100 protein-coding genes are annotated in these 115,343 nt (G+C 56.6%); 43 read left to right on the forward strand and 57 right to left on the reverse strand.

What is annotated here, in order from left to right; all coding sequences use genetic code 11:
• Nucleotides 1-243 precede the first annotated feature (243 nt).
• From M5M_RS07645 to M5M_RS07665, 5 genes are all read left to right on the forward strand, one after another.
• Nucleotides 244-1,410, forward strand: coding sequence for an MFS transporter (locus M5M_RS07645; protein ID WP_015046907.1), 1,167 nt, complete (start codon nt 244-246; stop codon nt 1,408-1,410).
• Nucleotides 1,407-3,473: a M1 family metallopeptidase gene (locus M5M_RS07650; protein ID WP_016389293.1), complete on the forward strand. Its 2,067-nt coding sequence runs from the start codon at nt 1,407-1,409 to the stop codon at nt 3,471-3,473. The genes M5M_RS07645 and M5M_RS07650 overlap by 4 nt, the downstream gene beginning before the upstream one ends.
• Complete coding sequence (locus tag M5M_RS07655; protein ID WP_015046910.1) at nt 3,470-3,994, forward strand: C40 family peptidase; 525 nt, start codon at nt 3,470-3,472, stop codon at nt 3,992-3,994. Before M5M_RS07650 ends, M5M_RS07655 begins: the two co-directional genes overlap by 4 nt.
• A 29-nt stretch (nt 3,995-4,023) precedes the next feature.
• Nucleotides 4,024-4,935 (forward strand): N-acetylmuramoyl-L-alanine amidase, encoded by a 912-nt coding sequence (locus M5M_RS07660; protein WP_015046927.1) that lies wholly within the window; start codon nt 4,024-4,026, stop codon nt 4,933-4,935.
• Between the two features lie 70 nt (nt 4,936-5,005).
• Nucleotides 5,006-5,938, forward strand: coding sequence for a phosphodiester glycosidase family protein (locus M5M_RS07665; protein ID WP_015046913.1), 933 nt, complete (start codon nt 5,006-5,008; stop codon nt 5,936-5,938).
• Here M5M_RS07665 and M5M_RS07670 read toward each other — a convergent pair.
• From M5M_RS07670 to M5M_RS07695, 6 genes are all read right to left on the reverse strand, one after another.
• Nucleotides 5,925-6,683 (reverse strand): L,D-transpeptidase family protein, encoded by a 759-nt coding sequence (locus M5M_RS07670; RefSeq protein WP_015046914.1) that lies wholly within the window; start codon nt 6,681-6,683, stop codon nt 5,925-5,927. The genes M5M_RS07665 and M5M_RS07670 overlap by 14 nt on opposite strands.
• On the reverse strand, nt 6,684-7,967 hold the full coding sequence (locus tag M5M_RS07675; RefSeq protein WP_015046915.1) for a serine hydrolase domain-containing protein: 1,284 nt from the start codon (nt 7,965-7,967) through the stop codon (nt 6,684-6,686).
• Nucleotides 7,948-9,894, reverse strand: a complete 1,947-nt coding sequence (locus tag M5M_RS07680) for a glycoside hydrolase family 3 N-terminal domain-containing protein (RefSeq protein WP_015046916.1) — start codon at nt 9,892-9,894, stop codon at nt 7,948-7,950. The genes M5M_RS07675 and M5M_RS07680 overlap by 20 nt, the downstream gene beginning before the upstream one ends.
• Before the next feature lie 14 nt (nt 9,895-9,908).
• Nucleotides 9,909-10,547, reverse strand: a complete 639-nt coding sequence (locus tag M5M_RS07685) for a C39 family peptidase (protein WP_015046917.1) — start codon at nt 10,545-10,547, stop codon at nt 9,909-9,911.
• 13 nt (nt 10,548-10,560) lie between these two features.
• Nucleotides 10,561-12,096: a C39 family peptidase gene (locus M5M_RS20970; protein WP_024330197.1), complete on the reverse strand. Its 1,536-nt coding sequence runs from the start codon at nt 12,094-12,096 to the stop codon at nt 10,561-10,563.
• Between the two features lie 78 nt (nt 12,097-12,174).
• On the reverse strand, nt 12,175-14,076 hold the full coding sequence (locus tag M5M_RS07695) for a C39 family peptidase (RefSeq protein ID WP_015046919.1): 1,902 nt from the start codon (nt 14,074-14,076) through the stop codon (nt 12,175-12,177).
• Nucleotides 14,077-14,892: 816 nt separating this feature from the next.
• On the opposite strand from M5M_RS07695, the gene M5M_RS07700 reads away from it, so the two are divergent.
• Nucleotides 14,893-17,244 carry a TonB-dependent receptor gene (locus M5M_RS07700; protein WP_015046920.1) on the forward strand — a complete coding sequence of 784 codons (2,352 nt, stop codon included), beginning with the start codon at nt 14,893-14,895 and terminating at the stop codon, nt 17,242-17,244.
• Nucleotides 17,245-17,340: 96 nt separating this feature from the next.
• On the opposite strand, the gene M5M_RS20490 is transcribed toward M5M_RS07700, so the two are convergent.
• Nucleotides 17,341-18,300, reverse strand: a complete 960-nt coding sequence (locus M5M_RS20490; protein ID WP_015046921.1) for a DUF3943 domain-containing protein — start codon at nt 18,298-18,300, stop codon at nt 17,341-17,343.
• A 322-nt stretch (nt 18,301-18,622) separates the two neighbouring features.
• Between M5M_RS20490 and M5M_RS07710 the strand changes: the two genes are divergently transcribed.
• The 4 genes from M5M_RS07710 (at nt 18,623) to M5M_RS07725 (ending at nt 22,547) form a co-directional block, all read left to right on the forward strand.
• Nucleotides 18,623-19,576, forward strand: coding sequence for a DMT family transporter (locus M5M_RS07710; protein WP_015046922.1), 954 nt, complete (start codon nt 18,623-18,625; stop codon nt 19,574-19,576).
• 480 nt (nt 19,577-20,056) lie between these two features.
• Nucleotides 20,057-21,298, forward strand: a complete 1,242-nt coding sequence (locus M5M_RS07715; RefSeq protein ID WP_015046923.1) for a ribonucleotide-diphosphate reductase subunit beta — start codon at nt 20,057-20,059, stop codon at nt 21,296-21,298.
• Nucleotides 21,299-21,371: 73 nt separating this feature from the next.
• Entirely contained in the window at nt 21,372-21,578 is a 207-nt protein-coding gene (locus M5M_RS07720; protein WP_015046924.1) for a hypothetical protein, read from the forward strand.
• A gap of 63 nt (nt 21,579-21,641) precedes the next feature.
• Complete coding sequence (locus tag M5M_RS07725; RefSeq protein WP_015046925.1) at nt 21,642-22,547, forward strand: GGDEF domain-containing response regulator; 906 nt, start codon at nt 21,642-21,644, stop codon at nt 22,545-22,547.
• A 1,108-nt stretch (nt 22,548-23,655) separates the two neighbouring features.
• Here M5M_RS07725 and M5M_RS07730 read toward each other — a convergent pair.
• Complete coding sequence (locus tag M5M_RS07730; RefSeq protein WP_015046934.1) at nt 23,656-23,964, reverse strand: hypothetical protein; 309 nt, start codon at nt 23,962-23,964, stop codon at nt 23,656-23,658.
• Nucleotides 23,965-24,084: 120 nt separating this feature from the next.
• On the opposite strand from M5M_RS07730, the gene M5M_RS07735 reads away from it, so the two are divergent.
• Entirely contained in the window at nt 24,085-24,738 is a 654-nt protein-coding gene (locus M5M_RS07735) for a lysoplasmalogenase (protein WP_081640130.1), read from the forward strand.
• Here the strand turns inward: M5M_RS07735 and M5M_RS07740 are convergent.
• Both M5M_RS07740 and M5M_RS07745 read right to left on the reverse strand, forming a co-directional pair.
• Nucleotides 24,714-25,265, reverse strand: a complete 552-nt coding sequence (locus tag M5M_RS07740) for a DUF3833 domain-containing protein (RefSeq protein WP_024330198.1) — start codon at nt 25,263-25,265, stop codon at nt 24,714-24,716. The two genes, M5M_RS07735 and M5M_RS07740, sit on opposite strands and share 25 nt — an antisense overlap.
• A complete protein-coding gene (locus M5M_RS07745; protein ID WP_162141144.1) occupies nt 25,262-25,771 on the reverse strand; it encodes a chalcone isomerase family protein in 510 nt (169 codons plus the stop codon). The genes M5M_RS07740 and M5M_RS07745 overlap by 4 nt, the downstream gene beginning before the upstream one ends.
• Before the next feature lie 121 nt (nt 25,772-25,892).
• Between M5M_RS07745 and M5M_RS07750 the strand changes: the two genes are divergently transcribed.
• On the forward strand, nt 25,893-27,275 hold the full coding sequence (locus M5M_RS07750; RefSeq protein ID WP_024330200.1) for an MATE family efflux transporter: 1,383 nt from the start codon (nt 25,893-25,895) through the stop codon (nt 27,273-27,275).
• Here the strand turns inward: M5M_RS07750 and M5M_RS20130 are convergent.
• Genes M5M_RS20130 through M5M_RS07785 form a run of 7 tightly spaced genes read right to left on the reverse strand, consistent with a single transcriptional unit; the run spans nt 27,264 to nt 33,379 of the window.
• A complete protein-coding gene (locus M5M_RS20130) occupies nt 27,264-28,238 on the reverse strand; it encodes a phytanoyl-CoA dioxygenase family protein (protein ID WP_016389294.1) in 975 nt (324 codons plus the stop codon). The two genes, M5M_RS07750 and M5M_RS20130, sit on opposite strands and share 12 nt — an antisense overlap.
• A 36-nt stretch (nt 28,239-28,274) precedes the next feature.
• Nucleotides 28,275-28,799: a DUF2878 domain-containing protein gene (locus M5M_RS21060; protein WP_016389295.1), complete on the reverse strand. Its 525-nt coding sequence runs from the start codon at nt 28,797-28,799 to the stop codon at nt 28,275-28,277.
• 2 nt (nt 28,800-28,801) lie between these two features.
• Nucleotides 28,802-30,073, reverse strand: coding sequence for an SAM-dependent methyltransferase (locus M5M_RS07765; RefSeq protein WP_015046940.1), 1,272 nt, complete (start codon nt 30,071-30,073; stop codon nt 28,802-28,804).
• Nucleotides 30,070-30,894, reverse strand: coding sequence for a DUF1365 domain-containing protein (locus tag M5M_RS07770; protein ID WP_015046941.1), 825 nt, complete (start codon nt 30,892-30,894; stop codon nt 30,070-30,072). Before M5M_RS07770 ends, M5M_RS07765 begins: the two co-directional genes overlap by 4 nt.
• Nucleotides 30,894-32,144, reverse strand: a complete 1,251-nt coding sequence (locus M5M_RS07775) for an NAD(P)/FAD-dependent oxidoreductase (RefSeq protein WP_015046942.1) — start codon at nt 32,142-32,144, stop codon at nt 30,894-30,896. Before M5M_RS07775 ends, M5M_RS07770 begins: the two co-directional genes overlap by 1 nt.
• Before the next feature lie 21 nt (nt 32,145-32,165).
• A complete protein-coding gene (locus M5M_RS07780; RefSeq protein WP_015046943.1) occupies nt 32,166-32,918 on the reverse strand; it encodes an SDR family NAD(P)-dependent oxidoreductase in 753 nt (250 codons plus the stop codon).
• Nucleotides 32,915-33,379 (reverse strand): nuclear transport factor 2 family protein, encoded by a 465-nt coding sequence (locus tag M5M_RS07785; protein WP_015046944.1) that lies wholly within the window; start codon nt 33,377-33,379, stop codon nt 32,915-32,917. The genes M5M_RS07780 and M5M_RS07785 overlap by 4 nt, the downstream gene beginning before the upstream one ends.
• A 223-nt stretch (nt 33,380-33,602) precedes the next feature.
• Between M5M_RS07785 and M5M_RS07790 the strand changes: the two genes are divergently transcribed.
• Together M5M_RS07790 and M5M_RS07795 are read left to right on the forward strand one after the other, a co-directional pair.
• Complete coding sequence (locus tag M5M_RS07790) at nt 33,603-34,169, forward strand: sigma-70 family RNA polymerase sigma factor (RefSeq protein ID WP_015046945.1); 567 nt, start codon at nt 33,603-33,605, stop codon at nt 34,167-34,169.
• An 11-nt stretch (nt 34,170-34,180) separates the two neighbouring features.
• On the forward strand, nt 34,181-34,840 hold the full coding sequence (locus tag M5M_RS07795; RefSeq protein WP_015046946.1) for a ChrR family anti-sigma-E factor: 660 nt from the start codon (nt 34,181-34,183) through the stop codon (nt 34,838-34,840).
• Here M5M_RS07795 and M5M_RS07800 read toward each other — a convergent pair.
• From M5M_RS07800 to M5M_RS07860, 13 genes are all read right to left on the reverse strand, one after another.
• Nucleotides 34,809-35,273 (reverse strand): PaaI family thioesterase, encoded by a 465-nt coding sequence (locus M5M_RS07800; protein WP_015046947.1) that lies wholly within the window; start codon nt 35,271-35,273, stop codon nt 34,809-34,811. The two genes, M5M_RS07795 and M5M_RS07800, sit on opposite strands and share 32 nt — an antisense overlap.
• A 96-nt stretch (nt 35,274-35,369) precedes the next feature.
• Nucleotides 35,370-35,966, reverse strand: a complete 597-nt coding sequence (locus M5M_RS07805) for a Yip1 family protein (protein ID WP_015046948.1) — start codon at nt 35,964-35,966, stop codon at nt 35,370-35,372.
• A gap of 309 nt (nt 35,967-36,275) precedes the next feature.
• Nucleotides 36,276-36,941, reverse strand: a complete 666-nt coding sequence (locus M5M_RS07810) for a sulfite exporter TauE/SafE family protein (protein WP_015046949.1) — start codon at nt 36,939-36,941, stop codon at nt 36,276-36,278.
• A 3-nt stretch (nt 36,942-36,944) separates the two neighbouring features.
• Nucleotides 36,945-37,124, reverse strand: coding sequence for a cbb3-type cytochrome oxidase assembly protein CcoS (gene ccoS / locus M5M_RS07815; protein WP_015046950.1), 180 nt, complete (start codon nt 37,122-37,124; stop codon nt 36,945-36,947).
• A 24-nt stretch (nt 37,125-37,148) separates the two neighbouring features.
• Nucleotides 37,149-39,533, reverse strand: a complete 2,385-nt coding sequence (locus M5M_RS07820; protein ID WP_015046951.1) for a heavy metal translocating P-type ATPase — start codon at nt 39,531-39,533, stop codon at nt 37,149-37,151.
• 3 nt (nt 39,534-39,536) lie between these two features.
• Nucleotides 39,537-40,064, reverse strand: coding sequence for a FixH family protein (locus M5M_RS07825; RefSeq protein ID WP_015046952.1), 528 nt, complete (start codon nt 40,062-40,064; stop codon nt 39,537-39,539).
• 67 nt (nt 40,065-40,131) lie between these two features.
• Nucleotides 40,132-41,550 carry a cytochrome c oxidase accessory protein CcoG gene (gene ccoG, locus M5M_RS07830; protein ID WP_015046953.1) on the reverse strand — a complete coding sequence of 473 codons (1,419 nt, stop codon included), beginning with the start codon at nt 41,548-41,550 and terminating at the stop codon, nt 40,132-40,134.
• Between the two features lie 100 nt (nt 41,551-41,650).
• Complete coding sequence (ccoP, locus tag M5M_RS07835) at nt 41,651-42,577, reverse strand: cytochrome-c oxidase, cbb3-type subunit III (RefSeq protein ID WP_015046954.1); 927 nt, start codon at nt 42,575-42,577, stop codon at nt 41,651-41,653.
• Nucleotides 42,574-42,777, reverse strand: a complete 204-nt coding sequence (locus M5M_RS07840) for a CcoQ/FixQ family Cbb3-type cytochrome c oxidase assembly chaperone (protein ID WP_024330205.1) — start codon at nt 42,775-42,777, stop codon at nt 42,574-42,576. Before M5M_RS07840 ends, ccoP begins: the two co-directional genes overlap by 4 nt.
• Nucleotides 42,778-42,779: 2 nt before the next feature.
• Nucleotides 42,780-43,391, reverse strand: coding sequence for a cytochrome-c oxidase, cbb3-type subunit II (ccoO, locus tag M5M_RS07845; RefSeq protein WP_015046956.1), 612 nt, complete (start codon nt 43,389-43,391; stop codon nt 42,780-42,782).
• A gap of 11 nt (nt 43,392-43,402) precedes the next feature.
• The gene (gene ccoN, locus M5M_RS07850; protein WP_015046957.1) at nt 43,403-44,842 is read right to left on the reverse strand and encodes a cytochrome-c oxidase, cbb3-type subunit I; all 1,440 of its coding nucleotides are present in this window, start codon (nt 44,840-44,842) and stop codon (nt 43,403-43,405) included.
• 284 nt (nt 44,843-45,126) lie between these two features.
• The gene (locus M5M_RS07855) at nt 45,127-46,347 is read right to left on the reverse strand and encodes an argininosuccinate synthase (RefSeq protein ID WP_015046958.1); all 1,221 of its coding nucleotides are present in this window, start codon (nt 46,345-46,347) and stop codon (nt 45,127-45,129) included.
• Nucleotides 46,348-46,481: 134 nt separating this feature from the next.
• Entirely contained in the window at nt 46,482-47,384 is a 903-nt protein-coding gene (locus M5M_RS07860) for a flagellar protein MotY (protein WP_015046959.1), read from the reverse strand.
• Nucleotides 47,385-47,524: 140 nt separating this feature from the next.
• Here M5M_RS07860 and pyrC point away from each other — a divergent pair, with 140 nt between their 5' ends.
• Both pyrC and rnt read left to right on the forward strand, forming a co-directional pair.
• On the forward strand, nt 47,525-48,559 hold the full coding sequence (gene pyrC, locus M5M_RS07865; protein ID WP_015046960.1) for a dihydroorotase: 1,035 nt from the start codon (nt 47,525-47,527) through the stop codon (nt 48,557-48,559).
• A 20-nt stretch (nt 48,560-48,579) separates the two neighbouring features.
• Entirely contained in the window at nt 48,580-49,233 is a 654-nt protein-coding gene (rnt, locus tag M5M_RS07870; RefSeq protein ID WP_015046961.1) for a ribonuclease T, read from the forward strand.
• A gap of 90 nt (nt 49,234-49,323) precedes the next feature.
• Here rnt and M5M_RS07875 read toward each other — a convergent pair whose 3' ends face one another.
• Nucleotides 49,324-49,770, reverse strand: coding sequence for an EF-hand domain-containing protein (locus M5M_RS07875; RefSeq protein ID WP_015046962.1), 447 nt, complete (start codon nt 49,768-49,770; stop codon nt 49,324-49,326).
• Nucleotides 49,771-49,949: 179 nt separating this feature from the next.
• Complete coding sequence (locus M5M_RS07880; protein WP_015046963.1) at nt 49,950-50,957, reverse strand: aspartate carbamoyltransferase; 1,008 nt, start codon at nt 50,955-50,957, stop codon at nt 49,950-49,952.
• A gap of 109 nt (nt 50,958-51,066) precedes the next feature.
• Here M5M_RS07880 and M5M_RS07885 point away from each other — a divergent pair, with 109 nt between their 5' ends.
• On the forward strand, nt 51,067-51,972 hold the full coding sequence (locus M5M_RS07885; protein ID WP_015046964.1) for a DUF2971 domain-containing protein: 906 nt from the start codon (nt 51,067-51,069) through the stop codon (nt 51,970-51,972).
• Nucleotides 51,973-51,990: 18 nt separating this feature from the next.
• Here the strand turns inward: M5M_RS07885 and sbcB are convergent, their stop codons facing one another.
• From sbcB to M5M_RS07915, 6 genes are all read right to left on the reverse strand, one after another.
• The gene (sbcB, locus tag M5M_RS07890; protein WP_015046965.1) at nt 51,991-53,415 is read right to left on the reverse strand and encodes an exodeoxyribonuclease I; all 1,425 of its coding nucleotides are present in this window, start codon (nt 53,413-53,415) and stop codon (nt 51,991-51,993) included.
• A gap of 181 nt (nt 53,416-53,596) precedes the next feature.
• Entirely contained in the window at nt 53,597-56,560 is a 2,964-nt protein-coding gene (locus M5M_RS07895; RefSeq protein WP_015046966.1) for a TonB-dependent receptor, read from the reverse strand.
• 308 nt (nt 56,561-56,868) lie between these two features.
• Nucleotides 56,869-59,253 (reverse strand): glycoside hydrolase family 2 protein, encoded by a 2,385-nt coding sequence (locus M5M_RS07900; protein ID WP_015046967.1) that lies wholly within the window; start codon nt 59,251-59,253, stop codon nt 56,869-56,871.
• A gap of 19 nt (nt 59,254-59,272) precedes the next feature.
• Nucleotides 59,273-60,511 carry an alginate lyase family protein gene (locus M5M_RS19455; protein ID WP_015046968.1) on the reverse strand — a complete coding sequence of 413 codons (1,239 nt, stop codon included), beginning with the start codon at nt 60,509-60,511 and terminating at the stop codon, nt 59,273-59,275.
• A complete protein-coding gene (kduD, locus tag M5M_RS07910) occupies nt 60,511-61,284 on the reverse strand; it encodes a 2-dehydro-3-deoxy-D-gluconate 5-dehydrogenase KduD (protein ID WP_015046969.1) in 774 nt (257 codons plus the stop codon). The genes M5M_RS19455 and kduD overlap by 1 nt, the downstream gene beginning before the upstream one ends.
• Nucleotides 61,277-62,584 carry a glycoside hydrolase family 88/105 protein gene (locus tag M5M_RS07915; RefSeq protein WP_015046970.1) on the reverse strand — a complete coding sequence of 436 codons (1,308 nt, stop codon included), beginning with the start codon at nt 62,582-62,584 and terminating at the stop codon, nt 61,277-61,279. The genes kduD and M5M_RS07915 overlap by 8 nt, the downstream gene beginning before the upstream one ends.
• A 129-nt stretch (nt 62,585-62,713) precedes the next feature.
• Between M5M_RS07915 and M5M_RS07920 the strand changes: the two genes are divergently transcribed.
• Both M5M_RS07920 and kduI read left to right on the forward strand, forming a co-directional pair.
• Entirely contained in the window at nt 62,714-63,931 is a 1,218-nt protein-coding gene (locus tag M5M_RS07920; protein ID WP_015046971.1) for a DUF4861 domain-containing protein, read from the forward strand.
• A gap of 14 nt (nt 63,932-63,945) precedes the next feature.
• Nucleotides 63,946-64,776 carry a 5-dehydro-4-deoxy-D-glucuronate isomerase gene (kduI, locus tag M5M_RS07925; RefSeq protein WP_015046972.1) on the forward strand — a complete coding sequence of 277 codons (831 nt, stop codon included), beginning with the start codon at nt 63,946-63,948 and terminating at the stop codon, nt 64,774-64,776.
• A gap of 478 nt (nt 64,777-65,254) precedes the next feature.
• Here kduI and M5M_RS07935 read toward each other — a convergent pair whose 3' ends face one another.
• Nucleotides 65,255-67,264 (reverse strand): hypothetical protein, encoded by a 2,010-nt coding sequence (locus M5M_RS07935; protein WP_015046974.1) that lies wholly within the window; start codon nt 67,262-67,264, stop codon nt 65,255-65,257.
• Between the two features lie 336 nt (nt 67,265-67,600).
• On the opposite strand from M5M_RS07935, the gene uxuA reads away from it, so the two are divergent.
• The 3 genes from uxuA to M5M_RS07950 are packed head-to-tail and all read left to right on the forward strand — an operon-like array spanning nt 67,601 to nt 71,674.
• Nucleotides 67,601-68,785 (forward strand): mannonate dehydratase, encoded by a 1,185-nt coding sequence (gene uxuA, locus M5M_RS07940; protein WP_015046975.1) that lies wholly within the window; start codon nt 67,601-67,603, stop codon nt 68,783-68,785.
• 16 nt (nt 68,786-68,801) lie between these two features.
• The gene (gene uxaC / locus M5M_RS07945) at nt 68,802-70,190 is read left to right on the forward strand and encodes a glucuronate isomerase (RefSeq protein ID WP_015046976.1); all 1,389 of its coding nucleotides are present in this window, start codon (nt 68,802-68,804) and stop codon (nt 70,188-70,190) included.
• Nucleotides 70,187-71,674: a mannitol dehydrogenase family protein gene (locus M5M_RS07950; protein ID WP_015046977.1), complete on the forward strand. Its 1,488-nt coding sequence runs from the start codon at nt 70,187-70,189 to the stop codon at nt 71,672-71,674. Before uxaC ends, M5M_RS07950 begins: the two co-directional genes overlap by 4 nt.
• Before the next feature lie 55 nt (nt 71,675-71,729).
• Here M5M_RS07950 and M5M_RS07955 read toward each other — a convergent pair whose 3' ends face one another.
• Complete coding sequence (locus M5M_RS07955) at nt 71,730-72,437, reverse strand: FadR/GntR family transcriptional regulator (protein WP_015046978.1); 708 nt, start codon at nt 72,435-72,437, stop codon at nt 71,730-71,732.
• A gap of 218 nt (nt 72,438-72,655) precedes the next feature.
• Between M5M_RS07955 and M5M_RS07960 the strand changes: the two genes are divergently transcribed.
• From M5M_RS07960 to can, 5 genes are all read left to right on the forward strand, one after another.
• Nucleotides 72,656-73,573 carry a sugar kinase gene (locus tag M5M_RS07960; protein WP_015046979.1) on the forward strand — a complete coding sequence of 306 codons (918 nt, stop codon included), beginning with the start codon at nt 72,656-72,658 and terminating at the stop codon, nt 73,571-73,573.
• On the forward strand, nt 73,566-74,543 hold the full coding sequence (locus M5M_RS07965) for a TRAP transporter substrate-binding protein (RefSeq protein ID WP_015046980.1): 978 nt from the start codon (nt 73,566-73,568) through the stop codon (nt 74,541-74,543). Before M5M_RS07960 ends, M5M_RS07965 begins: the two co-directional genes overlap by 8 nt.
• Nucleotides 74,540-75,022: a TRAP transporter small permease gene (locus M5M_RS07970; RefSeq protein ID WP_015046981.1), complete on the forward strand. Its 483-nt coding sequence runs from the start codon at nt 74,540-74,542 to the stop codon at nt 75,020-75,022. Before M5M_RS07965 ends, M5M_RS07970 begins: the two co-directional genes overlap by 4 nt.
• The gene (locus M5M_RS07975) at nt 75,022-76,320 is read left to right on the forward strand and encodes a TRAP transporter large permease (protein WP_015046982.1); all 1,299 of its coding nucleotides are present in this window, start codon (nt 75,022-75,024) and stop codon (nt 76,318-76,320) included. The genes M5M_RS07970 and M5M_RS07975 overlap by 1 nt, the downstream gene beginning before the upstream one ends.
• Nucleotides 76,321-76,640: 320 nt before the next feature.
• The gene (gene can, locus M5M_RS07980; protein ID WP_015046983.1) at nt 76,641-77,288 is read left to right on the forward strand and encodes a carbonate dehydratase; all 648 of its coding nucleotides are present in this window, start codon (nt 76,641-76,643) and stop codon (nt 77,286-77,288) included.
• 3 nt (nt 77,289-77,291) lie between these two features.
• Here can and M5M_RS07985 read toward each other — a convergent pair whose 3' ends face one another.
• The gene (locus M5M_RS07985; protein WP_015046984.1) at nt 77,292-77,690 is read right to left on the reverse strand and encodes a cupin domain-containing protein; all 399 of its coding nucleotides are present in this window, start codon (nt 77,688-77,690) and stop codon (nt 77,292-77,294) included.
• Nucleotides 77,691-77,787: 97 nt separating this feature from the next.
• On the opposite strand from M5M_RS07985, the gene M5M_RS07990 reads away from it, so the two are divergent.
• A complete protein-coding gene (locus tag M5M_RS07990) occupies nt 77,788-79,065 on the forward strand; it encodes a glycerophosphodiester phosphodiesterase family protein (protein WP_015046985.1) in 1,278 nt (425 codons plus the stop codon).
• On the opposite strand, the gene M5M_RS07995 is transcribed toward M5M_RS07990, so the two are convergent.
• From M5M_RS07995 to M5M_RS08015, 5 genes are all read right to left on the reverse strand, one after another.
• Nucleotides 79,066-79,395 (reverse strand): hypothetical protein, encoded by a 330-nt coding sequence (locus tag M5M_RS07995; protein ID WP_015046986.1) that lies wholly within the window; start codon nt 79,393-79,395, stop codon nt 79,066-79,068.
• On the reverse strand, nt 79,382-79,930 hold the full coding sequence (locus tag M5M_RS08000; protein WP_211217009.1) for a metal-dependent hydrolase: 549 nt from the start codon (nt 79,928-79,930) through the stop codon (nt 79,382-79,384). The genes M5M_RS07995 and M5M_RS08000 overlap by 14 nt, the downstream gene beginning before the upstream one ends.
• 11 nt (nt 79,931-79,941) lie before the next feature.
• Nucleotides 79,942-82,644 carry a DEAD/DEAH box helicase family protein gene (locus tag M5M_RS08005; RefSeq protein WP_015046988.1) on the reverse strand — a complete coding sequence of 901 codons (2,703 nt, stop codon included), beginning with the start codon at nt 82,642-82,644 and terminating at the stop codon, nt 79,942-79,944.
• Nucleotides 82,645-82,668: 24 nt separating this feature from the next.
• A complete protein-coding gene (locus tag M5M_RS08010) occupies nt 82,669-83,370 on the reverse strand; it encodes a YebC/PmpR family DNA-binding transcriptional regulator (RefSeq protein WP_015046989.1) in 702 nt (233 codons plus the stop codon).
• Between the two features lie 240 nt (nt 83,371-83,610).
• Nucleotides 83,611-85,128: a fumarate hydratase gene (locus tag M5M_RS08015; protein WP_015046990.1), complete on the reverse strand. Its 1,518-nt coding sequence runs from the start codon at nt 85,126-85,128 to the stop codon at nt 83,611-83,613.
• Between the two features lie 313 nt (nt 85,129-85,441).
• On the opposite strand from M5M_RS08015, the gene M5M_RS20135 reads away from it, so the two are divergent.
• On the forward strand, nt 85,442-85,645 hold the full coding sequence (locus tag M5M_RS20135; protein WP_016389297.1) for a hypothetical protein: 204 nt from the start codon (nt 85,442-85,444) through the stop codon (nt 85,643-85,645).
• Nucleotides 85,646-85,657: 12 nt separating this feature from the next.
• Here M5M_RS20135 and M5M_RS19460 read toward each other — a convergent pair whose 3' ends face one another.
• Both M5M_RS19460 and M5M_RS08030 read right to left on the reverse strand, forming a co-directional pair.
• The gene (locus M5M_RS19460; RefSeq protein WP_015046991.1) at nt 85,658-86,428 is read right to left on the reverse strand and encodes a hypothetical protein; all 771 of its coding nucleotides are present in this window, start codon (nt 86,426-86,428) and stop codon (nt 85,658-85,660) included.
• A gap of 247 nt (nt 86,429-86,675) precedes the next feature.
• Nucleotides 86,676-87,257 (reverse strand): Fe-Mn family superoxide dismutase, encoded by a 582-nt coding sequence (locus tag M5M_RS08030; protein WP_015046992.1) that lies wholly within the window; start codon nt 87,255-87,257, stop codon nt 86,676-86,678.
• Between the two features lie 312 nt (nt 87,258-87,569).
• Between M5M_RS08030 and M5M_RS08035 the strand changes: the two genes are divergently transcribed.
• Together M5M_RS08035 and M5M_RS08040 are read left to right on the forward strand one after the other, a co-directional pair.
• Nucleotides 87,570-89,363 carry a DUF885 domain-containing protein gene (locus M5M_RS08035; RefSeq protein ID WP_015046993.1) on the forward strand — a complete coding sequence of 598 codons (1,794 nt, stop codon included), beginning with the start codon at nt 87,570-87,572 and terminating at the stop codon, nt 89,361-89,363.
• A 99-nt stretch (nt 89,364-89,462) separates the two neighbouring features.
• A complete protein-coding gene (locus M5M_RS08040) occupies nt 89,463-91,361 on the forward strand; it encodes a putative bifunctional diguanylate cyclase/phosphodiesterase (RefSeq protein ID WP_016389298.1) in 1,899 nt (632 codons plus the stop codon).
• A 151-nt stretch (nt 91,362-91,512) separates the two neighbouring features.
• Here the strand turns inward: M5M_RS08040 and M5M_RS08045 are convergent, their stop codons facing one another.
• Nucleotides 91,513-91,917 (reverse strand): prepilin-type N-terminal cleavage/methylation domain-containing protein, encoded by a 405-nt coding sequence (locus M5M_RS08045; protein WP_169528917.1) that lies wholly within the window; start codon nt 91,915-91,917, stop codon nt 91,513-91,515.
• 170 nt (nt 91,918-92,087) lie between these two features.
• Between M5M_RS08045 and M5M_RS08050 the strand changes: the two genes are divergently transcribed.
• The gene (locus M5M_RS08050; RefSeq protein WP_015046996.1) at nt 92,088-92,663 is read left to right on the forward strand and encodes a UbiX family flavin prenyltransferase; all 576 of its coding nucleotides are present in this window, start codon (nt 92,088-92,090) and stop codon (nt 92,661-92,663) included.
• A gap of 113 nt (nt 92,664-92,776) precedes the next feature.
• On the forward strand, nt 92,777-93,241 hold the full coding sequence (locus M5M_RS08055) for a flavin reductase family protein (protein ID WP_015046997.1): 465 nt from the start codon (nt 92,777-92,779) through the stop codon (nt 93,239-93,241).
• 2 nt (nt 93,242-93,243) lie between these two features.
• Here M5M_RS08055 and M5M_RS08060 read toward each other — a convergent pair whose 3' ends face one another.
• From M5M_RS08060 to M5M_RS08075, 3 genes are all read right to left on the reverse strand, one after another.
• The gene (locus tag M5M_RS08060; protein ID WP_015046998.1) at nt 93,244-94,974 is read right to left on the reverse strand and encodes an NHL repeat-containing protein; all 1,731 of its coding nucleotides are present in this window, start codon (nt 94,972-94,974) and stop codon (nt 93,244-93,246) included.
• A 57-nt stretch (nt 94,975-95,031) separates the two neighbouring features.
• Complete coding sequence (locus M5M_RS08065) at nt 95,032-97,023, reverse strand: alpha amylase C-terminal domain-containing protein (protein WP_015046999.1); 1,992 nt, start codon at nt 97,021-97,023, stop codon at nt 95,032-95,034.
• A 214-nt stretch (nt 97,024-97,237) separates the two neighbouring features.
• Entirely contained in the window at nt 97,238-98,002 is a 765-nt protein-coding gene (locus tag M5M_RS08075; protein ID WP_016389300.1) for a hypothetical protein, read from the reverse strand.
• A 100-nt stretch (nt 98,003-98,102) separates the two neighbouring features.
• Here M5M_RS08075 and M5M_RS08080 point away from each other — a divergent pair, with 100 nt between their 5' ends.
• The 5 genes from M5M_RS08080 to M5M_RS08100 all read left to right on the forward strand — a co-directional run bounded on the left by M5M_RS08080 (nt 98,103) and on the right by M5M_RS08100 (nt 106,327).
• On the forward strand, nt 98,103-98,417 hold the full coding sequence (locus M5M_RS08080) for a hypothetical protein (RefSeq protein WP_015047002.1): 315 nt from the start codon (nt 98,103-98,105) through the stop codon (nt 98,415-98,417).
• Nucleotides 98,418-98,565: 148 nt separating this feature from the next.
• Nucleotides 98,566-100,878 (forward strand): TonB-dependent receptor, encoded by a 2,313-nt coding sequence (locus M5M_RS08085; protein ID WP_015047003.1) that lies wholly within the window; start codon nt 98,566-98,568, stop codon nt 100,876-100,878.
• 223 nt (nt 100,879-101,101) lie between these two features.
• A complete protein-coding gene (locus M5M_RS08090; RefSeq protein WP_081640133.1) occupies nt 101,102-102,088 on the forward strand; it encodes a helix-turn-helix transcriptional regulator in 987 nt (328 codons plus the stop codon).
• A gap of 55 nt (nt 102,089-102,143) precedes the next feature.
• Entirely contained in the window at nt 102,144-103,193 is a 1,050-nt protein-coding gene (locus tag M5M_RS08095) for an efflux RND transporter periplasmic adaptor subunit (protein WP_015047005.1), read from the forward strand.
• On the forward strand, nt 103,193-106,327 hold the full coding sequence (locus M5M_RS08100; protein WP_015047006.1) for an efflux RND transporter permease subunit: 3,135 nt from the start codon (nt 103,193-103,195) through the stop codon (nt 106,325-106,327). Before M5M_RS08095 ends, M5M_RS08100 begins: the two co-directional genes overlap by 1 nt.
• A 43-nt stretch (nt 106,328-106,370) precedes the next feature.
• Here M5M_RS08100 and M5M_RS08105 read toward each other — a convergent pair whose 3' ends face one another.
• Genes M5M_RS08105 through M5M_RS08115 form a run of 3 tightly spaced genes read right to left on the reverse strand, consistent with a single transcriptional unit; the run spans nt 106,371 to nt 108,359 of the window.
• Nucleotides 106,371-107,183 carry a M48 family metallopeptidase gene (locus M5M_RS08105; protein WP_015047007.1) on the reverse strand — a complete coding sequence of 271 codons (813 nt, stop codon included), beginning with the start codon at nt 107,181-107,183 and terminating at the stop codon, nt 106,371-106,373.
• A gap of 43 nt (nt 107,184-107,226) precedes the next feature.
• Nucleotides 107,227-107,754, reverse strand: coding sequence for an RDD family protein (locus M5M_RS08110; RefSeq protein ID WP_015047008.1), 528 nt, complete (start codon nt 107,752-107,754; stop codon nt 107,227-107,229).
• Entirely contained in the window at nt 107,751-108,359 is a 609-nt protein-coding gene (locus M5M_RS08115; RefSeq protein WP_244431068.1) for a uracil-DNA glycosylase family protein, read from the reverse strand. Before M5M_RS08115 ends, M5M_RS08110 begins: the two co-directional genes overlap by 4 nt.
• A gap of 25 nt (nt 108,360-108,384) precedes the next feature.
• Between M5M_RS08115 and M5M_RS08120 the strand changes: the two genes are divergently transcribed.
• From M5M_RS08120 to M5M_RS08130, 3 genes are all read left to right on the forward strand, one after another.
• A complete protein-coding gene (locus M5M_RS08120; RefSeq protein WP_015047010.1) occupies nt 108,385-110,541 on the forward strand; it encodes an ATP-binding protein in 2,157 nt (718 codons plus the stop codon).
• 62 nt (nt 110,542-110,603) lie between these two features.
• Nucleotides 110,604-111,983, forward strand: coding sequence for a MipA/OmpV family protein (locus tag M5M_RS08125; RefSeq protein ID WP_015047011.1), 1,380 nt, complete (start codon nt 110,604-110,606; stop codon nt 111,981-111,983).
• Between the two features lie 36 nt (nt 111,984-112,019).
• The gene (locus M5M_RS08130) at nt 112,020-112,400 is read left to right on the forward strand and encodes a putative signal transducing protein (RefSeq protein ID WP_015047012.1); all 381 of its coding nucleotides are present in this window, start codon (nt 112,020-112,022) and stop codon (nt 112,398-112,400) included.
• Here the strand turns inward: M5M_RS08130 and M5M_RS08135 are convergent.
• On the reverse strand, nt 112,373-112,774 hold the full coding sequence (locus tag M5M_RS08135; RefSeq protein ID WP_015047013.1) for a DUF5329 family protein: 402 nt from the start codon (nt 112,772-112,774) through the stop codon (nt 112,373-112,375). The genes M5M_RS08130 and M5M_RS08135 overlap by 28 nt on opposite strands.
• A 110-nt stretch (nt 112,775-112,884) precedes the next feature.
• On the opposite strand from M5M_RS08135, the gene M5M_RS08140 reads away from it, so the two are divergent.
• Together M5M_RS08140 and M5M_RS08145 are read left to right on the forward strand one after the other, a co-directional pair.
• A complete protein-coding gene (locus tag M5M_RS08140; RefSeq protein WP_015047014.1) occupies nt 112,885-113,778 on the forward strand; it encodes a TIGR01777 family oxidoreductase in 894 nt (297 codons plus the stop codon).
• A 30-nt stretch (nt 113,779-113,808) separates the two neighbouring features.
• Entirely contained in the window at nt 113,809-114,423 is a 615-nt protein-coding gene (locus M5M_RS08145; protein WP_015047015.1) for a class I SAM-dependent methyltransferase, read from the forward strand.
• 56 nt (nt 114,424-114,479) lie between these two features.
• Here the strand turns inward: M5M_RS08145 and M5M_RS08150 are convergent, their stop codons facing one another.
• Nucleotides 114,480-114,902: an ExbD/TolR family protein gene (locus tag M5M_RS08150; protein ID WP_016389302.1), complete on the reverse strand. Its 423-nt coding sequence runs from the start codon at nt 114,900-114,902 to the stop codon at nt 114,480-114,482.
• Nucleotides 114,903-115,343: the final 441 nt, after the last annotated feature.

The following is a 115,343-nucleotide window of genomic DNA, read 5'->3' on the forward strand; positions in this document are numbered from 1 at the left end:
TACGGGGCCTGCCCTCAATCAAAGATTGAGGGCGTTTCAACGATTGCAAAGCATGCTTTGCAAGCAACCGTTGAAACCCATGCCGCCGACGCCCCTCCACATCTACCCTATCGCCCATCCTTAACCCGATAGATTTATCAACCTCTGCATATTCAAACTATCGCCAAAACCGATACCTTATCACTCGGGTAGCCGCTTCTGCCGTTAGATACTGAACGCTGAACTCACAATAAAAGTAAATCCATGCAAACCACAGCTAACCACCCCCTCGCCCTTGCCAGCCTGTTGATGGTGGCCATGATGGGCGCGTCTATTCTCACGCTGCTGCCCTTGTGGGTGGGTGCGCTCACCGACCTGAATCTTTACAGCCAGCAGCAAATCGGCTGGCTCGCGGCGGCCGACGTGGTGGGTATTTTTGCCGCCAGCGCTTCGGCCATTGTGTGGGTGCGGCGCCTCGCCTGGCGCCCGACATTAATGGGCGGCCTGGGCCTGTTTCTGATGGCCAACTTGTTGTGTTTGCTGGTCACCGATGTGGCCGCATTGATGGCCCTGCGGGTGGTGGCCGGGCTTGGCTGTGGCGCTGCCTATGCGGTGGCACTGGCAGGCCTGGGCGATCATGAACGGCCGGATTTTGCCTTCGGGCTGATGGTGACCGCGCAAGTGGTATTCGGGACACTCGGCTTTTTCTGGGCGCCCGGGTTTATTGCCGAGTGGGGCATCGATGGCTTTTTTCATTATCTGAATCTGTGGTTGCTGGCCACGTTAATGGCGTGCTTTCTTTGCACACCCAGCAGCAGTAAAGCGTCAGGCGAATCTGCCTTCGCGTTAAAACCGTTACTTACCGGCAATGCACTGCTGGTATTTGCCACCACCGTGGTTTACTACCTGGGTGTGAGCGCCGTGTGGGCCTATCTGGAGCGTTTAGGCATCAGCATGGGCCTGACCGGTGAACAGGTGGGCGACTGGCTCGGTACCGGTTTTGCCATCAGCGGCGCCGGCTCTTTTGTGGCCGCGTTCATTGGGCGGGTAACCGGCAAACTGGCTGCGTTTTCCGGCGCGCTGGTGTTGCAGACAGTGGCGATTTTCTGGCTGATGGGCGACCCGCTCAATCTTGCGCTGGTGAGCCTGTATGCGGTCAGCACCATTGTGTTCCAGTTTTTCTGGAGCTTTGCCGTGCCTCTGTTGATGGATCGCTTTAACAGCGTGGATGCCAGCGGCCGGCTCATTGTGTTGTGCGCCAGCGCGTTCAAAATTGGCGAAATTCTGGGCCCGCCCATGGCCGCAGCGTTGATTGTGGAGGGTAACTACACGCCGGTGTTGTGGTTGGGCGTAGTGGCTTTCGGTATCAGCTGGGTGCTGTTTGCCGTGTTGGAAATGCGCCTGAAAAACGCGCGGGTGAACCACGCGTGAAACCGGTGCGCCTGCTTTGCCTGGCCGCCTGCGGTCTGTTCAGCCTGAGCGTACAGGCCGACAAATTCGCGCCCCTGTCGCAAGCGGATCTTGGCCTGGGTGAATACCGCAGCCACACGGGCCTGCCTTCGGCAAACTACTGGCAACAACAGGTGGATTACAACATTCACGCCGCGCTTACGGTTGAACCCAAACACCGGCGCGTACATATTGATGGCCGCGCGAAGGTGCGCTACCACAACAACAGTCCGCAGCCATTGCACAGTTTGTTGTTTTTGCTGGATCTGAATAGGCTTCAACCGGGCGCGCCCAGTCTGAAGCCAGTGCCACAATCCGATGCCCTGGGCTTTCACGGGCTGACAGTTTCACACCAGAACACACCGCTCGGCATTACGATCAATCACACGCTCATGACCGTTCAACTGGAACAACCGCTGGCCAGCGGTGATTCCATTGAGCTGGCTATGCAATGGCGTGCGGTTTTGCCCGATAAAGTCAGCAGCGGCACCCGGGCCGGTGTGGAATGGTTAGCCGATAACAGCCCCATTGTCATTGGCGCGCAATGGTTTCCACGCGCGGCGGCCTTTACCGACGCCAGCGGCTGGTCGGATAAACCTTTTTTAGGCCAGGGCGAATTTTCCACGGAATTTGGCGATTATCAGGTCACCCTGGATGTGCCCGCCAACTTTATTGTGGCCGCCAGCGGCCGCCCGGTGGTCCAACCGCTAAATAATCTCGGTGCCAAACAAGCCCGAAAAAATCGACGCGCAGGTATCGCGAAAACGCGCCGGACCTGGACCTTCGACAGCCCCCAACCGCTGCGGGATTTTACCTTTGCCGCCTCACCCGCCTTCCAGGTACTGACAAAACAAGATGCGCAAGGGCGCCAATTACAGGCACTGTTTCCCGAAGAAGCCGCGCCCCTGTGGCAGCGCTTCGCCTTACCGGCGGCCGACTACACCTTGCAGGTGTTTGACCATGCGCTCGCCCCCCTGCCCTATACCCACATCAACCTGGTCAACGTGGCCGGGCACGGCATGGAATACCCGGGGCTCGCCACCATCAGCACCCGACCCGACCGCAAAAAACACAGTGAACAAACACCTGCGTGGGACGCGCTCACCAAATACGATTTTATCGGCACCGTTATTCACGAGCTGGGTCACAACTATGTGCCTATGGTGGTGAATACACTGGAACGGGAATGGGCCTGGCTGGATGAAGGTTGGGTGAGTTTTATTGAATACCGGGCCGAACACGGCTGGGAAGGCAACTTTGATGTGATTTACGGCGAACCGCGCAGCGTGACCGCCTACATGGCGGGGCCGGATCACCAACCGGTGATGACTGAAGCGGATGAACTCCAACAAAAGATCGCCAACGCCTACAATAAAACCGCTGTCAACCTGAACCTGTTGCGCTATCTCGTGCTGGGGCCGGAAACCTTTGATGCCGCGCTGAAAGATTTTTACCGGCACTGGCAATTCAAGCGCCCGCTGCCGGGCGATTTTTTCCGCGCCATGGAAACCGCTGCCGGTCGGGACCTGAGTTGGTTCTGGCGCAGTTTCTTTTTTAATGCGGCCAGTCTTGATGTGGAAATTACCGGCCTGCAGTGTGGAGAAAAAATTATGACGCTTGCGCCGCGCAACATGCCGGCTGCACCGGCGCTCGCCAATAACCCGGCGCTGGCACCGTTGGCGCCCTACCACACCCACACGCACCCGGCCTTGGCGGACATTTACACCGATAACGCCCAGGCGGCATCACAATGGATTGAATCCACTGCGCCGTCCACCCGCCAATGCCAGGTGCAGATCACCAAACGCGGTGGCGCGGTGGCACCTGTGCCGGTGGTGATCGGATTGGATAGCCATCGCATTCGCCAGTTCACCGTGCCGGCTCTGGCCTGGCAACAGGCCACAACTCAGGCCGATGGCAGCAGCTACTTGCAATGGCCAATTGCGCTGGCAGATAACGAATCAATTAGCTGGTTGCAGCTCGACCCGCACTCACTTCTGCCGGATACCCAACCGGCCAACAACGCTGTAGAGGTTACGCCATGAATCGCTTTATATTCGCCACCTTGCTTGCGCTGAGCCTGAATGCCTGTACGCACGCAGCCCCGGAACCCGGGCTTGCCGACAAACTGGTTAACGCCGCCCTGCCCTGGCAGGATCAACCGTTTCGCGTGGGCAAGGCCGAGCAATGCATGAACTGGACCCGCGAAGTGTTGGTGGCCGCCTGCGGCGAAAGATTCCGCATGCTGGAAACCCAAGCCCCCTGGGACAAGCACCTGCTGGGCGCAGACGATAAACTCCTGCCCGAACACGCCGATTCACTGGCGGCGGATGAATTCGGCCAGAAAATTGAAAACCCGGCACAACTGCAGGCGGGTGACCTGGTATTTTTCAAAAACACCTACGGTAACTGGGCCGAGGGCGTCATCACCCACGTGGGCATTGCGCTGGGTGATGGCACCTACATTCACCGCATGACCTCCAACCAAGGGTTGGTGAAAATTGAGCCGGTGCCCGTAGAGGACTTTGCAGCCGGCATCCGCTTGAACGATACTCTTTGCCAGTAAAACCCCAATAAGCCACACAAGGAATCACCGTGAAAGCTTTTATCGCCGCCAGCCTGCTGGTTTCACTCTGCGCTTGCAGTTCGCTTTCGGACCGACCCTATCCGCTGGAAGTGGTGACCTCCGAAAACAGCAGCGAGCGTGTGCGCTTTCTGGTAATGCATTACACGGCCATTGATTTCGACCGGTCCCTGCGCGCACTCACCTTGCCCAGCAACAATCCGGTGAGTTCGCATTATCTGATTCCCGAGCGCGATGACCCCAGCTACCCGCACGATGAATTAAAAGTATTCCAGCTGGTGGATGAACACCGGCGTGCCTGGCACGCCGGCCCCGGCAAATGGGAAGATCGCGAACAGGTGAACGATCAATCCATCGGCATTGAGATCGTCAACCGCGCCCACTGCCACCCGCCCATGGAACAGACCAAAGCGGGCATTTGTTTTTTTCCCGAATTTGATCGCGAACAGATCGAACTGGTGATTCAGCTTTCAAAAGATATCCTGGCGCGTAATCCCGACATCACACCCACCCGCGTGGTGGGCCACGGCGACATCCTGCCCCAGTTCAAAAACGATCCGGGCCCCCGTTTCCCCTGGCAGCAACTGGCCGCGGCCGGCGTTGGCGCCTGGTATGACGACGCCACGGTGATCCGCTACTTTGACCAATTGAGTGCCGCCACGGAAACCGACCCAGCCGACAGTGAGCGTGAATTCGTCGGCTTACTGGCCGCCTATGGCTACGGCATTGATCCCAAAGACTACACAGAGACTGATCTGTCACTGTATGTAAGCGCCTTCCAATACCACTTCCGGGCCTGGAAAGTGGACGGCGAAATAGACGCGCACAGCCACGCAATTCTGTTGGCACTGATTGAAAAATATTTCCCTGAAAACCTGCCTGAAAACTATCGGACCGGAACAATGCCCGAAACCGATGGCTGATCATTTTTCATCTTGGGCCCGGGTCTCTAGCATGGCGTTTTCCAGAAAGCCCATAGCAAGGACCCGGCCGATGGCAGACCTCAATCGCATTTCCCCCTACCTGTTTTCACTCTGCACAACAGCACTGGTTACCGGCTGCGGCGGCGGTGGCGGCACCAAAGCCAATCACACCACGCAGGAGACGCCGGCCGCCATTCAATGGACCGATCGCAGCACCGAGCACTACTTTCCCGCTGGCGTGCAATACCAGTTTGCCAATATCGATGGTGCCGATGCGCATCTCGTAACCGTGGACCTGAACCAGCCTCACCTGCAAGTGGAAGCGGTTAAAGCCGAGCAGGCTCAGGCAATTTTTAACTACACCTTTGAGCCCGGTGTGGTAGTGGCCATCAACGGGGGTTTCTTTTCCGGCAACAGCAGTTACTCGGCGGTGATCAATCAAGGCGAAGTGTTGGCACGCAATATCACCGCACTGAACCGCAATGGCCAGAGCTATCCGGTGATCCGCAGCGCCTTAACACTGGACAGTGATAATCAGGCAAGCATTGAATGGCTGTATCATTTTGAATTGAATGCCAACGGCGGTTACGCCTTTGACGCGCCGCTGGCCTACACCGGCAGCAACAGTGCAGCACTGGCCGCACCGGAAAAAGCCAATGGCACACCCATAGCGCCTAACATGGCCATCGGCGGCGGGCCCACGCTGATTAAAAATGGCGCAGAAAAGCTTACCTACAATGAAGAAATATTCTGGGGCTCTGGCGTGGAGCTGAACGATCAACGGCCACGCACCGCTGTGTGCGTAACCGACCAAAATCACCTTCGCCTGCTGGTGATCAGCCGCTATGCCCTGCAGGATTTACCGGCACTACTGCTGGATCTGGATTGCACAGACGCCATGAATCTGGACGGCGGCGGTTCATCGGCCATGGCCTTTAATGATCAGGCCATTTACGACCAGGGCCGGGCAGTGCCATCGGCACTGGTGATTAAGGAACTGTAACCAACGGCAATGCCCAATCCGCTCTTAGCCGCTGATAGTCTGCCCGTGTGAGTTGAACCAGCACGGGCGATTGGTCAGCCTTCAACCACGCCAGCAATTGATCTATGGCGGACTCGTCCAACGCCGTGCAACCGGCAGTGGGTTTATCGGCGGCGCGCCAGATGTGCATAAAAATGCAGCTGCCGGCGCCCGCTTGGTTGTGTGGATTGTGGCCGACGAAAATGCCTTTATTGTATTGGCTATCTTTAAGGTGCAGATCGCGCCGCATGGGTTCAGTGCTGCCGTCTATTAATTCTGCATTGGCATCGGTTTTGATCAGGGTCTGGTTGTAGAGCGGCGAAGCGGGCACGTCTACACAGTAGTGTTCTTTTGTCATGGGCTGATAGTGCAACCCGGTAACCAGTTCAGACCCGGCACCAAAGGCATCGCCCAGATAAAATACACCGGCCGGTGCTTTGCCATCGCCTTCGCGCTTCTGCACGCCAATTTGCGCCGGGTGCAAGCCAATGCCCCAGGCGAGCCCAGTGCGGCCCAATGTCACCGGCACCGGTCCACTATGGGATTGCCAGTGCGCCTGATCACGGTAGAAGGTGTAGAGCATCGCTGTCTGGCTGTTTTCGGATTCCGCCAGCACCAACACCATTTGCTGACTGGCAACGGGAATCGCGTGCTCTGTCGCCATTGCCGGCGCACCCGAGCACAAGATCATCAAAACGAATGTCCCGAACAGAGTCTTCAGATTCATTTAATGCTCCAACGATTTAATTGCTGTGTAGGCGGCATCGATCAAGGCTTCTTCCCACACATAGAGTGCCGAGAATTCGCCAGAATAATCGCGACTGCGATCAGTGCCGTTAATCAGATACACCAACCCCCAACGCCCTACCGGATCGGCCAGTACACCGGTGACCGCACCGTAAGCATCACCGAGGTGGCCACACATAGTCAGTCCGCCTTCGGCCAGCAGGCGGTCGCCATTCGCCACATCACGGGTGCAGTGTACGCCCAGACCATAGGCCTGAAACAAGCCGCCGTAAGTATCGCCATTATTGCCGTTGAATTGCCATCGCGGGCTACGCAAGGTTGCCAGTGAGGAGTTGGACAGCAACGCCGTTGCGGGCGGTGTGTCATACAGCCAGGGAATGAGTTTTGCGAGTTGCGCGACACTCGTACGCAAGCCTCCCTGCGGTGAAAAGACACCGCCGTTCATGCCCGGTTGGTAATTGGCGGCTACCGCCACCGGCTCGCCGGTAATGAACGACGTGACCCATGCACCGGCCTCGCGCCGGAATAAGCTGGCGGTGGCAATGCCGGCCAGATCCTCGGGATTAAAACTGGCCTGCACGCCGGCGGGCTGCAGCAGCATCTGGAATACCCACTGATCAAACCGCATGCCGACTGCCGCTTCCAATGCGGTAGCAGCCACCACATAGTTAAGATTGGCGTACTGAAAATAGTTGCCCGTAATGACTGTATCCTGCCAATGGGAGGCCGGCGCGCGCTGATACCAATCGGCCAGTGTTTCATCGGCGTCGATCACATAACCGGCAGCGTCACTCAGGCCACTGGTGTGGCTGAGTAATTGCGCAAGTGTGGGCAAATAATCCGGTTGCGCTGGCGGCCGCAGTGAGAAATTCAATAGTGATTCGACTGGCTGATCCCAGGCCAGCAAACCGCGCTCAACCGCCACGCCAATGGCCAGCGCGGTAATCCATTTGGATACACTGGCCACGCGCAGCGCGTGTTGGGGAGTAAGGTTTTGGGGTGGATCAAAATGCGCGTGTCCGGCACTGCCGGCATACACCAGTGATTCATCAACCACCAATGCCAATTGCACGCCTGCCACGGGTACGTCGGTGTGTTGCACCAATGCCTCCAGCGTGGCATTGAGCGATGCGCTATCCAGTTGCGGGCCTTCATAGGGCACATAGGGCGGCGGCTCTTGTGGGGGCGCAGAATTACCGCCACCACAGGCGGTGAGGCACATCACCGCCATAAAAACCAGTGCGTTACTGAGCCGGGCTTTCATCGGGCGCTTGGAGCGTAACGGGCAAACGGCCTTCGGCCTTGCTGCGGCCGGACAGCACTGACACCAGCGCCTGATAAGCCGGGCCGGTAACGCGCACGCCATCGGTGGCCGTGTTGAAATCATAACTGGCGTAAATGGCATCGCTCACGGGCGCCATGTAGGTGGCTTCGTAGGGTGCGCGCAGGGACAAAAACACCGTGGCGATACCGCGCTGGTGCACCTGGCGCAATAGACTGAATTGCATTTGTTCCACCCGCGATTGCGCTGCCGCTTTTATTTCTGCCCATTTGGTGGGGTCGCCCGCGGCCTCGGCGCGCATCTGGTCCACCACATCATCCATGCCGCCCACATCCACCGGCGAACCCGCCGGCGTGACGCTGGCCAATACCAGGCAATTGGCGCTGAGCATCGCTTTACGGCGCGCCGGATCGGCATAATCTTTGAGCGTAAATGCCTGGGTACTGAGCATGGGCAGCTGCTGCACAAACGCCTGCGCCAGCGCCTGCTGTACATCCACTGTGGGCGCCACAATCACCACCCGCGCCTGCCCGTCCGGGCCATTGGGGTGCAGGCGGCTTGGCTGTTGGCAAAGTTCCGGCAGTGGCTGGGCTTTACCTTTAATGCGGGTGATGGCTGCCAGTGCCAGTGCGCGCTCCAATGCGCGGTGTTCTTCACTCGCCATGACGTTGATCGCGTGCTGTTTGCGCTCGGTAAGGCTTTGCGCCAGCCAGGCATCGATGGGCAATTGTTGTTTGAGATTGATAATGCGCGCCACCGATTGATCGATCTCCGCCAGCGACAAGCGGCCGGTGCGCACCGCCCGGGCGACGCCGGCGATCAGTTGTTTGAGTTTTTCGCCATCGGCCGGGGTGCGGATTTTAAATGGCATCAACGCCACGTCTACGCCCGCATCGAAGGCCATAATGGTGCGCTCCAACGGGTCGGGAATGAGCATGGCCACGCCCACCATATCGAGTGCATCGGTGGTGGTCACGCCGGTAAAGCCCAGCTTTTCGCGCAACAGGTCAGTCATGATTTTGCGCGACAAGGTGGCCGGCACAATCGCCTGCTTGCCCGTATGGGTTTTGATTTTGCTGTCGTCCAGCGCCGGATACTGAATGTGCGCAGTCATGACCAACGCGGGATTATCGCGTGTAATTATCTGGGCAAAGGGCGCCAGATCCTGGCGCTGAATTTTATCTTTCGGGTGGTCCACCAGCGGCAAGCCCGTATGAGAATCCACATGGGTATCACCGTGACCGGGGAAATGTTTCAGCGTGGCCGCCACGCCACCCGACTGCAAACCCCGGGTATAGGCGCCGCCCAATGCGGCCACTGTGTCTGGCGATTCGCCGTAGGAGCGGGTGTTGATCACCGGATTGTCCGGGTTGGCATTCACATCCACGGTGGGTGCGTAATTGATAAATATACCCAGCGCACGCAATTGCTGGGCCTGGGCTTTACCCACCTGCTCTGCAAAAGTAGCCGCACGCGCGCCAGTGGCGGCGATGGCCATGTTGCCGGAAAACGCCGGCGCCCATTCGCGTGCCAGACGCGCGACTTTACCACCTTCCTGATCGGTTGCCACCAGCAGCGGCCATTGGCTGCCGCGCGCGCCTTGCAGGTCGTCCACCAGTTGCAGTGTGGTTTCCGGCGTGGAAAAATTTTCTGCAAACAAAATCACCCCACCCACCTGGGTGGAACCAATGATCCCAGCCAGGGCCGGCGATAATTGTGTTACCGGCTGTCTGCATTTTTCACCGTCTTCCGCTTCACTTTCACAGAAATAACGCATGTCCACGGCCAGCTTCTGGGCAATTTTCTGCTCCAGGGTCATGGACGCCACCCGGGGATCGTCCGCTTTGCACGCCACCAGCCCCGAGATCAGGCCAAGCGCACACAGTGTTTTCAAAGGGGTGAACTGCATTGCGTATTCCTCAATTATTGCCCTGTTGCGTGTTGCTCAAACCGGTGCAGCCAAAGATCATCACCGGTGCCGTTATCGTTGATAGCCTGCTCAAACGCGGCCTTCGGGTAGCGGATCGCTTTACCGCTTTTACCTGTATCGTAACTGCCGCGCTTTTCCAGATTCCAGGCACCGTAGGGGTCATGCACTGTATAAAATTCGCCGTCGTATCCGATCACCACCAGAATATGGCCGGCCTCGGTAAACCAGCCGTGTACGATGGAAGGCAATCCCTGCCGGGCGCGCTGGCGCAACTCCGCCAGAGTGCCCGCTTCCGTTGCGTTATCACGCCAGTCCGAATCCGCCTCTTGCGCCAGGGCATTGAAGCCCTCGGCAAATACCGGCACAAACTGCAGCTTGCCAAAGCGCTGGTAGAGCCTGTCGGCGGTGCGCCCCTCACCGGCCACCGGAATGTTCAGGTAGTCCAACACCATGGCCATGGACGTGAGCGAACAGGTGGCGTGGGGTTCAAACCGGTTATCGAGTTGCGAGTAGTAAGGCACTTCTGCCTGCACACGGGGCGCAAAAAAAACACTCCATGCAACCAACAGCAGCAGATAAAACCCGCTTGCAAAGAAGCGGGCGAAAAAACGTGGTGTTTGACAAGCAGGCATTTATGCCCCTCTGTTATTGTTCAACAAACTGGTGCAACCAGAGATCATCGCCGGTGCCATTATCGTTGATGGCGTATTCGAACGCCGCCTTCGGATAACGCTGGTTGGCACCTGATACACTGGTATCGTAACTGCCCCACTTCTCCAGATTCCAGCGACCATTCGGGTCCTGCACGGTGTAGTAGTTACCGTCAAAGCCGGTGACCACTAATATGTGACCCGGGCCGGTAAACCATCCGTGCACAATGGTGGGCTGCCCCTCGCGCGCCAACGCGCGCAGTTGTTGTAAGGTGCCATCTGTCACACCGTTATCGCGCAGATTACTGCCGGCCTCCTGCGCCAGCGTATCAAAGCCGGCCGCCAGCGTGGGCACATCCTGTAGCAACCCAAAGCGATCATACAGGTAATCTGGCGTGCGTTGGCCAAGCGCCACCGGATCGGTAATGCCGTAGTAGTCGGTGACCATGGCGAGCGAGGTGATGCTGCAACTGGCGCTGGGTTCCTGCGCATTTTCCAGTTGATTGTAATGCGCCACGGCCGCAGGCGGCGTGATGCTCACCGGCGCTTCGCTGATGGCGTTGTTGTTTTCACCGCATTCCGCTTCCGGAAACTCCGTTTGCTCCCAGTTGAGTGCACGCCAGTCATCCCAGATGGCGTTGCTCACTTCACCGCCGGGAATACGCCAGATACTGGCGTTGGGGCCGGCCCATTCAATGAAGGTAGCCAATTGCTCTACCGTTATATCTTCGTGCTCGGTAGACACAATATGCCAGATGGGTTTTTCGGCACCTAAGTCGCGGTATTCGCAATTGCCGTATTCAATCCAGTATTGCGGGTCGGCCATGTAATTGGCGCCCCAGTTTTCCAGATAGGTTTGCGGCATGTGGAAATCCACATAGTCATCGATGATATCCACCCGCATGCCGTGATCGAGCGGATTACCCCAGGTAGTGGCACCCAGTAAGAAAGTTTCATCGGCGTGGCCGTCGGCGACCGCATCATCCAGTCGCGCACGGAAGGCTTGCATCAACGCGCTGAGTTCGGTGGAAAGGCCATCGAATTCCACTTCGATATCGAGAATGTGGCCGGCGTAACCGTATTGGGCCGAGAGGTAAATCGCTTCGGCCTGGCCGGCTTCGTCGCCCGGGTAATTGTAGGACCAGGTCCAGGGTTCTACACCGGCGGCGCGGTAGGTGTCTGGCACAGCGGCATCACACACATCGGTAAACAGCGAACAGTTCACTGTGTCATCCGCGAGTTTGATAAACACCCGCTTCACACCCAGATCCGATAATTCCTGCGCCAGCTGCGCGTGGGTCTGGCCGTCATTATTCTGATCGATATACCAGAGCCAGGCGCCCAGCTTGTTGGTTATCACCGACCCGGTTTCGGGCGCAGGTGTTGGGCTGGGAGTAGGCGTTGGGCTTGGTGTTGGACTAGGCGCGGGCGTCAGTGCAGGTGTATTGGTCGCGCCACCGCCTCCGCCGCCACAGGCAATCAGTCCAGAGGCTATGAATAATCCCACCAGTACCTTGTTTAACAGCATCATTTATCTTCCTGAAAAAAATCGGGGGGTTTTCGCCCCCCAAAACGATTGCAACTATTACAGAGAATCACTCATGCGGATTTATTCAAACACGTGCAGCCACAGGTCATTGCCCGCGCCGTTATCGTTAATGGCGTATTCAAACGCGGCTTTCGGGTAGCGCTGGCCTTTACCACTGACACTGGTGTCGTAGCTGCCCCACTTTTGAAGATTCCATTTTCCGAAGGGATCATTCACCGTGTAGTGGGTACCGTCATAACCGGTGACCACCATGATGTGACCGGGCGAGGTAAACCAACCGTGCACTATGGTGGGCTTGCCTTCGCTGGCGAGCTGACGTAGCTGCGCCAGAGTGCCATTGGTCACACCGTAATCCCGCACTGAGCTGCCGGCTTCCTGGGCAATGGTGTTGAAGCCCCAGGCCAGCGACGGCACATCCTGCAACACGGTAAAGCGCTCGTATAAGTAGTCGGGCGTGCGCTTGCCCAGCGTGGCGGGATTGGTGAGACCGAAATAATCGGTGACCATGGCGAGCGAGGTAATGGAACAGGTACCGTAAGGATCGTAGGCATTCTGCAACTGATTCCAATAAGGCACTGCCTGTGGTGTGGGCGTGCCACCGCCACTGCCACCGCCGGTACCGTGATCAACACCCAGGTCAATGATTTCATTATTGTTGGCGCCACAATTGGCGGTAGGGAAATCCTCGCGATCCCAATTCACCGCGGCCCAGTCATCCCACACGGCCAATGGCACCTGGCCACCGGGTGTGCGCCAGATACTGGTGTTGGGGCCGGCCCACTGCATGTAGGTGTTGAGCTGCGCGGGGGTAATGACGTTGTACTCGGTAGAGACAATGTGCCAGATGGGTTTGTTGGCGCCCATGTTGCGGTATTCGCAGTTGCCGTACTCGATCCAGTATTTCGGATCGGCCATGTAGCTGGCGCCCCACACTTCCAGATAGGTTTGCGGCATGTGGAAATCCACATACTGATCAATGATGTCCACGCGCATACCCTGGTCGAGCGGGTTGCCCCAGGTGGTAGCGCCGAGCGGGAAGTCGCCGGTAATCAGGCCATCGTTGCGGGCATCGGTGCGCGCCTGCACAAAGGCCTGAAACAGTGAATGTAATGCGGTAGTGGTGTTATTGAATTCCACCTCCACGTCCAGCACAAAGCCCACGTAACCGTATTGCGCGGCGTAGTAGAGCGCGTTTGCTTGCGCCGCTTCGTCGCCCGGGTAGTTGTAGCTCCAGGCCCAGGGCTCTATGCCTCGGTCTTTATAAATCTGGGTGGTGGCGTTGGAACAGGCGTCGGTGAACAGGGAGCATGACGCCGTGTCATCGGCAATTTTAATGAAGATGCGCTTCACCCCCAACGCCGCCAACTCATCCGCCAGTTGGGTATGGGTTTTGCCCAGTTCATCGATGTACCACAACCAGGCGCCAAACTTGTTCACCGCCGCACTGCCACCACCGGCGGGCGGCAAGGTGGTGTTCTGCACGCTCTGGTAAAAGTTCGCCGACCAACGGGTGGTATAACAGGCGTTGCCGCCGTTCAGGTATTCACACTTGGCCACTTCATCGGCAGTAAAATTGCCATACACATTATTGGTGCCACCGGAAACCGACTCAAAACAGTGGCCGCCGTATTGGCTGGAGCGCACGGTGCCGCGTGGGCAGTCGGCCGTGCCGCGGATGTTCTGGGTAAAGCTCTTGCTCCAACGCAGCACATTGATGGTGTGCTGGCCATTTACCAGGTAGCTGCGCTTGGTGGTGCAGGCACTGCCGCCGCCGAATTGCACACAGCGATCCACCATGGCTTTGGTAAAGGGGCCAAAGGCATCGGTGCTGTTGGTACAGAAACTGAGGTTGTTATCAAAACTGGCGCCATCGGGGCAGACGGCATGGGCCTGGCCCGCCAGGCCAAGCCATCCGGCCGCAAACAGCGCGGCGGCGGCAATGCGTTTAACCATCGGGTTCATGGGGAACTCCTCATCGTTGTTATGGTGTTATCGAGTCCTCGCGCGGGCCTTCCCGCTTCCGGCATTGACCGCAGGCGCAGATCCCTGGCACCGCCCACCGGCAACGTAACTGTCCCCAAAATCCACTGGAATATTAAATTACAAGCTATCGCTTCAACCTATGATGATTTATTCCCCTTGGTGCGCGAGAAGGGAATAAAAAATGGGGCACCCGATGGTGCCCCTCAACGCCAATAGTATTAGGGCCTGTTAACACTATTTTTACTGCCGCTGCTGGAGCCCATTTTTGTGCCCAGCAAGGCGGAAGGAGCGTGATCTAGCGGGCTAAATGAGCGACTGACAACGAAGCTGGCGCGAAAATGGGGCCAGCCCTTCGGGTTGTGGCTAAAAAAGCGTCACTTGTCGTTGCTCTTCGCTCATTTGGAATAACCAAATCACACTCATCGCGCCTAAATTGACGCTTTTTTAGCCGCAACAGCGGCAGTAAAAATAGTGCTAACAGGCCCCAGAACAACGCATTCTTGCTATCGGCTCCAGGTCGACACGCAGCGCATCCGCCGCGCGTGCTGGGTGGAATCGGACACAATAGATGATTCCACATAATCAGCAGATAGGAATATATTATTCTTACGCATCAGACGCAAGCCCTGTTGAGATCGCCGCCGACCTATCGCAATAACCGATGGATATTAACTTTATCTCCGCTTCTCGCCTGTGAGATGGTCTGACCACAGCTGGGCAAGGAATTATTTATTTTCTCAGCTCGATGAAGATGAAATATCAAATTATAAAGGTCATTCCAAAGGGGGAGGTGCTATGCGCCCATTTACCAAACACCCACTCAGTCTGTTGATATCTGCCTCAGTGCTGGCGCTCAGCCTGCCCGCATTGGCCCAGGACGATGCCGAAGACAAAGAATTGCTCGAAGAAATTACCGTCACCGCGACCAAGCGTGCCGCCAGCGTGGCGGATATTCCCTTTAACATTTCCGCCATTGGTGAGAAAGAACTGCGCAAGCGCAACATCACCGACCTGAAAGCCCTGCTGCAGGATTCGGTTGAGATCAGCGCCCCGGCCAACTCGGCGCGGGTAGCAGACTCCGTCACCGTGCGCGGTCTGAACGTCTCGCCGGTTAACCAGAACAACCTGGAGTTTTTCGTCCGCTCTACACTGGCTTATTACCTGGATGAAACGCCGCTGCCCAACATCGGCTACCGGATCAAGGATATTGCCCGGGTGGAAACCCTGCTCGGCCCACAGGGCACCCTGTACGGTTCCGGCAGCTTGGGCGGCACCATCCGCTACATTACCAACCAACCGGAATTTGATGAATTCACCGCCGACTTCAATACCGGCCTGTATCAGACCGCCGGCGGCGGTCTGAGCTCAGACACCGATATCGTAGTAAACCTGCCGTTAAGTGAAAACCTGGCTCTGCGCGGCTCGCTCGCCTATCTGGACGAAGCCGGTTACACCGACCGGGTAATTTCACCGTCCTTCCGCGACGGCCAGAACGGCAACCCACCGGCCTGGACCAACCCGAACGGTTCCGACCGCAGCGTGTATGAAAACGACGATTACCAGCGCGCCACCACCGGCAAACTGGCACTGGCCTGGAAGATCAACGACGACGCCAAGCTGACCCTGACCCACGCCACCCAGAATCAACTGGCGCACGGTTCACGCGGCGGCACCCTGGACCCGGATGCGGCCGAAGACACTTTCCAGTACGACATGGATACCGTTGTTGGCCGCTACGAAGAATTTTCCGACCGCAGCTTTGACCTCACCAGTGTGGATCTGGAGTGGGCACTTGGCTTTGCTGATCTGGCGTCCTCTACGTCCTACTTTAAAGACAGCCGCGAAGGCCAGGCCAACTACGGCATCGGCTTTGTGTACTACGGCGACTGGGGCTGGAGCGGCCTGACACCGGAAAACACCAGCGAAAGCCCGTACATGTTGTTCGATAACACCTATTCCGGCCTGAGCCATGAAACCCGCCTGGTGTCCAACAATGAAGGCCCGCTGAACTGGGTAGGCGGTATCTACTACACCGAACAAAAACGCAACCTGACGTTCTCCGAGCGCTTCCCGACGTTGGATCAGGTGGGCGGCATCGATCGCGACGCGGTGGGTGGTGACGTGGATGAAGGTTATTCGGAAGACATCAACTCCAACTATAAGGAATTGGCTGTGTTCGGCGAGCTGACCTATGCCATTACCGACAAGTGGGATGTGACCGGTGGTATCCGGGTATTCAACTACTCCGATGAAGCTGACCCGCAAATTACCGATTATGCCTTCGGCCTGGTGGACACCAAAGGCGCCATCGAGAACAAAGAAAGCGGTAAGCGTTTTTACAAGCTGAACACCTCCTATGACCTCACCGATGACATGATGCTGTACGCGACCGCATCTCAGGGCTTCCGCCGCGGCGGCACCAACGGTTTTAAAGATCTGGGCGGCAACACTGTGGCCGACACCACCCAGAATTATGAGCCGGATTCTGTCGACAACTATGAATTGGGTATCAAGGGTAACCTGTTTGACGACAAGCTGTATGTACAGACTAACGTCTATCGCATCAATTGGAAAAACACCCAGACCTACTTCAGCCAGGACGTGAATTTCTTCCCGCTCAACGGCACCGTGAACGGCCCGGATGCGGTATCAAAAGGCTGGGAATTTTCTTCTCGTCTGAGCGTGACCGATCACATCTCTCTGACCTATGGCACTGCCACTACACAGGCCGAGTGGGCTGAAACCAAGGAAGTATGTACCTATTCCGATGGTTCCGAGTGTCGCACCTGGGAGAAAGGCGGCAAGCTGGGCGGCGCACCTAAGTGGCGCCATAAACTCGGTGTGAATTTTGACACTACGCTCGATAACGGTTTGGGGCTTAGCGCCAGTTTACGTGGGTCCTACACCAGCAAAATCCAGAGCGATCGCGCCGACTCACCGGATGAGGAAGTGTACGAGTACGATGCATACACCCTGTGGCACGCCAACGCAGGTGTCAGCAGCGACAACTGGGATGCCGGTCTGTGGATTCAGAACCTGGCCAACGAACGCGCTGAGGTGTCTTATCAATCTGAGAACTACGTGGGCGATCGTCTGATTACCACCATGCCACGCACCGTGGGCGTGAACTTCTCCTACCACTGGTAAAGCGTTTTCTTGATTGACTCCCTCTGGCCCCTTTTACAGGGGCCTTTTTTTTGGGGGCAAGCTGGAGCGGATGGCCACCCCACCGTTACGACAGAATCAGAACTCCAATTGGATCTGCAGCCCCTGATAGCCTTGCACATTCATGGCCACGGGCGGTGCACTGGTAAAGCCCACGGTGCCGCGCTTGATCCATTGATAACCCATGCCGTAATTGATCCAACCGCTGACTGAATCGATGGGGTCCAGCACAAAGAGACCGGCTTTATCCAGAAAACTGGCTTCGCCCCGACGCGCAATGGACGCCTTCAGCTGCAATTTTTTCTGAAACGCAAATTCACCCCACAAGGCGCCGCCAATGGGCGTGACAAACATGTCCTGCAAAGAAGGAATTTCGTAAAAGGCTTCCAGCCCGTATTCCCAATAAAACGTGGACATGAGCGCGGTGTATACGAAGGAATTCCACTGGTTGTAACCCGCCGCTCGTGCAGCTTGGTAATAAACACCGCCGAAATAAGGATGGCCAATATAATTAATCCAGAATGGATCTTCGTCCCACACTGGCCCTTTCTGCACATTTTCAACCCAGTTTTTCAACGGCGCTTCACGCGACTCGGGGTCCCAGTTGGTGTATTCGGGCGGCATCAGGTACAGGGCGTACATGACACCGAAGCCCCCCACCATAATGAGCTTGTTGTGATCGAGAAACAGTTCGCGGTCTTCACCACAGGTGGCGGGCTTAAAAATGTCTACCGTAAATCGGCCGCGATCAAGCTGGCATTGCCGGTCTACCACAAAGTCCGGCTCGGCATGTGGTGTGTACAAGGGCTTGTCGGCATGTTTTTGTGCGCGACGCTCACGCCAGCTCAGGTCTTCGTTCACTGGCTCATCGGCCGAGGCCAACTGAAGGGCATCGGGAGAAAAATACCGGAGATCGGCCGCGTCAAATACCGGTTCCCCGGATTGACTCTGTGCCTGCGCCGGGGATAAAACGGCGAGCAGGATCAGTGAAACAAGGCCAAGTGGCCGCGCGACTTCAGTAAGGTTCCGACTTTTCACTGAATCTCAGCTCCATGCCTGTAAAAGTATTGTTATTTCGATGCCTGCAGTTTATCGTCTCCATTCCTTCTAGGGAAATCATCATGCTTAACTATTTGTCTTTCACTCATCACACACTTTGTGTCGTGCGCGAGCTGTGCCCGGTGGCCATTTGGCTATGGGCGGGCAGTGCGGCCGTGTGTGGATCAGGCAAACGTTAAACAACCTTCACACCGGCTGCTCTCAGCAGCGCGGTGTGCCGAATCCGATTTTCAATCCAACGTCCGATATTCGATTCCCCCGCTGCTGATCCCGGTCACTATTACCGTTTGGGGAATACGCCATGGACGAACCACCACAACACACGCAACGCGACAGCACCGGCGCCTGGCTCGCCGTCGGCTCCATTACGCTGTTTTCAGCCAAGCCCATTTTTATCAAGTGGGCCTACGAATACGGCGTGGACGCCACCACGCTGATGACCCTGCGGCTGCTGATCTCGGCACCGTTTTTCTTGCTGGCGGGCGCGTGGGCAATCCGCCAGCGACGCCCCAGTGTGCGCGATGGGGTGCTGGCCGCAGGACTTGGCCTGTTGGGTGCCTACCTGTCCGGTTGGCTGGATATGGCCGGGTTGATGTTCATTCCGGCACAGCTCGAACGCATGTTGCTGTTTACCTACCCTATTTTTACGGTGCTGCTGGGTTGGCTCTTGTGCAGAACCCCGGTCACGCGCGCCATTGGTGTGTGCATGCTGCTGACCTATTCCGGCCTGGCTCTGATGTTCGGCGCCGATTACGCGCTGCACGGCGACAATATCACTGTCGGTACCCTGCTGGTGCTGGCCGCTTCCTTCAGCTTTGCGCTCTACATGATTCTGAGCCAGCCACCCATTCACCGCATGGGTTCCGTTGCGTTTACGGCGATCATGATGTTAAGCGCCACTGTCGCGATTTGCCTGCATCATGCCGTGGTCGGCCCCATGACGGACCAGCACACGTCACTGGCGGCCCAACCGCTTGAAATCTGGGTGATTGCCGGGCTGCTGGCCGGCCTCTGCACGGTGACGCCGGCATTCATGGGCAGTGAGGCGGTCAAGCGGCTCGGGCCGCAACAGGTGAGCCTGATGGGCAATGCCGGCCCGATTATCACCAGCCTTCTGGCGGTCGGATTTCTGGGAGAAGTCCTGAGTTTGCAGCATGCGCTGGGCATGGCGCTGATCGTGATTGGGATTGCGATATTACAGCGTCCGCCGTCGGGCTGGCGGCGCCCCAAACTGCGCCCCGCGGGATCACGGTAGCTGACAGGTTATTTATTACTAACCGGAATCTCGCACCGTCGAGGCTATTTACGGGGCCCCTCATTCCTCTGCTGCAGGCCAGCCCTGGCCTGCAGCAGAGGGTTCACAACCGATACACACACAATTCACACCTTATCCACAGGGACAACTATATCTTGTGTTATTGCCATTTAGAATTTGCATATCTAGTGGTAGCGGTTACACTACCCCCTATCGAAGCCACCAGCACAAACGCCAGATAACGGCGCGGGTGGGTTCAACAGATTTCGCTGGCCAGACTGGTTAACCAGCAGCGCCATTGCACCGGGTAACAGGATGTAGCCGTTTTTCTCCTCCTGTTTATTGGTTGGCCAAGGGTTTCAGGTGCCCTCGCCGACCCTATAGAACAACATGATTGCCAACAATCAGGCCCATAAAAAACGAACCGAAACACACAGAAACCAGACCATAAGACTTATAGCCGTTTAAGGACCATTGACCATGCTGAGTTGGGACGACTACGAATCAGAAGCCCCCATTGCCAAACCCGAACCGCAACCGGCCACTGCCCCAGCCGCTGCCCCCGTGCAGCCGGCTGTTCAGGCAGAGCCGGTAGCGGCCCAAGCGGCCGCCAGCGAACCCGCCAACGATGCTGTGGCCAAGGCGCGCGAAGCGATCGCCAACCTGGACACAGCGGCGGGCGTCGCGGATCTGGAAATGGGCGCCGCCCGGGTGCAGGTAGACGACAAACGCATGATCAACTGCCGCGCCGACCTGAACCAGCTGGTGCCATTCAAATACGAATGGGCCTGGCAGAAGTACCTGGATGGCTGCGCCAATCACTGGATGCCCCAGGAAATCAACATGACCGCCGACGTGGCCCTGTGGAAATCCAACGACGGTCTGACCGAAGATGAACGCCGCATCGTGATGCGCTCGCTGGGTTACTTCTCCACCGCCGACTCTCTGGTAGCCAACAATCTGGTACTGGCCATTTACCGCCTGATCACCAACCCCGAATGCCGCCAGTACATTCTGCGTCAGGGTTTTGAAGAAGCAATTCACACTCACGCTTACCAGTACTGCATCGAATCACTGGGCATGGATGAAGGCGAAGTATTCAACATGTACCGCGAGCTGCCGTCGGTAGCCAACAAGGCGGCCTGGAGCCTCAAACACACCCAGTCGCTGTCGGACCCCACCTTCAAAACCGGTACGCCCGAGACCGACCAGGAACTGCTGCGCAACCTGATCGCCTTCTACGTGGTGACCGAGGGCATCTTTTTCTACTGTGGCTTTACCCAGATTCTGGCCATGGGCCGCCGCAATAAGATGACTGGTGTATCCGAGCAGTTCCAGTACATCCTGCGCGACGAATCCATGCACCTGAACTTCGGCATCGACGTGATCAACCAGATCAAGCTGGAAAACCCGCACCTGTGGACTGCCGAGTTCAAACAGGAAGTGGTTCAGATGGTGCTGGAAGGCACCGAACTGGAAATCGCCTATGCGCGCGACTCCATGCCCCGCGGCGTGCTGGGCATGAACGCGGCCACCATGGAAGAGTACCTGCACTTCATCGCCAACCGCCGCCTGGCTCAGCTGGGCCTGGGTGAACAGTTCCCGGGTGCACAGAACCCCTTCCCGTGGATGAGTGAAATCATGGATCTGCGCAAAGAGAAGAACTTCTTCGAAACGCGCGTGATCGAATACCAGACCGGTGGTGCCCTGAGCTGGGAGTAATCATCACCGGTGATCCGGGGCGCAACTGGCGCCCCTAACGACCTAACCTGCAAGGACCCTGCAAGGAGGAACCATGTCGCACCCGCCCCGCGATCACCAAGACTTACAGCAAGAAGCCATTCTTATCAGCCTGGATCAACTCAGCCAGACCCTCGAGGTGATGGCCAAGGTTGTCAGCCGTCTCAAGCAGCAAATCGCCGAAAACACCGACAAGACCCAGGACAGCCGTGCCGGCGGCCGCCGTGCCAGCGACAGACAAGCCTCCAATGCTTTCCATTAGGCCCAATCATGGCCCTGGCGGGATATCGTCTATACTCGGTAAAAGCATTGGAATTATTGCTGCATGGCCAAGATTTTTATTGTCGATGACGTAGAGGACAACATTAAACTCCTCTGGTACAACCTAGAGGATGACGGCCACGAGGTAGCGTCCGCCATGTCGGGCCAGGAATGCCTGGACAAGGCACCCGGATTCGAGCCAGACGTCATTCTGCTCGATATGATGATGCCGGGAATGAGCGGCATCGAGACCCTGACGGCACTCAAAGCCCTGCCCGCCATGGACAATATTCCGGTCATTATGGTGTCGGCCAATGACAGCGACGACTCCATTATTGATGCGTTGGATCAGGGCGCGCACGACTTCATCTCCAAACCCTTTATTTACCCCGTACTTGAAGCAAGAGTGCGTTCTGCGGTCCGGCTCAAACAGAGTCAGGAAGAGCTCGAAGCAGCCAACGGCCGGCTGGCCATGCTGGCATCCACCGACTCCCTCACCCAATGTGTTAATCGCCGGCAGTTTTTTGAATTAAGTGGCTCAGAGTTCGCCAAAGCCAAGCGCCATGCCCACCCGCTTTCGGTGATCATGCTGGATGCGGACAAATTCAAGGCAATCAACGACACTTACGGGCACGCCATGGGTGACGAAGCCTTACTGCGTATCGCGGACGTCGCCAGAGGCTGTATCCGCGAGTCAGACATACTTGCCCGCCTGGGCGGTGAAGAGTTTGCTATTTGTTGCCCAGGCTCCACCGTGGACGGCGCCATCCGCATCGCCGAGCGTATCCGGGAGGCGATTGCCAAAGAGGTGATCGAATGCAATGGCCAAACGGCACAGTTTACGGTGAGTATGGGGGTTACCGAATATACCGGGGCAGAACAGGCGTTTGACCAATTATTGAACCGTGCCGACCGCCTGCTCTATCGCGCCAAAGAAGAGGGGCGCAACCGGGTGATTTCCGGCGTCTGAGTCAGGTTTTTCCCACCCTTCACCCAAATGGTAACAAAGTACCAACACCGCATCGAAAGTGCGACACCGCTCACAGGCAAACCGGACCGGGTCCACGTCCTGCAGGCCGGGCGCGGACAAAAACGCCGGCTTGTGCGACATTTCGTACATGAGCTTCAGCTTTTTACCACTTTCGATGCAAACGCTCCTGACCGAGAATAAGCATCAACAAGGAAGTCGACACGGATGTGTTTGAGGCCAGCGACGGTCAACGGAGGCGCCCTTAGGAAGACAGGGCCAAATAATAACGGTCAAGGAAAAGGACAGGGATTACAGGGACGCGGCAGGACGCCAGCAAGCGGCATGAAGCCAGGCCAGGAGGCCAAAAGGGACTGAACAGACCGACATTTAGGGAAACCAATTTAAAAGAGCCAGCATTGCTGGCTCTTTTCATTTGCGTCGGTGGTTGGGTTCACGCGGATTCACAACATCGCTCCAGCACCCGCTGTGCGATATAACCTACAGGCCGACTGTAAAAGTCTGACATAAGCTGGCGTTCTAACCCACTGGCAACCAAACACAGCTTTGACCAGAATAACTATCAACAAGGACGTAGACAGGGAAGTACTTGTTGACCACTGAAGGTCAAAGGATGCGCCAAAGGACGACGAAGGAACGATTAAAGGTCAGGGAAGAAGGAACAGGGACGACGCCAGACCACGCTTAGGGAAAAAGTTACAAAAAAGCCGGCTATGCCGGCTTTTTTCATTCTGCGGTTACACGTCATGCGCTAGGCAGAAGGACAATCTCCTACACAGGCATCAGCCAATACGCACACACACTGGCGAACCCAACCACTGGGCCAAAACCTCAGCCATTGCGACAATGGCCACCAACAAGGACGTAGACAAGGAAGTACTTGTTGACCACTGAAGGTCAAAGGACGCGCCCTCAGGATGAAAAGGGCAAATTATAACGGTCAGGGAATACGGATCACGGATGATTTAAGACCGAGACTTAGGGAAACGGAATTGAAGGCCAGCATTTGCTGGCCTTTTTATTGACCGTCAAACAGGAGATGGGCAGTTTGACCGTGTTTGTTTCATGGCAGCAGCTTGTCAACAACCTGCTAGGCCAATAAGGCCCAGAAATAACCCAGCACCAGACAACCAAAGCCAACCACAAACAGGGAACGCGCCCATCTGGCCCGCACCAGGGCTTGCTCGCCCAGGATTAACAGGCCCGGGGTCTGGTCAAAGCCGCGTGCTAGCACCCAGCTGAACAGTCCCAACGATTGGTGAAAGCTCCAGGGCTCGGGACGCCCCAGTTGCAGCCACAGCTGGCTATGGTGTTGCCTTAACGCTTCAGCCAACAATGGAAAGCGAACCAATAGAAACGCAAACACCAGCATGAGAAGACCTGCCGAAACCAATACCATGTGCACACCTCAACATCAGTTTGACTGCTCTGGTTACAGTAGAGCCGGTCTTCGGCCGAAATTCAAGAACCCCTCACAGAATAGAATCCCGCTATACTGGCGCTTCGTCCGATAAAAATAATGAGTAATAAAATGCCGCGTTTTAATTTCTGGCCTATCTATAGCCTGTTCGCCCTGGCCTATCTTATCGCCCTCTTTTTTACGCTGCCGGTGGCCGTTATGGCCGGCCTGAAGGTGATGCCTATTCTGCTCCTGCTGGCATTACTGGTGCATTCTCCCGAGCGGCCGCTTTGGCTGTGGCCGGCAGTCATATTTTCAGCCGCCGGCGACTTACTGCTGGCGCTGCCGATCGAGCAGGGCTTTGTGTTCGGACTGGCTGCATTTTTAGTTGCGCAATTGTGCTACGGCTTCGGGTTCTGGCGCGATCGCGCGCCGCTCTCGGGTCAGACAAAGTCGCGCTTTCTCTTTGTCGCGGGTATCAGCGCTGCGTTGGCGGCGGTGATATTGCCGGCAAGTGGCGGACTGTTGATTGCGGTCAGCCTGTATCTGTGTGCGATTGCCTTTATGGCCTTGGGCGCGGCCCGCTACAACACAGGCAACGCCACGGTATTCGTGGGTGCACTGTTATTTGTCCTGTCCGATTCGGTCATCGCCATCAACAAGTTCCTATGGCCTTTCAGCGCCAGCAGCTGGGTGATTATGGTGACCTATTACGCTGCTCAAGGGCTGATGGTGACCGGCGTGCTCCGTCATTGCCGACGCGTCACCGGCTGACAATCAGGCGCCCGTTTTTCAAAAAACAGCGTGACCTCGGCCACTGTAAAACCCCACTTTTTGATGGCCGCCCGGTTGAACACGTGCTGTTCGTCCAGGCGGTACATCCAGTCGTCAAAACTGACCCGGTAGACCGTATCGTCCACCTCCAGATCCATCTGGTAGGCCCACTGAAGCGCAAAGCCGGCTTCAGCCCCTTCGGCTACGCCAATAATGTCGTCGGCACGGCCCTGCCAACGGCCATCGCCATCCGGGCTGATCCGCCATTGCCGGAATTGGGTCTCGCCGTCGTCGTAGACAAAATCTTCGTCCAGTATCAACTGCCCATCCCGCTCGTAGCCACAGAGCCCCACATTAAAGCGACGCACCACCTCGCCCCGGTAGTTTTGCACCAGGCCCCAGGCTTTGGTCTGGCCGGTAAAATATTCGTTCAGATTGAATGCCGGTGACGACGACCGGTAGTGATCGATATCCACGTGACCACACCCGGCCAGAAACACCACAGAAACCCACAACCAGCGCATCATGAACCTCCCAACAGCGCAGTGCGCACCTGCTGATAACTCGCATCCGGGTGCAGCCAGATGGCGGCGAACGCCGGGCCAAAGGCTGGCTCGGCGATTTCGCCCAGGCGCCGGTCATTCAGATAAAACATACTCTGGCCCGCGCGGTCGATAAACAGGCTCAACCGATCGCCCTTTTTCACATCGGGCCAAAGTGACGCCAACGCCGACAACCAGGCAGGCCCCTGGTCTTTTGCCAGCCCGAGCCGCTGCCACTGGTCGCGGGTGGCATCGAGTAACGCGTTCCGATCAATATCGCGGGCGTAGGTCAGCGACAGCATGAAGGGGCCCTGCACCTGCGAACCATCGCCCAGGCGGGTATCGGCACACCGGTAACTGGTGGCGGTGTAAATGGAAAAACCCCAGACCCGCAATTTGCCCTCGCCAACCTGCACCAGATCGGCCGGCTTCTCACAGCCCAATGTCACCCCTGCAACGCCCATCGCGATTAGAAAGACAAGCCAACGCACGCTACTATCCTCTGATTACCTCAATACCTCTGATACGGGCCATTCTGAAGGTTGGATTTGGCCCATACTCTGGGGTAAGGTGTGCGCCCTCGCCCAAACCTTATTGTCCAACAGACCACTTATGCAGGATTCTACCGCCCAACGTCGTAGCCAGGTTCTGGACAAGGGACTCTGGGGCATGACCAAGCCCATGCTGCTGGAGCAAGCATTGGTGCTCAGCATCCCCATGACCGACCTGTTTTTCCTGAGCCGGGTCTCGGACGATGCAGCCGCCGCCGTGGGCGCGATCACCCCCATTCTTTATTTTGCCTTTACCTGCCTGTGGGTTGTGGCCTTTGCCGGCTCTGCGCTCACGTCCCAACGCATCGGGAACGATGACTACGATCAGGCCAACACCACCATCGGCGTCTACGGGCTCTGGCTCACGGGGCTTTCTGTATTGGCAGCCCTGGCGGTTTACGCCGGTGGCCCGGTGATTGCCAACCTGATGGGTTTGCCCGGCACGATCAATACCGACGCGGTCACCTACCTGCAGATCACCGCCTGGATGATCGGTGTGTGGGGAATCCATGCATTCACCCATAGCGTGCTGACTATCTATGGCTTACCGCACTGGAACCTGGTCGCCAACAGCGCCTACTTCATCAGCAATGTGGTGGGTAATTCCGTGGTGGTTTTCGGCCTGTTCGGGGCGCCGGAAATGGGCTTGGTGGGGGTTGCCTGGGTCAGTGTGCTGTCGTCGCTGCTGGGCGTGCTGGTTGCGGCAATGGCGATTGTGATCAGACTCAGGCTCGCCATAATCTGGTCCCGGGTGATGACCGAATTCCGGCGCCACAGCCGCCAGCTGGGCCGCATTGCCCTGCCCTCTATTGCCGAACCACTCAGCTTTGACGGCCAGATGATTGTGCTGAGTGCCATCGTCGCGGTCGGTGGCGCCACCGAACTGGCAGCGCGCGCCTACACCTTCAATACTTTCATGGCGCTGTTGATCGTGACCATCGCCATCAGCACCGCCACCGAAGTCATGGTGGGCCAGTATGTGGGCGCAAGGAATTACCGCAAAGCCAATGCCCAGCTACACCAGAGTCTGAAAGCCGCCTTTATCGGCGCCGGCCTGATCGGTGTCATGTTTACGGCATTGGCGCCACAGATCATGAGCCTGTACACGGACGAGGCCAGCCTGATTGCCATGGCCTATGTGTATTTTGGACTGTCCCTGCTGGCGGAACCCGGCCGCACCGTCAATATCATTGTGGGTAATTCACTGCGTGGCACCGGTGATGGCTGGTATATATCGGTCACCGGCATACTGTTCAGCTGGCTCATCGCCGTGCCCCTCGCCTGGTGGCTCGCAGTTGAACAAGGCATGGGACTGGTGGGCGTATTGATCTCGGCAGCGTTGGATGAGGGATGCCGGTCGTTTATCTACTATGCCCGCTGGCGGGCAGGCCATTGGCAGCACAAGAACGCCATTGCACGGGAAGGACTGGAATCATCCCGATAATTCCTGCGCGACGCATGCCCGGGCGCGTTGAAAGACTGTGTCCCTGTGTGCAATTTGCGCCGCAGAAGCCCTCCCGTGACTGAATAAACCTCGATGGCTCGCGTACAATAAATTAAGCATTACCCGGCGAGATTTCCCCCGTACTCGTCGATGGAACGCTTCAGTGTTCTCAAAAAAAAGTGATCCTTCAGGACCAAATACTGATTGAATGCGGCCTTCAAAGCGCCGACTGACGCGATCTTCGGACAAAGTGCCGCGCAGAATATCCCAGAAGCCTATGCTTCTGTGACTGCCCTTTATCACTTGATGATAAGAATCTCCAGCATCCACATCTGTAAGATAAACAAACACATTCAGAGATTGCCAACCCGCATAGTCAAAATGGAACTTGTGTTGATCCAAGACTGGCATCGAGTGTTCCGCTTTAGAGACGAAAAGGGAGGACTCCAACAGGACCGGCTCACACCCGAAATAATGTCGTAACAGATTCCAAATTGCGGGATCGTAGGCGAGCGCCGCAACATCCTCAGACACTTCGTGGGCGTAAAGATACTCCTCGGGAGGAAGGTGACTCACCAACCTCACCAGTTTTCGGGTCAAATCAGAATCTATAGAACCGAAAAAGCTAAAGCTATCAGTACGTAATTCTTTTAGCGTCTTGGATAATTCGAAATGCGCTAAAGCGCTTTTTTCCTGGCGGTACGTTTTGAGGCAAGGCCGGCGCCAGCGTATCACACCTATTGCCATCCACCGCCATGGACCAAAATGCACCAATTGGCGCAACACATGCAAACTGTTAGCAATCGACAAACTGCGACAGAGCTGCCGCAGAAATGCCAGAAAGCGAGACCATCCGATAGTCGTCCTTTTTCTCATCATCCATGCCTGTAGATCGCCTGATTCTGGAGGATACACCGGCAAAGCATTGACCAACATATGTCGGTAGAGAAATTGTCGCTCCAAGACACATCCTGGCACAAGCAGCCTGTTGAAAGCGTATCAGCGATTTGATGGCGCTAACCTCGAGGCGCCGAGAATCGAAAAACCAAGCACTCCTACACACGCCAAAAACGACCAGGCAATCAAAGACGCTATCAGCCAAGACTCCATCCCCAAACCGGGAACTATGTTAGAAAATTGCATTCCGCCTAGATAGGTTAACGGTCCACCTATGGCCAGAGCCGGAATACCCCATATGGGACGCAAGAGGAACCACCGCATACAAACGGGGAGACTCAGTACAAAACAAATCCAGAGACAAAGAAGCCAAATGGGGAAACCTTCCGGAGACGAGAGCAATCCAACCTGAAAGAAGGTGAGATCAATACCCAAACCTATCGACAAAACCGCAGCTGTCCACAGCCAATACCGCGCCCGACTCGCGGGCGCTGGCATGCGCGGTACAACCCAGAAAAAGTGGATACCCGAAAACACCAGTAGCACAGGGAACGCCAATGCCTCCTGATAAAGGACAAGACCCCACCACGCCAATTGAAAACTTATTGCATTGATCCACAGAGCCATATCTAGAGCGGTAGCGGATCAGGAAGCGCTCGGGCACCCGGCTTGGCCATCAACAGCTGACTGGTACCAATCACCCGCTCACGGAAACCGCCTTCACAGTAGGCCAGGTAGTAGTCCCACATGCGCACAAAGCGGTCGTCGAAACCGCAGGCGCGGACTTTGTCGATGGCATGCCAGAAACGGCTGCGCCACTCCGCCAGAGTGCGGGCGTAATGCTGGCCAATCTCTTCCAGCCCGACTAACTGCATGTCCGTTGCCCGGCGCAGGCAATCACACACCACACTCACCGAGGGCAAGGCGCCGCCAGGGAAAATGTAGCGCTGAATAAAGTCCACATGCTTGCGGGCATAGTCGTAGCGTTGATCGGCAATGGTAATGGCCTGGATCAACATCAACCCCTCCGGCTTAAGCAGGCGGGAGCAGGTCGCGAAATACTCGTCGTAATAATCGTGCCCGACCGCTTCGATCATCTCGATTGACACCAGCTTGTCGTACTGGCCGCTGAGATTGCGGTAGTCTTCCAGCAATAACGTGACTTTATCCTGCAGACCTTCGCGCGAAACCCAGGCGCTGGCGTAATCAAACTGCTCCTTGGAAATCGTTGTCGTGGTCACCTTGCAACCAAAATGACGGGCCGCGTAGATGGCCATACCGCCCCATCCGGTGCCGATTTCCAACAGGTGGTCCTGTTCTGACAAATTCAGGCGCTTACATATCCGATGCAGTTTCGCCTCTGAAGCTTCTTGCAGGGACATGTCCTCGCGCTCAAACACCGCAGATGAATACATCATGGTGCTATCGAGAAACAGGGGGAAAAAGTCATTGCCCAGATCATAATGGGCGGCAATGTTTTTCTTGCTGCCTTTGACCGTGTTGGCGCGCAGCCAATGAAACGCCTTGAGCGCAAGACTGCGGAAATTGGTCCAGCCCGAGTCCAGGTCATTGGTGGCGTTGATGTTGGCACTCATCACCTGCACTACCGCCACCAGATCGGGCGTATCCCAGAAACGTTGCATGTAGGACTCGCCGCCACCGACAGTACCGGAGGTGAGCACGGCACTGTAAAAACCGGGGTCGAGCACCTGGATCTGCCCATGAGGCCCGGCTTCGCGACCGCCAAAACGATAGACCTGATCACCGTCGGTGATGGTCAGCCGCCCCACCCTGAGCGACTCCAACGCCCGCAATAAAAGCCGGCGGGCGATCTTATCGGCCCAGGACAGGGAGCCTGTTGAGGCATCGATCATGCGGGACGTGCGCGACTGTTCTGTCATCTGAGTCTCTCTCTTGAGTAATTTTGTTTTTCCGTGTCGACTTCAGGCGCCCCGGGATGGCTGTAAAAATGCGCTCCCTTACGCCACAACCTGAACGCCTGCCAGTAAATACCCCAGACCACTTTCAGCGTCATCCAGGGGAACCGCCAGACCAACCGGCTCAGCACAGGTGCCGTACATTCCTCGCGCTGCAGATTCAACAGTGCTTCAAAACACTTGCGCTCTGCGCCCGACTCTTCCGGCAAAACCTCCGCACCTGTCGCCAGATTCTGCAAATGGATACGGATTGCGTCACCCGGCAGATTAGTCAGCCAGCGATAAAATTGCTGCATGGGCATGAACGGTGACACGTGCATGGCTTTGGCAAAATCCACGCGGGTGTCTACCGCTCGCTGACGATAATCCAATATATACAACGCGCGGTGATCCCAGGGCGTATTGGTTACCTCGGCCACTATAAAGGCCAGGGTGGTGGCGTTATCATCAAATACATAATAGACACTGATAGGGTTCATGCGCACACCGAAACAGCGGGGATTGGTCAGCAAACGTACCGGCCCCGACGGGCGCACGCCGCACGCGGCCTCAACCTCGTCGTACACACATTGTTTTAACGGTCGCTGCGGATCGCCAAAATAATCTTTACGGCGGATCCAGAAAGGCGCAAAGCGACGAGAAGACCAGGCCCAGGAGCGTGCACAGACCTGATCGATCTCGTCCAGATCCAGATAGGCCATGAACACGTCATACTGAAACCGATGGAAGCGCGGCGCAAAACGCGCGTGCATCAACTTGCCGGTATAGATGCCGCTGGCCAGCATCACCAACGGGCTCCCAGTGCGGTGGCAACCCGGATGCCACTCACCACGCCGTCTTCGTGAAAACCGTTGGCCCAATAGGCACCGCAAAACCAGGTGCGCTTCACGCCGTTGATTTCGCTCCAGCGCGATTGTGCATGATGCCCGGCGGGGGTAAACACGGGGTGATCGTAATGGTACACACCCAGAATTTTTTCAGGGTCTATCGCTTGCGTATGATTGAGGGTCACACACACTGTCTCTGGCGAATCCAGACCCTGCAGGATATTCATGTTGTAAGTGAGCACAGGCCTGGCATGTTGGTCCGATGTGAGTCGGGTGTTCCAACTGGCCCAGGCCAGTTTACGCTTGGGCAGCAGACGGCTGTCTGTGTGTAACACCACTTCATTGGGTTGATAGGGAATCGCCCCCAACACCGCTTTTTCTTCATCACTGGCATCATCAAGCAGCGCCAACGCCTGATCGGAATGCGTACCAATCACCACCTGATCGAAATACTCTTGCGACCCGTCGGCAAAGCGGATGGTTGCGCCCTGCTCATCGCGCGCAATGCCACTGATCTGGCAATTTAACCGGATGCGATCCGCAAATGGCTTGGTGATCGGCGCCAGGTAAGCGTGCGAGCCGCCCACCAGCGTCCGCCACTGGGGCCGGTTATTCACACTCAACAATCCGTGATTGTGAAAAAAACGGATGAAGAACAGCGCCTGGAAATCCAGCATCACCTGATCGCCGGAGGACCAGATCGCCGCCCCCATGGGAACCAGATATTGGTAGATGAACCGCGTACCGTAGCCATTTTGTTCAAGGTAGTCGGCCAGGCGCAGGTCTTCGGGAATCTTCCCTGCCTGCCAGTGCTCCACAGCTTCGCGATTAAATCGCAGGATGTCGCGAATCATCGACCAGAAACCCGGGCTCACCAGGTTGCGCCGCTGCGCGAACAGCGTATTCAGATTGGTGCCTGAATATTCCGTCCCATCCCGATCGTCGGAAACGGAATAACTCATCTCGGTGGGACGGGATTCCACACCCAACCGATTCAGCAATTTGATGAAGTTAGGATAGGTCCAATCGTTGTACACGATAAATCCTGTGTCCACCGCGAATTCGCGCCCGCCGAGTTGCACCGATTTTGTGGCGGTATGGCCGCCGATGCGCTCGTCGGATTCAATCACGTGAACCTCGTGCAGACCGGACAGGAGGTGGGCGGCGGTAAGACTGGATATACCGCTACCGATAACTGCTATTTTCAAGGAAGCTCCTTAGTGAATGCTTCACGCTTTGCGCATGCGCGGCGCCAAGATACGACGCCAGAACGGTTTGCACATAGCCATCAGGTTGAGAGTCCAGGCCAGCCGCTTGGGAAAGGCATGCCAGCGCTTACGGGATTCGATTGCCCAGAGAATTTCCCGCACAGCGCGCTCGGGCTGCACAATGGCGGGCATATCAAAATCATTCTTGTCGGTCAGGGGTGTTGCCACGAAACCAGGCCGGATCACCGAAACCGTCACCGGACTGTCGTGCAGGTCAATGGCCAGGGCGTCAAAAAAGTAATCCAATGCGGCTTTGGATGCGCCGTAGGCCTCGGCCCTGGGAAACGGCACCACCGATGACAAACTGGAAATTCCGGCCAACACACCGGCAGGGGATTTTTCAAGCAAAGGCAAGGCGATTTCCACACAGCGGCTGGTGCCCACCATATTCACATTAAACACTCTGGCCACCGATTCGCTGTCGAGACGGGGCAAGTCCACATATTCGCAGATGCCCGCATTCAGAATGGCAATGTCCAAATGCTCTGTCAGCGTTTCCATTGCCGCGCTTGCCGCGCGCATGCTGTCTGCGTCACCAATATCGCAAGGCAATAGGTGAAGTTTGCTGGCCAGCGGCACCGTCAATGATTCCAGCGACCCCAGATTGCGGGCAGAGGCGATAACGGTGTTGCCCCACCCCAACAGTCGCTCGACCAGCGCCAGGCCGATACCGGAAGAGGCGCCGGTTACCCAGACCACTTTGCCGACGATCACGATGGCTGTACCGGCGCAACCGCGCTTTCGGGTGCGTCATCGGCCAAGCGGGTACGCAACCAACGCACGACTCGGCCAATCAAAGGCACGTGTTCGTACACCATGGCGCCCATGTCATAGCAATCTTCGTGCTCGATTACCTTGTCACCGGAAAACCGCAGTCGCGATATGCCCGGCATGGCAATTTCCGCCCCGCCCCTGAGGCGGGGATGGCGGTAGCGCATCACCCAACGCAGGAAGGCCTCGTCGCCCTGCTCCATGCTGTGGGTAAACTCGAATTGACAGCTGATCAGGTTTTCGCTCATCTGCCTGAAATAGGATTCGATACTCTCGAGCCCTTCTATCCGGTGGATCGGGTCAATGAACACGGCCTGCGGGTGATACACACTTCGCGCCTGGCGCCAGGTCGACGTGTCGAACGAGCGATAAAATGCCATCAGTGTCTGACATTTGGCTTGCATATAAACTCCTGTAGTTTCAGCATCTTACGCACCCGCAACCCGTTCAGATCACACCTTCTGTCAAGGCCCTCGCCGGAGTGATCCACTCGGTGATAGCAACCGTATCCAAGAGCAACTTTAGCAGCAGTAGCCACCTGAGACTGAGCGGACTATGATAGCGATGGATATACTTAAAGGCCCAGGCACCGGATCAACACGCCGGACCGCGAAAGGGAGACGCTCTTTGCAGCGCGACGATGAATGGAGCCTTGCGCTCGAAAAAATCGCTACGGAGCGCTGCAAGCAAAGCTTCGCGGCCTTCTTCACCCACTTTTCCCCGCTCCTCAAAGGGTTCCTGCTGAAGGGCTCGCGCCTGAACAGCGCGCAGGCCGAAGAGCTGGTGCAGGACATCATGATCAAGGTCTGGCGGCGTGCGGCCCAGTTTGACAGCACGCAGGCGTCCGCCTCCACCTGGCTTTACACCATTGCGCGAAACGCACGCATTGACTGGCTGCGCCGGCAATCCAACGCAGAGACTGAAGAACTCATCGCCGACGACCTGTATGAAGATGAAACGGGTGAAACCCCGTTCACCCAATTGCAGCAGGCCCGGCGGGAAGAAACCGTACACGAAGCCCTCACCACTCTGCCCGAAGAGCAAGCGCTGGTGCTGCGCAAAGTCTATATGGAAAGCAAGTCACACTCGGAAGTTTCAGAAGAACTGGATCTGCCATTAGGCACGGTGAAATCCCGTGTGCGCCTGGCATTGAAAAAGCTCCAGGATGTAATCGGGCGAGAATTGGCGGCCTGAGGCAAGATACGATGAACACAATGATCAAACACCACCCCGACGACAACCTGCTGACCGAGTTCAGCGCCGGCACCCTGGCATTCGGCCAGTCCATTGCTGTGAGCGCCCATCTGCATTACTGCAGCCGCTGCCGGGCCCGGGTTGCCAGCCTGAACACCCTGGGCGCCGACTTGCTGCAACACGGCGAACCGGAAGCTGTCAGCGATTCGCTGTTGGCGTCGGTGATGGACCAGCTGGATCAAAGCCCAACACCGGCACCAGCACCCAAAGCACCGGCACCGGCGCAAAAGCCCCGGGTACTCGAAAAGATTCTGTCGGCCAGTGGCCCGGAGAAATGGGAATTCCTGACGCCATCGCTGCACATGGCCCGTCTGAAAACCGGGCAGCAGGAATTCGAAGTCTCGCTGCACCGCATCAAAGCCGGTGGCAGTGTGGCCGAACACGACCACAAAGGCACCGAGATTACACTGGTGCTGGAAGGCAGCTTTTCTGACGAAGCCGGTATTTACAATGAGGGTGATTTCCTGCTGCGTGAAGCCGGTCAGGTACATCGTCCGCTGGCCAGCCGGGATGCTCCCTGCATCTGCTTATCAGTGGTGGCAGCGCCGGTAAAAATGACCGGCACGTTTGCCCGCTTGCTCAACCCTTTCCTGAGCTTCCGCCCTCAATAAAGGCATCCATCACAGTACAACTGGCGCGCGCTTGCGCCAGTTGTTTATCCCCCGCCCACACCACGGCGTCCATAAAAATCAATCGACGGGTTTGTTCTGTCACCACCGCTTCAATTTCAAAGTGGCTTAATTCGCTGGTAATAGGCCGGATATAACTGGTGTTGAGCTGGGTCGTCACCGAGGGTGGCGCCACCAGAAAAGACAGCGGCCCGATGGTATTGTCAATGGCGCCTACGATCAGCCCACCCTGCATATAGCCCATAGGATTGGTGAATTCAGGCTTGAACGGAAAGCGCGTGCGCAGGCGCTTGGCATCAGGATCAAAGGCGACAAATTCGCCGCCCATGGTGAGAAAACAGGGTGGTGGCAATTGCAGCGGCGCGCCCGGAAAGCGCGCCTGCAATTGCTGGGTAATTAATTCCGTCGGACTCATGGTTACCTCTCAGTCGAGAGGTGAGCATAGCAGGCTGGTGACAACACCGTACATACTCCGACCGCGCTGAGGGTTTACGGGGGAGTTATCTACCCGCTAAACAAATTCCGGGTGCGCCACCATATCCCAGAAAATCACCATGCCGCCCATCATGCTCACGCCCACCACCAGCGATACCGCCAGTACGGCGCTGGCGAATAGAAATCCGCGCTCTTCCGACAGGTTAAACATGATAGGCAAACCCACGTAGAGCAAATACACCGCGTAACTCACGGCCACCAGCGACAGAAGTACCATCACCCAGATGTGGGGATAAATACCTGCGATGCCGGCCAGAAAAATCGGCGTGGCTACATAGGATGCGAACACATAGCCCTTGAGCGGATCGCTTTTGACGCCGTAAGTGCGCGACATCCAATGAATGAAGTAACCGATGGCGATGACAGCGATCAGTAACGAAAAATAGAAACCGCCCATCATCGACAGCGCACTGTGATCGGCCATACGAATGGCTTCACCGTCGCCGATGCGCCAGCCGAATTCCGTGGTACCCAGATACCAGGCCAAAGCCGGCAACATGGCACACCAGATGGCAAAAGGGCTTAAACGCTTGAGGGATTTGTCTGGCAACGCCTGCAGCGACTGCCATTGTTTACGGGGATGAACTAACAAACCAAAGGCATGGTTCAACATCACTACTTCCTTGCTGTTTCACTGTTGTTTTTATTTAGTGAACCCAAACACGGCTGTAGAGAGCTTCGAGCAATCGATACTGCGCTGTTGATCAAAGCGCCCTGGGATGGGTGCTCGTCCGAACCGGCACGCAGGCCCAGAGTGCGCAATGTGGCTGCAGGCGTCAAGAAAGTGAAGATTAAACAAACAGACTGGCTATTTTTTGTTTCGCAATTACCCAGCGAAGCGAACGCAGTTGCTACTGCAATGCACATTCGCACAATAAATAATCAGCATTCACCGTGGAGTCTGACCCCACGGTGTGCAGTTTCAGTGGTGCCCGGCTGACAATGCCTGCCACAGCGTCCACAGGCCAAATACGATCAACAACAGGCCCGCCGTCAGGCGTGGACCACGGGCGCGGATGATGGCCTGCAGTTCGCTCGCAAACCAGCCACCCAGGAGAACCGCCGGCAAGGTGCCCAGGCCAAAAGCCAGCATTACCAGGCCGCCGCTCAGCGGGCTACCCTGAGCGGCCGCAAACGCCAGGCCGGTGTAGACCAGCCCGCAGGGCAGAAACCCCCACACCAGCCCCAGCGGCAGCGCCTGCCAGTGGTGTTTAAGCGGCAGCAATCGATTACCCAGGGGCTGAAGCCGGCGCCATAACACAGCACCCGCCCGTTCAAGCCAGGTGAGCGCACGCCAGAGATCCGCCAGATACAGACCCATCAACACCAACAGCACGCCCGCCATTAACCGGGGCCAGGTCAGTTGAGTGCCGAACACCGCTTCACCGCCCCAGCCCACCAGTGCACCCATCAGGCTGTAGCTGATCACGCGACCGAGGTTGTAGCACAGCATGCGGGTCAGGCGCGCACTGCGACTGCCCGCAGAAAGCGACAAGGCGCCCACAATCCCGCCGCACATGCCGAGACAATGGCCACCGCCCAGCAGGCCGGCCGCGAACAGCGACAGCAAGGCAAAGCCGAGCTCCATCGATCAGGACTCAGGGGTTTTATCGGTGGATTTTGCCGGGCTCTCATCCTCGTCGAACAGGATGCGGCGGCTTTCGGTATTCAGATCGTCGTATTGCCCGTTTTTGACCGCCCAATAGAGCAGCCGCAAAGCGATGACGAAAAAAATCAGTGCCAGCGGCACCAGCAGATAGAGAATATCCATGGAACTGTCGCGTTGTGTTTGGCGCTATTGTACGTGAATCCTGCGCCCCAGGCGCAATGCGTTAAGCACCACCACCAATGAGCTGGCGCTCATGCCCGCCGCCGCCAGCCAGGGCGGAACCAGACCCGCTGCGGCAAAGGGCAAGGCCAGCAGGTTATAGCCAATGGCCCAGGCCAGGTTCTGGCGGATAATCGCGCGGGTATCCCCCGCCAGCGCAAAGGCATGAGCCAGGGTCATCAGGCGGCCGTTGGTGAGTAAACTGTCGGCGCGGGCCTGCGCCAGTGCGGTGGCGCCGGCCATGGCGACGGACACGTCCGCCCCTGCCAGCACCGGGACATCGTTAATGCCGTCACCCACCATGAGCACCTTCCCGCCTGCAGCCTGCAGCTGCTGCACCCGCGCCAGTTTTTGTTCCGGCAACAAGCCGCCGCAGGCCTCGGCAATTCCCAGCTGCGAAGCCAGCGCCTGCGCGCGTGCGGGGCGGTCGCCCGACAATAAAACCACCGTTTTCCCCAAGGCGTTCAGCTTGGCCACCGCTGCCGCCGCATCCGGGCGCAATTTATCGTCAAAGGCCAACCAGGCCACCGGACCTTGTTCGCTCGCCAGCAATAACCACTGACCTTCATCCGGTGGCGATGGGGGCACAAACCAGCTTTCAAAAAACGCGGGACGGCCAAAACGGTAAGCCTGGCCCTGCCAGTGGCCAGCGACACCCAAGGCAATCTGTTGGGCTACCGCCGTGACGCCCGACGCCGGCACGATACCGGTAAAAGCCCTGGCGAGCGGGTGGGATGAACCCGCCTCCAGTGCGGCACAGAGCCGGGTCACCCGCTCGTCGGTCCAGGCCGGATCCAGTAATCGGATAGCCGCCAGACGCGGCTCGCCCAGCGTCAGGGTCCCGGTCTTGTCGAATACCACGGTATCCACCGTGGCCAGAGCTTCCACCACATGACCCCGGGTTACCAGCAGCCCTTGTTGTCGCAACCACAAATTGGCGCGGGTCAGTGCCACTGGCGTGGCCAGTGATAAGGCGCAGGGACAGGTCACCACCAACACCGACAAGGTAATCCAGAACGCCTGGGCGGCGTCGTACCACCACCAGAATCCCCCCACCAGCGCCGCGATCATCAATAACCGGGCGACAAAGGCGCGCGCCAACCGATCGGCCAGGCTGACCTGTGAAGGCTTGTCTGTTTCGGCGCGATTGACCAACTGCTCGATGGCCGACAGGCGGGTGTTCTGGCCCACGGCACTGACGCTCAATAACAAGGGGCTGTCGGTGTTGATGCTGCCGGCAATCACCTCGTCACCGGGCGCGCAGGCCCTGGGGGCCGATTCACCGGTCAGTAACGCTTCGTTAACCGCCGAGCTGCCGTCGAGGATCCGGCCGTCACACGGCAGCGTTTCGCCCGCGGCCACACGCACCCTATCGCCCACCTGCAAGCGCGCAAGCGGAATCACCTCTTCGCCCGCATCGGTCAATCGCCTTGCTGTCAGGGGCAACCGCAGTGCCGCCAGGCTCAGGCTATTGGCATTCTGGTGCCGCAAGCGCTGTTCCAGAAAGCGCCCCAGTAACAGGAAAAACGTAAACATCGCCACCGACTCGAAATACACCTCTCCGGTGTTCATCACCGTGGCGTATACGCTGGCGCTGAAGGCACCGCCAATGGCAATAGCCACAGGCACATCCATGATCAATTGGCGCTGCTTCAGGCTGTTCCAGGCGGCGGTGAAAAAAGGCCGGGCCGAAAAAAACACCACGGGTAACGCCACCACCAGACTGGTCCAGCGGAAAAACGACTGCCAACGCGATTCCAGATCCTGGTAATCACCCAGATACAAGGCGCCGGCCATCATCATCGCCTGCATCATGGCAAACCCCGCCACTGCCAGGCGCATCAATAGGGTGGTGCGTTCCCGGGCCCAGAGTGCGCGCTGGTTTTCATCGCTGGCCGACATGGGCCGGTAACCGATATGGGCGATGGCGGCCATCAGCACGGACACGGGCACGCCGGTAAACAGGATGCGAGCCCGGTGGGTACTGGCATTGACGCTCACCCGCTGAACGCCGTCGATGGCCGACAGGTGTTTTTCGATCAGCCAGACGCAGGCCGCGCAGGTAATGCCCTCAATCAGTAAATCGGCTCGCTCTGCAGCGCCCTCCGATTGGACAAATTGTTGGCGCAACTCCGGCAGGTCGTAGGCGGCATAATCCGTGGCCACCGCATCGGGCCGGGCTGCCTGTTGCTCACGGTATTGATAAAAATTGGCGAGCCCGCCGGCCACAATGGCCTCGGCCACGGCCTGACAACCGGGGCAACACATCAAGCGGGTTTCCCCGTTGACGGTGACCGGAAACCGCCCCACCGCGGGCAGCGGTTCGCGACAGTGATAGCACTGGTCCGCCATCGATCAGCGTTCCAGCGGCACCATGACCACGGCCTGTTGATCGGAGAAATTGAGTTCCGCTTTCAGGCGCCAACCGGCGCTGGTCCGGTCGGCTTCCGACTCGCCAGCAAATAACTGCAGATAACGGCGATGGGCAAGGCCGGCATCCAGATCCCCGCGGTAACGCCCGGTGGCGGTACGCTTGAGCACAACCACCTGATCGAGATCTGCCTCGGTGGGGTGTTGCAGCAACAATACCAGCGATTCGGGATCATCCTCGCCGGTCAGATTCAACCAGGCCTCGAAGGTTTCCATATCAAAGCTGATGTCTGCCTGCATATTGAGCGCCCGCGCCTGCATATCCTGTTCAAGGCGTTCGTTATACATGCGGCCTTCACGCGAATAATTGTCCACCACCACATCATCGGCCATCTTGATGGAAACGGAGATAAACGCCGTCATCACGATCACGATAGTGATCAGCGGTGTGAGCAGAAACCAGGCCCAGGGCTGACGATACCAGGGCTTGGGTGATTGAGAGTCTTGTTGCATGACAGTATCCAAATAAAAAGCCCCTGTATGATACAGGGGCCTTAGCCATAAAACACAGGCCCGGCGGTTATTGGCTGGGACCGATAAAACTGGTTTCCACCGTCACGTTCAGTTCCGGTTTATCCTGTGCTTCCACATAAAAGGTCACCTTGTTCTGGGAACTGGTGAGTTCATCGCGCGGCACCGAAACCCGCACAGGGAAACTCAGCAACTCGCCTTGCTCGATCAGGGCGGGGCGATAACCGCCGAGCGAATAGGTGTGATCACCGGTGACCGTGACGTTATAGATCTGATCTTCCGGGTCGAGGTTCAGAATTTTCAGTGTGTACACATTCTGAATATCGTCACCCACCACCCGGTACATGTTGGCACCACGGTCGCGCAGAACATCCACTTTCAAAGGCACCCGGCTGCTGACTGTGTAAGCAAAGACACTAATCATTGCCACCATGGCCAATGCATAACCCAACAGGCGTGGGCGGAACACGTGGGTGGTACCGTTCTTGATGGCGTCTTCCGTGGTAAAGCGGATCAACCCCCGCTCATAACCCATTTTGTCCATCACGCTGTTACACGCATCCACACACAGCCCGCAATCGATACACTCGTATTGCACGCCGTCGCGAATATCGATATCCACCGGACACACCTGCACACACCAGGAACAATCGATGCAGTCGCCCTTGCCTTCAGCTTTGTAATCCTCTTTGGGTTTACGCGGGCCACGGGTTTCACCGCGTTTGAAATCGTAGAATACCGTGAGCGTATCCTGGTCGTACATGACCGACTGGAAGCGCGCGTAGGGACACATGTATTTGCACACTTGCTCGCGCAAATAACCGGCATTCATGTAGGTGCCGACAGCAAAAAACAGCACCCAGAAAGCCGCTATTGGATTGGCATCCAAGGTGACCAGGCCGGTGATCAGTTCACGGATGGGCGTGAAATAGCCAATAAAGGTAATGCCGGTGATCAGGGCGATGGTCACCCACATGAAATGCTTGCCGAATTTTTTGCTGAACTTGCGCAAACTCATGGGCTCTTTATCGAGCTTCATGCGGGCGTTGCGATCGCCCTCAAAAAAATGCTCGGCCCAGATGTACATCATGGTCCACACGGTTTGCGGGCAGGTAAAGCCACACCACACGCGCCCCACCATGACGGTAACGGTAAACAGGCCAAAGGCGGCGATGATCAACAACCAGGACAACAACATGGCATCCTGCGGACCAAACGTCAGCCACAAAATATGAAACTGCCGCTCGGGCAAATCAAATAACATGGCCGGCCGACCATCAATGACAAACCAGGGCATCAGCAGGTAACCGGCAATTAACGGAATACCGGTATAGCGACGCAGGCTCTGGAAAAAGCCGGAAATTTTCCGAGTGTAGATACGACCGGAAGACTGATAAATATCGACGTAGCGGATTTTTTCTTCTTGTTGGTCCGCAGTACGCTGTTCGTTTGAAGATTGCTCGGACATGCAACTGCTCTTACGTACTGACTGAGAAATGACCCTGAAAAGCCAGGGGGTTTACCACGAGAAAAACGAAAAGGGCAGCCTGAGCTGCCCTTTTAACCGGTTACTGCGCGTCGTTCTGATCGAGCGACAGGCTGTACACATAGGCGGCCAACAAATGAATCTTGTCGGAACGCAACTGGTCTTTCTGCGCAGGCATTACGTTGGCACGCCCCTCGCGCACCGAGTGGCGAATGCCTTTACGGGTACCGTCATAAAGCCAGATATCATCGGTCAGGTTAGGCGCGCCCAACATCTGATTGCCTTTACCGTCGGCGCCATGACAGGCTACGCAATTGGCGGCAAATACTTTCGCACCGGCTTCTGCCAGCGCGGCATCGTGCTCCTGACCGGAGATTTTCAATACGTACTCGGCACTGGACTGCACACCGGCTTCACCAATGACCGGCCCCCATGGCGGCATGTTGCCCGCGCGGCCATTGATCAGGGTTTCCTTGATTTTTTCCGGTGTGCCACCGTACAGCCAATCACCGTCAATCAAGCTCGGGAAGCCGTAGCTGCCGCCGCCGTCCGCGCCGTGACAAATGGCGCAGTTATTGGCGAACAAACGCATGCCCATTTTCATCGCCTTGGGCTCGTTCACCAGATCCTCAATGGACATCTGCTCGTACTTACCGAAGGTCTCAGCAAAGGTTTTCTGGGCTTTTTTCTGTTCCACTTCCAATTGCTTGTGGGACGTCCAGGTATTGCCTTCATACAGCGGGTGGAAGCCTTTCCAGGCCCCCAGACCGGGGTACATGATCAGATAGACGATGGCAAATAGAATGGTTGCCACAAACATCTGGAACCACCACTTGGGCAGCGGGTTATCGTATTCCTCAATACCGTCATATACGTGACCGGTGGTTTTGTTTTCCGGTTCATCTTCGTCGCTGACCGCCACTTTGCGGTTGGCAAACAGTACCCAGGTCACCAGCACCAGGCATGTGACAGTCAGTACAATGATCCACAGGCTCCAAAAAGTACTCATAATTTTTCCTGCCTTTCTTCATCGTTGTTTTCGGGATGAAGTTGTTGGGGTGTTTTGCTTGGCTCGTCCTCGGCGAAAGGCAGGTTAGCTGCCTCTTCAAACCGCTTGCGGCGGCTGGGCGCAAAGGCCCACCAACAGACGCCGATAAAGGCCAGAGTGACCAGCACGGTGCCTAGCGAACGCAAATCGTTGATATCCATCATCAGCGCTTCTGTTGAACCAGGGTGCCGAGCTGCTGCAGGTAAACCACCAATGCATCCACTTCACTCACACCTTTCACAGCAGCCTCTGCACCAGCGATATCTTCGTCGGTATAGGGCACGCCCACTTTGCGCAAGGCCGCCATTTTCTTGCCGGTGTCCTTGCCGTCGAGCACGTTATCAAACAGCCAGGGGAACGCCGGCATGTTGGATTCAGGCACAACGTTGCGCGGGTTGTACAGGTGCGCCTTTTGCCAGGCGTCTGAGTAACGTCCGCCTACACGCGCCAGATCGGGACCGGTGCGCTTGGAACCCCACAGGAACGGGTGCTCATAGACTGATTCGCCGGCCAGCGAGTAGTGACCGTAGCGCTCCACTTCGGCGCGCAGTGGACGGATCATCTGAGTGTGGCACACGTGACAACCTTCACGGATATAAATGTCACGCCCTTCCAGAGCGACTGCACCCAGCGGCTTCAGACCTTCCACCGGCGTCGTGGTTTCCTTCAGGAAAAACTGCGGCACGATTTCAACCAGTGAACCAAAACTGATGGCCACGATGGTGAGTACGGCCATCAGGCCGATGTTCTTTTCTACAATGTCATGATTCTTCATGGATTATTCCCTCAGGCCGCGGCCGCTTGTGGCGCAGCGTCGGCTGACTTTTCGTCAGCGATGGTGCGGTAGGCGTTGTAGGCCATGATCAGCATGCCAGCCAGGAAGAAAGCACCGCCCACAACACGTACGAAGTAACCGGGGTAGCTGGCTTCAACGGATTCAACAAAGCTGTAGGTCAGGGTGCCGTCGGCGTTGAATGCACGCCACATCAGGCCCTGCATGATGCCGTTCACCCACATGGAGGCGATGTACAACACGGTACCGATAGTCGCCAGCCAGAAGTGGGTGTTGATCAGCGGTACGCTGTACATCTCTTCTTTGTTGAACAGCTTGGGGATCAGGTGGTAGATGGCGCCGATAGAAATCATTGCGACCCAGCCCAGCGCACCGGAGTGCACGTGACCCACAGTCCAGTCGGTATTGTGCGACAGGGCGTTCACGGTCTTGATCGACATCATCGGGCCTTCGAAAGTAGACATACCGTAGAAGGACAGCGAGACCACCAGGAATCGCAAGGTCGGGTCGGTACGCAGCTTATGCCAGGCGCCGGACAGCGTCATGATACCGTTGATCATACCGCCCCATGACGGCGCCAACAGGATCAGTGACATGACCATGCCCAGACTCTGGGCCCAGTCGGGCAGCGCTGAGTAGTGCAGGTGGTGACCACCGGCCCAGATATAAAGTGCAATCAGCGCCCAGAAATGCACGATGGACAACTGGTAGGAGTACACCGGACGACCCGCTTGCTTGGGCACGAAGTAATACATCATGCCGAGGAAGCCCGCGGTCAGGAAGAAGCCCACCGCGTTATGGCCGTACCACCACTGGACCATGGCATCCATCACGCCGGCATAGGCGGAGTAGGACTTGGTCATGGACACGGGAATCGCCGCCGAGTTCACCAGGTGCAGGACGGCGACGGTGAGAATAAAGCCGCCGTAGAACCAGTTGGCCACATAAATGTGTTCGGTTTTACGCTTGACGATAGTGCCGAAGAACACGATGGCATAGGACACCCATACCAGCGTAATCAGGATATCGATGGGCCACTCCAGCTCGGCGTATTCCTTGGCGGAAGTAATACCCAGAGGCAGTGTAATGGCTGCGAGTACAATCACCAGCTGCCAACCCCAGAACGTAAACGGGATCAGCCAGCCGCCCCACAGTTTGGCCTGACAAGTCCGCTGCACAACATAGTAGGAAGTGGCGAACAAGGCACAACCACCAAAGGCGAAAATCACCGCGTTGGTGTGCAGGGGACGCAAACGGCCGAAGTGGCTGTAGGGTTGCAGGATATCGTTCAGTTCTGGCCATACCAGCTGTGCCGCAATCAGCACACCCACAGCCATACCTACGATGCCCCACACAATGGTCATGACGGCGAATTGACGCACGACCTTATAGTTATAGGCTGGGTGTTCCCCAGCAGCTGCGTGACTGCTCATAGTAGTTTCCCAATGTCTCAGAGCTTAAAAAATCGTCTTCGCCAGACTTCCTGCGTACCTCAAGACCGGTCCCCTAGGAACAGAGCTCCCTCTAAAGTAGTACGACAGGTTGCACCGCTGGCATTGTAGGGTTTCAACATGACGGGATATTGATGTGAATCAAGGGATACCCCGTCCGGTTTATATAACCGGATAAAACCCAGAGTTTAGGTCATAAAGGCCTGTTTCGCGCAGGCGATCTACCCACAAAGGCGTATTCCTTGGAATACGCCATGACGGGCAGATCAGGACAATTTACGGCCTTTGCCCGCCGCGATGCGCATGCGCAACGCGTTGAGCTTGATGAAGCCTTCGGCGTCCTTCTGGTTGTAGGCACCGGCATCGTCCTCAAAAGTGGCGATCTTGTCGTCGAAGAGGCTGTCCTCGGAGCGACGGCCGGCAATGGACACATTGCCCTTGTAGAGCTTGACCCGCACATCGCCGTTCACCACCGTCTGGGAGTCATCGATGGCCTTTTGCAGCATCTGCCGCTCAGGGCTCCACCAGTAACCGTTGTAAATCATCTCGGCGTAGCGCGGCATCAGCGCATCTTTCAGGTGCGCCACTTCGCGGTCGAGAGTGAGCGACTCGATGGCGCGGTGCGCCTTGAGCAGGATGGTGCCGCCGGGGGTTTCGTAGCAACCGCGGGACTTCATGCCCACATAGCGGTTTTCCACGATATCCAAGCGACCAATACCATTGGCGCCGCCCACCTTGTTCAGGTGCTCCAGCACGGTCGCCGGCGTCATGGCCTTGCCATCGATGGCCACCACGTCACCTTTTTCGTAGGTCAGGGTCACGTAAGTGGGTGTGTCCGGTGCCGCTTCCGGTGATACCGACCAACGCCACATACCCTCTTCCGCCTCGGCCCATGGATCTTCCAGAATGCCGCCCTCGTAGGAAATGTGCAGCAGGTTAGCGTCCATGGAGTAAGGCGACTTGGTTTTCTGCTTGGCGAAATCCACCGGAATATTGTGTTCTTCGCAGTAGGCCATCAGCTTTTCGCGGGAGTTCAGATCCCACTCGCGCCAGGGTGCAATGACCTTGATACCGGGCTTGAGTGCGTAGGCACCCAGCTCGAAGCGCACCTGGTCGTTGCCTTTGCCGGTCGCACCATGGGAGATGGCATCGGCACCGGTTTCGTTGGCAATTTCTACCAGACGCTTGGCGATCAGCGGGCGGGCAATGGAGGTGCCCAGCAGGTATTCACCTTCATAAATGGTGTTGGCGCGGAACATGGGAAACACGTAATCGCGCACGAATTCTTCGCGCAGATCTTCGATATAGATTTCTTTGATGCCCATGGCCTGTGCTTTGGCGCGCGCGGGCTCCACTTCTTCACCCTGACCGATGTCGGCGGTAAACGTCACCACCTCACACTGGTAGGTTTCTTGTAGCCACTTAGCAATAACCGATGTATCAAGCCCGCCTGAGTAAGCGAGTACTACCTTTTTGAGGGACGCCATAGAAAACTCCGTTCGCTTGCCGCGCTGTCCCGGGTCGCATTGCGCTCACCCGGCCTGTAAAAATCGGGGGCGAATTGTATAACCAATCGTTATAGATTCACAGGGCGTCTAGCAGACTAATTGCGGATAGGACGTTATTCTGCGGCGGCAACCGTCTGATCCTCGCGCTTGTCGACCCTGACGGTGACGCGCCGGTTTTGCGCCCGGCCCACGCGCGATTGATTGGACGCAACCGGATAGCGCTCACCGTGCCAGCGCACAGTAATCATGTCGGCCGGCACCCCCAGGTTGCGCAAAAACGCTGCCACTGATTCTGCCCGCCGCTTGGACAGTTCAAGATTTTCGTCCCGCAGCCCCTTGCTATCGGTGTGACCATCAATGAACAGATGGCCGATTTGCGGATCGGCCAGCACATAGGTGGCAATGTGGCGCAATTTGCGATTTTCCGCCGGAGGGAAATCATCGCCGGACGACGGGAAGTAAACGGCGGACCGGGCGATCTGATCGTAATTGACCGGCAGCAATGAGCCCAGACACTGAAGATACTGGCCATAGGCGGCCTGAAAGTTAACCGGCGACAAGGCAATGCGGGATGACTCACTGGCGCCGTACCAAGGGTAGCGAGTGAACACCAACTCACGCCCACCATGGAGCTCGGTCAATGCCCGATTTGACAGCTTGTTATCCAAGCCCACGGGGCGCTCGCCGCGGGTCACCGGAATAAGGCCAAGGTTGATATCGGCACCATCCGGGCGCCACACGGGTGCGCGCGCCACCAGTCGTGCCTTGCCGGATTCCAGCCGGGGGGTATAAGGCAGCAGCTCCAGCGTGAGCGGCTCACCCGCCCGACGGTAAAACCGGGCGTTACCGTAGTAGGGCACCGGCTGATTCATTTCACAGGCAAAAATGGAACTGCTCACCTGCCACTCGCTCTTATCCATGGGCGCCGCATATTCAGTGGCCCGGGCAGGCCCAACGGCCAGCACTACCAATACCGACGGCAGCCAGAATAATGTGCGTGTAAGCAAGCGGTACATGGGGTCTGATTCCACCAAAGCCAGAGAACCTACCCGGGTTATCGACCCGGTTGCCGCTGGCTTGAGTCGAAATCGGGCGCTATTTTAGGTAGGATGCGCGGCCTGAAACGGCATCCACTGGCTAAAAGGTAGCAGCTCCCATGGCTCAGACTCTGACAATCACCCGCCCCGACGACTGGCACATTCACCTGCGCGACGGCGACCAGTTGGCCACCACGGTGCCCGATGCCGCTCGCTACTTTGCCCGCGCCATCATTATGCCGAACCTTGTGCCACCAGTGATGAACGCGGAGCAAGCACTCGCTTACAAAAGCCGGATCATGGCCAACCGCCCGGCCGGAAGCCAGTTTGAGCCGCTGATGGTGCTCTATCTCACCGACAACACCAGCGCTGATGATATCCGCACGGCGCGCGCCGCGGGCGTTGTGGCCGCCAAGCTCTATCCGGCTGGCGCCACCACTAACTCGGCCTCGGGCGTGACCGACATCACCCGCCTCTACCCGGTACTGGAAGTGATGGCTGAGGTGGGTATGTTGCTGTTGGTACACGGCGAAGTGACCGACAGCAGCATCGATATTTTCGACCGGGAAAAAGCCTTCATTGACCGCACCTTGCTGCCCCTGCGCGCCGCCATGCCCAGCCTCAAAATTGTGCTGGAGCACATTACCACGGCCGATGCGGCACAGTTTGTCACCGGCGCCTGCGACAACACAGCCGCCACCATCACCGCCCATCACCTGCTGTACAACCGCAACCACATGCTCGCCGGTGGCATCCGCCCGCACTACTACTGCCTGCCCATTCTCAAGCGCAGCAGCCATCAGGAAGCCCTGATCGCCGCCGCCACCAGCGGCAGTGCGCGGTTTTTTCTGGGCACCGATTCGGCGCCGCACGCCAAAGAAAAGAAGGAAGCCGCCTGCGGTTGCGCCGGTAGCTATACTGCCTATGCCGCCATCGAACTCTATGCAGAAGCCTTTGAAGCGGCGGGTGCGTTAGACAAGCTGGAGGGCTTTGCCAGCCATTTCGGACCGGACTTTTATGGTTTGGCCCGCAATACTGATACCATCACCCTGGAAAAGGCCGACTGGCAGGTGCCCGACACCATTGCCATGGCCGGCACCCAACTGGTTCCGCTGCGTGCGGGCGAAACACTGACCTGGCGCGTCGCGCGCTGATTGCAGAAGGCACCCCTGGTTTGAACCCAGCTGAACCTGTATCCAATCCGAAATCCTTACTGGCACGTCGTTTCCGGGGGTTTTTACCCGTGGTGGTGGACGTGGAAACCGGCGGCTTCAATGCCGACACCGACGCCCTGCTGGAAATTGCCGCCGTCACCCTGCGCATGGATGAAAACGGCATCCTGCACAGGGACCAGACCTTCGATTACCACGTGGACCCTTTCGAGGGTGCCAATATTGAACAATCGGCGCTGGATTTTACCGGCATCGACATCGACAACCGCGAAGCGATTCCGGAACTGATGGCGATTCCGGAACTGTTCAAATCCATCCGCCGGGCGGTGAAGGACAACGGCTGCACCCGCGCCGTGGTGGTGGGCCACAACGCCCACTTTGATCTGGGTTTCGTCAACGCCGCCGCCAACCGCTGCGATGCCAAGCGCAATCCGTTTCACCCTTTTTCCTGCTTTGATACCGCCACCCTCAGCGGCCTGGCCTTTGGCCACACGGTGCTGGCCAAAACCTGCCAGCTGGCGGGTATCGAGTTTTCCAACAGCGCCGCCCACTCGGCCGCCTATGACGCGGAAAAAACCGCCGACCTGTTCTGCATGATCGTCAATCGCTGGCAGGAACTGGGGGGATGGGAGTTTCCGGAAGGCATTGAGGATTAGTGGGGTCAGACGCCCCCATCCGTGGCGGTCATAAAAAAGGGCAGCTTGCGCTGCCCTTGACACCCTGGACCTTGTTTTCAGGTCTTCGTATTAATCTTTGTCCAACCGCAAACAGAACCAGTAGAAGCAGTGGGTTTCATGCTCTTCTTCGGGCATGATCTCCTGGCTGTCCAGGATGCCGTCGCCGTTGGCATCGATACTGGAAAACTGACCCAGAAAGCTGCTGTATTCCGCTTCGGTGACTTCGCCGTTCTTGTCCTGGTCCAGCTTGTTGAAGCGGGCTTTGAGCAGCATGTTGCGGCGGGCCGCATCCACCTGCTCGTATTCATCAAAACTCACGCCGCCCGAGGTGTTCAGATCCATCAGGCGGAATATATCCAGCTTTTTGGCGGTGATCTCTTCCTGGGAGATTACCGTATCTCCGTTCAGGTCGTACTTGGCCAGTAACCAGTTATTGCCGCTGGCACTGCTGTCTGCCTGGGCCAGCGCCCCAACGCTCGCCAGGCACAATGCTGCTGTTAGCTTAAACACGTTCATACTACACCCGCTAATTGTTGTTGGTTTTAGTCGGGCACTCCGTTGCGGGCGGCACACGAGCCGTTCCTTTAGCTCGATAGTATTAAGAAGCCCACCACATTACCGAAGAACGGGTCACAAAACAGTACTAGCGTTATACGAATTGGAAATATGAGACGCAAATCCCATTTCAGCGGGTTTTATCGGCCGGTGTACCAGCGCACTTCCCGCGCATGCTTGTCCACCTGATCCACCACATCCAGCACCAGGGCAAACAACGCCATGCGCACCAGAATCCCGTTGTCGGTCTGCCGGAAGATGGCGAGATTGGGATTGGCGTTCAGGTCATTGTCCAGCTCGTTGGCCTCGGCGCGGGAATCCCGGGGCAAGGGGTGCATGATCACGGTGTTGGGCTCGCAGAACTCGGTATAGATACTCTGGTTCAGCCTGAACCGGCCGCGGTAGAGGTCGGCCTCCTGCTTGCTGGCGAAACGCTCCTCCTGAATCCGGGTGGAATAAGCGATGTCCACCTTACTGATACTCGCCGTCAACTCATCGGTAATGCTGACCTGATGCCCCGCAGCCCGCAGCAAATCCACCAGATATTCGGGCATGGCCAGCTCCACCGGCGACACCAGTGTCACCTGTACGTTTTTATACAGCGCCAGCAAGCGGCACAGCGAGTGCACCGTGCGGCCGTATTTCAGGTCGCCGATCATGGCGATACGCAAGCCATCCAGGCCCTTGCCCTTGGCGGCCATTTCTTTGCGGATGGTATAGAGGTCGAGCAGCGCCTGGGTGGGGTGCTCGTTGGAACCGTCGCCACCATTGATCACCGGCACCCGGCTGGCCTCGGCAAATTCGGCCACCGAACCATTCTGCGGGTGGCGCATACAGATCACGTCGGAATAACCCGAGAGCACCCGGGCCGTATCGTACAGGGATTCCCCTTTGGCAATGGCCGATGACTCAAAGCCGGTGGTTTCACGCACTTCACCGCCCAACAGATTGAACGCGCAACCAAAACTCACCCGGGTGCGGGTGCTGGGTTCAAAAAACATATTGCCCAGAATCGCCCCCTCAAGAACGCGGGTCACCCGCCGACGACTGGCATAAGGCTCCATGGCATCAGCCACGCGGAACACGTGTTCGATATCGGATTGTTCGAACTGATCGATGGACAGAATATGGCTACCGGTAAAATCCACGTTGACCTCAGGCTTTCAGGATGCAGGAAAAGAGCCGATATTTTAGCGGTCACCCTCTAAAGTGGCTACGCTTAGAATGCTTCATCAACACGAAACTTAAGGAGACCCGGTGGTCAGTCACAACCCGGAAACACTGGTTAAATATTGTTCAGTCGCAACCGCCAAGCAGATTCTGGGCAGCCAGACCCTGCGCTGGAGTGCGCCCAACCTGTTCAACGACCCGTTCGAACTCAATCACCGCACCGGCCTGACCTTTGACCCCCAATCCATCCTGACTGCCGCCATCCAGACCGCCACCGGCATGCTGTTTGCGAAAGATGAACCGCGCGGCACCTCGCCCCTGACCGTGGTCATCCGCCGCTGGCGGGACGAAGAGCGGTTCCAGTCGCCTGAAGAGGCGCACGATGTACTGAAAGAATTGCTGTCCCAAATGGTCGACAACCGACTGCAGGCCCTGGACAAGCTCATGGCCGACTGGCGTAAATTCTGTCGCACCCTGCGCATTTGCAGTTTCACCGCCAAGCCCGACAATCTGGCCGCCTGGACGCATTTTGCCGACAACAACCGCGGTGTCGCGATTCGCCTGCAGTGTGGCGAGTTCACTTCCCTGCCCCACCCGAAACAAGTGGCCTACCGGCCCACGCGCCCGGAAATCACCTCGCTGAAAGAACAACTGGACGTGGTACTCACCAATCAGGCGTTTCACGCCGAAGAGTACTTTTTCGATAAGTTCACCAGTAAATCACTGCATTTTGCAGCCGAAACCGAATGGCGCTGCTTTCGCCAGGTGGCCGATGAAGTCGGGCCCGACGCCAAACCGGAAGCGGACTGGTTCGACGACGTGAAGTTCGAACGCTCGGACATTACGGCGGTGTATTTCGGTGCCTTCGCCGACGCCCAGTCCATGCGCGAGATTTATGCGCTGCTGAAGGAAAAATACCCGCAAGCCAAAGTGTTTCAGGCTAAAGCCGCCGCCAGCAAATACGAAATCGAGTTCAATCGCATTACCAGCTAGCCGCCTGCCACGCATGGGTCAGAGCAGGCCATCGCCCCAGGCCTCCAGCGCATCCAGTAGCGCGCGCCTATCTGCATATGCCGGGTCATCGCGCAGTTGGGCCAGGCGCTCGAAATAATCCTCCATGACAATCGATGCGCCCGCGTCAGGATTGGTCAGGCGTTCGTAGCGCCACTCCTCCCAGGCCAGTTGCTCGTCTGGCGTCAGGGTTTCCGGGAAGTGGCGCGCGCGGTAGCGGCTGAGCAGCTTGCTCAGGCGACGATCATCAAAGTGGATGGACGCCAACTGGTGCGGTTCAACGGTGTGAACACGGGCCATGGCATTTTTATCCTGGTCGGGAATAAACCCACCATAGAGTTGCTGCTCCGGGTCGTTCGGTTCGGCAAAACCCGATTCGCCATACACTTTCGCCAACTTGGCCTGCAGTGCCACCGCATCGGCCGTTGCCAGCTGTTTCCAATGCTGGCGCGCTGTCGCCATATCCAATTGCAGCCGCTGCTCCAACGCCGGCGTCAACACGCTGACCGGTGACAGCATGGGCGACTTGTTCAGGTGCACCAATTTAAGGGCGATTGAGTCCAGCCCCTGAGCGGCCAACACATCCCCTGCTGTATACAGGCGCTCGCGCACTGTCTCGGCATCCAGCGTTAATAATGCCGACGGATCAACACTCAGGTCGTACACGATCACCGCATTTTTATTGGTGGGGTGAGTGGCCAACGGCATGACCAGAGCGGTGCAGCCACGGGCGGCCGGAAAGCGGGACGACGTATGCAGCACGGGCGTGCGCTTGACCCAATCGAACATCTGACCCGCATGGCGCTTATCGCGCAGCGCGAAAGCATAGTCGTAGAGTTTGGGTTGGCGTGCGCGGATCAGTCGGGCCAAATCGATGGTGGCATACACATCCGACAAGGCATCGTGGGCATTGGCGTGCTCAAAGCCATTGGCAGCCGACAGGTGCTCCAGTTTGAAACTGGGGCTGCCATCTTCACGCAGCGGCCACTCAATGCCGTCCGGGCGCAAGGCATAAGTCATACGCGCCAAATCAATCAGATCCCAACGGCTGTTGCCGTCGGCCCATTCGGTGCGGTAGGGGTCGTAAAAGTTCCGGTACAGACCGTAACGGGTGACCTCGCCGTCAAAGCGCAAGCTGTTGTACCCCACCGCACAGGTGCCAGGCACAGCAAATTCGGCGTGAATGCGCGCCATGAATGCCGGCTCCGGCAATCCTTCGGCCAGCGCTTTCTGCGGCGTGATCCCGGTTATCAGGCAGGCCTCGGGTTGGGGCAGTAAATCCGCAGTGGGTTTGGCGTAGATCATCAGCGGCTCACCGATGATATTGAGCGCCTCATCGGTACGCACACCGGCAAATTGTGCCGGTTTGTCTTTGGCGGGTGTGGCACCCCAGGTTTCGTAGTCGTGCCAATAGAGGCTGGTCATAGGCGGATCCTTGGTTTCCCAAGACCCATCATACCCAGATGTGTGAATTGCCCCAAAAAATTTTCATCATCATCGAACAAGCCGCACCCTTATCCGAGTGCAATGTGCTTCGGTACGCCCATAAAAAATCCCGGCCGAAGCCGGGATCAAGTCGGGCGACAATTCTGTCACTAAGAGGCGATCAGAAAAAGTTGTAGCTGGCCTGCAATACCCAGGTACGGCCGTCATAGTGCACAGCGCGCGGCTGGAACTCGGTGGCCTGGTATTCTTCATACAGGGCTTCGTTCAGGTTGTAGCCCTTCAGCGTCAGGCGGAAGTTGTCAGTCACCTTGTAGTAGGCCGACAAATCCACACGACCAGCCGCTTTCACGTTCTTATTACCTTCGCCGTTAAAGGTACCAACACTTTCCAACTCATAATCGGAACGGTAGTTGTACGCCAGACGGATGCCGAAAGGCCCCTGCTCGTAGTAACCAATCACGTTATAGGTGTGATCGGAAATGCCGGGAATGTACAGATCCGGATCAGAGGAATCCTGCTTGGTGTTGGAGTAGTTCAGCACGCCGCCGAAGCCATTCCAGGGGTAAGGCAGGAAGCTCAGGTCTTGCTGCAGTGACAATTCAAAACCGGATACGGTGATGTTTTCGTCGCTGTTCAGCAGCTTGCTGGCATTCACTATGTCACCGGCCATGATGTAATCGGGATCGATAGCATCGTAGGCATCCTGGCCGTCGGTCACACAGTTATCACCCACCACCGACAGGCTACCTACATTCAGGCCGTAGCCGGCGAGTGTTTCGGTATCACAAGTACCCACATCGGTGAAGAAATTATCGATATCTTTAGTAAACGCGGCAAAAGTAATGGCACTGCCCTCGCGGTTGTACCATTCAACGGAAACATCCAGCCCCTTGGCCGTGAACGGATCCACATCAGCACCTGGCAGGCCTACGTTAACTTCACCGGGCCGGGTGACGACGGTTGAGGAAGGTGTTGCGGCCCGCACATTAGGACGAGACATGGTTTCGCTGTAAGCAAAGCGTACCTTCACGTCGTCGGTAACGTCCATCGCCAGGTTGAGACTGGGCAGCACATAGGTGTAGTCATTCTTGACGCTGCGCTGCTCTGGGTTATTGATATCGGTGGCACCGAAAGCCCAGAAAGGCGCAGACGCATCCTGCTCTGAACTCACATAGCGAACGCCCACGTTACCGGTAACCACTTTACCACCCACTTCAAAGTCCAGGTCACCCATCAGATACAGCGCATTGGTGTTGAGCTCAACGTCATACACAAGCCCCGCACTCTGCTGACCGCCGCGAGCGACCAAACCAGTGGCGGGAACAATAACGGGTTGCTCCCCAGTCACCGCATCGGGATTCACCGTGCCGATGGTTTGAATGGCCGCTGCATTCACTGCATCCACATCCAGAGCAAACCAGCCCTGACCCGCACCCGCAATGCCCGCGACGTTACCACCGAAGAAATTACCCTGTGATGCATAAGCGGGATTGCCTTTGGCGGCGTTGTTGATAATGCCGGTCAAATCCAGACCGGTGGGCGAGTTACGCAGACGATCCGAGTCCTGCTTATCAGAGGAGTAACGGTAGCCAAATTGCACATTCGCCAACACTGGCATATCCAGTTCACGCTCGAAGTTCACTTCGAAACTGTTGGTATCACGCTTCAACTCTTCATAAGTACCGGTTACCAGTGTACGGATCTGGCTATTGTCCAGACTCTGCACTTCACCCGAACTGGTCAAGGTATCTTTCACCTGCCAATTGGTGTCCAGGTTCAGGTTATCCGTGTCGTTAAGTTCAACAACAAAGTTTTCAACATTGTTTTCACCGGTATACAAACGGCCATTAATGCCGCTGCTGCCAGCGCGGAAGTATGGTGTGTAAAACAATTCGCTCCAGTTATTCTCCGCCGAAGAAATGTTGATCAGACCATCCACGGTCCACTTGTCGCTGACCCATTCGGCGTCCAACAATACTGCTTGGGACTGTTCATAGGTATCCCAGATGCGTGAAGTGTTGCGGTAATCCACATCGTCAAACAGGATGTCGGAAACAGTCCATACCGGATCGCCATTGTCGTTCACACTACCCGTATCAAACGGCGTGGAGTTGGGAGTAATTTTGGTGCCGCCGCTACGGGTACGCAGGTCGAGTTCTTGCTGACCATTGTCATCCATATCGCGTTCGGTATAGAAAATATTGGCACCCAGTTTCAATGCATCGGTGGCTTGCCATTCGATGCCACCGGCAAATGAAGTGCGCTGACCTTCATTGATCTCCGAACCCTGACGCAATTCGCCGGGCATTTTTACCACCGCGTTATCGGGAATGCCGTTATCCGCTTTCCAGGTGGCAAAATCTTCACCGTTAGCGCCCACAAAGTTTCCGTTAGTGGGAATGTTGTCATAACGGTTAATTTTGATGGTGTCGCGACGGAAAGTCTGCTGACTGGTTGCCAGAGTGGCAGTCACGGCCAACGTGTCTTCGATAATGTGCTTGGAACCAGAGATGACAATTTCCGGATCAATGGTGTCGGCCAGCTGTTCGGACCGGCCACCCACGCTCAGGCTCAAGGCGTTCACGGGTTTGTCCAGCGCACGGGCAATCTGCAGATCAACTACGCCCGCAATGCCACCCTCCTGCATATCGGCAGATTGGGTTTTGACTACGTAGGTGCCATTGAAAATTGCCGGGTCATAGGCGCCAAAGGGATTGGGGGCACCGAAGGCTTTATCGCTGCGGCTGGGCGTCGCAAAGGCCTGGCCATTGGCGGTGGTCAGCACGAAACCGGAAGGCATACCGCGCAAGTTGATGCTGGACTCGCGGCGCTCGCCTTCGCGGTTGAGCTGCACGCCCACCACCGCTTGCAGGGCTTCGCCCATATCCAATGCGGGCAGCGTGCCGATATCGTCTGCCGAGATGCCGTCCACAATGGTAGCCGAATCGCGCTTGGCGTCGAGGGCGTTTTCCAGGTTGCGTTTGAATTCGGCGGTGACCACCACCTCTTCCAGCACGGCGCTTTCGGCCGTGGTCTGCTGAGCCAGCACTGCTGGCGAGGCGGCCAGCGCGATGACGCTACTAAGCACGGTTTTGGTAAAAACGGTGCGGGTTTGATTTTTCATGCTCAAGTCCCCTTATGGTTCTTATTTGGTGTCTCTCGGATTCTGACCACCCACTGCCTGTCAGACATCGTCGAATACGTGATTGACGATGATTCACATGGTTCACCAATTATGACTTACTGTCAAGTGGCCTTACCAGTTTTAAGGCCGGGTGCGCAATAATTGTTAACAGTGCAGAAATGTCGGAAAAACCTCTTTTTTTACAACAAGTTATAAAAAAATGGCGCTCAAACGGAGCGCCATAACGGGATATTAACTGGACGAACGTAAAATTAAATTACCCCTGATAGGCTAACCACCTGACCAGATTATCGGGGAATTTCAAGGTAAACACCTTTCAGGTCCTGTGAGCGGAGTTCAATCAGGCCAGCACGGGCACCGGCCTGATAGCGAATAGCTGCCAGCCCGTTGGCCATTTCAATGACCGAAGCCCCCTGATAATGCCCTTGGTCCGAAAGCAAGCGGCCCTGGTGATTGGCAACCGAGAAATACACCCGGTCGTTGAACCCGGTCGCGCGCAGTCCATTGGCACCCAGTGCTTCAGCGGTGATCAGCCAGTGGCCGTCGCCCAGGTCCTCGGCCGAAAGGGAAACCCTGGCCATGGCTGGCGCCTTGCCCTCGTGGTATTCGAGCGCCAACGCATCACCGGCAACGGATTCGCCGTCATTGTATCCCTGCACGCGCAATTGATTGCTGCCCTCAACAAATGGTACCTGCCATACCAGGCCATGGGCGGGGTATGCGCCATGCACCCGCTGCTTTAGTCCCAGGCTTTTGCCATTCAGCCAAAGCTCCGCGCTGTCGGTATTGCAATACACCCGCACAGGCCGGCCTTCGCGTGGACCATAACGTACCGTCCAGCTATGGGACTCGATGTAGCACACAGGCGCCGGACTCCAGTAACTGGCAAACACATAATAGGCATCCTTGGGCTGGCCCAGTCGATCCACCAGGCCCTTTTGGTTGATGTAAGGCAAGGGGTTTTCGGGTCGCAGCGGCGTGCCGAAATCTTTAAACGCCCACTGGGCATTGCCGGCAAAATCCGGTTGGGATTCGCTTACCGACAAATGCCAGTCAAACAGACTCACCATGTAATTTTCATTCCAATCGGAGTCTTTGGCCACGCTGGTCACGCCGGCCTGATTCACTGCTTCCGCCACCGATAACTGTTGCCCCAACAAGCCGAGCTCGTCCAACGGGGTTTCGGTATGCCGGCCCCGGTGGCTGGAACCGCCGTATTCCATGTGCAAAAACGCCGGGTATTTTTTCTGCGCGTCAGTCAATGCCTCCGCATACTGACCAAAAGCGCCGCCATACCAACCGGCCCAGATTGATGGCGAAAAGCTGTCCACCACATCGGCACCGGGATAGTATTTACGCAAGCTGGTCAGCCGGGATGGATCGAGCGATTTGGTCAACGCCTGTAGCCGTTCTAAAAACGGCAGAATGTTTTTATCATCGCCACCGCCTTCAAAATCCGCCTCCCAATAAATTTCATTGCCCAGAGACCAATAGAAAATACTGGGGTGATTGCGGTTTTGCCGGATCTGCGCGCGCCAGAGCCTTTCGGTATTCGCTCGCCACGCATCGCCGCCTATGCCACCCCGGCACCAGGGCAACTCGTCCCACAGAATCAGGCCCAATTCATCGGCCGCCTGGTACACGCTCGGATCCTGCGGGTAATGTGCCAGGCGTACAAAGTTAGCGCCCAGCTTTTTGATCTGCGCCATGTCCGCGCGGTGCTGTTCATTGGACATAGCCGCGCCCACACCGGCGTGTTCCTCATGGCGATGAGTGCCGCGCAACAACAGCGGCTTACCATTCAACAACAAGCCTTTGCCATCGGGCATGCTGAAAAACCGATAACCTACCGACTGGCGTTTGGCATGCAACACCTTGCCGGCGTCATCTTTCAGTTCAATATTCAATTGATACAAGGCCGGGCTGTCTGGCGACCAGAGACTCGGCTGTTTAAGTACCGGCAAGCTCACCCCTTCCGGTAACGGCAGGCGATAGTTTTTTTGCCAAAGGGCGTCGCCCGTGGGCGAGGTCATAGCAAACGCTATCTGGCTGGCCGCCTTCGGGTGTTCGCCCGCCAGCGCAAAGCGGAAATGGGTATGGGCCTCGCGCTCGCTGACCTGCGGTGTATCTACCTGAATCCAGTCAAAATAAGCGGACGGCAAACGCTCCAGCCACAAATCACGGGTTATACCACCGAATTGAAAAAAATCGGCTTTTTGCGAAGGAATCAGATCGCGATTGACCCGGTTGGTCACCCGGATCATCAGCTCGTCGGTACCATCGAATCTCAGGTCGCTGCCAAGCGGTATTGTGAACCCCAGATAAGCGCCGACGAATTCGCCTACCGGTTTCCCGTTAACCCACACGCGCGTTTCCCGGTTGGCACCTTCGAACGCCAATCGATAGCTGCCCGGCACAAGCTTGACGATTTTGCGGTACCAACCTGCGCCCCGATAATAACCGGGCATGGGGTCTACGGTATCCGTTGCATTCCAGGTATGTGGCAGATCAATGGCCCGCCATGCTGTCGCGCTGATGTCATCGGGCTGCAGCGCTTCATCGGCGACAAACGCCCAGCCGGTATTGAGAGGCTGGCGTTCGATGGCCTGGGCCAGGCCTGCCAAAAACACAAGAAAGAAACCCATTAAGCCCAGAGTTTTTTTGATAATCACAACAGATCCCGTAAGTGAATTAGTAGTCGCAGCGCCCAACCGCCGTTGCAATGGAGGAAGCCAAATCGGCCAGGTATTGACGGGCAAAACAGGCCTCGGTCATCACCGCGATGGGGGAAAGATCAGCGCCGGCTACCGCGGCTGACAACCAAGGCGAGGTCAGTAACGTCCGCTCAAGAGAAGGCTCTTCACTCCCGCCCCAGTGCGCTTTGTCGCTGCCGGCCTGAAGATAATGCAGCGCCGCAATCAGCCGCGCTTTGTCCTGCCACCAATGCTGATCCAAATGCCGCGCCAAGGACGCTATCCCATCAAACGCCCGTAAATTATAGGCCGAATAGTGAAACGGTTTTGTGCGCGCCAACTCGTGAGGCTGGGCACCGTTGGCTTCAACCTGCGTGGCAAGTCGCTGACCTGCTCGCGCCAGAATCTTTAATGCCTCTTCGTTGCGCGCCAGTTGTAGCGCCAACGCCAGCACCTGCAAATCATAGAAAGTGCCGTGATTATTATGCGCCTGCTGCTCTTCTACTCCCAACGGACTCTCCGTCAGCCATTGATAGAATTCGCCGAACCAGGCTTGCACAGCGTGCCGTTGCGCTGGTGCCATAGCCGGCGCAAGTAATCGGTAGGCATCAATCACCTGCGGCAGATACACCGTATCGATAATGCCATAGGGCCGCCCTGCCGCCACACCCGGTACCGATTGGGCATAATTCAGGTGAGGATTCATGCGCGTGTCGGACTGAACCAGAAATACGTCAAACCAATGTATTGCCGCCCGCCGGTAAGCTTCGTCACCCGAATAAAAGTGGGCCAACGCAAGGATTTCAACGCCGCGCGCAAACCGGTTCCACTGCGCTTTAGCGCCCTGCTCGCTGTCCACCCAGGGGTTGCGTTGGCCATCGCGTTTTATCCAGGGCAAACCATCGAGTTTGGCCGGGTCCGGCCACCAATAGGGCGCTAGGCTCACGTAATCATTCGGGTGCGCTTTGGTAATGCCCGGATCGGAATTTTTCACCGTCGGTGCAGGCAAATTAAGCAAGCCTTTGGCTTCGGTCAGTAAGGTATCCACTGCATTGGCGTAAGGTGCCTGCCCTTCCTGCCAGGCGGCGCGGATTGCAATCAATTGCTGATGATCCAGACGCAACACGCGAGTCTCGGAGACCGCAGCCACCGATGTATCGATGGCCACGGTTTGGTCGGTGACGGCCCAGCCCAACAGCAGCAATGCCAGCCCACCCAGACACAACTGCCTGCGCATTAGCGAGCCATCCATCCGCCATCCACCAATAGCAGGTGACCATTCACGTAATCGGAAGCGGGTGATGCCAAGAACACCGCGGCACCGGCCAGATCTTCAGGTAAGCCCCAGCGATTGGCAGGAATGCGTGCACTGATGGCGGCGAAGCGGTCGCTGTCTTTGCGCAGATTTTCCGTGTTGTCGGTTTCAAAATAGCCGGGGGCAATGGCGTTCACCTGTACACCACTGGCGGCCCACTCGTTGGCCAGCGCCTTGGTGAGCTGTGCCACTGCACCTTTACTCGCGGCATAGGCGGGCACGGTAATGCCACCGGAAAAACTCAACAACGAGGCAATATTAATGATTTTACCGCTCCCGTTGGCGAGCATCTGCCGGCCGAATTCCCGGCACAGGCGGAAGACGCCATTGATGTTGGTATCCATCACGGCAGCCCAATCGTCGTCGCTGTATTCCGCCGCAGGCGCGCGCCGGATAGTACCGGCATTGTTCACCAGAATATCCACCTGACCAACCTGCGATTGCACAGCCTGAACCAGTGCGGCAACCGCGGCAGGATCTGACTGATCGCAGCCAAAGCCGTGCGCGGTAATTTTTTCTTGCGCAAGCAACGCGAGTGTTTTTTCCACACTCGCCAACTGTGACCCCACCGCAACGACCGTCGCGCCGGCACGCCCCAGAGCCAACGCCATGCCCTGCCCCAATCCGCGGCTGGCGCCGGTAACAACAGCAACTTTTCCGTTCAGGCTGAACAAAGATTTCAGATAATTACTCATTGCCTGACGCCTCCGCTGCCAAGCGCGTTACTTCTGAGGCCGCCAACAACAACGCACCCGTGCCGTACAACTGGGTGTCGTCCGCGCCGGCCGAACCGGGCGCAAACGCGACCTGCTGAACCCAACCTAACTTGCCGTTGGGGTGGGTACTTGCCACCAGCGAGCGCCAGCCCTGTTCTACACTGGCGCGATAGACGTCACCTTCGAGTAGTCCGGTGTTCACACCCCACGCCAGCGCGTAAACCAGCAGACCGGTTCCGCTCGACTCGGGTGGCGAAACAGTTTCGGTAACCAGCAGTGACGATGGCCAGCTACCATCCTGCTGCTGCAATGCCACCAGGCGCTCACTCATGTCTTTGAACAGCTGCTCGTAACGAGCACGACCGGCATAATCCTGCGGCAATTGCTGCAGGGTACGGGCGATTCCCGCCAACACCCAACCGTTTCCACGGCCCCAATAAATCAGCCGGCCCTGATCGTCCAGGCGATCAAAGTAGCGGGAATCGCGCAGATAGAGTTTTTCTTCGGGCTTATATAAGTATTCTGTTGTGGCCCAGAATTCGCGGTCCATGAAATCCAGATAGGCCGCGTTACCAGTAATTTTTGCCATCTGCGCCCACACCGGTGGCGCCATGAAAATGGCGTCTGCCCAACACCAACGCACAGTGCACGCCGGATCAATAAAGTCCCGGTGCGCCAACAGCTCGGTGGTTTTGTTGTCATCATCAAACAGCAGATCGATATCTGACGGCGCCGCCAATACCGCATCCAACATCTGGCGGGTGTGAGCAATCTTGTGCTCCACCGGCGCGCGTTCGTACAGACTCATATACACCGCGCCCATGGCGTGGTCATCCGCATGGTAGACACGCGGACCCAATAACCAGCCGTTTGCGGCACTCGCGTGGTACGCCGCCGATTCATACGCAGGCTGGGCACTGGCATCGGCCCAGGCCAACAAACCGATTTGCCAGGTGGCGTACATCCACCCTTGCGGAATACCGCTCGGGCGACCTTCGGCGCGCATCATATTGCTGCGCAGATCGTATTGGGACAGCTGCCAATCGGCCACCTGATTGGCGACCTGCCGGATGGCTGCGGGGGTCAATGCTGGCGACAGCTCAGCCGGCGAGGTGCCCGGTAACTGGTAGCTCACGGGCACCGGCCACTCGGCGGCGCTTGATGCATGCGCGGCGTCAGGGCCCGCGTGGGTGTCTGGCGCACTCGGCGCTTCGGCATTGCCACAACCCTGCAGGGCGATGGCGAGGCTGATTCCAGCCAGGGCAAATTTGTTGAACATCCGGTAACCCTTTGTCATTGCATTTATTGTGTCCGCACCGGTCCATGCCGGCAAAAATTGGTAATGTGGTAATACCAATTTTCGTAGTGTATAGTGGCCTGACCACGATGTCTACAGGATGGAACGCCCATGCCCACTATCGCCTTTAGCCGCCTCTGTGTGGTAGCCGCGCTGGCCAGCAGCGCCTGCACTGCCGCGCCCAGCGTGACAGTGGAAGCCACTAACAGTCTGGACCAAGGCCGCGCACAAGCGCGCATCTGCCTGCCCTTCAGCAACCTGAAAACCAAAGGCATCGAATCAGAGCCAGTGGTTTTACTGGGACAGCAACGGCTGGCCGTATCGGCCTTCGATTGCGACGGCGATCAGCAGACAGACAGCTGGCTCACCCATGCGGATTTCGGACCCCGCGAAACACTCACGTTCACGCTCGCCAGCTCTGGCGGAGCCCGCTTGAGCCCCCAACACGCGACGGCGACGTACGCCGAGCTGGCCCAACGGGTCAACGCTGAGGCGGACAAAGAGGGCGTGCTGAAAGGTGGCCAGTATGTGAGCGTGAACGCAACTACGCTGCCCGCCAACCACACGGTGGGCGACAAACTCTACAAGTATGAGGGCCTGGGCTGGGAGTCTGCACGGGTGGCCTACCGGGTGTATTTTGACGCCCGCAACGCCATTGATATTTTTGGCAAGCAGGTCAGCCGGCTGGTGCTGCCCGAGGTCGGTCTGGACGGTGGCGATTATCACACGCTGGCCGACTGGGGCATGGATGTATTGAAAGTGGGCCCGAGTCTTGGCCTGGGCAGCCCCGCAAGTCTTGGCCAGGACGGCCGGCTTGTGGGCATCAATCAATTTGCCGGCGCCAGCGCAGAAGTCTTCAACACGCCGGCCGCGTCAGGCATTGCGCTCAATCATCGGGGCTGGCAATCGGCCGATGGCCCGCGCGATACCCGCACCGAAATCTGGATTGAACCCGACAGCCTGTTAAGCCGTGTCAGCGTACACGCAAGCGCGCCGATTGCGCGCTGGGCCACGGGCATCGTGCGCCACGGGGTGGACGAACTGCGCGGCAGCGCAAAACAGGGCGAATGGAATTATCTGGCCAGTTATGGAAAGCAAAGCCTGGCAGATGATGCTTTGGGCATGGCGATTTTTTACCGCGAAACCAACTCCCCGGCCGTCGACAACGAATACAACCTGCTACAGGACCTTGGCAGTGGCAACCATCAGCATTACTACCTGGCCGCCGCCTGGCGCCAGCCCGAAAGCCAAACCAAATCCGCCTTCCAGAACTGGCTTGCAGCCACCCAGAAAATCTTGAACCACCCTATTCAGGTGGTGGTGAAATAACGGAGATACATCAAATGAAATTTCTTCACACTGCGGATCAGGTGCGCTACCAGCGCATGACCAACGCCGAACTGAAAGACGCGTTTGTGATGCAAGCGCTGTTTGAACCCGGTCAACTCAACCTGACCTATACCGACGTGGATCGCGCCATTGTGGGCGCCGCAGTACCGCTCGCAAAATCCCTGGCATTGCCCACACACAAAGAGCTGGCCAGCGCGTATTTTTGCGAAAGGCGCGAGCTGGGTGTTATCAACATCGGCGGCGACGGCAAGGTATTGGTGGATGGTGAAACCTATGCCATGACCAAACTCGACAGTTTGTACGTATGCCGCGGCAGCAAAGACATCCAGTTCATCAGCAACGATGAGAAAAGCCCAGCGCAATTTTATCTGGTGAGTTACCCCGCCCACCGCACTACCCGCACCCAACACGTGCCGTTAGCCGAAGCCAATGCGGTGGCCATGGGCGACCAGCAATCCAGTAACGAACGCACGATTTTCCAATCCATTTGCCCCGGCATTGTGGATTCCTGTCAGCTGGTAATGGGCATTACCCAACTGCACAACGGCAGCGTGTGGAATACCAAGCCACCCCACACCCATCGCCGCCGCACTGAGGTGTACATGTATTTTGATTTTGACCCGAGCCAGCGGGTATTCCACTTCATGGGCGCGCCGGAAGAAACCCGCGCCCTCACGCTGGCACCGGGCCACGCCATTGCGTCACCTTCATGGTCAATCCACTCAGGCGCCGGTAGCTGCAGCTACAGCTTTATCTGGGCCATGGGCGGTGAGAACCAGCAGTTTGACGACATGGACCACCTGACCATGGATCAACTGGGCTGAAATACTGGCCTTACCACTTGACCAATATGACATGAGAGATTAGAGTAGACCTCAGGCGTAACTGCTCTCACATTTATCTCGCCCTATCGCCCTGCCAACCGGCAGGGCTTTTTTTATGACCGCCATGGATGGCGGGAATGCCGGTTTTGCAGGAGCAAAAACCGGCGGGCCAGGGATGGACTGGCACCAATTTGCTCCTGCAATTGGTGCACTTCCGCCATCCATGGCGGTCGTATGCCGAAAGGAGCCGTGGATGCGACGGTCCGACGAATCGGTGGTCCGACACGTCGGCGGCGTGCTGCAGATCACTGCGATAGATTTTAAGAGCAACCCGCACGCTGGGTGGTGAATCGCACCGGCAAATGACCAAGGTGATCCTCCATCCAGCGTGCGGGCCAAAAAAATTTTCTTACCCCTATTCCCATTAAAAAAGCTGACCAACCGGCCAGCTTCTTCATACAAAAAACACCATCAATAATTAATACGCTCTGACTTTAACAAACGCACATCCATTATTACTGGTGAGCTTTATCAAGCGGCCGCTAACCCCGTTATAAGCCTTGTAATTGGAAGTCACCTCAAAGCTGCCGCTGCCATCTTCCGAGGAAACGATGCCGCGGAAGTCACAGGACGGATTGGCATCGCTATCCCATACCTGCACAGTGCTGCCCGCGAGGTCGCGATCGAATCGTGCACAGGTGCCGGCCGTCAACGTCAGTTCGGTTTTGGCTTTCCAGACAATATCCACCGGATTAGCGCAACTGCCACCTGTGTCGCCACCATCGCCAGGGTCTGTGCCATCACCCGGATCTGTCCCATCGGCGCCCGTGTAGACACCGGAGAGCGGCATTTCCTGCGCTACAATTTCTGCAATCGCCTGATCCCAGCTCGGCACCGGGGTGCCGCCCGTGTTCAGGTGTTTAAACGCAGTTCCATCCCAGGCAAACGCGTATTCCACACCTGCACTATCAAACAATCCCCAACGGGCAATGGGTGCACCGGCAGTCAGCGCCTTGCTGAGCACGTTGTCCACAAACACATTGTTCGGGCCCGTGGGGCCGGACCAGTTGCTCGCGTGATCACCTGAGCCGTACCAGATAGGCTGCCAGGTACCGATACCCGGCTGGCCATTTTCCCAGCTCCTGTGCTCGAACGGCACACTCACCGTGTTGTTACGGATCAGGTTGTTTCGCTCCCAACCGCCGTGCAAGTTAATGTCGCAATCCAACGTATTGTTTTCCACCAGATTACCGGTGGCAGACCACTGCAGGGTGAGGTGACGCAACCGCTCAAGGGCATTGCCCTGAATCAGGCTTTCATACAACTTTGAACCACGAAAGTAGCCATTGCCACCTGCGCCCTTATTCCACGAACCCGAAAATTGGTTATTGCTGAACGTCATGTGGCGCGCAAACTCGGTTACCAATGGATGCGAGCCGGTCATTTCCATGCGCACATTGTCTACCCAGCCATTGACCGCAAATTTGAACAGAATGCCGTGGATGGCATCACGCGGGCAAAGATTTTCATATTTATGCCCCACACCGTTTGGGTTGGCACTGGAAAAATCGCCACTGTTATAACCCGAACAGTCGGTACCCAATGTTGACATCGTGAGATAAAAATCCCTGAAGCCCACGTTATCAATTGCCGTAACCGGCATCACCCGGCTTTTGTAATTACTGTTGTTACTGAGCGGCACATCAAATTCCAACGGCCTGTCCAAGGTAACCGTGTTGGCCGTGGTATTGCGCGCTGCCACAGTGAAAATCTGCGTACGCATATGGCCGGTAGTGATATGCCCGTAGCTGCGTTTAGCCGCCGGCACCTGACCCTGGTCGAGAAATGCGGTGTCATTGGCCGCACCCACGTAGATCAGATCACCCACAGCAAATTTTGATGCGGCACCCGACTCCAGCTTCAGTACCAGATCACCTTGGGCCGCAGGCTGGGTAAACTCGATGCCGTGCTTCCAGTGAAAATTGATGCTGCCTTCATAGTTGGGTTCATTGGGGTGCTTCGCGCGGGTTTCCACCCGGAAAGCGGCAAAGCCAGGCCAGTATTTTTTATCGAAATCCGGCGCCCCTTCTGCATCCACGCCATAAGGTCGCCAACTACGAATGACAATACGCGTGCCGTTTGTAGGATTACTGCCAGCACCAAGAATCACTACGCCGGATTTATCCAGATGCACCTCCTGGTCCAAATGGATTTCACCCGCCGGCAACTGGATCGCAATACGATTCGACGGCGAATTTCCCGCACTGATCTGATTATCGATAATGGCTTGCAACGCCGGGGCATCATCGAGGCCATCATTGGCCTGCACGCCAAAATCACTGGCCTGAATGATTTGCGCGTAGCTAGCGGGCAGGTTTTGCCCGGATTGAAAGCCAGGCGCCGCCTGCAGGGATTGAGCGAAACACAGGGCCGCACAGGCAGCCCAGTAGCCGACGGGGTGTCGGTCGGTAAGCAAGGAGTTTTTCATTGTTATCTCCGGGTATCGGTTGACCTGTAGAGGGAAACCACAGCCAGTCCGTTGACATCCCCTATGCTGCCTCAGTACTCACTCCCCCTGGGCAGTGCTCAATATGTAGCTACGCCCATCTGGCCTGACAACCTTGCCATCTACCTTTTCGCATCATACGCAACAATCCACCCCTGAAATGGCACCAGAACCCCAAAGTGGCAGCGTAAACCGCTTGCCATCGCCGGTAAAATTCGCTTTAATTGGTCATGTGGTCTTACCAGTTATGGACAGAGACCGACATGTTTTGCCGCCCGCCTTGCTGGCTGGCCCCTGCAACCACAGAGAAATACGCGAATGCAAGAGACCTGGCGCTGGTTCGGCCCTTCGGACAACATCACTCTCAGACACATTGCCCAGGCGGGTGCCACGGGTATTGTGACAGCCCTGCACGAAATCCCCGCTGGCGAAGTCTGGCCGCTTGAAGCCATTGCTGAACGCAAAGCGCTCATTGAAGCGTCCGGTCTGAACTGGGCAGTGATTGAAAGCATTCCGGTACACAATGACATCAAATCACGCTCCGGCGACTACCGACGCATGATTGATAATTATTGCCAGTCCATCCGCAATGTGGGCGCCGCCGGCGTCAATACTGTGTGCTACAACTTCATGCCGGTAGTGGACTGGACCCGCACCAACCTGGGCTACACCCTGCCCAACGCCAGTCAGGCTTTGCGGTTTGAAATGACCGACTTTGCCGCCTACGACGTTTACGTACTGAAGCGCAAAGGTGCCGAAAAAGATTATGCGCCCGCTCTGCTGGCGCAAGCCGAAGCCAGAGTGGCGGCCATGTCGCCCACCGAAATTGCGCTGCTGGAAAAAAATATTATTGCCGGCTTGCCCGGCGGTGAAGGCTCGCACACGCGAGAGGGTATTATCGACACGCTGGAAACTTTTATTGCACTTGGCAACGAAGGCTTCCGCGCGAACCTGTTTGCATTCCTGGAAGAAATCATTCCGGTAGCCCAGGAAGCCGGCGTGCGCATGTGTATCCATCCCGATGACCCACCCTTTTCGCTTTTTGGTTTGCCGCGGGTGGTGTCCACTGCCGATGACGCGCGCGCGATTTTCACAGCGTTTCCCAGCGAGGCCTGCGGCCTGACGCTGTGTGCCGGCTCCTTTGGTGCACGCTGTGACAACAATTTGGTGGAGATAGCGCGTGAATTTGGTGACCGCGTTTACTTCACGCACCTGCGCAATGTAAAACGCGAAGAGGACGGTTCTTTTTATGAATCGGATCATCTGGATGGCGACAACGATATGGTGGGCTTAATTACCGCATTGTTGACGGAGGAGCAACGCCGCCGTCAGGAAGGCCACCATCAGCCGCACATTCCCATGCGCCCCGATCACGGCCACCTGATGCTGGACGAGGTGAATCAACCCGGCACCAAACCGGGCTATTCTTACTTGGGTCGGCTAAAAGGCCTGGCAGAATTGCGCGGCGTGATCCACGCCTTGACCTATACCTTGCGCCAGTAGTTACCGGAGCCTCAGCGTGTTACTTCATCCCGATCGATTATTTCCCGCCGAGCCCGGCACCCGGGCCATTGCCCGCGCGCTCTATACGTCGGTGGCGCAATTGCCCATTATCAGCCCGCACGGCCATACGGACCCGGCATGGTTTGCAATCAATCAACCGTTCACCAATCCGACCGAGCTTCTGATCAAACCCGATCACTATGTATTCCGCATGCTGTATTCACAGGGTATTGGACTGCAACAATTGGGGATTCGCAATCCAGACGCCGACCCGGAGCAGGTATGGCAGTTATTTGCCCGGCACTTTTACCTGTTCCGCGGCACGCCCTCAAGCCTGTGGTTGAACTACGTGTTCGAAAAGGTGTTTGACATCGACCAACCCCTGAACGCGCAAACCGCAGCGCATTACTACAAGGTTATCAACGACAAGTTGGCCCAACCGGCGTTTTTGCCGCGGGCATTGTTTGAACGCTTTAACATCGAAGTACTCACCACCACCGAATCACCACTGGATGATCTGCGTCACCATCAAGCGATCAACGACAGTGGCTGGCACGGTCGGGTACTTACCGCTTACCGGCCCGACGACGTGCTCGATCCGGACCAGCCCGACTTTACCAACAATCTTGCGCGCCTGGCCGAACTCACTGGCGAAGACACCAGCAGCTGGCACGGCTACCTCAACGCCTTGCGCAACCGGCGCGCCTATTTCAAATCCATGGGCGCCACCTCCACCGACCATGGCCACGCCACGGCGAACACCGCAGACCTGAGCCGGGCCGAATGCGAGACCCTGTTTGCCGGCGCGTTGGCAGGTACATTAAATACATCTGAAGCCGATCTGTTCCGTGCCCAGATGCTGACAGAAATGGCCGGCATGAGTGTTGAAGATGGCCTGGTGATGCAATTGCACCCGGGTTGCCACCGCAATCACAATGGCCCACTGTTCGAACGCTTCGGCCGTGACAAGGGCGCGGACATTCCGGTGCGCACCGAATACGTGAAAGCGCTGCATCCGCTGCTCAACAAATACGGCAATGACCCGCGCCTGAGCCTGATTGTGTTTACTCTGGATGAAACCAATTACAGCCGCGAGCTGGCGCCATTGGCCGGCCACTACCCGGCGCTGAAACTGGGGCCAGCCTGGTGGTTCCACGACAGCCCCGAGGGCATGCGCCGTTACCGCGAGCAGGTGACCGAAACCGCCGGTTTCTATAACACGGTAGGGTTCAACGACGACACCCGTGCGTTCCTCTCCATACCCGCCCGCCACGATCTGGCCCGGCGTATGGACTGTGCTGTATTGGCGCAATGGGTGGCCGATCACCGCCTGACCGAGCAGGACGCTTTTGAACTGGCCCACGACCTGAGTTACACACTCGCGAAAAACGCTTACAAATTATGACCCGACTGAGCCTCAATCAACTCGATCAGCTGCCCGGCACACTGGCGGCGCCCGGTTACTCACCGACCCGGCGCAAAGTGGGCATAGTGCATTTGGGCATAGGCAATTTTCATCGCGCCCATCAGGCCGTGTATGTGGATGATTTGCTGGCGAAAACGGATGGCCACTGGCGCATTCTGGGTGTGAGCCTGCGCAGCGGGTCCATGCGTGACAAGATGATGGAACAGGATTTTCTGTACACCTTGCGCGAACAGGATGAACACATCCAACGACTGCGGGTTATTGGCGCCATTGCCGATGTGCTGGTTGCCCCGGAAAACCCCAGCGCCGTCATAGAAGCCATGGCCAGCCCGGATGTGCATATGGTGAGCCTGACCGTGACCGAAAAAGGTTACTACCTGCAAGCGGCCAGCCGGCAACTGGATTTGCAACACGCAGACATCCAATCCGACATTACCGGCGGCCAGGCCCCAATTACCATTTATGGTTTTTTGCTTGCTGCCTGCCGGCTGCGCATGCAGCGCCAGCTGCCCGGCTTTAATGTATTGAGTTGCGATAACCTACCCGACAATTCACACCTGTTAGGCCAGGCCCTGATTGCTGCTGCCCGCCTGCAGGACACTGATCTGGCGCACTGGATCGAACGCGAACTGGCGTTTTGCAATACCATGGTGGACCGTATCGTACCGGCCACCACTCGCGACGACCAACTCGCCATCAGCGAACAATGCGACATGGAAGACAGTGGCAGCCTGAGTGCGGAAACCTATCGACAGTGGGTCATAGAGAATAATTTCAAAGGCGAATATCCGGATTTTTCCCAGGTTGGCGCCTTGCTGGTGGACAATGTAGCGCCCTATGAAACCATGAAGCTTCGCTTGCTGAATGGTTGTCACTCGGCGCTGGCCTATTTAGGCGCGCTGCGCGGCCACGACACCATTCATCAGGCCATCACCGATCCAGTGCTGCGCACATTCGTCAGCTACCTGATGAACAAAGAACTGGCGCCTACGCTGTCGCCCTTGCCCGGCGTGAATCTGTTGCAGTATCAGGCCACCATTGTGCAACGCTTTGCCAACCACCGGGTCCCCTATCGCTGCCACCAGGTGGCTTCGGATGGCAGCCAGAAACTGCCACAGCGTCTGTTAGCGGCGGCGACAGAACTGAAGCGTAAGGGTCAATCCGCCAACGGCATTGCCTGTGTAGTCGGCGCCTGGCTCGCGTTTCTGATCGGTAGCAATAACCAAAGCAACTATTCCGTGAACGACCCGGGCGCCGAACGGCTGCTGAAAATGATTGAACAGCACAAGAAAAAAACCGACTACCCCAATACAGATCAGGTCAACGCCTTACTGACCCACAGTGGCATTGTGCCAGCCACACTGCTGGCAGATTCAGAATGGATGCATAAAGTGCTGGTTGCAGTACAGGCTTTGTTGAGCAATACCTCCGATAAACTCTTATCGCAATTAACGCACGCCTGATCGGCAGAAACCAAAATCGAATATTACGGGCCTCATAGCGAGGCCCTTATCACAATTATTCCGCCGCTTTTCCAAAATAGGTGGCCGCCGCCGCGGTGGCGTTATCAATGTGGTTGCGCATGGCTGCGCGGGCTTTTTCCGGGTTCTTCTGCTCCAGCGCCATAACGATTTTGCGATGATCCTCAATGGAAGGATGCACACCCTCGCTGCGCAGCCGCTCCATAAACGCACTGCTCAGTTCGGACTGATTGCGCAATTCCCACAGCCAATTGACAATGCTTTCAATTGCACTGTTCTGGGTCGCTTCGGCAATGATCTGGTGAAATTTCCAATCTGCCTGCTCGGACGCGTCAGGACGTTTTTCCTCTTCTTCCATTTCTTTGATGGCAAGCTTGAGCGCTGCAATCTGGTCGCCGCTGATACGCGCCGCGGCCAGCGCACAGGCCTCGGACTCGACGATAAACCGGATTTCAAGAATCTCGAAAGGCCCGACGCCTTTGTCACCCAAATCCAGTTCCGGCTGCTGGCTTTGTTTTTGTGTGGCATAAATACCGGAGCCGGTACGGATTTCAATCACGCCGGAGATTTCCAGGGCAATCATCGCCTCGCGGATGGTGGGTCGGCTGACACCCAGCTTGTCGGCCAACACCCGCTCCGACGGTAAACGTTCGCCCGGTTTGATGGTACCATCGGTAATTAATCGCGATAACTGTTCCGCGACCTTCAGATACAAACGCTCCGCTTTGACGGCTTGAAGCTCCATTGAATCACTCCCTTGCTGACGCCCGTGCGTCGATGTGAGATAGGGAACCACAAAATCTGTCTGACCATCAGTCCCCCTGCATAGCCGTATACTAGCTAAATTGGCCGGTTCAGTGAAGTCTGCGCTTGATTTTGACGGCCCTCGGCCGTTAATATGGTCAGGTGGCATGACCAATTATGGATTGCCCGCTAAAAACATCAGAACAACGGAACCTGGCCATGCCCAAAATAGCCGCATTGGGTGAATGCATGATCGAGCTCGCGCCCACAGCCTCAGGCGACTTTCGTCTGGGTTTCGCTGGCGACACCCTGAACACCGCCATTTACCTCGCCCGCTTCGGTGTAGAGGTGGATTACCTCACCGCCCTGGGCGACGACCACTTCAGCGATGCCATGCTGTCACAATGGCAGCAGGAAGGCATTGGCACCCGCCGTGTCGAACGCTTTGCCGGGCGTTTACCGGGGCTCTACCTGATTGAAACCGACGTCACTGGCGAACGCAGTTTCCACTATTGGCGCAACGCCGCACCCGCGCGAGATTTGCTCGCCAGAGCCCCGCAGGTGCTGGATGACCTTCAGCGTTACGACATGCTGTACCTCAGCGGAATCACCTTGTCTCTGTATGAGCCAGAACATCGCCACATGCTGTTCGACAAATTAGCCGGCTTCCGCGCACAAGGCGGCAGGGTTGCCTTTGATATCAACTACCGGCCACGCAATTGGAGCAGCCGCGAAGAAGCCATTGCGTGCTTCAGCCGAATGCAGACGCTCACCGATATCGCACTGCCGAGTCTCGACGACGAGCAATCTCTATACGGCCCCCTGTCGGCCGATGCGGTTATCGATCGATACCGCGATGCCGGTTGCAATGAAGTTGTGGTGAAGCAAGGTAAAGCCGGCACGCGCCTGTGCACTGAAGAAGTGTTGCGCACCATTCCGGTACCCGAGCTGATTCAGCCGCTGGACACCACGGCGGCCGGCGACTCTTTCAACGCCGGTTATCTGGCTGCCCGATTGGTCAACCGGGCGCCAGAAGAGGCGGTACTTGCAGGCAGTCGCTGTGCCGCCTGCGTAATTCAGTTCCCCGGCGCCATTGTGCCGCGGGCACAATTTATGGAGCGGCTCGGTCATGCGTAGTGCGCGTAATATCACCCTGTTCTTCCTCTGGCTGGTGGCACTTACGGGCTGCCAAACGGAGCAGGAAAGCATCAATCTGACACTTGCTCACGGACTGGACAATCGCCACCCCGTGCATTTGGCCATGGTGCATCTCGATGAACAATTGCGTGAATTGTCGCAGGGGACGATGCACATCACGATATACCCCTCCGGCCAACTGGGCAGCGAGCGGGAAGTCATCGAATTGTTGCAGATTGGCAGCCTGGCCATGACCAAAGTGTCTGCCAGTTCGCTGGAAGCGTTTGTACCAGAGATGAAAATTTTCAGCCTGCCCTATTTGTTTGAGGATAACGATCACTTCTGGCGCGTGTTGAATTCGGATTTAGGCCAACAGCTACTGGCCGCCGGCGACCGTTACCGGGTACGCGGTCTGGGTTATTACGACGCCGGCAGCCGCAGCTTTTATGCCACCGAAGCCCCCATTCACGCGCCCGCCGATCTGGCCGGCAAAAAAATCCGGGTAATGAACAGCCAAAGCGCGATTAACATGGTGCGTGCCATGGGCGGTGCAGCGACACCAGTTTCCTGGGGCGAACTCTACACCGCGCTGCAGCAAGGCGTAGTAGACGGTGCGGAAAACAATCCGCCGTCGTTTTACTTGTCCAAACATTACGAAGTCGCACGCTATTACACGCTGGATGAACACACGGCCATTCCCGATGTGATGATAATCGGCACCCACGTATGGGACGCGCTCAACCCGCAACAACAGGCCTGGCTGAAAACCGCCATGGATCGCTCCACCGAGTACCAGCGCGCGCTTTGGCAACAGGCGTCGGATGAAGCACTGGCCGCCGTTGAAGCCGCCGGCGTCACCGTCATCCGCCCCGATAAAACCCTGTTTCAGACCAGCGTGAAAGATTATCTGGCAAGTCAGTCTTCACTGCTGCCATTGATGCAGCAAATCGCAGCGGAGGCCTCGCGATGAACAGACTCTGCAATGGGATCGACCAACACCTCACTACACTTTTGAATGCCCTGCTCGCCTTTCTGGTGATGGATGTGACCTGGCAGGTGATCACCCGCTTTCTGCTCGCCGACCCCAGCTCCATCACTGAAGAACTGGCCCGTTTTCTCCTGATTTGGATTGGATTAGTGGGAGCGGCACAGGCTTACCGGCACAAGATGCATCTGGGCATCGACCTGCTGGCTCAGAAACTCAACCCGGTACAGGGTATCTGGCTTAACCGATTTATCCACGCCTGCTGCCTTTTATTCGCCATCAGTATCCTGATCATTGGCGGTTGCAATCTCATGTGGCTGACCTGGACGCTGGAACAGTTCTCGCCCGCCATGCACCTGCCCATGGCATTGGTGTATGCGGCGCTGCCGTTGTCCGGCGTGTTGATTTGCCTTTACGCCGTGCAATTCATTATCGATCCGACCGCTGCAGGAGTAACCGAATAATGGCTACCATGACTCTGGTTTTAATCGTGGTATTTTTTCTGCTGCTGGCCACCAATGTGCCCATTGCCATCGCCATCGCACTGGCCACCCTGGCCACCCTGCTGCTCACGATTGATGCCCTTCCCGCCGTCACCACCATCGCCCAGCGCGTGGCCGCCGGCATGGACAGTTTTGCGCTGCTGGCAATTCCATTTTTCATTTTGTCCGGTTACATCATGGGCCAGGGCGGCATCGCCCGCCGGCTGATTGATTTCGCGCTGGCGATTGTGGGCAAGTTGCCCGGCGGTCTCGCATTTGTGAATGTGATTGCCTGTGCGCTGTTCGGCTCCATTTCGGGCTCCGCTGTAGCCGCCACCTCCGCCATTGGTGGCTTTATGGTGCCGGCCATGGAAAAAGCCGGCTACCCGCGCAGCTTCAGCACTGCGGTAACGGTAACCGCGTCCACCACCGGCATGCTGATTCCTCCGTCGAATATTCTGATTGTGTATTCGCTGGCCAGTGGCGGCGTCTCCATCGCTGCACTGTTTATTGCAGGCTATCTCCCCGGCATATTGGTGGCGCTGGCACTGATGGTAGCCGCCGCCCTTTATCTGAAAGCGCAAGGGATCAGTACCCGCCAGGCCATTGAGCCGGTGCCATTGATGAAAGGCATCGTGGGCGCACTGCCCAGCCTGATCATGATTGTGCTGGTGATTGGCGGCATCATTCTCGGCTGGTTTACCCCCACCGAGGCAGGTGCCATCGCGGTACTGTATTCGCTGGCACTGGCCGTAGGTTTGTACCGGGAAATCCGGTGGGCGGATCTGGCCGGCATACTCAATAAATCAGTTTCCACCACGGCCATTGTCATGCTATTGATTGGCGCCAGTGCGGCCATGTCCTGGCTGCTCTCTTACGCGACTTTGCCCCAGCAGATCAGCGAAGCGCTGTTGGCCGTCACCGAAAACCCCATACTCATACTGCTGATTATCAACCTGCTGCTGTTGGTCATCGGCACTTTCATGGACATGACACCGGCGGTGCTGATCTTTACACCCATTCTGTTGCCGGTAGCCGAAAGCCTGGGCCTTTCGCCCCTTCACTTCGGCATCATGATGATCCTGAACCTGTCCATCGGCCTCTGTACGCCGCCGGTTGGCAGCGTCTTGTTCGTGGGCTGCTCGGTGGGCAAGACCTCCATAGCCTCGTTGATACGCCCCATGCTGCCGCTCTATCTCGCCATGCTGGTGGCACTGGTATTGGTCACCCTGTTTCCCTCGATCAGCGAATGGCTTCCCGCTCAGCTTGGCTTGATCTGACGCTGATCGTTTTGCACCTGGCCGGCGTAATGCCGGCTTTTTTTATGGCCATGGATGGCCTGGCAGGGATATGCTCCTGCGATTCCTGCACTTCCGCCATCCATGGCGGTCGTATGCCGAAAAGAGCCATGGAGGGCGCGGTTCGACGATTCGATTCGGCGTGCTGCAGCTCACTACGATTTTTGTTATCGCAAAAGCACATCACCGAGCAACGCGAATGAAATAACCGGCCCCGATACCAACCCACCCAATATTCCAAGGTGCACCCACCACCCTTCGCACGCTATACTGCGCCGGATTTTGACCAAACGAACGAAAAAATGACCAAATTACAAGATCTGTTCGAAAAAAATGCCCAATGGGCAGAGCGTATTAAATCCGAAGACCCGGATTTCTTCTCCAAACTTTCTAACCAGCAAAACCCCGATTATTTGTGGATTGGCTGCGCCGACTCGCGCGTGCCGGCCAACGAGATCGTGGATCTGATGCCGGGAGAACTGTTTGTTCACCGCAATGTGGCCAACGTAGTGCTGCACACAGACCTCAATTGCCTGTCAGTGATTCAGTATGCGGTGGACGTGCTGCAAGTTGAACATATCATGGTGGTGGGCCATTACGGCTGTGGCGGTGTCGCCGCTGCCTTGCAGAATCAGCAACTGGGTGTTATCGATCTGTGGATCCGCAACATCCGCGATATTTATTACAATAACCGCGATCACATCGACTCTTTGTCGACCCAGCAGGCCCGGGTTGATCGCTTGTGCGAGCTGAATGTTATGCAGCAGGTACAACAGGTAAGCCGGACCAATGTGGTGCAGAATGCCTGGGCGCGCGGTCAGAAGCTGACCGTTCACGGCTGGATTTATGGCGTAGGCGATGGTCTCCTGAAAGACCTGATCGAGCCCATCACCGGCGTGGAGCAAATACCCGAGCAGTACCGGGTGTTGAAGATCACACCCGCAAAGTAAACGCTACTCTACCCATACCCTGTCGGTTCCATCAAATTCCGGTGCCTGTACCGACAGCACTTTCAATGGCGTCCGAATCACATCGACACCGTGCACTTCCCCCTCCGGTACCTGGACAAAATCGCCAGGCCGGAGAGTGAATGTCTTATCACCCAGCCGCATCCGGCCTTCTCCTGCGATCACATAAATGGTCTCGCTGTGAGTAAGGTGTTTGTGGGGCCGCACGGCCTGATCAATTTCAATGTAAAACTGGGAACTGTTAGCGTCCGTTGACAGCCGTTGCACTCTCACACCGGGCTCACCCTCTAATTGCAAATTCTGTAGATTTGTTTGGGCATTCACAGCCGGCACCAAAGTGCCAAACAGGCCAGCAATAACCAAGATTTGCGTCACATTTCTCATTTCCTTCGTCCTTGTCGACTGACTGAAATATTTCCGGCATACCACTGCAATAAAGCCGGGCGATGATCACGTTATCACCCACCATCAGGACGATAACATGAAATTACCCGCTACCTGCTTTACGCTGTACCTCACGGGTCTGATACTGAGTGCGACCGCCGATGCCGGCAGCCATGCCACATCCATCAACGCCCCTCTGCTGCCCGCGCAACTGGGGCCCCGCCCGTTCTACCTTGTCGACAATATGGATGAATCGGCACTGAAAGATCAACTCAGCGAATGTGCCGATCGTCGCCCCTTCTATCGCCGGTCAGATTTTTCCATCGGCCACCGGGGCGCACCGCTACAATTTCCCGAGCACACCAGAGAAAGCTACATCGCCGCCGCCCGCATGGGTGCAGGCATAATTGAATGCGACGTAACCTTTACCCAGGACCGCGAGCTCGTTTGCCGCCACTCTCAATGCGATCTGCACACCACCACCAATATCCTGCAAACGCCTTTGGCTGAAAAATGCACGCAGGATTTTCAACCGGCGGAATACGATCCACTTACTGGTGAACTGATCCGTGCCGCCAGCGCCCAGTGCTGCACCTCTGACATTACGCTAGCCGAATTCAAAAGCCTGAAAGGGAAAATGGACGGCGCCAACAATCGCGCCACCACGCGCGCTGAATATCTCGCCGGTACCGCTGGCTGGCGCACAGACACTTATAGCCAGGGCACCTTGCTTTCACACAAAGAAAGTATTGAACTGATTGCCAGCCTCGGCGCCAAATTTACGCCTGAATTGAAATCTCCCCAGGCGCCAATGCCTTTTCAGGGTGACTACACTCAGGAAGATTATGCGCAGCAGATGATTGACGAATATCGCGCTGCGGGCATATCGCCGCGCAAGGTATTTGCCCAGTCCTTCAATCTGGCAGACGTGAAATACTGGCTGGCTAACGAACCGGCGTTTGGCCGGCAAGCGGTTTACCTGGATGATCGCTACGAACAGCCTAGCTTTGATTTCCGCAACCCAGCCACCTATGAGCCCAGCATGGCGGAATTGGTTGCCGATGGCGTGAAAATTATAGCGCCGCCTATGTGGATGCTGCTCGATACCAGCAGCGAGGGTAAAATTATACCGAGCACCTATGCAAAAGAGGCCAAACAAGCCGGCCTGAAAATGATTACCTGGACACTTGAGCGCTCAGCCCCGCTGGAAAATGACGGCGCCTGGTATCACCAAAGTACTGACGCGGTAGTGAATAATGACGGCGACAAGTTAGTGAGTCTGCACGTGCTGGCGAAAGACGTGGGCATCATCGGCATCTTTTCAGATTGGCCGGCCACTACAACCTTCTACGCCAACTGCATGAACCTGCGCTGATCAGGGTTTTAGTCGCACCGCGCTGAAGCCTTCATAACCGTTGAGCTCACACACGCCATTGGCGTAGAGCTCAACGGATTTGTTGGCCAGTAACGCCTCCAATAAGGTGTGGTAAATCAGCTCCGAGCCCGAACTGCTGTAATCCATGTAAAAGCTGTCTTTGCTTTTGCAATTATTTTTGTCCAACGCCAGGCGCACCACAAAACGCTTTTGGGTGGACGGCACCAGTTCAAGCACTTGCGCGGCATCGGTCCAGCCCGCATTGGCCTGCACTTCTGCGACCAAAGCGAAAGCCGCCAACACACTCAAGCACCAGTTATTCCATTTCATGACTTGGCCTCCGGGTATTCAATGTATTCCATTTCCGCACCAGCACCGCCGGCACCACAAGGAGCGCCAGCGGCAACCAAACGGTTATCAGCTCCGATTGCATCACGGCCCAGCCGCGCGCGGTGAGAAAATTTTTGATGCCTATGGGCGAAACAGCGATGGGTTGCCAGGGTGCGAAATAACGCGCGTCGTCAATTGGCCACCACAACGCAACACCCAGGCCGCCATCGGTTAACGCGTCCAACAAAGGATGCGACAAGCAACTGATCGTCATCAACACGAATACCACCCAACGCCGGGCCTGCAGATAGCCGGCAAAAAAACTGGCGATTAACCCCACCGCCAAGGCTAAACCCAGCGAATGGGTAAATCCCCTGTGGCCGAGAATGTGCTCATAAGCAATGCCCAACTTAAACGCGATGACATCGGCATCCGGCAGCAGCGTGGCAATGACCGCCCAGAAACAGAGTTTGGGGGATACATACTGGCGACCGGCGATTGCCGCTACGGCCAGTGGCACGAGTGCGTGCGTCATGATTGTGGCCATCAGAACCCCCAGCGTTCCATTTTTTCAATGGCCGCATCCAACTCAACCGCCAGGTTATTCAGTCGCGCTTTATGCAACACTTTTCGTCCCTCCAGGTTTCGGGTGTACACCAGATCGCACTTACCGACCTTTTCCTGCCAGTACCGATACAAACTTTCAGCATCCTGCTTTCTGGCCCCAAGCAGATCCGGCACCGCGTGATAGTCCCGCTGGGTCAGTATCTGACCCAGCACAGAGGTGCGGGTGATGAGATAGCGTGGATTCGCCACGGGGGCCACCACTTGCATGAGAGACTCGGTAAACATACGCCTTTCGCTGACGCTACCACCCGCAATCATTAATGTAACGGTGCCGTTCTTATCGGTTGACTGACTTAATGAGTAACGGCCCATGGGCGCGTGCATCAAACCCCGTTCATGCATTGCGCAGAGCAACGCCGTGCCCACTTTGTGCAGATCCTTACCGATATCGCGATAGCGCAACCACAGCCAGGCATACCGGCCAAAGCCGATGGCCGAAAAAAACAAGGCAATGCCCAGACCTACCGCTGTCACTTTGATCAGTGTTTGAAAATCCTGAATCCTGTGCCCCATGCGCGCAATCACGTAGGGCACCAAGGAAAAATACAGCGAACTGAAGAATAAAACCAACGCCAACAAATATTGTAAGGTGCGCGACAAGGTCAGAAACTTAAGATCCTGCAGTGGTTTCTGCCCACCAAAGGGCACGCGGATGCCTTTTCGTAATTCTGCACCCTGCTCGCTTGCCCGCTGCCATTTTAACGCCACCCGTGCACGATCCTGCGCGCGTGCGAGCGTATGTCGGTTTTGTGCTTGCAGTGCGTCCAGATTGGCGTAAGCGCCTGGCATATTCAGGCGCTGAAAACCACTGCAGATCGAAGCCTGTGAACCGCGCCCATTGTCATCAGCGGGCGCCAGAATACCTACGCCGCCATCACCATGGGACACCCCCACAAAACTGAGGAAACGGCGTTCCAGCATCAGCAGATCTTCATTGCCCTGTTCACGCTTACCCGTGCGGACGCAGGCCAGGTGCCAGATATTGGCGACCTTGTCCGGCTGCATCGGGTCGACCCGGATAGCGCGACCACGCATCTGGTTTGATTGCACATAGGAACCCACGGCCGAGGCAATAATCAAACTATTGATCGCGGGCGCATCCCAACCTTCCCCCAGCAGTGCTGCGGTGCCCACCAAAATGTGAATGTCGCCGGCGCACAACAAACGGGTAAGCCAGGTGACAATGCGCTTCTGATCCTGGCCTCGCAACAGCAGGCGACTGTATCTATCATCACAGGCCAACACCTCCATGACCAACCGGGTACCGGTCTCTGCCTGAACCATTGCCTGCAACGATTCACCCAACGCATTGGGAATAATCACTTCCTGCCCCGTGAGCACCGCCAACCGGCAACCCAATGCCTGCAGGCCAGGCTGCGTACGCAGCGCCTCGAACACCGGGATCACGCCCAGTTTATTCAGCTGAACAGCGTGATCACCTTTGCCCATGTATTCCAGCCGGATGTGATCTGCCAGAATGACCTGCCGCAACCCCTGTTGTAAATCAGCCCATTCTGCCCGGGCGATATCCACAATGGCGCGAAGTTTACCGGCGCTGTTCAACAGCAGTTTTTGCCGCCGTTCTGAATCTTCTATATCCACCCGACCGCGATGAAACAACCCTGCCCGCTGCAATTGGTGGATAATTCTTTCCTGCAGCTCAGCCCATACGGCGGATTTTTCTGCCAACAACCATTTCAATACCTGCGCCAGGTGTGCCGGTGCAAATACTGGCAAGGTAAAATTTTCGACTGCCAGAATGTCCGCCACCATCGGGTGCAGTTCGTGACCGGCAGCCCGCCAGAAGCACTGCGCGGCGATGTAGGTACTCAGATTTTCATAGATCCAGTCGAGCGATTGCGCTGGCTCAGCCATGCAGGGCTGGGCTCCGATCCATCGCATGATTTCCTGATCCACCAACAGTTTGTCGGCCAGTTTGCGGCGCTGCTCGTCGGCTTTATTCAGTAATTCTGCTTCGCGCTCAGTGGGCTCGCTCAGATAAATGTAATCCTGATGCGGCGCAAGGTCACCCGCCCGCACCAATTCCGGCACGGCGATTTCGCTATCGATATCGCCATTGAGCTGCACGTAGCGCTGCCATTCTGTACTGGATACATCGTAGGGCGGTGTTGCAGTCAGGCCGACCACACGGGGTTTGAGTGCACTCTTCACCTGCATCAACGCCTGCCACCAGGCATTTTTCAGGTGATGGGCTTCATCCAACACAAATACTTTGACGCCTGCCGCGTTCAGCGCGCCGATAATTACCTGCTCATCACCCGATGCCATAGCACTGTGCAGGGCCTGATAGGTCACTACCGTCACCCGGCCGGGCGTACGGATGTCGTCAGAAATCCAGTCCGGTGGTGAGTCTGCATGAAGAAACAAAGAACAGAAGCGGTCCACCCATTGATCGCGCAATGCGCGCGACGGTGCGCAGATCAGCGCTGGCTGGTTCAACCGGCGCATCACTTCCAGACCCAATACCGTTTTTCCCGACCCCGGCGGTGCCACCACATGCAGGTGATCATCCTCCATGTGGCTTTGCAATTCATCGAGCAGTCGTTGCTGGTAGTTGCGCCAGGGGTATTTGAATTTTACTGCTGCACTGAAACATTCCATGTGCCGGTTAAGTCCCTTTGATGTCTATCCCGCTAAACCCACATAGACTTCATGCACATCGTCATTTTCATCGATGGCCGCCAAAAACGCCTCGACCTCTTCGAGCGCTTCTCCGGTGAGCGTGACCGGGTTTTTCGGGCGATAACCGATTTTGGCCGACTCGACGGTATAACCGAATTCGGGCAGTGCTTTCTGCACCAGGTCCAGATCGGTGGTATCGGTAATGAACAGGGCGTCGCCGTCTTCGCCGGCTTCAAAATCCTGCGCGCCAGCTTCAATGGCGGCAACTTCGATATCGCTTTCGGCCGAATCGGCCGTGGCCTCAATCAACCCTACGTGGTCGAAATCCCAGCTCACAGAACCGGAGGAGCCCAGTTGGCCTTTGCGGAACAACATGCGAATCGCCGTGATGGTGCGGTTCACATTGTCAGTCAGGCATTCCACAATCACCGGCACCTGATGCGGCGCAAAACCTTCATATACGACTTTTTCATAGTTCACCTGACCATCGAGCTGCCCGGAGCCTTTTTTGATCGCCCGCTCCAGTGTGTCGCGTGGCATGGATTGCTTTTTCGCGGCGGTGATGGCCAGGCGTAGACGCGGATTCATGTCCGGATCGGCGCCATTGCGCGCGGCAATCAGAATTTCTTTAACCAGCTTGGTAAATAACTTGCCTTTGGCATCCGCGGCTACGGCGCGGTGTTTGGCTTTCCATTGGGCACCCATGGTGATGGCTCCGGTAAGGGCCGCAGTGTGTGCGGCGGTATAAAACGACAATTAAAAAAGAGGTGCGGTGCACCTCTCATTAGAAGCTACGTAAACTGAATCACGATAGTGGGAGGCAGGGTAGGCCTGCCGGGGTGTCGATGACATGGATGTCATCGTCAAGCTACAAGGACGTATTCATGCGTCCCCGTCAGGCCTGCCCTGCCTCGCACCCATTGGCCTTAAGAACTACTAGCTTAGCTACTTAACCTCCAGCACACCCTCTTCAATTTTGGCTTGCCAGATTTTCGGGCCGGTCTGATGAACGGATTCACCCTTGCTGTCTACCGCAACGGTGACCGGCATATCCTGTACTTCAAATTCGTAAATTGCTTCCATGCCGAGCTCCGGGAATCCCAGCACCTTGGACGACTTAATCGCCTTCGACACCAGATAGGCCGAGCCGCCCACCGCCATCAGGTAAACCGCTTTATTATCGCGGATTGCCTCAATCGCCGCCGGGCCGCGTTCGGCTTTGCCGATCATGCCCAGCAAACCGGTTTTTTCCAGCATAGTGCGGGTGAACTTATCCATACGGGTGGCAGTAGTGGGGCCAGCAGGGCCAACCACTTCATCACCCACCGGATCAACCGGGCCCACGTAATAAATAAACCGGCCCTTCAGATCCACCGGCAGTGGTTCGCCTTTGGCGATCAGATCTATCATCTTTTTGTGCGCGGCATCGCGACCGGTCAGCATCTTGCCCGACAGCAAAATGGTTTCACCCGGCGCCCAATCCTGCACATCCTGAGGCGTCACCGTGTCCAGATTTACCCGGCGCACGGAATCACCCACCTCCCAGGCAATCTCGGGATAATCATCCAATGATGGAGGCGTTTGGGTGGCCGGACCGGAACCGTCGAGCACAAATTTGGCCAAGCGGGTTGCCGCACAGTTAGGGATAATGGCCACGGGCTTGTTAGCGGCGTGCGTGGGCATATCTTTGACCTTGATATCCAATACCGTGGTCAGACCGCCAAGACCCTGGGCACCAATGCCCAGTTTGTTGACCTTGTCGAACAGTTCCAGGCGCAACTCTTCCGAACGGTTGCTGGCACCGCGCGCCTGCAAGTCGTGAATATCAATGGGGTCCAGCAGGGCTTCTTTGGCCAGTGCCATGGCTTTGTCTGCCGTACCGCCTACACCGATGCCGAGAATACCCGGTGGGCACCAGCCCGCGCCCATTTGCGGCACTACCGACAAGACCCAATCCACAATGGAATCGGACGGGTTCAGCATGGCAAATTTGGTTTTCGCTTCGCTGCCGCCGCCTTTGGCCACCACGTGCACTTCCAGCTTATCGCCGGGCACCATTTTGTAGGTGATCATGGCCGGGGTATTGTCGCCGGTATTTTTGCGGGCGCCATCCGGGTCGGCCAATACAGACGCACGCAGCACATTGTCTGGGTGCTTGTAGGCGCGACGTACACCTTCGTTCACCATATCTTCCAACGACAGGTCGCCTTCAAAGCGCACGTTCATGCCGATTTTCAGGAACACCGACACGATACCGGTATCCTGGCAAATGGGGCGGTGGCCCATGGCGCACATGCGTGAGTTGATGAGGATCTGCGCCATGGCGTCCTTGGCGGCCTTGCTCTGCTCGCGCTGGTAGGCCTCGTGCACAGCCTGAATAAAGTCTTTGGGGTGATAGTAAGAAATGAACTGCAGCGCATCGGCCACGCTGGTGATCAGATCGTCCTGGCGAATCACGGTCATGGGGTAACTCTCGTCATTGTGCTGGGTTTGTGTGTGCGGATTTTACACCAATTCCAGCCCCTTGCCCGCGCCAATCTGGATTTGGCAAATCACCCCCGACCATAGTCTATATTGGGGCTTAAAGGTCTTGCATTCACTAGATATAGGGCTAGACTCGGTTTAACTGACCAGTGAGTAGTGCACATGACATGTGTCAGGGCAGCCAGGATGCTGCCAATACCACGCTGTAACGACTATTCCCCTTCCCGGCGTCACCACACCGGCGCGTTGCTCTCCCCCATAAGAAAACCAAATTACCATTGCGGAGTTAACCATGGCCACGCAACCTGAGCCTTGCCCCTATTGTCACAGCACCCAGTTACACCTGGTGCATCATCTGTGTACCCACGCGGTATGCTGCCAACATTGCGGCGCCTGCGGGCCGAGTGAACGACGGGTAGAGAAAGCGGTAGACTTGTGGAACGGCGTAGCGCATGGGTTCAATCACGCGCTACCGGCGGCCCAGGCGGGCCGCTGAAAGTCTCGGGGTTTACTTCGACTGCAGGTTATTCACCTGATCTTTGAGTGCCAGCAGGTCGCGATTGATGGTAAGACGGTAGATATCAATCGCCTTCACCGCCTCTTCATTGGTTTTGATCCGGCTGGTGAGGTCGTTGCGTAGCTGCCCCATCTGCTTTTCCAGGCCGCTGAGCTTGCTGATTTGCGCATTCAGACGCTCCAACTGTTCATCAACGGTCGCTTGGGCTGCCAACAGCTTGCCGTCCACCGAGCCCAGCTGCTTTTTGATATCCGCCAACAGCTTACTGTTGTTGCCATCCACCTTTTTACTCAGCGCTTCAATGGCATCGGTATTGGCTGCAATGGCCTTGCGATTGGTGTCGTAAGACACGCCCCACAGTTTGCGGATCTCGCTGTCAGCCCAGACCAATTTGGCTTTCATAGCCTCGGCAGATTCCAGCAGATTATCTTCGGAGGTGGACAGTTTGCCTTCCAGCTCGGCCACGCGAGCTTCCAGATCTGCGCGGATTGCCTGAGCATTCTGCGCCTGCTGCTGGCCTTGCCAGGCCAGGTAGCCGCTTCCGGCCAGGCCTGCCAGCGCCAGCAGGAAAGTAAAATACAGCAACCCGTTGCCCGAGGGATTCTGCTTTTCGGCCGCGCGTATGGCGGCACTCGGCGCAGGCCGGCTGGCCGGGGGCTGCCGGGAGGGCTCGGAGGGACGCGGCGCCGCCTTGCGGGTGCGGTTTTCGCTGGTATCAGTGGGTGCTGGGCCACCCAGCGTGGGTTCTTTACGTTCGATCATAGGGCATTCAATAGTGAGAATGAGCGGCTGTTATAGCAGGAATAGGCGCCAGACAAAAGAATGCCGGGCTAAGCCCGGCATTCTTTTGTGACCCAGCAGGCTGTTGAAAACTACCTGCGTTGTTTTCGCGGCGTTAAAAACAGAATCAAAATGCTCATTTATTCTGCATAAACTGCGCTTTTTCATCTGTTTTTGCCTGGCGAAAACCGCCTCGCCTACGTTTTCAATAGCCTGCTTAATCCGCTAATCAGGCGAAATTGGCGTTCACGAAGTCCCAGTTCACCAGCGCCCAGAAAGCGTTGATGTAGTTGGGGCGGGCATTGCGATAATCGATGTAGTAGGCATGCTCCCACAGGTCGATGGTCAGGATCGGGGTCACTGAAGCATCGGTCAGGGGGGTAGCCGCGTTGCTGGTATTGACGATAGCAACGGAACCGTCGGCCTTTTTCACCAACCAGGTCCAGGAAGAGCCAAAGTTAGCCACGGCCTGAGCGGTGAACTCTTCTTTGAACTTGTCGAAAGAGCCAAATGCCTTGTTGATCGCCTCGGCCACGGCACCGGTCGCTGCACCGCCACCGTTCGGGCTCAGGCAGTTCCAGTAGAAGGTGTGGTTCCAGATCTGAGCCGCATTGTTGAACACACCGCCCTGGGAAGATTTCACGATATCTTCCAGCGATTTGCCTTCAAACTCGGTACCGGGAATCATGCCGTTGAGCTTGTCGACGTAAGTCTTGTGGTGCTTACCGTAGTGGTACTCGAGGGTTTCCTTGGAAATATGGGGCGCAAGGGCGTCCATTGCGTAGGGAAGCGCGGGCAGTTCAATAGCCATGTTTTCCACCTTAATTCATGCTTAGCTTGCGGGTTTCAGGTGCCGTCTGGCACCAGCTTGCTGGGCAATAACCCTACGATAGGTAAGGTTATATGACGAGCGATTCACGCGCAGTATAGCGCGTAACGGCCGGTATTTTACGGAGTCTGCCGCCAAATAAGAAGTCTGTGAGGCGCTATTGCCGCTATAGCCTGATGCCATAAACCGCAACTTGCACTCAGTTGAACGCGTTTTTACGTCCCTCTGACCAGCAAGCCGTATACTCAGCCCTCAGCCGCATGCCGGCTCCCGAAAATTCAGATAGAGGACGTTATGAAACCCATCCTGAAATCGCTTGCCGGTGTCACCGGCGGTCTGCTGCTGAGCCTGGGCGCTCTGGCCGACACCACTGAAGACGCCAAGGCAGAAGCCCTGTTTGAAGCGGTATTTAACGAAAATCTGGACCGCAGCCCGGTATTCCAGACCTACCTGGGCATGAAAACCAATTACGATCAGTGGGACGACCTGTCGCCCGAGCACGAGCGTGAAGGCTATGCCCAGACCCGTGACCACCTCACGCGTCTGCAAGCCATCGACAAATCCAAATTGTCCGCCGATGTGGCGCTGAGCTACCGATTGCTGGAAGACGACCTCAAGCAGGATATCGAATTTGAACAGTGGCGCCTGCACAACTACCCGGTCAACCAGATGTTCGGCACTCACTCCATGGTGCCCTCTTTCCTGATTAATCAACACCGGGTCGATACTGTCGAAGATGCCCAGGCCTATATCGGCCGTATCAATGGCGTACCCAAGTTGATGATACAACTGACCGCCAATCTGGAAGAGCGCGCCAAGGCCGGCATTATTGCCCCTAAATTCGTGTTTCCTTACGTGATCAGCGACAGCGAGAACCTGCTCAAAGGCGCGCCGTTCACTAAAGGCGAAGACAGCCCGTTAATGGCCGACCTGCGCAAAAAAGTGAACGCGCTGGACACGGATGACAAAACCAAAGCGAAGCTGATAAAAGACGGTGAGAAGGCGCTGAAGAAAAACCTCAAGGCGGGCTACACCCACCTGATCAGCTACCTGAAAAAGCTGGAGAAAAAGGCAGACACCCGCGATGGCGCGTGGAAGCTGCCCAAGGGTGGTGAGTTCTACAACGCCGCCCTGCGCAAAACCACCACCACCGAACTCACCGCCGAAGAAATCCACAATATCGGCCTGAAGGAAGTGGCGCGCATTCATGGCGAAATGAAAGCCATCATGAAGCAGGTAAAGTTCGAAGGCAGCTTGCAGGATTTCTTTGTATTCATGCGTGAGGACGACCAGTTCTACTACCCCAACACCGAAGCGGGCAAGCAGCGGTACCTGGACGAAGCCACGGCCATGATCGACAACATGAAAGGCCGTCTGGATGAGCTGTTCATCACCAAGCCCAAAGCCGATCTGATTGTGAAGGCGGTAGAACCTTTCCGTGAAAAGTCTGCCGGCAAAGCGTTTTACCAGCGCCCAGCGCCCAACGGCAGCCGCCCGGGTATTTACTACGCCAACCTGTATGACATGAAGTCCATGCCCACCTATCAGATGGAAGCGCTGGCCTACCATGAAGGCATTCCGGGCCACCACATGCAGCTGGCTATTGCCACTGAACTGACCGGCGTCCCCAAGTTCCGCAAGTTCGGCCACTACACTGCCTACTCCGAAGGTTGGGGCCTGTACACAGAGTACCTGCCGAAGGAAATGGGCCTGTATGAAGACCCTTACTCCGACTTTGGCCGCCTGGCCATGGAGCTCTGGCGCGCGGCACGACTGGTCGTCGACACCGGTCTGCACTACAAAAAATGGACCCGCGAGCAAGCCATTGATTACCTGGTTACCAACACACCCAACCCGGAAGCGGATTGTGTGAAAGCCATCGAGCGCTACATCGTTATGCCCTCGCAGGCCACCGCCTACAAAATTGGCATGATCAAGATCCTGGAACTGCGTGAAAAAGCCAAAGCCGAAATGGGCGACCGGTTTGATATCCGCCAGTACCACGATCTGGTACTCACCTCGGGCCCGGTACCCTTGACAGTACTGGAAGAGCGAGTGAACCAGTGGATTGCAGGCGCATCCAAATAAACTCCCGCTCGTTGATAGCGATTAAAACGCCGGGTTCGCCCGGCGTTGTCGTCTCTGGCTGCTATGCTTAGATGAATCCAGACCGCCTGCAAGCGCCGCATGACAGACTCATCCCCTCCAATCAGCGAAGTAGACCAGTTCCGTGCCCGGCGGTTGCGGCAGGTCATGCGGGTGGTAGCGGGTGGTCTGTTGCTTGCGGCCATCACCAACCTCCCTGCGGGCTTTAAAACCACCAGCATCCTGCTTCTTGCAACTGGCACCATGCTCTATGGCCTGCACCGGCTGAAGCAAGGGCACATCGACACCGCGGCAGCGGTCCTGCTGTGGACGCTGTCTCTGACGTTGACCGTAATCGTCACCCTGAATACCGGCTTGCGCGATCCGGCCATGATGGGCTACCCGGCCATCCTCATTTTTGCCGCCCTGTTCAGCCGGCGGCGACAATTCATGTACCTGTTCGGTTTTATCCTGCTGGCCGCCACCGTCCAGGCCATTGCACATATTTACGAATGGCGGGACACCGCGCACAGCAGAGTTGATTGGACCAATGTCTTCGATGTGCTGATTATTCTGAGCATTATTGGCTTCGCCGTACGTTTTCAGGCCTACGATCTGCGCCGTGCATTGGTGCGATTGGAACACGAGAATCGCCGCTACCGTCAGTCTGAAGAGCGCGCCTCTTACCTTGCACAATACGATGCACTCACCGGCCTCCCGAACCGCACGCTGTGCGAAGACCGGTTCACCCAGATGCTCAAGCGCGCCAAACGCAGCGATACCAAATCTGCCTTGCTGTTTATTGATCTGGATAATTTCAAAACCATCAATGATTCCCTCGGCCACTCCGCCGGCGACAGGCTGCTGGTCAATGTGGCAAACAGTCTGAACAGCTGTCTGCGCGCCACCGACACGGCCTGCCGTTTTGGTGGCGATGAATTCATTGTGTTGTTGGCTGATCTGCACAGCGCACAAGAGGCCGAAACCGTAGCCAATAAAATCCTGCACGAACTCGGCAAACCGATCGAATCCGACCAGCATTTTTTCGAAACATCCGCCAGCATTGGCATCGCCATGGCACCCACTGACGGGACCGATTTTGAAAGCTATTGCCGGCACGCGGATATTGCCATGTATCAGGCTAAAAAAGACGGCAAAAATCTCTACCGTTTTTTCGACCCCACCATGAACCGCCTGAGCGAAGAACGGTTCCGGATGATTGGTGGCCTGCGCAAAGCCCTGAAAGACGACGAATTCGTGCTCTACTACCAACCCAAGGTGAATTTGCAAACCGGTCGCTGGATCGGCGCGGAAGCGCTGCTGCGTTGGCAACACCCCAGCGAAGGGCTGCTCTCGCCGGCCCGTTTTATCGATCTGGCCGAAGAAACCGGCTTGATCGTGGGCATTGGCCAATGGGTGCTCAAGCAGGCCTGTCATCAGTGCATTGAGTGGCATAAGCTCGGCTACCGCAACCTGCAAATGGCGGTCAACTTGTCACCCGTGCAGTTCACCCGGGGCAATCTCACGGCCGAAGTCCGCCAGGCACTGGACGCTTCCGGTCTGGCCGGGCATCACCTGGAGCTGGAATTGACCGAATCGTTACTGCTGCGGGACGCGGAAAATATTCGCACCCAGTTAAATGAACTGCGCACGCACGGCATCAGTTTTTCCATTGATGATTTTGGTACCGGCTATTCCAATCTGGGGTATCTGAGTAAATTCCAGTTAGAAGCCTTGAAGGTGGACCAGTCGTTTGTGCGCAAACTGTTATCGAGCAAACAGGATCAGGACATCACGCTCGCAATCATCAACATTGCCAAAAGCCTGGGGTTGGTAACAGTGGCCGAAGGCATCGAGGATGAGGAAACACTCACCAAACTGAAAAGCATGGGCTGTGAAATGGGCCAGGGGTATTTTTGGTCCAAACCGTTACCGGTCGATGAATTCACCGACATGCTCGCGCGCTATGCGGAAGATGCAACGCAAGCACATCAATCCTGAGCAAATGTTCCGGTTGTGGTGAAATAGGTTATCCGGGCCACGCGCGCACCACCAACCCGGTATTCCCAACAGCGACGCGGATTGGGCCCTGCTGCACAGGCGTTATTGTTCCCCAGCATCGCCCAGCCACGGTCCGGCGAATTGCGGGCAACTATATCCGCTGGCGCACCCTGCAAAAATAAAAAAACAACCGGGTGTAGGCGGCGTTGCGGTTTTGCGGCACCGTCGGCACGTGAGCGGAGTTTAACGTGGTGCGGATCTGGCCGTTGCGGAAGCGCACCGGAATACCGTCAATGGTCAGCGTTTGATTGGCATTCACGCCCTGACCGGGGGAACCGGCCGCGTAAAACTGGGCCTGCACCAGTTGTTCTCCGGCCTTGAGCGCCGTCAACACCCGGGCCACGTGCGCCGCTTGCGCATCTTCGGCAAAACTGAAAAAGCGCGGCACCGCCAGTGCGGACACAACGCCAAGAATCACAATGACCGCAATCAATTCGATGAGAGTAAATCCGGATGGCCGTAGCTGCACGTAATACACTTCCAAAACTTTATGCACATAATTATGCATCAGTTAAAGCCCCGCGTGCGATGGTCGCAGACCAACGGCAGCCACGGTCGCCAAAATGTGCGTGAACCCATACATTTATGGCATAGAACACCGGCCTGCGATTGAATATCCTCATGCGTGCTGGTGTATATTAGGCGTTCGTCAGCTGGAGCCACACCATGTCCACCCCCCTACCACTGATTGTCGGCATAACTGGTGCCTCCGGCGTCATTTACGGCGTACGTGCACTTTCATTACTGGCCAAACTGGCCGTACCCACTCATCTGGTAATGTCCAAGGCCGCTGAGCTGACGCTCGCCTATGAAACGGCTTTCAGCCCGGATCAGGTCAAGGCGCTGGCAACCGAAGTCCACTCGCCCAAGCATATCGGGGCCAGTGTAGCCAGTGGCAGCTTCAAGACCCGCGGCATGCTTATCGCCCCCTGCTCAATCAAGTCCATGAGCGAAATTGCCACCGGCAACACCGGCGGCTTAGTGTCGCGCGCGGCCGATGTGGTACTGAAAGAGCGCCGCCGATTGGTGTTACTGGTGCGCGAAACGCCGCTTCACACGGGCCACCTGCGCACCATGACGCAGCTGTCGGAGATGGGTGCCATTATCGCCCCGCCGGTACCCGCCTTTTATGCCAGACCGGAGAGCCTGGAAGAGATGGTGGACTTTACCCTGGCCCGGGCTCTGGATCTGTTCGATATCGAGGTGCCCGACCTCAAGCGCTGGGATGGTTCCCCGCCCTGATATAGCGGAAACCCCTGCCGCAGCTATACTTTGTCACATCTGCCCCAACGCGCTACACTGCGCGCCCTGAACCGTGAGCCCGTTTTCTACCCATGCAGTCGACTTTTGATTCAATGGCATTTCGCAACGCCCTGGGCAGCTTTGCCACCGGCGTTACCATTGTCACCACCACTGACACGCAGGGACTGCCCGTGGGCATGACCGCCAGCAGCTTCAACAGCGTATCGCTGGAACCGCCACTGGTGCTGTGGAGCATTGATAAAAGCGCTAATTGCTTCGACGTGTTCAACCAATGCAATCACTTCGCGATACACGTGTTGGCCGAGCAACAACAACCCCTGTCGGACTTGTTCGGACGCCCGGGACCGCAAAACAAGTTTGCCCAGATCAATACCACCAAAGGCCTGCATGGCAGTCCGATTTTGCCGGAATACAACAGCCTGTTTGAATGCACCCTGGAGCATCGCTACGAGGGCGGCGATCACATCATTCTGGTGGGCCGGGTTCACCGCTTTGATCAACGCCATGGCAACCCACTGCTGTTTCATGGCGGTCGCTACCGGCATCTGAAAGACTGACCTCACCAAACTAACAGCGCCATACAGGCCAGCGCCCAGAGTGCCGCGACCACCGGCAACCAACTCAGCGGGTGCCCGCGCTTGAGTAATTCCCGCCCCAGCTCGGACGGCGCAATGGCATTGGCAGCCTGTAAACGCGGCCAGAGATAGCGCGCCAGCTGTTTCGCATCAAATACCTGCATTTGCCCGCTGCCCAGCACCACAATGGCCTTGCCAGCGATCAGATGACGGGCGTTAAAACGGATCGACTCAAACGGGACCGTCAGCGCGAGCGCGGGCGAAAACGGCAGTGAAGGCAAATACACGTTCAACGCCTCCCGGGTGACGCCCAACCGCTGTCCACCATGATAAGAAATCACCCAGACCAGGAGTGCCAACATGGGCAACAGCATGACCCCCAGCGCCGTCAATAAAGGCCTCAGGGCGGCGAGATGGGGTTGATCGGGGTTCATCAGCACATACACGCCGCCCGCCATTAAGGTAGCCAACACTAACGCAACAACCGGCAGTCGCCAGGGCAGATACCGGGTTTGATTGTTGGCAATCCAGATAACCTCCCTCTCTGCCACAGGCGCGGCTTTTGCGTCCAACTGGCTCTGTGTCACCCGCCCCCGCCAACGCGCAAACGCCTCCAACGCCTGCGGCTTTTCCAATCGCCAGGCGATGATCAGGCCGGCGATAAACACCAGACCAAATCCCAAGCCCCCCATCCACTGCCATTGCCTGGCCTGCTGACGAGCGTGCATTCGCGCAGACTCCAGTTGGCGGAGAGTGTGGACGGCCGGCGCGGGCAACCTTATCAACTGGTTGCCTTCCAATCGGTAGCGATGCAGCTCACCTGCACTGAAATCCGTTAACCAGAGGGTGTCGTCCACCAGAGTGATAGCCATCGGGTCTGTCGCATCCATCCCCGCTAAGGGTTCGATACCCATGTCATCGACACTCACCAACAGTCCGTTGGCCATGTCATTGTCACCCAGCAGTACCAGAAACCGACCCGCCTTTTGATCCCAGGCCAATTGATGCGGCCAAAGGTGCGGCGCCTGCCATTGCACTACCATGGTTTCAAGTTCTGCAGCAAAGGGCGTTGACCTGGATAGCTTTACCAAACGGTGATTATTGGTATCTGCGAGCCAAAGGGCATCATCGAGGCCAATGAGCTGATTGGGAAAACGGAACTGGTCCGGACGGCTTTGCGCTATCCGCTTGCCATCGGATGAGAACTGGTACACCACGAACGCACCCGTGTGCACCAGAAAAATATGACCCGATTCGTCATCACGCCACAAACGGAAATTGCGGTGCAATGCAGGCGCTTCGAGCGCAAAAGGCGCACAAGTAACTGCCTTGGTATCGCACCGGTAAAAGCCTTCGCCAGCACGTGCGACAGTGTCAGAGGTCTCCTGTATGCGCAGAAAACGCATTATTCCGTTGAACAGACCGGGCGACACTGGCTGATGATAAACCAGCAAATCGCCATCGGGCAGAATCAGAAAATCCCCCACCGGCATCATGCCCGCATCACTCAGATCCAGTGCGCTTCGCTCTCGTCCGTCAGTATCGAGCCAGACGTAGGCGCTGCCAAAATTCACCACCAGCGCATCCGCGTGGACGCGGATAAAATGGTAATTGGGCTGACCGTGAAACACCTCGCCAGCCAGCATCCAGGTACCACCGGTGAGTGCAGAGAAAGCCACAATCAACACAGCGGCCAATCTTTTGTGCGCATCCATAACAATACTCCCTGCCAATGCAGGGAGTACTATAAGGAAAAAACGACTCAGGTAAAATCAGAGCGGCTGAATGGAATAGGTCATCGCCTGATCATTCATACGCACCCGGTACTGACCGACAAGGTTGGTAAAAATATCCGCGCCGGTGCGTTCCAGACTGCCGTTTGCGCCATTGTCACCGTAGTTGTGTGACCAATCCGCATTGACATCGAACTTGAATCGCTGATTGGATTGTCCGTCAAAGTTAACCACCAGCTCCCACACATTATTTGCCACCAGCGCCATAGGCGTGGCACTCCAGTTGTTGGCGGTGCCGCGGAAATACATTTGGGAGAAATTGCCGGCAAAACACGCATTGCATTGCCCCACTTGCTCCAGCGTATAGCGCATTGTCTGATCGTTAACTGTCAGCCGGAATTCACCGGATGCGGTGGTATAAATATCCGCTCCGGTCTGATCCAGCACACCATCGGCGCCGTTGTCGCCATAGTTCAGCGACCAATCGCCATACACATCTACTTTGAATCGCTGATTGGCCTGTCCATTCAACGTGAACGTCGCCTGCCAGGTATTGTCGGCCACCAACGTCATGGGCAGATTGCCCCAGCCGTTGAAGGTACCGCGCACATTCAGACTCGGCACATTACTGACCGGTGGGCAATCGGTGACACAGCCGCCGCCCGCAAGCGCACCGCCATGAATGGCCGCCGCTGCATTAGCCGGCACATTAAAGGTGGCGTAACCGTTGGCCGCGACGCTGATCACGTCGCCGCTGCATTTGTCAGCGCCGGCCAGGACATTGCAATAGTTGCCCGCGGGCAGTCCGGTGTACAACGTCTGACTCAGGGCATAGCTTTCGTTGTTGATGACAACAAACCCCTTATCACCGCGAGAAAACGCTATCTGATTTGCGCCGTTGTCCCACCAGTTGTTGACACTCCAGGCGCCAACCGTGAAGTTGCGGAATTCCACCATGTTGGCGATATTGCCCCAACGGTGCTGACACACCCATTCACTGTTGCTGCAATTGGTCGCGCCCGCGGGAGGCCCGGCATCGGTGTCGGTAAACTTGTAACCGGACATGACTTTCGGATAACCATAGGGATAAGCCAGCATAAATACGTTCGCCAGATTGTATTTGGTGCCTTCTTTATAGGTCAGATTACCGCCACCCCCATGGCCGCGTTCGCGATCATGGTTATCCACAAACACCACAGCCTTGTCTGACGCCTGCAAGCCCCAGGACGGGCCGAGCGTTTTCAGATTTTTTATCTGGCCGTTAAAATTTGCGGCGAGATCGGTACCGTATTTGAACTCGGTGACCGGCCCGATATAGGTGTATTGACCCGGTTGCACCGCCTCACCTGCGGCACCGATCACCTCAAGAAACGCCCACGGCCGTTGCGCCTTCGCCATCACCGTATCCAGTTCGCTGGGACGAATATGTTTGGCAGCATCAATGCGGAAACCGGCCACCCCCCAGGAAGTCAGGCGCTTCATGTAATTGGCCACATAATCCTGCGGATAGCTCGCGCCGGTATTCAGATCGGGCATGCCATAGAGCCCGCAATCCCAGACGTTATTCGCATCGCCGTAATTGCTGATGGTGCAATCGGAATGAAAGTCCTGACCGGAAAGCTCAGGGTAGTTGCGCGGTGTCCAGCTGCTGCCACCGGATGCCACATTACCGTGGCCCTGGTAACTGGCCCAGTTATTCATCACCACGTCCACATAGATTTTCACGCCAGCCGCATTGCAGCGGTTCACCATATTCTTGAATTGGGTTTCGTTTCCCGAACGGCTGGTAAGGTTGTTGTAGGATACGGGCTGATAGCGGGTCCACCAGTATGGCCCGGCCGTGTGTTCATGGGGCGGAGATACCTGAACGGCATCGAATCCTTTTGGCCCCAGAAAACTTTCACATTCTGTGGCGATGTCATCCCACTTCCATTCAAATAAATGGACAAATGCAGTACCTGCCGATGCGACAGATGAGAAACTACTGGCAGCAAATGCCAGCGCTCCGATGAGCGGTATAGATGTTTTCATTGCGACTACCCTGATTATCATTATGTTGGGCAATTCGGCTCTCAACCGGCAGCCGATGCCGATCGACGAGAAGGCAAATCAATGGAGAGAGAAGTTCCCGGACTCCATGGTTATCACGCCTGCGATTAACGCAGCCAACATTAAAGCCGGAATAAAACTGGACGCTCAAACCACTGCATACGTATGCAGGTTTGAATACGTATGCAGCCGCGCATCAATGGTGGCTTAACAGGCGCTCGCCGGCGGAACCTTTAATGACCCGCGTACCCGGTTGAAGCGGGTTGTCGGTACACACCATGAACAAACCACAAAAGTACTCTGTGGATGCCGGGATGCGAGCGGCCTTGAGTTCATTGAGCTGGAGTTGATGCCGGGCATCCAGCACCACATCGGCAACGGGGTGTTTTCTTTCCCCCCCGAACCCCCACGCCCGGTTAATATGACGCAAGGTTTTCCGACCGGCCAATGACGCGGAATCCGACAAGGTCTGATAGCCCGCCAGTGCCGCATCGATGTCCGGTACATTGGCAACTGCCGACAGCATTTCACAACCACATTGGGTCGACTGGGATAAAAAAATCACCTCGTCATTGTGGCCACGGAGACACAGTCGTTCAGCGTCAGCCTCTGTCAGGGATTCGAAAGGCGAATCAGCCACACCTTGTGCAACGGAGGGTAAGTGAGCAACCTCCAGATGCAAGCCGAACCAACCTGCGGTGCGGAAAGGGTCGGAATGCCCTGCAGATCGGGCTTCCACCAGCCAGATCGTCGGCTGACCCGACGGCTCACACAGGGCCACTACAGGCGCACCGGCCAATACCGGCGCCAACCAGGCAGACGCTTGCGAACGCGTCAATGTTGAGGGCGCTGCCGGCTGAACCGGCAACAAGCGCTGATAAGCGGCGATACTGGCGGCTAAATCCCGGGTCAGAATGACTCCCTGAAGGACAACCGGATGGTCAGAATTGGCATTATTCATGATGACAGCCTGCGTATTTTGCCCCTGATGTGCAAGAAAGCACCGATCAATGGGGCATTAGTCCGTATAATGGTCCTCATTTACAGCATAGGTATACCCGGTGTCCCTCGAACAACTGGTACAAAATATCGACACGCAGGTGGCCAACCTGGATGAAAAACTGGCGCAATGCCAACAACAGCTGGCGGGATGCGATCAGAAACGTCAGGTGTTTCTCGAGCGGGAGATAACCGCACTTAAGAACACACGTACCAAATTGATCAAATCCCGATCACTCGCTGTACAGGCGCACAAATTGCGCCACAACCTTGAAGACGATAACGCAATGACATCTGCGCGCCCGAATTACTGGCGCATTGCTGCAATTATCCTGGTTGCCATTCTTGCATCCATTGCCACCCTACTATTGACCTGAGCAATAACGCCCATTACATAGGTGCCGGCGAAAGCCGGGGCACATGTCGCTTTGGGAATAGCTAAGCCAAATCCGTTCACGTACAGTTCGCGCCGGCGCCCGTGGGTCCCGCACGCGCCGCATAACTACAACCATTATGGAGAGAGAAATGAATCACGCACTGATGAAGAAGCCTCTGGTTGCCGCATTGGCCGCCGTTGCACTGGGCGCCAGCGGCATCCAGGCCCAGGTCCTTGAAGAAGTAGTTGTTACCGCACAAAAACGCGCACAAAGCCTGCAGGATGTGCCAGTCTCCATCAATGCGCTCGCAGGCGACAAATTAACCGAAGCCAACCTGACCAAGATGGAAGATGTGACGGCCTATGTGCCCAATCTGTCCATGAGTGAGACTGGCATTGGCACACAGATTTTCATCCGCGGAATTGGCTCGGGCATCAACCAGGGTTTTGAGCAATCTGTTGGCACCTACATCGATGGTATCTACTACGGTCGCGCCCAACTTTCACGCGCACCCTTTATGGATGTTGAGCGCATTGAAGTGCTGCGCGGCCCACAGGGTATCCTGTTTGGCAAGAACTCCATTGCCGGTGCCATCAACATGGCCACCGCGAAACCCACCGATGAGCTGGAGCTGAAAGCCGGTATCGTTTACGAGCCCCGCTTCGATCAGCAGGAAGTGAACCTGGTAGCCTCTGGCCCTCTGGCCGACAATCTGCGCGGCCGCCTGGCGGTCCGTGGTTACAATGACGGTGGCTACATCGAAAACACCCTGCAGAACCGCGACGAACCCCAGCGCGAAGAGCGCGCCATCCGCGGCACCCTGGTGTGGGATGTGACCGACAGTTTCGACATCACCCTGAAAGCCGAACGCGACACCTTTGACGTGAAAGGCCGCCAGATCGAAATCGTTCAGGAACAACCCCGCGGCGACGGCGTGGTGTACAGCCAGATTCTGGCCAACCTGTCCCAGAACCCCGCCCTGCTGGACGGCGCCCAGGACTACAAGCGCCAGTCTGACAGCCCAGAGTTCTCCGACAATACCATCGACAATCTGACCGTCACCATGAACTACGACGCTGGCTTTGCCACCCTCACCTCGGTGACCGGTTCCGTGCGTTATAAGTTTGACGAAAACTGCGACTGTGACTTCACCGGCGGCGACATTTTCAACATTGAATCCGGTGAAGAATACCGTCAGTTCAGCCAGGAGCTGCGTTTGGTCAGCCCCGGTGGCGACACCGTAGACTGGATTGCCGGCGTGTTCTACCAGTCAAACGAGCTGGACTACAACGAATACACTTATTTCTCTGACAACAGCCTGCTGGGTCTGGTTAATCCCCAGCTGGCACTGATTCAGGGCACCAACGTTACGCGTTTCTACGAACAGGATTCCACTGCCGCCGCCATCTTTGGTCAGGCGACCTGGAACATTAACGAATCCTGGGCGTTGACCGTGGGCGGCCGTTATACCGAAGAAGAAAAGGACGGCAGCCGCGTAATGGACATTCTGAACACCGCAAGTGGCCAGCAGGATCCCATCGCGGCGATGGTGGTTAAAGGCGCCTTCAACGTAGATACCGAATCCCTGGCACTGGCCAATCCGGCAGCACCCGGTCACGACCTGAACGGTGACCGCGATGAGTCCGCGTTCACGCCGTCGGTTAACCTGCAGTACATCATGAACGATGACGTGATGTTCTACGCAAGCTATGCCACCGGTTACAAGTCTGGCGGTTACGACACCCGCGCCAACCAGATTTCTTCGTTCGAGTTCGATCGCGAAGAAGCCACCACCTATGAGATCGGTACCAAAACCCGTTTCCTGGATAATGCCGCTGAACTGAACGCCGCTGTGTTCTTCACCTCCTACGAAGACCTGCAAACATCTCAGTTTGACGGTGCTCTGGGCTTCGTCGTGGCCAACGCCAAAAAAGCCGAAGTGAAAGGCTTTGAACTGGATGGTCGTGTGGCCCTGCCCTATGGCCTGATGTGGACCGCCGCACTGGGTTACCTGGAATTCGAATACAAAGACTTCGAAAACGGCAACTGCTACTACGGTGAGCCCACCAATGATCCGCAAGGCATCATCTGTGATTACACCGGCAAGCCTTCCCAGTACACACCCAAGTGGAGCGGTTCTACTTCGCTCGAGCACGCCTATGATTTCAATGGCGACCTGAGCCTGCGCTCCACCGTTGATGTGACTTATCAGGGCAAGCAGTTCATTCACCCCAACCTGGACCCCAACTGGGAATACACCCCGGGCTACAAAGTGAATGGCCGTATCGCGCTGGAAGCGGACAGCTGGACTGTGGCACTGGTGGGTAAAAACCTGACCGACAAGGACAACCTCACTTACGTGAACACCGCGCCGCTGTCGACCACCTTCGGTGCCCAGGCCTTCTACGGCTTTGTTGAGCGCCCCCGCACTATCGCCCTGCAGGCCGACTACCGCTACTAAGCCCGCAGGCACACGATCACCGGGGAGAATCCTCTTCGACTCCCCCGGTGTTTCTACACTTTGCTGCTGTAGAAACCTTCCGCCCCTGCATTGCAGGGGCTTTTTATTGCCCGTTAAATGCCCTGCCACACACGGTGACCGGGCGGTTCAGTGGCTTTCCCTCCTGTTCCGCCGACAGTAAACTTGACCAGACTTCAAATTTCAGTCACTGATCGGTACAGCTGTGCAATTTACAAGTCTTGGAAACTGGTTCACCCATTTGCCGGATACACTGTCTGACTACGGTGTCGACGGTGACGCTTTGTTGGCAGAACTGGGGGTTGAGCAGGCACCGGACCGTCTGCCCACCCAGCTCACAGCCCACGCCTGGCAATTGGCGGCCAACCGCAGCGGCAACCCCGCCATCGCGCTGCAGGCTGCCGGTAAAATCAAACCCACCGATTGGGGCCCGCTCGGCCTGGCGGTTCAACATTGTCAGAACCTCCGGGACGCCATTGCCCTGTGCTTGCGCCACCCGGGTTACATCAGCAACTCAGTGTCCCTGCAGTGGCAGCCCCATCCCGACGGCATGGCGTTGATTGTCCGCCCCCTGTCCGGGCAACTGCCGGGCCACGAGTCGATGGAGTTTGGCATGGCGGCCGGACACAGCATTTTGCAACGCGCACTCGGCCGCCCACTGGCTTTGTCCAAACTGGTGCAAACGCGGCGTGAACCCGCCGATATCAGCCCGTGGCAACGCCACTACCACTGCCGGCATGTCGACTTTGGTGCCGAGTTTGGCTGCAAGGTATACACCGATGCAATGCTGGATCTGCCGTTTCCGGACGCAGATCAAGCCGCGTGTGAACATTTCGAACAGCAAATACAGACACTGCCCAGCGCGGCCGTCACCGATCCCTGGCTGGCAAAAGTCGAACAGGAAATTTTACGTGGGCTCACTCAGGGACGATGTGATCAGCGCGCGGTGGCCGAGGCGCTTGAGATCAGCCCCCGGCATCTGCAACGGCAATTCAAACAGCGCCAGTTGCGGTTTACCCAGCTGGTGGATGACTTGCGGGCCGCGCAGGCCATGCGCTTATTGGCAGCCAATCGCTCACTGAACGATATCGCTCTGCAACTGGGTTTTTCCGATCACAGTAATTTCTCGCGCGCGTTCCGCCGCTGGTATGGCGTGTCACCCTCGGACTATCGGGGCCGCGACAACCGATAGCGCATACTCCCTGTGCTACTATTCGGCCAAATACCACGCTCAGGGAGAGTCACGCATGCGCTCATTCACTTGGCTGATCGGCATTGCACTGATTGCCGGCTGCACCGAAAAACCCGCCCAACCCCATCACGTCGTCCAGCCCGTCAAAGTCATCCAGGTCAATGCGGGGGGCGCTATGTCGCGAGACATTCCCGGCGTGGTGCGCGCCTCCCAACGTGTGGATCTCGCGTTTCAGGTGCCAGGGCGACTGACCAGCTTCAGCCTGAAGGAAGGCCAGACCATCAAACAGGGCCAGGTTATCGGCGCACTCGATAACACAGACTACAAAGCCACACTGGACGCAGCCCGCGCCGATGCCGATCAGGCCAAAGCAAATTTTGACCGGGCGGAAGAACTGATCGCGAAAGATTTCATCTCCAAGATGGATTACGACAAATTGAAAGCCGGCTACGAAATCGCCCGCTCAAATCTCGCCAAAGCAGAAAAAGCCTATAACGATACCCGCTTACTGGCACCGTTCAGCGGCGTAGTCGCGCGCAAATACGTGGATAATTTCGAAGAAATTCAGGCCAAGCAACCCATCATCAGCCTGCAGGATAAAGACAACCTGGAATTGGTTGTGAACGTGTCTGAAAATCTTCTTGCGCGTTCGCGCGAGCAGGATCGCAGCTCACTGACGATGGTAGCGAGTTTCGATGCGCTGCCGGATCTGCGCTTTGAATTGTTCGTCAAAGAGTTTACCACCGAGGCCAACCCGACCACCCAGACATTCCAGTATGTACTGGGCATCAAAGATCGTCAGGGCGCGAATTTACTGCCCGGCATGACCGCCAACGTCACCGTGACAAATAGCAGCGAATCCGGCCAGGCGCTGGTTGTCCCTTTACAGGCGATCGCTGCAGACACCAGCGGCAATAAAATCGTCTGGCGCCTGGATGCAGACAATCGCGTATCGCCCCAGCCGGTGACATTGGGCCTGCCCGTCGGCAGTGAAAGCATCCAGATTCTGCAGGGTTTGAATGCCGGCGATACCGTGGCCATCGCGGGATTGAGCGCATTGACGGATGGCCTTGAGGTGAAACCCATCACCGAGGTGCGCTACTGATGAACATCGCCGAGCGGTCCATTAAGAACAGCACGATCACCTGGGTTGTCACCGGTATTTTACTGGTGGTCGGCATGATCGCGTTCAACAACCTGAGCCGGCTTGAAGACCCGGAATTCACCATTAAAGAGGCCATGATCATTACCCCTTACCCGGGGGCCAGCGCGCGCGAGGTAGAGATAGAAGTCTCCGATCTGGTCGAACGCGCCACCCAGGAGATGGGCCAGCTGTTTTATGTGGAGTCACATTCCTATCGGGATAAAAGTATCGTCAAGGTCCGCATAAAAGACCAATACGACAAAGATGGATTGCCACAGGTCTGGGATGAGTTGCGCCGAAAGGTCAATGATATCCAGCACCAGCTACCACCCGGCGCTGGACCTTCATTGGTAAACGATGACTTCGGTGATGTGTTTGGTGTTTACATCGCACTCACCGGGGACGGCTATACGCAAAAAGACCTGTACGAATTCGCCAAATTTCTCCGCCGCGAACTGCTGCTTGTGCAGGATGTAAAGAAAATCACTTTCTATGGCCAACCAAAAGAAGTGATTTACGTGGAAATGCAACGCGACAAGATGACCGCATTGGGCATTTCACCACAGGATATATACAGTGCGCTGGGCGCCAAAAACACCGCCGAGCAGGCGGGCTATATGACGGTCGGCAACAGACGTCTGGCGGTCTCCCCCACGGGCGAATTCCACTCCGAACAACAATTTGCCGGTCTGGTGATCAACGCCAGAAACTTGCAGAACCAGCAAGTCGTGCTGGGTGACGTTGCCACCATCACCCGGGGCCTGCAGGACCCGCCCAATAATCTGCTGCGATTTGATGGCGAGCCGGCCATAGGGCTTGCCATTTCTACCACCAGTGGCGGCAACGTGGTAACTATGGGTGAAGGTCTGTACCAGAAAGTTGAAGAGCTGAAACCGCAGATACCGCTGGGAATCCAATTGAATGTGGTTTCCATGCAATCTGACAGCGTTGTTGAGGCGATTAATAATTTTCTGATCAGTCTGATTGAAGCGGTGGTGATTGTTGTTGTGGTGCTGTTGTTTTTCATGGGCCTGCGCAGCGGCCTGATTATCGGCACCGTGTTGGCAGTCACCATCACCGGCACCTTTATTTTCATGAGTATCCTGGGCATTACGCTGGAGCGGATCTCCTTGGGCGCATTGATCATTGCGTTGGGCATGCTGGTCGATAACGCCATCGTGGTCACCGATGGCATGCGGGTGCGAATGGAACAAGGGGAAGACGCCTTGAGCGCGGCACGCAAAGTCGTTTCTCAGACCGCTATGCCTCTGCTTGGCGCCACTGCGGTGGCAATTGCCGCTTTCGCCGCCATCGGTACATCCCAGGATGCCACCGGCGAATACACCCGCAGCTTGTTTACCGTGATTCTGATTTCATTGACCATGAGCTGGGTCACCGCGGTGACCACCACCCCATTGCTGTGCAAAACATTTTTAAAGAGCGGCCAGTTGGGCAGCCAGGGCGCGCCCTATCAAGGTGTGTTCTACCAGCGCTACCGGCAGTTTCTCACGCTCGCCATTCAACACCGCTGGGTGGCTATCGGTATCACCGTGGCACTTTTCGCGGCATCGCTGATTGGGTTTGGCTATGTGAAGCAAAGCTTTTTCCCGGACTCCACCCGTCCGCAATTCATGGTGGATCTGTGGTTGCCGGAAGGTACCCACATCCATGAAACCGAACGCAGGCTCGCGCCTTTTGAGGAAAAGCTTAAAGGCTACAGCAATGTCACCAAGGTCACCACGCAGGTGGGCGGCAGCTCGCCGCGCTTTTTGCTGACCTATCAGCCCGAGCAACCCAACAGCAATTTTGCCCGCCTGCTAGTGGATGTGGACGATTACCGCATCATCAACCAGTTCAGCCAGCAGGTACAAAATGACCTCGAATTTATCGACCCGGATGTCAATGTAAACGTGCGTCTGTTTGTGCTTGGCCCGGCAACGGGAGGCAAGGTACAGCTGCGTTTATCCGGGCCGGACCACCAGGAACTCCGTCGCCTGGGTAATGAGGTATTGAATGTGTTGCGCCAACACCCCAACGTCAAAGGAATTCGCAACGAATGGGGCGAGCAGGTGCAGGTCATCAAGCCGGTCATGTCGGATGTGCTGGCCAGCCAGCTGGGCATCGGCCGACCTGAAATCGCGCAGGCAACTGCACACACCGTCGAAGGTGTCCGTGCGGGCGTGTATCGGGAGCGCGACGAGTTAATTCCCATTGTCGCGCGTGCACCTGAACATGAACGCCGGAACCTGGACAATCTCGATCAGCTCCCGATCTGGAGCCCGACCGCCCAACGCATGATTCCACTGGGTCAGGTCGTGAGCCACTTCGATGTGGATTTTGAAAATCCGCACATCTGGCGTCAGGATCGGGTCAGCATGCTGCGCATTCACTTCGATCAACGTGAAGGCTTGTCCTCAGAGCTGTTGGCTGACCTCAAAGCCGACGTGGAAAAAGCGATCAATGTCGATGTTGCGGGCTATCTCAAACTCGCCGCCGATGCAGACATCGATCACCAGTCATCCACCATCCCGATCAAATACCGCGATCGGCTACCCATTGCCGGCAAGCCGGGCTATTACGCCGCCTGGGGCGGCGAGAACGAAGATTCGGATAAAGGCAGTACCGCCATAATGGGCTCGATTCCCGTGTTCTTTGGATTGATGGTATTTATCGTGATCTGTCTGTTCAATTCATTGCGCAAAACGGCGGTGATCTGGCTGGTGGTACCCTTGGCGATCGTGGGCGTGACCGCCGGCTTACTGCTGTTCAACCAGCCCTTCGGCTTCATGGCGTTGCTGGGTTTCATGAGCCTGGCTGGCATGCTGATCAAGAACGCCATTGTGCTGGTAGATCAGATTGGAGAGGAATTGAGCACCGGTAAAAACGGCGTAGAGGCGGTGATTGAATCCGGTGTCAGCCGGCTGATTCCCGTGGCCATGGCGGCGGCCACCACCATCCTGGGTATGATCCCACTGCTGGGGGATGCATTTTTCATCGCCATGGCTGTGACCATCATGTTTGGTCTGGGCTTCGCGACAGTGCTGACCCTGGTGGTCGTACCGGTGCTTTACGCCACCATTTTCAGGTTCAGATAATAATTTCGCGGTTAAAAAAGGCGGGAATTCCCGCCTTTTTTCGTTACTGAACAATGGTAATCGGATACACCGCCGACTTTTTCAGGCCCGGATTCAGTTTTTGCATTTCCGGTGCCAGGGCAGTCAGGGTTTTCTCCCGGTTGTCGGGAGCCGGGTGGGTACTCAGAAATTCCGGCCCGCCCGAACCGCCGATCTCACTCATTTTACGCCACAAGCTGGCCGCCGCTTCAGGCTTGTACCCGGCACGGGTTGCCAACTCCAATCCCAACCGGTCGGCTTCTTTTTCTGCAACGCGGCTATTGGGCAATTCCAACGCCAGTTTTGCCGCCAGAGCGGCGCCGGTCATGGTCAGGCCCGGGCTGTCGGACGCCACACCGGCCGCCACCACACCCATATTGATCGCCATCGCCCGCGACATGCGCTCAGCCGTGTGATTGGCCAATGCGTGGGAGATTTCGTGGCCCATAATCTGCGCCATTTCATCATCGGTCAGATCCAGCTTGCTGATAATGCCGGTATAAATCGCCATCCGGCCACCCGCCATACACCAGGCATTGATGGTCTCCATATCGTCGATGATCGCCACGCTCCATTCCCACTCAGCTGTGTGCGGGTAGAGTGCCACCGCCTCGGTCACCAACCGACCGGTAATGGTTTTCACCCGTTTGACCAGCTGGGGATCGGAAACCAGTTTTTTATTCTGGTCCAGTTCGGCCATGGTTCCCAAATACGCTTTTTTCGATTCCACAATGGCCGCGTCCGGAGAGATCAACATCAGCTGGCGACGCCCCGTGGGGCTGGTGGTACAGGCCACCAAGAGCGCGATCACGAGGCTGAACAATACAAACTTTTTCATTAAAACCGTGTCCTTGTAGTGAATTGCATCGGGTCTGAAGTTGTCAGGGTTTGTAGATTACCACCGATCGGGCCATCATGTCGTGAAAGCCTTGGTGACGCTTATCCACTGCGACCCAGATAAACCCCAGCCCGAACATAAAGCTGGAAACGAAATAACCGAGGAACCGGATCACAGACGCCTGCGCCGACAGCGGACTCAGGTCGCGCGCGTCCACAATCTGTAATCCCAACCACATCTTGCCGGGCGTGCCCAGAAAACGCACCCAAAACACCACGTAGATCACCAACAGAATACCGTGGTGCAACAGCATACTGGCGGTTAACCGGCTCACTTCATCCAGAAACCGCCTGGCCGCAGCCGGATCGTATAAAAGCGCGATATATTGCTCCAACAATTCTGCCGGCGGGGTCTGCCATAAAAAACGCAATTGCTCCCACCCGAACCACAGATAAAGCGGCAGGCTCACCAACAACATCAGGGCAACAGAATCGATCACAAAGGCGGCAAACCGGATGCCGAAGCCGGCGTACCGCGGGGGCGTGGGGTCCAGGTCCAGTTCCAGTTTCATGCCATGTCCAAAAGTTGTTTGACGCGCGCCTGCAGACGGGGGATTAACGCCCGCTCAAACCAGGGGTTGTCGGTAAACCAGCGCCGATTCCGCGGGCTGGGGTGGGGCAACGGCAGCACGGCAGGCCAGTAGTCCTGCCATCGCGCGACGCATTCCGTCACCGTAGCGGGTGCCTCGGGCAGGTGCCAGGCCTGGGCGAACCGCCCCAACACCAATGTCAGCTGCACATTGGTGTGGTTTGCCAGAAGTGTCGCACGCCACTGTGCAGCACACTCGGGTCTGGGCGCCAGATCGCCCTGCCGGGATTGGCCCGGAAAGCAAAACCCCATGGGCAAAATGCTAAAGCACCGAGGGTTATAAAAACAATCTTCACTTACGCCCAACCATTGCCTTAAACGCACACCGCTCGGATCGGCAAAGGGCTTACCCTGCTGCTCTGCACGCCGCCCGGGCGCCTGGCCCGCAATCAGGATCGGGGCCTGCCAGCCCAACTGCAGCACCGGCCTCGGCTCGCCGGGTAGCAACCCGACACAGCGTTGACAGACACGCACATCGCGCTCAAGCGCAAGCAGCCTATCGTTGACTCCAGCCTCATCTATACTCAAGTGATCCCCACGAATCTGATGGCCAATGAATAACGGGACTTCTTCACGACTACGTGCCAACCTGGCGATATTCGGTGGCGGCACCATATTGCTTGTTGCGGCACTGGTTGCGCAACTGGCGCTCAATGCCATCAACGGTCAATACCGAGAACTCATCGACAATCGCATGCAGGCCATGCATGAGCTGGCCGAAATTAACCTGCAATTCAAACTCCAGGTACAGGAATGGAAAAACCTGTTATTGCGCGGTAACAATGCCGAGGATCGCGCGCACTATTGGCAGTCCTTTCAGGATGCTTCATCTGAGGTCCGTCGACTCGTCGAACAGCTCGAACAACAGCCATTATCACAAGCAACCCGCCAGGCCCTGAGGAGATTCGAGCAGGCCCATAACCGATTGCAAACACAATACGAATCCGGCTATCGACGATTTGCCGAAAACCCCACCGACCCCTTTATTATCGACGCGTCCGTGCGGGGCATCGACCGCCAGCCCGCCGATCAATTAGCGCGCTTTACCCGCTCACTGGAAGACGAAATTCAGGCCCGCGCCGATGAACTGCAGCAGGCATCTGACACCTATTTCTGGGTGGGATCGCTCACCGTGCTCATCTGCGGATTACTGGTCATTGCGGGGGTGCTGTTTATCGTCCGGCACGCCGTCGAAACCGAGATCAACGCACGCACCCGAATCGATTTCCTCGCTAAAATGAGCCACGAAATACGCACCCCCATGAACGGCGTGCTGGGCATGAGTGAATTACTGTCAACCACGCCATTGAACGAACAGCAACGGCGCTACAACCAGGCCATTCACAGCTCCGGGCAAGCGCTGATTGTCCTCATTAATGACCTGCTCGATTATTCACGTATCGAATCGGGCAAAATGACCATCGATACCAACCCCTTTTCTTTGCGTGGTCTGCTCAGCAACCTCTATTACCTGTTTGTACAAAAAGCCGCCGAAAAGCATTGCTACTGGCGCATTGATATTGCGCCTGATCTTGTCGACACCTGGCAAGGCGATGCCGCTCGCCTGAACCAGATCCTGGTCAACCTGGTGGGCAATGCCTTTAAATTCACCGACCGGGGCGGCGTCAGTCTCAACATCACCGCGCGCCAGAACAACCTGCAAATCGAATGTGTGGACACGGGCATTGGCATGGATGAGTCAGCCCAAGCGCGCCTATTCACGCCGTTTGTCCAGGCCGATCAATCGATCCAGTCGCGCTTCGGCGGCACCGGCCTGGGGTTGGTGATCAGTCGGGAGCTGGCGCGCCAAATGGGCGGTGATCTGACGGTCACCAGTGACCCCGGCAAGGGCAGTACCTTCACACTGCAATTGCCACTCAATATGGGCGAACAACAGGATTCGACGCCCGCCATGCCAAACCTGGATAAAGTGTTTCTGGCAGTAGAAGACACCTGGCAAGCACAGGACTATCTGCGCCACCTCAAGCATTGGGGGCTCGTTGCCGAGCCCTGGCCTTACACCGCCAACAGTCTGATACCCAGCCCGCACATCGGCGCAAACACCTTGTTGATCATCGACATGTCCAACCATGAGCAAAGCGACTCATTAGCCCACTATGCCCAGGCACAGGGTGCAAAAGCGCTCCAGTTATACGATGTGGGGCAGAGCAACGAATGGATCAACAGTCACGGTGAGCCCCAGCGTGGCTTTAAGGATCGCCCGCCTTTCGGTGCATTGCTGCTGCCCTTGATTCAAGGCCTGTTTGATCAACCCAATCAGGACGCCAACGGCTCAGCCGTTCACTGCAGCAATAAACTCCATATACTTGCCGCGGACGACAATGCGGTGAACCGATCAGTGGTGTCAGCCATGGTCACCAAGTTGGGGCACAGCTGTGTGCTGGCCTGCGACGGGGAGGATGCCGTAACCCAGTTTTTATATACCAACCGCCGGTTTGATTTGGTGCTGATGGACTGCGAAATGCCGGTGCTTGATGGTCTGGGCGCGCTCAGGTGTATACGCGAGCTGGAGCATGAACGCGGCGTCACCCGGCCAACGCCGGTCATCGCACTGACGGCCAATGCCTACCAGGCAGACCGAGAGCGCTACCTGGAAGCCGGCATGGACGAGGTGCTGACCAAACCCATCAGTCTCGATCGGCTGCGCACCGCACTGGATTACTACGCCTGCCCACAGTTAACCGAGTAAGAACACACACCCGATCGAACCTGTTATCATGCGCGCTTTTTACACAGGGACTCTTTCGGGCCATGAAAGCCGCCACTCCCCTTCTTGCACTGTTACTCTCTTCCACTACCTGGGCCAGCGCAGATACACCCGAATCCGCCACTGCGGGCGAAGGCCGCTGGGCCATTGGCTTCACCACCCGCCTGCAATCCTCACCCTATATTGGCGAAGGCTTGCGCACTGACTTTTTGCCCGAACTCTACTATCAGGGCGAGGCTTTTTACCTCGATGGTACCCGCGCTGGCTGGCGCACCAGCGCCTGGGACGGAGTCACATTTGACCTGTTCGGTGAATACCGGTTTGGCGGCTATAACGGCGAGCTTACGCAAGAAATCCCGGGCATGCGCCGCTACGGTACCCTAGAGGCCGGCGCCACCGCCGCGATAGATATTCCCGTGGGCCAATTGCGCCTGACGGTGCGTGCCGACACACTGAACCGTCACGGCGGCCACAGTGTGGACGCGGAATGGCGGGGCCAATGGCAGGGCGATAAATGGCGCCTTGAGCCATTTGTCGCGGCGGAATTTGAAAATGCCGATGTCAATCAGTATTACTACGGTGTGGACGCTCAGGACGCCACCCCCGAGCGCCCGGCTTACACCGCCGGCGCAGCCACTAATTTCAGCGTGGGTGCCGATGCCTGGTACCGGCTCGGTCAGGCGCACTTGCTGGGTGTCTCTCTGGCTTACACGCAACTTGATTCCACCATTGACGCGAGCCCGCTGACCGATAGCGGCAATCGGGTGGATGCGCGGTTCCAATACCGTTACGAATTCCTCAATTCCCCGGTTGCGCAAACGGCGGCAAAAGCAGCAGACAACAGCTGGTTGAAAGAAGGCTGGGAATGGCGACTGGCGGGCGGTTACTGGAAGGATGGCAACTTCATTGAAATGATTTATCTGAACAACATGGCAGTGGATACCAAGAACACCGCCATGGTTTCCGGATTCCTGAGCAAAAAAATCAGTGACGAAGTCTGGGGACTGCCGATAGAAGCCCATGCCACGGCGGGCTTGGTACGCCATTTCGAGAAAGGCGAACAGGACAATTTCAACGAATACGTTATCGCCATCAAAGGCTATTTCAATCAATTTCCCTGGTCGCACATCGTGGAAACCCGGGTCGGCTTTGGCTACGGTTTTTCTTACGCCGCGCAGGTACCCTGGCAGGAATCGGACAGCGTTCTAGAAAAGAACGAGAACGACTCGCCCACGCTGCAATACCTTGATTACAGCTGGGATGTGAATGTGGGTGATTTATTTCGCACCGATGCCGCGCGGCACTGTTACGCGGGCTACTCCATACACCATCGCTCGGGTATTTTCGGCAAAACCGATGTGTATAACCGGGTGAACGGCGGCTCCAACTGGAATACCTTTTATCTACAGTGCAAGATCCGCTAGTGCGGGATGCAGCAATAAGGCATAACGGCAGCTATATTGAAAGGACAGCATAGCCGTCAGGACATTTTGAATGCCTCACCCGATCAACGGCCCGCTGAAATGAAACGGGTCTACAGCGCCGAAAATTTATTCTTGCTCCAGCTGGCCAGAAACGCTCTGGATTTTGCCGGCATAGCCTCGCAGGTACGCAACGAGTTTGCCGCCGGGGCCTCAGGTGATCTGGGCGTATTTGATTGTTGGCCAGAGCTTTGGGTGGATTCAAAGGACGCCGCGCGCGCGGCCCAAATCATCAATGACCTGACTGCACCTGCCGACGCAAGCCAGGCCGAACGTCCTTGCCCCCATTGCCAAAGTCAGTGCCCGCTGCACTTCGAGCGGTGCTGGCAATGTCAATCACTGCTCGCGCCCGCATCGTAGCGGGCCAGTTGCTGTCGCAACCAGTCACCGGCGTTAACCAGCGAGCCATCAGCAAAACGGATCTGGTATGGCTTTCCGGAAATGCTGGAACGACTGGCCAGCTTGTCGATAAACAGTTCGGCGGTCCAGGACTCGGCGGGGGGCGCGAACCAACTGTTCTTTGCCCGCCGCAATTTCATGGTCAGGTGTTCAGCTGCATCCGCCGCCGGATGCTCAGTGCCATTGCGGATAAACACTGCCCCCTGCAACCGCGCTACACTCTCAATCAAAAAAGCGACCCTTTGTTGCTCCGATGCCGGCAGATCTGCCGCCAGGGCCGTCGGCATCCACACAATTGCCAGTAATCCGAATAACGCTAACCTGAAAAATGGCATGGAGCCTCCCCGAACCGACCGCAAACAGCAGCTTAACACAGGAGAAATCAGACATCGGTACCGGCGCGCCGCGCGTATACTGATGCACTGACTGACCAAGGTAAGAATACATGCGCATACTCATCACCGGTGCTACCGGGCTCATCGGTTCGCATTTGATACCGGCGTTGCAACAGGCGGGCCACACAATCTGGCTGTGGGTCCGATCGCCAGCCAAAGCGCACGCTCTGTGGCCCGAGCTTCATGCAGTCAGCCAGCTGGACCAACTGCCCGCCCCCGACACCTTTCAGGCGGTTATCAATCTCGCCGGCGAGCCCATCGCGGCAAAACACTGGACCGCGTCGCGCAAGCAAGCGCTGCGCAGTAGCCGGATTGATTTAACGCGGGTCTTGTGTGAATGGTTGTCTAAGGCCCCCCGCGCCGATCGCGTGTTGCTCAGCGGCTCTGCGGTTGGCGTTTATGGCGACACAGGCGATCAGCTTACCAACGAAAAGGCGCCCACCACCGGAACAGATTTCGCCAGCGCGTTGTGCCGGGACTGGGAAGCCGCGGCGCTGACACAAACCACTGCGGCCGGCCGCGTGGTTTTACTTCGAACCGGCCTCGTACTGAGCGGCGCCGGCGGACTATTGAAGCAAATGCGACTGCCTTTCAGCCTGGGACTGGGTGGCCGCCTGGGCAACGGGGGCCAGTTCATGCCCTGGATTCACGCGCAGGACTACGTCAGGGCAGTGCTATTTATTCTGGACGACCACCGCCTGAAAGGGCCCATCAATCTGTGCGCACCCAATCCGGTAACTAACCGTGAATTCGCTCGCGCTCTGGCGCAACAACTGCACCGCCCCTGCATTTTCCCCGTTCCGGCCTGGATTCTGAGGGCAGCACTGGGTGAGCTGAGCGATTTGCTGCTCACGGGTCAACGTTGCCAACCTGCTGCGCTTACAGAAAAGGGCTTTACATTCGAGTTTGCCACGCTGGCGGAGGCGTTAGATAACCTCCTTTGATACACTTGGGCGCACGCGAAGAGGTAGCCTATGAGTGAAATCGACAAGCATCAACGGGAGGCCTTTGGGCTGACTATTCTTACCAGCCAACACAAGGACATCCGACGGTTACGCAAGCAGCAGGGCATTGCCAGTCTGCACGGTAACAAATTCTGGAAGTCCAGTTTTGTCCTGATGGACTACTTGCGAGAGTGCCCGCTTAACGCCGGCGCCAGAGTCCTTGAACTGGGTTGTGGTTGGGGACTGGCGGGTATCTATTGCGCAAAACACTTTGATGCAGAGGTCGTTTCGCTGGATGCCGATGAGGGCGTCTTTCCCTTTGTTGAACTGCACGCTGCACTCAATCGCGTAACCGCCCAGACTTACTGCGGCAAATTTGAAGATCTCAGCCATGAGCAACTTGCCGGTTTTGACGTCATCATCGGTGCAGACATTTGTTTTTGGGATGAGATGACCGGCTTACTATCCGATTTACTGGTGCGAGCCATTGAGGCCGGCGTTGACCGGATAGTCCTGACCGACCCCGGCCGACAACCGTTCCGGCATCTGGCAGACGCTTTTTCAGACGAAATGGAGCAGATAGTGTACACGGACTGGGATGTGCCCGAACCACACAATGTCTGGGGGCTGGTATTGGATATCTGATTCGCAAGCCATAAAAAAACCCGCCAAATGGCGGGTTTTTTTATGGTCATCCGGTGCTAGATCTTCTCTTCGAAGGGCACCAGTGCCACGTTGTATACCTTGGCTTCACGGGCTGCATCCGCGATAGACACATAGGTCTTGGCGCTGGACTTGATGTGCGCTCGCACAACAACCGCCGCCTTCGGGTTTTCTGCGTGCATCCGCTCAATGTTGGCGCGAACGGCACGAATATCAATTCGACGCTCTTCCATCCAGATTTCATCATTGGCCCGAACGGTTACAACGATCGAGGGATTTTCGTCATCTGGCGGATTTTGCTGTTCATTCTTTGGTGGAATGTTGGTCTCAATAACCTGCTCTTTAACAAACGACGCGGTTACGATAAAGAAAATCAACATGATGAAGACCACGTCGAGCATGGGCGTCAGGTCAATTTCTGAGTTATCTTCTGCTGCGCCGTGCTTTCTTCTACGACTCACTATAATTCTCCTAAGCTCGCGAGCCCTGCCCGCGTCAATTACCACCAATCCGGGCCTGCCCTACGACAACGCCCAACACACCCCCAGACTCTCCACCCCGGGCGGTATGCGCAATGGGCGGTAACAATACCGACTTACCCCCATCGCAAGCAAGCCCCTATTGTGCCTGAGCAGGCGCAATCAGTCACTATTGACCTCGGAAAAAGGTCTGACACCGGGCGGAACAGCACAATTTTTAACCAGCAACACACCTCTGGTGCAGACTTGGGGCCGACACCCCGCCCGGATAACAGCCCGGCCAACGAAACCCCGTCGGGATCAACCAGAACGCAAGCGTACAGTTGACAGGGCGTGCCCTGACAGCCAGTGTAAACGCCCTTTACAACAGACAGGCGCAGCAGAGGTGTGTCACAGCCTCGCTACCTGGTGGTTTATGAGGGT

Origin of the sequence: Simiduia agarivorans SA1 = DSM 21679 (assembly GCF_000305785.2) — a bacterium.
GTDB classification, from domain to species: domain Bacteria; phylum Pseudomonadota; class Gammaproteobacteria; order Pseudomonadales; family Cellvibrionaceae; genus Simiduia; species Simiduia agarivorans.

Bases quoted from the DNA above. Each gene is read 5' to 3' on its own strand.
- M5M_RS07645 (WP_015046907.1), top strand. From the start codon at position 244: ATGCAAACCACAGCTAACCACCCCCTCGCCCTTGCCAGCCTGTTGATG.
- M5M_RS07655 (WP_015046910.1), top strand. From the start codon at position 3,470: ATGAATCGCTTTATATTCGCCACCTTGCTTGCGCTGAGCCTGAATGCC.
- M5M_RS07665 (WP_015046913.1), top strand. From the start codon at position 5,006: ATGGCAGACCTCAATCGCATTTCCCCCTACCTGTTTTCACTCTGCACA.
- M5M_RS07670 (WP_015046914.1), bottom strand. From the start codon at position 6,683: ATGAATCTGAAGACTCTGTTCGGGACATTCGTTTTGATGATCTTGTGC.
- M5M_RS07675 (WP_015046915.1), bottom strand. From the start codon at position 7,967: ATGAAAGCCCGGCTCAGTAACGCACTGGTTTTTATGGCGGTGATGTGC.
- M5M_RS07680 (WP_015046916.1), bottom strand. From the start codon at position 9,894: ATGCAGTTCACCCCTTTGAAAACACTGTGTGCGCTTGGCCTGATCTCG.
- M5M_RS07685 (WP_015046917.1), bottom strand. From the start codon at position 10,547: ATGCCTGCTTGTCAAACACCACGTTTTTTCGCCCGCTTCTTTGCAAGC.
- M5M_RS20970 (WP_024330197.1), bottom strand. From the start codon at position 12,096: ATGATGCTGTTAAACAAGGTACTGGTGGGATTATTCATAGCCTCTGGA.
- M5M_RS07695 (WP_015046919.1), bottom strand. From the start codon at position 14,076: ATGAACCCGATGGTTAAACGCATTGCCGCCGCCGCGCTGTTTGCGGCC.
- M5M_RS07700 (WP_015046920.1), top strand. From the start codon at position 14,893: ATGCGCCCATTTACCAAACACCCACTCAGTCTGTTGATATCTGCCTCA.
- M5M_RS07710 (WP_015046922.1), top strand. From the start codon at position 18,623: ATGGACGAACCACCACAACACACGCAACGCGACAGCACCGGCGCCTGG.
- M5M_RS07715 (WP_015046923.1), top strand. From the start codon at position 20,057: ATGCTGAGTTGGGACGACTACGAATCAGAAGCCCCCATTGCCAAACCC.
- M5M_RS07720 (WP_015046924.1), top strand. From the start codon at position 21,372: ATGTCGCACCCGCCCCGCGATCACCAAGACTTACAGCAAGAAGCCATT.
- M5M_RS07725 (WP_015046925.1), top strand. From the start codon at position 21,642: ATGGCCAAGATTTTTATTGTCGATGACGTAGAGGACAACATTAAACTC.
- M5M_RS07730 (WP_015046934.1), bottom strand. From the start codon at position 23,964: ATGGTATTGGTTTCGGCAGGTCTTCTCATGCTGGTGTTTGCGTTTCTA.
- M5M_RS07735 (WP_081640130.1), top strand. From the start codon at position 24,085: ATGAGTAATAAAATGCCGCGTTTTAATTTCTGGCCTATCTATAGCCTG.
- M5M_RS07740 (WP_024330198.1), bottom strand. From the start codon at position 25,265: ATGATGCGCTGGTTGTGGGTTTCTGTGGTGTTTCTGGCCGGGTGTGGT.
- M5M_RS07750 (WP_024330200.1), top strand. From the start codon at position 25,893: ATGCAGGATTCTACCGCCCAACGTCGTAGCCAGGTTCTGGACAAGGGA.
- M5M_RS21060 (WP_016389295.1), bottom strand. From the start codon at position 28,799: ATGGCTCTGTGGATCAATGCAATAAGTTTTCAATTGGCGTGGTGGGGT.
- M5M_RS07765 (WP_015046940.1), bottom strand. From the start codon at position 30,073: ATGACAGAACAGTCGCGCACGTCCCGCATGATCGATGCCTCAACAGGC.
- M5M_RS07770 (WP_015046941.1), bottom strand. From the start codon at position 30,894: ATGCTGGCCAGCGGCATCTATACCGGCAAGTTGATGCACGCGCGTTTT.
- M5M_RS07785 (WP_015046944.1), bottom strand. From the start codon at position 33,379: ATGCAAGCCAAATGTCAGACACTGATGGCATTTTATCGCTCGTTCGAC.
- M5M_RS07795 (WP_015046946.1), top strand. From the start codon at position 34,181: ATGAACACAATGATCAAACACCACCCCGACGACAACCTGCTGACCGAG.
- M5M_RS07800 (WP_015046947.1), bottom strand. From the start codon at position 35,273: ATGAGTCCGACGGAATTAATTACCCAGCAATTGCAGGCGCGCTTTCCG.
- M5M_RS07805 (WP_015046948.1), bottom strand. From the start codon at position 35,966: ATGTTGAACCATGCCTTTGGTTTGTTAGTTCATCCCCGTAAACAATGG.
- M5M_RS07810 (WP_015046949.1), bottom strand. From the start codon at position 36,941: ATGGAGCTCGGCTTTGCCTTGCTGTCGCTGTTCGCGGCCGGCCTGCTG.
- ccoS (WP_015046950.1), bottom strand. From the start codon at position 37,124: ATGGATATTCTCTATCTGCTGGTGCCGCTGGCACTGATTTTTTTCGTC.
- M5M_RS07820 (WP_015046951.1), bottom strand. From the start codon at position 39,533: ATGGCGGACCAGTGCTATCACTGTCGCGAACCGCTGCCCGCGGTGGGG.
- M5M_RS07825 (WP_015046952.1), bottom strand. From the start codon at position 40,064: ATGCAACAAGACTCTCAATCACCCAAGCCCTGGTATCGTCAGCCCTGG.
- ccoG (WP_015046953.1), bottom strand. From the start codon at position 41,550: ATGTCCGAGCAATCTTCAAACGAACAGCGTACTGCGGACCAACAAGAA.
- ccoP (WP_015046954.1), bottom strand. From the start codon at position 42,577: ATGAGTACTTTTTGGAGCCTGTGGATCATTGTACTGACTGTCACATGC.
- M5M_RS07840 (WP_024330205.1), bottom strand. From the start codon at position 42,777: ATGGATATCAACGATTTGCGTTCGCTAGGCACCGTGCTGGTCACTCTG.
- ccoO (WP_015046956.1), bottom strand. From the start codon at position 43,391: ATGAAGAATCATGACATTGTAGAAAAGAACATCGGCCTGATGGCCGTA.
- ccoN (WP_015046957.1), bottom strand. From the start codon at position 44,842: ATGAGCAGTCACGCAGCTGCTGGGGAACACCCAGCCTATAACTATAAG.
- M5M_RS07855 (WP_015046958.1), bottom strand. From the start codon at position 46,347: ATGGCGTCCCTCAAAAAGGTAGTACTCGCTTACTCAGGCGGGCTTGAT.
- M5M_RS07860 (WP_015046959.1), bottom strand. From the start codon at position 47,384: ATGTACCGCTTGCTTACACGCACATTATTCTGGCTGCCGTCGGTATTG.
- pyrC (WP_015046960.1), top strand. From the start codon at position 47,525: ATGGCTCAGACTCTGACAATCACCCGCCCCGACGACTGGCACATTCAC.
- M5M_RS07875 (WP_015046962.1), bottom strand. From the start codon at position 49,770: ATGAACGTGTTTAAGCTAACAGCAGCATTGTGCCTGGCGAGCGTTGGG.
- sbcB (WP_015046965.1), bottom strand. From the start codon at position 53,415: ATGACCAGCCTCTATTGGCACGACTACGAAACCTGGGGTGCCACACCC.
- M5M_RS07895 (WP_015046966.1), bottom strand. From the start codon at position 56,560: ATGAAAAATCAAACCCGCACCGTTTTTACCAAAACCGTGCTTAGTAGC.
- M5M_RS19455 (WP_015046968.1), bottom strand. From the start codon at position 60,511: ATGCGCAGGCAGTTGTGTCTGGGTGGGCTGGCATTGCTGCTGTTGGGC.
- kduD (WP_015046969.1), bottom strand. From the start codon at position 61,284: ATGAGTAATTATCTGAAATCTTTGTTCAGCCTGAACGGAAAAGTTGCT.
- M5M_RS07915 (WP_015046970.1), bottom strand. From the start codon at position 62,584: ATGTTCAACAAATTTGCCCTGGCTGGAATCAGCCTCGCCATCGCCCTG.
- M5M_RS07920 (WP_015046971.1), top strand. From the start codon at position 62,714: ATGCCCACTATCGCCTTTAGCCGCCTCTGTGTGGTAGCCGCGCTGGCC.
- kduI (WP_015046972.1), top strand. From the start codon at position 63,946: ATGAAATTTCTTCACACTGCGGATCAGGTGCGCTACCAGCGCATGACC.
- M5M_RS07935 (WP_015046974.1), bottom strand. From the start codon at position 67,264: ATGAAAAACTCCTTGCTTACCGACCGACACCCCGTCGGCTACTGGGCT.
- uxuA (WP_015046975.1), top strand. From the start codon at position 67,601: ATGCAAGAGACCTGGCGCTGGTTCGGCCCTTCGGACAACATCACTCTC.
- M5M_RS07950 (WP_015046977.1), top strand. From the start codon at position 70,187: ATGACCCGACTGAGCCTCAATCAACTCGATCAGCTGCCCGGCACACTG.
- M5M_RS07955 (WP_015046978.1), bottom strand. From the start codon at position 72,437: ATGGAGCTTCAAGCCGTCAAAGCGGAGCGTTTGTATCTGAAGGTCGCG.
- M5M_RS07960 (WP_015046979.1), top strand. From the start codon at position 72,656: ATGCCCAAAATAGCCGCATTGGGTGAATGCATGATCGAGCTCGCGCCC.
- M5M_RS07965 (WP_015046980.1), top strand. From the start codon at position 73,566: ATGCGTAGTGCGCGTAATATCACCCTGTTCTTCCTCTGGCTGGTGGCA.
- M5M_RS07970 (WP_015046981.1), top strand. From the start codon at position 74,540: ATGAACAGACTCTGCAATGGGATCGACCAACACCTCACTACACTTTTG.
- M5M_RS07975 (WP_015046982.1), top strand. From the start codon at position 75,022: ATGGCTACCATGACTCTGGTTTTAATCGTGGTATTTTTTCTGCTGCTG.
- can (WP_015046983.1), top strand. From the start codon at position 76,641: ATGACCAAATTACAAGATCTGTTCGAAAAAAATGCCCAATGGGCAGAG.
- M5M_RS07985 (WP_015046984.1), bottom strand. From the start codon at position 77,690: ATGAGAAATGTGACGCAAATCTTGGTTATTGCTGGCCTGTTTGGCACT.
- M5M_RS07990 (WP_015046985.1), top strand. From the start codon at position 77,788: ATGAAATTACCCGCTACCTGCTTTACGCTGTACCTCACGGGTCTGATA.
- M5M_RS07995 (WP_015046986.1), bottom strand. From the start codon at position 79,395: ATGAAATGGAATAACTGGTGCTTGAGTGTGTTGGCGGCTTTCGCTTTG.
- M5M_RS08000 (WP_211217009.1), bottom strand. From the start codon at position 79,930: ATGACGCACGCACTCGTGCCACTGGCCGTAGCGGCAATCGCCGGTCGC.
- M5M_RS08005 (WP_015046988.1), bottom strand. From the start codon at position 82,644: ATGGAATGTTTCAGTGCAGCAGTAAAATTCAAATACCCCTGGCGCAAC.
- M5M_RS08010 (WP_015046989.1), bottom strand. From the start codon at position 83,370: ATGGGTGCCCAATGGAAAGCCAAACACCGCGCCGTAGCCGCGGATGCC.
- M5M_RS08015 (WP_015046990.1), bottom strand. From the start codon at position 85,128: ATGACCGTGATTCGCCAGGACGATCTGATCACCAGCGTGGCCGATGCG.
- M5M_RS20135 (WP_016389297.1), top strand. From the start codon at position 85,442: ATGGCCACGCAACCTGAGCCTTGCCCCTATTGTCACAGCACCCAGTTA.
- M5M_RS19460 (WP_015046991.1), bottom strand. From the start codon at position 86,428: ATGATCGAACGTAAAGAACCCACGCTGGGTGGCCCAGCACCCACTGAT.
- M5M_RS08030 (WP_015046992.1), bottom strand. From the start codon at position 87,257: ATGGCTATTGAACTGCCCGCGCTTCCCTACGCAATGGACGCCCTTGCG.
- M5M_RS08035 (WP_015046993.1), top strand. From the start codon at position 87,570: ATGAAACCCATCCTGAAATCGCTTGCCGGTGTCACCGGCGGTCTGCTG.
- M5M_RS08040 (WP_016389298.1), top strand. From the start codon at position 89,463: ATGACAGACTCATCCCCTCCAATCAGCGAAGTAGACCAGTTCCGTGCC.
- M5M_RS08050 (WP_015046996.1), top strand. From the start codon at position 92,088: ATGTCCACCCCCCTACCACTGATTGTCGGCATAACTGGTGCCTCCGGC.
- M5M_RS08055 (WP_015046997.1), top strand. From the start codon at position 92,777: ATGGCATTTCGCAACGCCCTGGGCAGCTTTGCCACCGGCGTTACCATT.
- M5M_RS08060 (WP_015046998.1), bottom strand. From the start codon at position 94,974: ATGGATGCGCACAAAAGATTGGCCGCTGTGTTGATTGTGGCTTTCTCT.
- M5M_RS08065 (WP_015046999.1), bottom strand. From the start codon at position 97,023: ATGAAAACATCTATACCGCTCATCGGAGCGCTGGCATTTGCTGCCAGT.
- M5M_RS08075 (WP_016389300.1), bottom strand. From the start codon at position 98,002: ATGAATAATGCCAATTCTGACCATCCGGTTGTCCTTCAGGGAGTCATT.
- M5M_RS08085 (WP_015047003.1), top strand. From the start codon at position 98,566: ATGAATCACGCACTGATGAAGAAGCCTCTGGTTGCCGCATTGGCCGCC.
- M5M_RS08095 (WP_015047005.1), top strand. From the start codon at position 102,144: ATGCGCTCATTCACTTGGCTGATCGGCATTGCACTGATTGCCGGCTGC.
- M5M_RS08100 (WP_015047006.1), top strand. From the start codon at position 103,193: ATGAACATCGCCGAGCGGTCCATTAAGAACAGCACGATCACCTGGGTT.
- M5M_RS08105 (WP_015047007.1), bottom strand. From the start codon at position 107,183: ATGAAAAAGTTTGTATTGTTCAGCCTCGTGATCGCGCTCTTGGTGGCC.
- M5M_RS08110 (WP_015047008.1), bottom strand. From the start codon at position 107,754: ATGAAACTGGAACTGGACCTGGACCCCACGCCCCCGCGGTACGCCGGC.
- M5M_RS08120 (WP_015047010.1), top strand. From the start codon at position 108,385: ATGAATAACGGGACTTCTTCACGACTACGTGCCAACCTGGCGATATTC.
- M5M_RS08125 (WP_015047011.1), top strand. From the start codon at position 110,604: ATGAAAGCCGCCACTCCCCTTCTTGCACTGTTACTCTCTTCCACTACC.
- M5M_RS08135 (WP_015047013.1), bottom strand. From the start codon at position 112,774: ATGCCATTTTTCAGGTTAGCGTTATTCGGATTACTGGCAATTGTGTGG.
- M5M_RS08140 (WP_015047014.1), top strand. From the start codon at position 112,885: ATGCGCATACTCATCACCGGTGCTACCGGGCTCATCGGTTCGCATTTG.
- M5M_RS08145 (WP_015047015.1), top strand. From the start codon at position 113,809: ATGAGTGAAATCGACAAGCATCAACGGGAGGCCTTTGGGCTGACTATT.